Genomic DNA, 115,343 nt, shown 5'->3' with positions numbered 1-115,343 from the left:
GCTGGGACGGCACGCGGCTGGTTTCGCATTACGAGCGGGTGGGCGATTGGCAGGTGCTGGCGCGTTTCAACGCCGGGCTGCAGCCGATGATCGAAGGCATGTTCGCCGAGCGGGACTAATCCTCACTTCGTCATTGCGAGCCGAAGGCGAAGCAATCCATGAACCGATTTTGCTCAGTGGCGCAATGTCGGGCCATGGATTGCCACGTCGCCTCCGGCTCCTCGCAATGACGAAGCGAAAACTTACTTCCGCGCCGCCCGCAGCACGCCTTGCGGAGCCACCCCGACCCAGCGCCCCATGTCGACCTCGTCGCTGACCTTCCACGGCACGCCGCTGCGGGTCATGAACAATCGCTCCATCTCGGGCCGGGTAAAGGGCCGCGAGCCGAGCCGTCCGAACACCGCCATCTGCCCGCCGGTCTCATCCACCGCGCGATCGCGGTCCAGGCCTTTGCTGATTGCAATGGCGGGTGTCGGCGTCTTGGCCCAGGCGATCATCTCCGGCACCGGCGCGGGGCTGAAGCCGTAGAAGTTGCGCTGGCTGTCGGGGCTGGTCAGTTGCAGCACCTTCATCCCATTCTTCCCGTCCGCGACATAACCGATCAGCGATGCGTTGGTGGTGCCCACCATCACGTCCTCGGCATCGTTCAGCGTGCCGCCCAGCGTCACCTTCTGGAAGATGCGCGGAGCTCTCGGATTCTTGACGTCGAGGATCACCAGCCCTTCGGCCTTGGCCGCGACATAGGCATAGGTGCGCGCGATATAGATCCGGCGCGCATCGGCCAGCGGCACTGTCGCTTCCGGCACTGCGACCGGATTGCGCAGGTCGGTGACATCGAACAGCTTCACCCCGTCCGCGTCGGACACCCACAAGTAACGGAACTGGATCGCGCTCGCCCGCCCGTCTCTCAGTTCGCGCACAGCCGCGATTTTGGGCGTATCGGGATCGGCGAGATCGACCACCACCAGGCCTTTGGCTGCGGTGATATAGGCGACCTCGCCCGCCAGATGCACGTGCCGCGCACCGTCCAGCACCCCGTCAGGGTTCCACGCCTCGGACCCGTCGGCAAAGGTCTTGCGGCGCAGCTTGTTGTTGCGGAATTCGCCGTCCGCCAGCGTGTTGACGTTGACGAGGATCAGCCCCTCGACCGCGTCGGTAACGACCGCATAATTATAGATCGGCAGGAACGCCTGCTCCTGGTTCATCTCGCGCATAGCGGCGGTGTTGCGGGTCGGGGCGATCGGCTGATTGGTCGCGATCGCCATGCAGGTCGCGTTGGTGGTGCCGACATTGGTATCATGCCCGAGCGGCGAGAACGGCCCCTTGAGGATGCGCTCCGATGTGCCCTTGTTGGCGATCGAGGCGACATCGTAGACGGTGAAACCGCCCTTCCCTTCCGCCAAGAACATGTATTCGCCGCGCAGTTGCAGGCAGCCGACGCGGCCCGGCGTGCCTTCGTGGACATTGGCGAATTCCTCGAACGGGTGGGTTTCGCCCGACAAATCCTTGTCGAAGGTCTTGCCGCGCACCCAGTTCTTCAGCTCGCGCCCGTTCTGTTCGACGTGGAGGTTCCAGTAATCGGGATAGGCATAGCGGTGGAGATAGGATCCGAGCACCGCCTGCGGTTCGTCATATTCGGTGACGCGGGTGGCCTGAAAGCCGCCTTCCAGCCCGGTCCACGCATGCAGCCCGACGAAATTGACGTAGTTCGTGCCGAGCAACAGCAGCTGCGCCATGATCGCGTTGTTATCGTCCTTGGCCGACAGGTGGCAGTCGCTGCACGTCTTGGTCTCGGTCTTCCTCACCGTGTGCGGGAAGTGCGGCGCGAAGGCCTGGGATGAAAAGCCAATGGAACTGATCGGCGGCTGCTGCACATAAATGCGTTCGCGGTTGATGTTGGTCGAGGACAGCACCAGCGCCGAGGACGACCGCACCGGGGCGGTCTGATTGCCCTTGGTGGTCTGGTGCTTGCCCAGCTGGAACATCTCGTCACGCGCGACCTGCGGGTTGTAGGTGGCGAAATTGCGCGTTTCGCCGCCTTCGTAGCGGTGGCTCTTGGTCTTCCAGTTCGCCTCGATCGGCAGGTGGCATCCGCCGCAGCTGGTCGTCCACGAAAGGTGGCAGGTGAAGCACGCCATCTCCGGCTCGCGGTGGGCACGGTCATCGGCGGCGATGCCGGTGCCAAATTCGAAATTGCCGGTTTCCGCGCCGTAGCGGCTGACCAGCTTGGCCCGCGCCGCCTTGGCGTTGAAGACGGGAGTTTCGGGATCGACCGAATCCTTGACCAGGCTGACCTCCCATTCGAGGCTGGGATCGACGATCGAGCGCTGGATCAGCTTGCGGCGGCCATCATCGCCTTCGGTCCATTCGAACCGGCGCTGCCCATCGGGGTTGCGCAGCAGGGCCATGTTGTGGCCTTCGGGCGGGGCAGCGGGGCCGCTGGTCTTGAGCGTCGGATAGGCATCGGGCGTGCCGTGGCAATCCTTGCAGCCGATCTCGATTGCGTTGGCGACTTCGCCATAGATCAGCCCGTTGCCGTGGCTGTCCTGCTCGTAATGGCAATCGGCGCATTGCATTCCGACTTCGGCGTGGATGCTCATCATGTGCACCGCCTTGCCGGGATTCGTGCCGGGTTCGACGAACTTGCCTTCGCCTTCCTTGCGCCATTTTTCCGGATCGTCGGGATCGACGATCTTGCCGTCGGCATCGAGCAGATTGCCTTCGCGGTCGCGTTTGAACACTGCGCGGAAATTCCAGCCGTGGCCGTGGTAATCGGCGAACTGGGTGTCTTTCAGCGTCGGGTTGAGATCATAGACGTTGCGCAGGAAATCGAGGTCGCCCCACTTGCCGCGCACAGCCGCGGCTTCGGGATTGCGGTCGTTGATGGCGCGCACTTCCTCGGCGGTGGGGTATTTCTGCTCCTTCGGCCACATCGCGGGGGCATCGGATTCGTAGTCCCACATGGTGTAGCCGAGGTAGGAATTCAGGAAGATATTGGGCTGGTGCATGTGGCAGTTCATGCACTGCGCGGTCGGGATCGCGCGGGTGAAGACGTGCTGCAGCGGGTGGCCCTTTTCCTTGACCTTGCCGTCGATAGTGAGCGCGCCATCGGCGTCTTTGTCTGCGCTACCGCTTCGCTGCTTGAGCGCATCGGCGTGATCATCGTCCTTGTGACCCGGCTGCTTCACCGCGCCATGTTTTGCATCCTCATAACCCGCCGCGTGTTCCAGCTTGCCTGCGATGGTCGGATCGCTGGTGATCGTCTGCCCGTCGCGGCCATATTGCGCATAGATCAGCGAATGACGCGGTTCTCGGTCATTGGCATAGACCACGTGGCAACTGGCGCAGCCCGAATGGCGATAATCGCCCGGCTGATCGTTGGTGCCCATGAACCACGTGAAGGGATCATTGAGCCGGGTCTTGTGGATATTGAGCGCCGGGATCGCCACCCGCAGGCCGGTGCCGGGGCCGCGATTGGATTGCTTCAGATCGGGCCGACCCGGCTCCTCCAGCCGCTGGATCTGGCCGGTCGGATTGGGGATCGCAATTTCGGGAAACTGCGAATTGATCGTGCGCCCGCCGCGTTCGAACACGCGGAACACGTCGCCCGGCGGGATCACATGCCACGTCGGCAGTGGATACATCTCGGCAATCACGCCGCGCGCGATCTGTTCTGGCGAGAGCTTGCCCCCCGGTCCCGCACCGGGCGAGGTGATCTTCGCCGGTTCGCCCTTGCGCGTATAGGCCTCGCCCAGCAGGTAGTTCTTGAACGGCAGGATCCCGTTATTGTAACTCGCCCCGCCCCAAAGCATCGCGCCGGTCGCCATGATCGATCGTTCCGCCGCCTCGATCGCACCCATGTGGCACGCCCCGCAGGCATCGCGGGCGACGCGGTAATCGGACGGGTTCACGAATTTGACGAACTCGGGCGCTTCCTTGTTGAGCAGCGAATAGGACCGCTTGGGATTGGCCGAGGACGGAAAATGCCAGCTGTCGGGGTATTTCGGCAGAACATGCGCCCGGTCGCGCGCGGCGACGTAATCGGGGCTGTCGTGCAGCAATTCCGAATTGCCGCGCACGCCCGCATTGCCACCGTGGCAATCGGTGCAGCCCAGCCGCACCGCAGGCGTCAGGTGCATGGTCGGCGCGTCGGTCTTCACATGGCAGGTGTTGCAGCCTTCGGACTTGGCATTCATCTCCGCAACAGACTGGCGTGCGGGCGCGGGCGGTGCGAACACCGCGCTGTAATCGCGCTTGACCGGCTTTTCCTTGTCCGCCGCCATCGGCTCGCCTGCAAACAGGACAATGCCGAGCACCAGCGCCGACAGCAGCAGCGCAAGGTGACGGGCGAAAAGGCGGCCGGATTTCAGCATCAGTAGGTCAGCACCACGTTGGCGAGGATGGAGTGGAATTTCTGCTCCCCGCCCAGATTGTCGAACAGGTTGCGGAAGCCGTCACCGGCCACCAGCGTTGCGGCGGACAGGCGGACGACGATGTTCTGCGTCGCTTTGGGCCGCCAGATCGCCGCCGCCGACAGATCGAATCCGATCTCGCGCGGGATCGAGCCTTCGTTGCGCAGCACCTGCAATGTCGCGGTATTCTCGAACCACAGGTGGTTGGCGTTGGCGGACAGGCGAAACTCCGGCGACAGGTCGAAATCCGCGCCCACGCCCGCCAGCAGCAGGCCGGGGTTGTTGAAGTTGCTCTGCCCCTGCTCTTTCGAGGAACGCAGCGAATTGAGGATGCCGTTGCGCCCGTTCACCGCAATCGCTCGGCCCCCGCCTGCGAAGGGAATGGTCTGGCGAATCCAGTAGGATGTATCTGCGCCTGCAAAGATCGGGTTTTCGAAAATCGCGTCGAACCCGCCTTCGGTATCGTCATAGGGATCGCTGTCCCCGCTGGCATAGGCCGCCGACAGGCGGAAGCGCATCCAGTCGCGATCATAGCTCGCCTCGACCGCCGCGAACTGCGCGTTGATGTCTGCCGGACGATCGGTGAAGAAGCTGTTGCGGTCTTCCCCCAGCGCCCAGTAGAAACTGCCCGTCAGGTTCACGCGGCCAATGCGGCCATCCATGTTGTAGCCGAGATAGACGACATCATACTCACGCCCCCGCAGCGTGCCGAGCAGCGCCGGGCGCACCGGGAAACCGTTGGTGTCGATCTGGATGTCGTCAGCCTCGCGGTTCATGTTGTAGACCACGGTGAACTGGCTGGTCAGCGCCGGGATCAGGAAGTCCTGCCGATACGCATTGGCGACGAACACGAAATCGTCGCGCGGGCTCCGCAGGATCGCGTTGAGGCCGCTGTTGGTGTCCTTCTCCAGCCGCCAGAACGCGCCTAGGTTGAACTGGAAGCGATTGTTGTCGCGCGATCCGAACAGGCGCACGCCCAATTGCTGATCGTTGAACAGGAATCCGCGGAAATCCGACTGGAACGGCTGGATGCCCGCGCGGATCGAAATGAAATCGAACCGGTCATTATCGAACTGGCTGAAGTGGTAATCGACGAAAGCTTCCTGCACGCCGAGGAACTGGTCGAGCCGGTGGCTTTCGCGCGAAGGTTCCACAAACAGCACGCGGCGTTCGGGCACGTCGACGTAATTGACGTTGTAGGCCAGCGTCACGCGGTATTCGACCGTCGGCGGCTTGAAGGTGGTCGATCCTTTCAGCAGCGCGAAACCGGCAATGAACGTCTGGCTAAGCACCTGACTGAAATCATTGCCGAACACATCGAGCCGGTCGGGGTCTTCGGTGGTCTGCACGCCGACGGGAATCGGGAAGGTGCGCGGTTCGTACACGCTGTCGCTGATCAGATTGGCGACGAAAAACCAGTCATCGCCGGTGATCGGCAACCACGGCACCTTGTCCGGATTGATCGGCCGGTCGCCCTTGTAGGTGTTCTGGTTATAGGGATCGAGCAGGTTCTCCTTCACCAGACCCAGGCTTTCGATCAGTCGCCAGCGATCCGGGATCGGCAGTTGATCGGTAGGGAAGGCTTCGGGCGGCGGCGAACGGATTGCGCCTTCGTTATCCTGCTCGATCCGATCGGGCAGCGGGGCGGTGTAGCCGGGCCGCTCACGCCCTTCGATGATATCGGGATCGACTGGCGGGATGTCCTGCTCCCACTCGGCAGGCGGCGGCGGCGCATCTTCGCCCGGCGGTGCTGCCTGCACCATCAGCGCGGCGGGGATGGCCAGCCACATCCCCATTACAGCCCCTCACACACGTTCTGGGCCGCGCTGTCGAGGAACGGCGCGAAGGGGCAGTTGACGTAGCGCAGCCGCACCTGCCGGCTGCCGACCTGCACCACGATGCGGTCGGCGCGGATGGCCGCGGGCGCATTGCCGAACCCGCCGACGCGCTGTCCTGCGTTGTGCAAGCCGAGAAAGCTGATCATGTCGTCCTGATCGATCCCGTCGCCCGACACGCCGATCCCGCCGACCAGCACATTGCCGCGATAGATCGGGACCGAGCCGGGGAAAATCTGGATGCCATTGGCCAGTCGCGAATTCCCGCCAGCGATTGGCGGCAATCCAGTGCATCCGCGCGGAGCATCGGTGGCGCTCGCGCCGGTCACGAAACCGAGATGCTGCGCCAGATCGCCGAGCACCAGCGCGCTCTGAAGGCCCGTCGAGAACGGATTGAACTGCGCAATCGGGCGCGACAGCGGGCCGTGCGGCTGGCCGATCTCGCCATCGGGGAAATAGGGGCGCGACAGGTTTCCGCCCGAGCGGTCGGCAAAGGCAAACCCGCCGGTCAGCGCATTGGGATCGCCCAGAAAAGCGCGGGTGCGGGCAACGAACTCCGGCACCTCGCCGGGCGCGCTGAGCAATTCGTTGGCGGCAAACGCACCGGAAAAGAAATTCGCGGTGCGCGCCTTCTGCAAGCTGACATCGATCCCGAAGATCGGCGCGTCGGGTGATCGGACGATGCCCAGCACCCGCCCGCGCGTATCGACAAGGCTGATTGAAACCTGTGCGCGGCTGTCGAGCGGCTGGCGGATCTGCGCGCGTGCGCGGCTCATCACGGTGAAGGCTTCTTCAAGGATCGCCTGCGCCTCGGCAACGGTGATCGGCGCGGCGATGTCGCCCGCATCCGTTCCGGCCCGCACAGGGAAGCGGTTCGCCCCTGCGCCGTTGGACAGGACGAAGGCGTCGCGGATCGAAAATTCCGCTGCGGTCGATGGCCGGATGCCCGATGCCTCGCTGCCATAGGCACTGCCTGCGAGCAGGCCTGCGCCGCTGTAGTAGCCCGTCACCGGCACCAAAGCGCCCGCCGTCCCCACAAAGCTCGCGCCTGCGACATTGCCGATCTGCGGATATTCGATGTCGGTATAGCGTAAGGACGTGCCGTCGGCTGTAATGCGGTCGGCGCGGATGCTGACCGGCGCCTCGAACCCGACGGTGCCCGCCAGCGCGATCGCCTCGTCAAGGTCATTGTCGCGGTCGAGCACGTTGGAATCGAGGCCGTAAACCCCGTCGGCAATCACGCCCACGCCGCCGATGACCGCGCCGTTGCGGTAAAGCGGGAACCCGCCCGGATCGGCGGAGAGGCCGAGCGGTGAACGCTTCGGCCCGATCAGCCCCTCACCCGCGCGCGCGGCAAGGTCGCTGCACGGTAATTGGCTGAACTGCACCCCGAACAACGGCCCGCTTTCCAGCCCGGCGGTGGTCGGCGCTGGCGGAAAATGCTCCTGCACGATCATGCTGGCCGTGCGGGAGGAGAAGGCATTGCCGCCGCTTGATAAGTAGGCTCCGGTGATCGCCTTGGCGATGGCCGCGCCCGCGCTGGGGATGGTCAATCCCTGCACGTCGATATCATCGCCATTGGGCGCGCCGGGAATGACCGCAGTGGGTGCAGCGCCGGGCAAGGCGAACACGGCAAGGACATTGCCGACCCGGTCGGTGACAGCGATGGTCGCTGCCGTATTCCGGCTGCGCGCCTCGGCTGCGGCCTGTGCGATCACCGTGCCGACATCGGCGGCAGACAGGCTTTCGGCCGGCGGGATTGAATAGACCTGTCCGCTAGGCGGAGGTGGGGGCGGCGGCGGCGGCCCGCCTCCGGTTGCGCCGCCATTGCTGGGCGGACTGTCCCCGCCCCCGCATGACGCAAGCAGCAGCGCGCCCGCCGCGATCCAACCGGTTTTCGCCCCCCTGCGCATCGCTATTGCAGTCTGCCGATGGCGCCTGCGGCGGATTTGAGCGCGGCGCGGAAATCCGCCGGGCGATAGGCATTGGGCGCGTCCACTGCATTGTACGCGCGGGCGATGTCCCCGCGGATGCCCGCCGCTGCGCCTGCCGTGACGCGGCCTTCCTTGACCAGAGCGTTCAGCAGCGTGTCGATCCCCATCACCGCCTGCACCGATCCGGCATAGTCGGTGAAGCGCGGCGCGGTCGCCTCGCCCGCGATGATCGCGATGACGCGGAAGGCATCGGCGCTGGCATAGGCGCGGCCCGACAAGGCATCGGACAGCGCCCCGGCCCGCGCCGATAGTGCCTGAGCCGCCGCTCGCGCCTCGCCCGGCCCGGCACCCATCGCCTTGTGGAAATCGCGGCTCGCAGTCCGGAACGCCGCCGCCTCGCCCGGCACCAGCGCACCTGCGGTGGCCGACAGCATGATGATGTTTTCATCATTGAAGGGCGGATTGCCGAACGGGATCGGCCTTGCCGGATTGGTTTCGAACGTCAGCTTGCGCTGCGGGCCGTCGGTAATGGTGCGGTGGCACGAATGGCAGTCGTAGAAATAGAACTGCGGGAAGGCGCCTTCCATCGCGAATTTCGGCTGCGCGAACAATCCTGTTGAGCGGCGCACCGCCTCGGCCTGACCGACCGCCCAGAACCGCAGCGAACTGGGCGCGCCCTTGCGCGCTGTGTAATCGGCGTCGAGATTGTGGTGCTGCTGCAGCGCGCTGAACAGGTCGAGTTCGAACGAGACGCGCGGATGGCCCGCCGCCATCATCGCATGGGTCACGAACTGGCCGGGCTTGGATGATCCGTAATGGCAATCGAGGCAGACATTCGCCCGCGCCTTGGGATTGTCGAGCGGGATCAGACCCGCTGCCACGTTGGATGCATGGGTGGCGGGAACCGCGTAGTGCTCCGCCAGCCAGCTGCCTCCGGACGCGCCGTGGCAGCTTTCGCACCCGACCCCGTCTGTCAGCGTGAACTTCGCCCCGCGCTGCGCGACCGGTGCAAAGGTCGAATGGCAGCCCAGACACGCGGGCGCCTGCTTGGCATCGCCCAGGCCGAGGCTTGCCGCGATCTGCTGCCCGCGCCGACCGCCCAGTACGGCATAGGCACGGCTATGCGCGCCGCTGGGCGAAGAGGGTTCTTGCCATGTCGCGATTTCATCCTGCCGCACCACTGCGCCGTTGCCTTCGGCACGGCCATGGCAGGTCGATCCGGCGCAACTGGCAACACCTTCGAACGTGGGATTTCCGATCGCGCCCGAAGCGGGGTACAGCGCGGCCAGGCCAGCAACCGCCAGCAGGCGAATGACCTGCGGCCTGCGGAAAAGGCCGAGGATCCGTTTCGCTGTCAATCCCGTCATCTCATCCCCCCCGAGATGCCCTGGCACCAATTCCTGCTAGACCGGTGCAGAGTAGCAATCGATCTCTGAGCGCGCTTGTAGAGCCGCGTCAGGAATCCCGCCACTGCCGACTCCCCGTCGGGCCGCCCGGCCCCTTGTCACAAGCTTGGCAGTGGGATGCAACAGGCAATCCGCGCTTTTCTGCATGCCCTGTCCCGATGCGCCGTGACGCATGCCGGCACGTTGCCTCAGCTCGCAGCTTCGGCGCTTGCCTCCAGCGTGCTTGCCAGTGCCTCCAACTGAACCGAACATCCCTTGGCAATCAAGGCTTCGGCGAGCATGTCGGGCGCGTCATAATCATCGGCAAGCAGCACGAAATTCAGCTCGGCGCTGGTAGTGCCGTCAGGGCCGGTGATCATGTAATGCCCGCCCTCTGTCACCGGCAGACGCGCCGGATCGAGCGCCGCGACGGTAACGGTGTCGTCGAAGGTGACTTCGGCCTGCACAGCGCTCTCGCCGTGGCCGGTGATGCGGTAGGTGGCGGTGCCTTCGGTGCCCGGACGCCACAGCCGCACGGTGGCAAGGTCATACAGGCAGACTGTGCCCGAACGGGTGATGTCGACATACCACAAGCTGGGATTGGTCACGACATCGTCATCGGGCGCCCGCACCGCTCCGGTGCGCACGCGCGTTGCCGCACGCTTGCGAGTCAATGAGGCGAAGCGGTCGGTCGCGACCTGCGGGCGATCACCCACGCGGAATGTGCCCGCGCCCTTGATCACGCGGGTTCCTTCGGACGTAAGCACAGTCACCACGTCGCCCGGCTTCAAGGTGATGCTGGTCGCATCATCCAGCTTCGTGCCGACCGGATACCTGGCCGACGAAGGCCCGGTGGACTTGACCACAACGCCGGCCATTGCCGCCGCCGGCAAAGCCAGTGCCGCGCCGCCCAGTGCCATCGCCGCAAGTGCCTGTTTCATTCTAACCGAGAACATAAGTTCCTCCCTCGTCCATTTCCCGCATCCGCTTTACCAGATTACGTAACGCTGAGTCATCCGGATGACGATCCGCGACATCCTGTGCCAGCCGGATCGCTGCTGCACGGTCGCTGGCAGCCAGCAAACAGGCTTGTGCCAGAGTTTCGCGGTCGGCGCCCGGAAATTCGGGAACCGGCTCGAACAGATCGACGGGCCGCGCACGGCCACGCAACTGCACCCGGCCCATCGGACGCCACCAGTCCAGCCCCGAAGCTTCGGCGAATTCGCGGCTCGCCATCACGCTTGATTCGAGCGCCTTGTTGGCCGCTTCCAGCCGCGCGGCGGTGTTCATCGAATCCCCCAGCGCAGTGTACTGGATGCGGGTCGCCCCGCCGAAATTGCCGATCACCGCCTCTCCGAAATGCAGGCCGACGCGGGTCTTTCCGATTTTCGGCAGGCTAGCATCCATCGCTGCCACCTCGCGGCGGAAGTGCTCGCCCGCCTGCCAGATCGCATAGCCTGCCTTGGCCGCGCGGGTGCCATCATCGGGCCGGGCAATCGGCGCGCCCCAGAACGCCACCACCGCATCGCCCACGAATTTGTCGATCACCCCGCCATGGTCGAGCACCACCTGACTGAGCAGATCGAGATAGCGATTGAGCAGCTTCGCCACCATTTCCGGCGGGATCGCGTGGCTCATCTTGGTGAAGCCTTCCAGATCGCTGAACAGCACGAAGATTTCGCGCTTTTCCCCGCCCAGCGACAGCAATTCGGGCTTGTCGATGATAGCCTGCGCAATGTCGCGCGGGATATACTTGCCGAGCGCGCCGGTGGCGAAATTGCGCTGCACCGCGCCCGAAGCGCGGGCCGCCGCCGTGACCGCGGTGAAGGCGATGATCCAGCCCACCAGCCAACCGACCGCAGGCAGCCCATAGGTATCGACATTGCGCAATTGCAGCAGCGCCGGGATGCCGATGAAGACAAGGATCAGGACGATCAGAAACGGTGCCAGCCGGCGCGCGGGCCATTCGAGCAGCGCGGTCAGCGCCGCGCTCAGCACCACCAGCGCCGCCATCACCCACAGCACCCACGACGGGATCGGGGCGAGTACGCGGTTGTCGAGCATCTGCGCGATGATCTCGGCATGGACCGCGATCCCCGGCGGCACTTCGCCCGTGATCGAGGTGAAGGTCGTCTCGACCCGGTCGTAATCGACGATATCGCCGCCGATCAGGATATATTTGCCCGCGATCTGATCGGCCAGAAACGGCAGCACTTCGGGATCGGCATCGGCAAACAGATCGATCTGGAGCGCGGGAAACAGCGGTGCATCGACGAATTTGGCACGGCGATAATCGATCGAGCCTTCGTATCCGGCAAAATTGCTCGCAGGCTCGCCCGCATCTGTCAGCATTGCCCGGCCCAGCAACGGCGGCAGGTCGGCCACGATTTCGGGCCACACCCGCGTTGCCCCGAAGGTATTGTCGAGCCGGATGCTGGCGGGCCGCGTTCTGGTGCCGGTGAACTGGCCCTGGAATTCTTCCAAATATTGCTGCTGCTCGTAGACGATATCATCCTTGTTGGTGGCAAGGTTGGCATAGGCGAGCGCGACCGGCGTGCGCATCGTGCGCAGCGTCTCGATCAGTTGGTCATCCTCGTCCTGCGGCTGGTCGAACAGAATATCGATCCCGATCGCCTTTGCGCCCATGCCATCGAGATTGCGCAATGTCCGGGCCAGCACGCCGCGATCGAGCGGCGAGCGTTTGCGGGCCTTGATAAGGGTCTGGTCGGTATAGACAACCAACACGACGCGGCTGTCCTGCTCGACCAGATCGGCGGCGTAATAGGCGCGCAGATCGTACAGCGCGCGCTCGGCCTCGCTGGTCAGCGGTGTCGGCTCGGCCCCGTCGGGCAGCACCCAGCTGAAGCGGGCGATGAACAGCGCCGCGCACAGCACCACCAGCGTCGCGGCAAGCTGAACCCCGCCCGCCTCGCGCACGTTGCGCCAGCCGCGTCGCAGCCAGCCGAATGGCGAATTGCCAGGCGTCGGCCGCAGTTTCATCCTCGGGGAATCGCGCCGGTTCAGCGGGCGAGCCTCGCGGCCCCGTCGCCCACCACTGCAAAGGCCGACCAGTAGAACGGATGCGAGGTATCGGCATCGTCCATCAGCGACAATTGCGACGCGCGCAGCGCCTCGGCGGTTTCCCGCCCGCCTTCGGCAAACAGACCGGAGATCAATCGTCCGGTGGCGTTGAAATCATCAGGTACCGGCCAATGGCTCGCCAGAATAGTGCGCCCGCCCGCGCCCACAAAGGCACGCACCAACCCGTCCAGCGCGAAGTCGCCGCCGCTGGTCACACCCGCCTCACGGGTCGCACCGATTGTGGCGCTGCCGGCGGTATCGCAGGCCGAAAGGATCACCAGATCGGCATCGATCCTGAGGCCGAAAATCTCCGCGAAACTGAGCAGACCGTCCGAATCCTCGCCATCGCCGAAGCTGGTCAGCAGCGCGGGGCGCGGCGGACATTCGGGTTGCGGCGCGGTGACGAGCCCGTGGGTGGCGAAATGCAGCACGCGGTATTCGCCAAGGTTGTCGAGATTGCGGATCGCGCTGTCGGTGAATTCATCCTTCGTCAGCACGCGCGATGCGCCGCCGAACCGCTCGGCGGCATCGCGCAGTTCGTCGGCGGGAATCGGATTGGCCCAGATGTTGGGCGACCACTGGCAATTCTCGCCGCCCGCCAGTGCCGAGCGGGTGCGTGCTCCGGCCCCGGCAGTGCCCGGCTCGATCGGCGCATTCTCGCCGAGGCCGAGATAGGGCCGGGTTCCGTTCGAAGGCCGCGCCGCGCGCACGTCGCGGAAGGCAGACGCCCCGACAGAGGTGCTGATCTGAGTCTTCCGGCCCAGCCAAGCCGTGCCGCGGAAATCATATTCGTCGCCATTGCTTCCGGCGAGCCGCGCCTTGTAGGCCGCAACGCTGCCATCATCGGTCACCAGCAGATTGATCGGCAGTTTCAACAGCGCGCCGTCGGGTTCGAACACGATATGCCGCAACTGCGGCAGCCGTTCGGCCACTGGCGCAAACAGGCGCACATACAGTTCCCGCGCGCCTTCGATGTCGAACGGATAGGTCAGCACCTGCCCGCCCTCGGCAATGGCGATGCTCTCGCGGATCCGGCCGACCAGCTTTTCCAGCTCGTCCGGCGTCGCATCGGCGCGCCAGGCCTGCGCACTAGTCGTGGTCGAATAGATCACGAACGCGCTGTCTTCGAGCGTGACGAGCTTCACATAAGCCTCGTCCTCGCCAAGCACCGCCTGCAGATCGGAAAGCGCAAGCGCGCCTTCCGTCACCGCCCGGTAGCGCGGATAGGCAGCGAGTTTCTGAAGCACTTCGGCCTGCTGCACCTGCAACTGCTGCAGGCGTTCCTCATTCTCGGCGATGGCGGCGGTCTGATCGCTTCCGAGTTCCTGGGTGGAGCGCAATTCGATCAGTGAAAGGCGCAGCTGCTCGATCCCGCGGGCGAGATTGGTTGTGGTGCGGAATAATTGCGCCGCTTCGTCGGTGCCGCCGGAAAGCTCGCGCGCCAGCACGGCCTGGGTCTGGGCAAGACCGGGACGCTGGAGCAGCTGGCTTGCGGCGAACAGTTCGGCAGCCGACGCCGCATCTGCCGTGTCGCCAGCAAACAGCAGCGCAAAATAAGGGGCGAGCAGACCGCGCAGCGAGGGGAGCGGGCGGCCTTCCGCATCCGCAACAATGTCGCGGTACAAGGTCAGGGCATCGTCGCGGCGGCCGGCGCGGGCATAAAAGCCCGCGAGTAAGCCCCGCGCGCTGTCATAGGCTGGCGAATTGGGGTAGGTCGCATCCAGCAGGGCAACCGCCCGCTGATGCAACGCCTCGGCATCGGCCGGACGGCCGCTGCGTTCGGCGTTTTCGGCCAGTTCGCCCAGCACTTGCGCTCTCAGCCAGACGATCGACACAACCCGCCCTTCACGCACACTGGCAAGGGTCGCTTCGGCCTGTTCGAGCAATTCGGTCGCCGTCCCTGCCCGGCCCAGCAGCCGCAGTGCGGTTGCCTTGAGATAGGCATGCTGGCCATCCAGCAATTGCGAGCGTTCGAGCGGGGTGAGGCTCAATGAATAGGGCCCGCCGACACGATCGTTCTCGCTCGCGAGCTGACCCGCCAGCGCCGGGCCGATCAGCAGGTTGCGGAGCTCGCCACTATCGCCGAAGTCGGACAGCAAGGGCGCATCGAGCAGCTGCAGCGCCGCTTCGGGCTTGCGCTGGTTGAGCGCATCCATCGCTTCATAATTGCGCAGCAGGCGGGCGAGCACCGGACTGGCGGCGCTATCGGCACGGCTCGCGGCGAACAGGCGCCGGGCCTCGGTGTAATTGCCCAGATTGGATTGCTGCAATCCCTGGTTCAACCGCGCCTCGACAGCGCCCGGACCAGCCAGCGCGGCTGAAGACACGGCGAAAAACTCGGCCGCCTCGGCGAAATTGCCGGCATTGCTGCGGCGATAGGCCTCGACCAGCGCCTGATCCGCGGCAATCGCCTCGGCCTGCTGGCGCGCGAAGGCGAGATCGTCGGTCGCGCTGGTAAGCGGGATTTCGACCGTGCCTGGCATCACCTTGTCGTTCGCCAGCGATGCCAGCCCCAGTTCGAGCGCCTTGGCATAGGCCGACAGTCCGCTCGCCGCGTAGGTGCGTTGTCCGCTGCGTGCGAGCAGCAGTTCGGTGCGGATTATGCTCTGGCTGCTGCCGCAGACCAGCCGCTCGGTAGCGGGCAGGCCGGGCGTATCGACGCTGGCACTATCGGGCTTGCAGGTCGCCTCGGCTCCGGCGAAGCGGGCGGCGGGGGCTTCTGCAGCGCTGCCGCGGATCACCCACAGCGTGCCGACCGGCGCGGCCGCATCGCGGCAGATGACTGAATAGCGCCGGTCGAACAGGCCCGCCCCCGCTTCAGGAGCGAGAATCTGCGCTTCGCACAATCCGTTCGACCCGATCGGGAAGGTATCGCGCAGGCTGAGGCTGGCCTGTCCGGTTGCAGCCCCGGTCTGCGCCGCACCGGGAACCGCCGGCAGAACGGCCGTCCCCAATCCGAGCCACAAAGTGCCGACTGCGCCGGTCACACGCGAGATGAAACGATCGGTCATGCTAGTTCTCCTCCCCGGGCGCGTAGCCGGACGGGGAATAGAGCGACGCATCGCTGCCGCTCGCCACCGGATCATCGAGCAGCGGCTCCTCGGAAATCAGCGGCGATTCGGGCTGCTCGGGGAAATCCATGCCGAATTTGTCGTTCTGTGCGGCCACGGTGTCTCCTGTCGGCTCACCAAAGGTGACCGGATCGACAATCACTGTCGGATTGTTGAGCGGCGGCAGAATCTGCTCCCGCTCCGGCGGCGGCGGCGGCGGAGCGGGGCAGACGCCGGTGTTGATGATGCAATCGTTAAAGGCGCTCGCATCGCCATAGGTGGTCGGGGCCTGCCCGGTGCGGTTGAAGTTCACTTCGCTGAAGAAGTCGTTTCCGGTCACGAACGTCCCGTCATCGCGCAGGCGGCGGCCATAGGCGAACACATCGAGCGGATCGCCAAAATTGATGTCGCTATCGGCCGCGATCGAAAGGCCTCCTGCACCCACCAACAGACCACCCTGCTCGGTGGAAGTGCCGGTGTTCCGGATCAGCAGGAAGCTGCCCGCACCCAGCGAAATTCGGCGGGCGCGCAGGTAGCCGAGCGGATCGTCGCTGCCCGCCACGGCAACCGCCAGCAAGGCGTCGCGCCCGGCAAAGACCGGGGCGGATTGCAATTGCCCGATCATATCGGCATCGGCTGCCCAGATACTGTCGGCACTGAGCGTCAATATCCCTCCGGGCAAGCCATCGGTATCCGTGACGCGGATCCCTCCGGGCGTGACCACTTCAATCCGGCCGCCCGCGTTGATGACGAATTCGTCTGTGGTGGCCGTGTTGAGATAGGAGACCGTTCCCTCGACCCGGATGATGCCCGGCCCCTCCTCTACCGGGAAGATGCGGAACCGCGAAAACCCGTCAGCGATCGAACCGGAGATGGTGAAGTCACGAACAAGAACATCGGGTTGGTCGGGATCGCTGGTGATTACATTGGAACCGACGACAGCGAAATCATTGGCGCTGATCCGTCCGATCTCGGCTGCGGTCAGGGTGAAGCCGATCTCCTCGTTGATTCCACCGATGATCGCGGTGTGATCGCGTTCGAGCGAGGCGAACAGGGCGGAGCGTGCGCCGACCCTTGCGCCGTCGTCGATGTCGATTTCGCGCGCGGTAAGGGTGATATCGTCCCCGCCAAGGCCGATCGCCGCGTCGTTATCGCCGAGAATTTCGATCCGGCCTCGCGCGCGCAGACCGATGATGGTGGTGGAGGCGGGCGCGACCGCGCTGCCGATGATGTTGCCCTGAGACGTGCGAACCTGAATGTCGCCCAGCACGAATGCATCCAGAATGCCGGTAACGTTGATGTCGCCGCCTTCAGCAACCAACAGCGACGGTGCCACACTGGAAATAAGCGTGTCGCCGCTCGCCGAAGCGGACAGGTTGGCCGTGTTCAGGCTCCCCCCGCCGATTTCCACCACAAAGCGCCCCGCGGTATTTCCGTTCGCGTTCTGATTGGCGCCAGATGCATCGGCGGTCAGGATCACGCTATCCGCAGTGACAATTGCATCCCGGTCTGCCGCAATCGCGAAGCGCGCTTCACCCGCAGTCGCCGTGCCGCCGTCCGAGGTTACAGCATCGGTAGCCAGCGAGATCGTGCCTGCCGAAATGTCGGAGAACGGGGGAAAGCTCCCGAACTGATCGCCATCGATGGTGATCTCGGCCGCGCCGCTCTGCGCAACGCCGCCTTGCTGGCCGGTGGTAATCGCGTTGGTGAAACTGAGCGATTCGACCAGCAGTTCGTCAAGGATCAGGGTCGACCGATCCACTCCGAAGACCGAACGCAAGCTGGTCGCGTTGCCGATCTGATCGCCCGCTCCGCCGTACGCGCGCGCGCTCAGAACCAGAGCGCCGTCCGAGTTGGCATCGGGCGAGATCGTCACATCGGAATCCGCGATCCGCAGATCCACCAACTCGGCCTCGTTGCCGATCGCCCCGCCCGCGATGCCGCTGCCGGGCGCGCTTGAGCCGCCGCGCGCCTCGCTCGCAAAAATGTTGCGGCCAAACAGTTCGACGTCCGAGCCCGAGAAGGAGGCGCTCACGCGCGCAGCCTCGACATTGCCGCCGCGCCCCGTCGGGCCGGTGACATTGCCGCCGGTCGACAGCGCCTGCGCGAGGAAATTGCCCGAAGTCACGGTGCTGTTGAAAATCCCGATCAGGATCGCGCCATCGGTTACGTCACCGCCCTGAGTGATGCCGTTGCCGGCGCGCAAATCGATCAAGCCGACAAAGCCGCTTTCGCCCGCGCTGTTGGCGGCGAAATCGATGGTGGAATTATCGGCGAAGAACTGGACCTCGCCGCCCTCGCCGCTCGATGCGAACACGCTTCCACCGGTGGCACCACTGCCGCCGGTCGATGTGTCGGCCCACAACAGATTGCCGACGATGTTGAAGGTGCCGTCGAAAAGGTCGATCGAGCTGAGGCCGGTAAAGGCGGAACCGCCCTCGCCATCGCCCGATCCGTTGCCGCCAAAGCCGCCTGCCCGCCCCTCGGCCAGTTCAGCCGTCAATGTTCCGCCATCGAACACCTGAACGAAGCGCAAGCCGCCGAACCCGTCGCCGCCGCCGATAGTGCGGGTTGCGTTCTGGCTCGATCCGCCCTGACCATAGACCGAAAAACTGGTCCGGCCCATGATGATGGTGCCGCCTTCCATCTCGATTGTGCCGGTACCGCCGAATCCATCGCCGCTCTGACCGCCATCGACATTCGATCCGCCGCCGATGCCATAGGCCAGAAGGCGGTTCGGCCCGATGCTGTCTGGATCATTGACCGGGTCTTGCGGCAGGGCGATCGATCCGCCCGACGAAGCCTGCACCAGAATGGTGCCGCCGATTCCTCTGCCGCCCGCGCCGGTGCCACCGGTGGCGATTGTACCGAGGCCGAGCGCCGCCACGATCCCGCCGCCATTGAGTTCGTCTAGGAAGGTTTCGCTGAAATTGCGCTCGACGATGATCTGGCTGCCGGTACCGGAGCTGCGCAGTTCGGCGGTGCCGCCGATGCCATCGCTGCCCGATTGTGGCGGCGGCTGACCTTCGGTGTCGCCTCGCGTGCCGCTTGCCGTGACCTGCAAGGTGCCGAACCGGACTGTGCTGCCGGCCTGCGCCTCGACAAAGGCAAGTCCGCCCGACCCGGTCCCGCCGGTGGCCCCTGTGCCTGCGACTCCGCCAAGGCCGTGGGCAGTTACCGAGGCATTGCCTTCGAAGGTTCCGCTGCCGGGCGTGCTTTCGGTTACGCCGATATAGGCGGTGCCGCCGGTGCCGTCGCCGCCATCGCCGGTTTGGGAAAATCCGCCAGCACCCTCGGCATTGATGAACACGTCATCGCTGAAGGTTGCAGTGATGCCGTCCAGGGCGACGAACGATTGGCCGCCGATGCCGCTGCCGCCCGGACCGGAGCGGCCGAAGCCGCCGAACCCTTGGGCACCCACGTTAAGCGACCCCATCGTCAGCACACCATTGCCCTGAATGCCGGCGTTGCCGCCCTGTCCATCGGCGCCGACCTCGCCGTCAGCACCAAACCCGCTCGCCGCGACATTGGCGAAATCGGCAATGACCTCACCGGCGCTGACCGTCAGCGCAGCATCCCCGCCGAAACCGTTTCCGCCGGAGCCGATGGGATCGCCGGTCTGCCCGCCATTACCGCCGCCGCCGCCAAAACCGTCGGATTCGACGAAAAGCCCCCCGAAGCTGGCCACCCCGTCGCCGATCGCACCGCTACCGCCGAGCAGCGCCAGTCCGGCCTGCGCCAGACCGCCCGTCCCGATCCCGCCATTGCCGCCCCGGCGAATGCTGAACTGGCTCGGCACGCCATCGCCGCCCCGCCCGCCCCTGCCGGTCGCGTCCACGAATGCTTCGGCGGTGATGTTGAGATTGCCGTTATCGCCGCCAGCCAGCAGGAAAGCGCCGCTGTTGAAGGTCGGATCGGCCTGATTGGGGGTTGCGAAACTCCCGCCGGTGCCGTTGCCGCCGTCACCAGCCTGAAAATCGCTGCTGTCGCCATCGCCGCCGCGCCCGCCCAAGCCGGTTGCGGAAATGAACGCCGCTGCGGCATTGATTGTCGCTGGCGAACTGGGGCCGCCATCGGCCTGCAGGAAGGCGTTGCCGCCGAAGGCGTTGCCGCCGTTCCCGCCCAATCCATCATCGCCATCACCGCCTTCGGCATCGGCATTGGCGAAGACGTTCCCGCCGATGTCGATCAGTCCGGTCAGGACATTGGCGCCTGCAATCCCGGCGGATGCTTCGCCGCCGGCATCCGGCCCATTGCCGCCGACCGCGTTGGCGCTGGCGGAAAAATCGGTACCGATGATGAGGCTGCCATCGCCGGTCACCAATACCCGCGCGGCCCCGCCAAGGGCCGTTCCGCCGGTGCCTTGCTGGGAACTGTCGCCGAAATTCGTGCCGCCAAAGCCTGACGCGCCGATCAGGACGCCGCCATCGATCGTAATCGCGCCCGCCCCGTCGATATCGATCCCGGCGTCGCCCGCATCGGCGAGCGAGCCTATTCCCGACTGGCTCGAACTGCCGCCGAATGCATCGGCGAAGATGTCGACACTGCCCACAACGCCGATCGTGCCGCCGCCCACGATGCTCATCCGCGCCTCGCCGCCGAAAGCGTCGGAGCTTGTCAGAGCGTCACGGCCGAAGGCAATGGCAAGAATGTCGACGTCACCGCCCAGCGTCACCGCGCCGCCCTGCGCTGCGAATACCTGCGCAAGACCGCCCGTCATGGTAGCGCCGTTGCTGAGGAACGATACCTGATTGGTCACTCGCGCATTGGCATTGACTTCGAGATTGCCGAGAATCGAGAGCGTGCCGTCGGTCGAGCCGGCCTGTGCGGTGCCGCCGGTTGCAGTTCCGGCCGTATCGAAGTCGAGCGCCCCGCCGATCGCCTCGGCTGTAACCAGCGCGTTACCATCGATGGTCATGGTTCCGCCGCCGAATGCGTCGATGAAGGCGGTCCCGCCTTGCGCGTTGATCAGGGAGGGGTCCTGCAGGCCCATGTCGACAACGCCGAATGCGCGCGAGGATACCAGCACGTCGCCCGAAATATCGAAGCTCTGGCCATTCGCCGCCGTCAGTTCGGCATTGCGGCGGCCGACCATCAGCAGATTGCCTTCGACCGAACTTGCCGAATTCACCGCAGTCACGCCCACAGTATCGGTGCCGATGGCGAGGATGCTGCTGGTGGAGGCGAAATCCTGCATCAGGATGTTGGCTTCGCCGAGCAGCGGGCCGAACGGTGACGGGGTCTGGCCGAAAACGGCATTGATCCCGTTGCTGATCGTGTCACCCTGAACATCGCGGCCGAACACGTTGTAATTGGCAGAAAGGATGATCTCGCCATTGACGACCCCGGCCTGCTGCGCCGGTTCGAAGCCGAGGTTGCCGCTGAAAAGCATACTGATCGGATCATTCTGCGCGGCCGCGACGCCATAGATCATGTGGTTATCGCCGGCCCCGGTGCTCGATGCCCCGCCGACGGTACCGTTGATGTCCATCACCGTGCCGGTGGCGGCCGTGCCGATCGGGATTTCGATATCGAACAGGCCGTTGGAAACCCGCAGGTTTACCACTTCGCCCGCGACATAGGCGTGGCTGCCGTTGACCAGCGCCGTGCCCGACATCTGCACATCGGCCGCGACCACCGCAAAGAACGCGTTTTCGGGCGAGGCGGTGATCTGCGCGCCCGCATCGATCTGGATGCGCGCGGTCGATCCGGTCGCGCCGGCAAGCTGAAGGGTGCCGTTATTGGTAGCGAAATTCTGAAAGCTGGTGGGATCGGGATCGAGCGTGGTCAGCAACAGGCTGCCGACATCGAAGCTTGCATTGCTGCCGATCAGAATGCCGGTGGGCGAATAGAAGGCGACGAACCCACCCGCCACGGCATTGCCGGAACCATCGAAAATCCGCGACAGGACGCTTCCGTCGATCACTACGATATTGTTGTTGGCCGACGGCAGGATGCGGTTGAGCACCGCGAAATCGGAAACCGAAACGCCCGCCTGGAACAGCGCCGTGTTGCCGGTCGGCAGAAAATCCAGCGCATCCCCGTTGACGTCTTCCGTGGGAGTCCAGTCGATCACGGCGGTCGGTTCGAACACGGTGACAGTGGTCTGGCCAGGAGCCTCGTTGTTGATACTCGCACTGCTCGGGACGAGCACCTCGCCCGTGGCATTGATCCCCTGCGCCTCGGCGCGCTGCGGCAGGCCAAGCGCCAGTGCCAGCGCCATGGCCGAGCTGCCACAGCCGACAAGCAGGCGCGAACGGTTCCGGATCGGACAGGTCATCTCAATATCTCCACGGGAACAGGCGGGCACTCAACGAAAACATGAAGCGCACATCGCCGCGCTCGGTCGCCAGATCGGGCCGTTTCAGCGGAACGGCGATCACCATGTCGCTGCGCAGCCCGCGGCCCCAGTTCAATCGCAACCCGCCCCCGGCCGACCACAGGTGATCGGGGTTGGTCGGGCGGCGGCTGGGATCCTCGTTCCAGACCCAAGCGACATCGGTGAACAGGTAGGGCTGAAACGCCACAGCGTCCGCCCCGTCGGGCACGATCGAACCATAGCGCAGTTCGAATGCGCTCAGGATGCCGCTATCCCCCAGCACCGAACCCGGATCATAACCGCGCCCGATCGAGAAGCTGCCTGCGGCAAGCTCCTCGAAGGCAGGCAGCGGATCACCGGACACCTGCCCGACCGTTTCCAGCGAGAAGGTCAGCAGCGGATCGGGGCGATATTCTACCCCTGCATTGATGCGGGCCAGCAGCGGGGTGGGATCGGCCTCGATCCGGCTGGGCGGGGCAACGCCGCCGATCAGGCAGGCCAGCAGGTTGGGACGGCAATCGGGGCTGGCGGAAAACACATCCAGTCCGCGCCGCGCCTCGATCCCGTATTGCACCCGCAGCTTGGGTTCGAGCGGGCTGTAACCGCCGATGCGCTGGATCGAATCGCGATCCATCCACGCGCCATCGAGCCGGGCGTAGACCATCCGCACCTTGTCTTCGGTGAGCGGGATGGTGTTTACCGACACGTCCTGATCGACGATGTCGAAGCCGACATCGGCAAACAGGCTGTGCGCCCGGCTGCGCACCAGCGGATAGCTGGCGAAGATGCTGGCGAAGACGGTTTCGGATTCGACATCGAAACCGGGGATGCCCAGCGCAGGATCGGTGGTGCTCCACGTGAATTGTCCGCCCAGCCGCAGGCCTTCGCTGCCGACCCGGAAATCATGGCCGATCTGCACCGTCTGCTGTTCGGCGAATTCGAGCGTCGAGAACACCGAAACCGTGGTGCGATCCCCCAGCCCCGTAAGGTCGTAAAGCTCGCCGCGCAGCACACCGCCGAACCGTCCGATCGCCTCCGAGCCGAAGTTCTGGACGTTGAGATCGACCATGCCGCGCTGCCGCAGCACAGCGATTTCGCCCACCAGATCGCCCGGTGCGCCGTCTGCCGCAGGACGCAGCGACAGGCGCACGTCGATCCCCGGAATATCATCGGCAAGCAGCAGGTAACGTTCTGCCGTGTTGGTGTTGAACACATCCGCGCGGGTCAGTTTTTCAAGATAGCCCGCCGCCAGCTTTTCCGAGGGTCCGGCATCGCCGCGCACCCGCACAGACACCAGCCGGCCAAGCACCACGTTGAAATCGGGAACGCCGTCGGCAAGGCTCTGTTCGGGGATTTCGACAGTAGCGAGATAGCCCTGGCGACGCAGCATCGCATTGGCCTCGGCCCGGATGTCGCACAGCACCGAAACCGGCAGCTCGCGGCCCTGATAGGCGCGCCATGCATCGTCGAGCGAGAGGCTCGGCACCCGGTCGAGGCCATTGAACTGCGCCCCTTGCACAGTGAAACGGATATCGGCGAAGTCGGGCCGGTCCAGCGCGCAGGGCGCCCGTTCGAAATCGCCGTCTACGGTGAGAGTGGGCTGCCGTTCGTCGCGCCGCAATTCGGGCGGAACCAGATCGCTGCGGGTCGGGGGCGCGATGCGCACCTGCTGCGCTGCGGCAGGATCGCCAGCCATCAGCCCCGCCAGCGCCAGACCCAGCGCCGGAATGGCGCTCCAGCCGTGCCGGTACATCATCCGCAATCGCAGCCGAGCGGCGCGCGCATCATCCAGCGGACGGCTGGCACGATGGTTGTTCTGAGCGATGGACAATTTTCCCCCCGGACGTTTGTCCCGCAGACGCGGCGATCACCACGCCGGCTGCGGCAAAATATGCGATCTTCGGCAGGATTGGTCGTATGAGGTCGTTTCGCCCCGTGTCCGCCCAAACCCCGTCACCCCCAAGCGACCGGCGCGACCCTACAGCGGCATACAGCAAACACAAGCAGTGCGGGTCCTTTCTCCCGCGAGAAGGGCTACTTTGTCGCATTTACACAAATTGCGCTGGCAAAGGGCCGCGGCGAGCGCCCTCGAAAGGGTCAGCCCCCGGCGGCGAGCATCACCTTCGACGACGCTGCCGAAACCGCGCCTGGCTGAACCGCCAGTGTCGCCGGCCGGGTGACGGTGGGATACGCCTGCTTCAGCACCGCCAGCGCCTCGACGATCCCGTCATGGACGGCCGGGTTCTCCGCCTTGATCGCCGCGGCCGAGCGCGCGAAGGCGGAATCGGCGACCTTGTAGAAGCCGTAACCGTCGAGATAGGGTTCGTATGCATCGCCCCCGGCGCTGGTGCGATACATCGAACTCGCCCGCTCGATCTGGTCCGCAATGATCCCGGCGGCAACAGTGGCATCGCTCGCGCCGGTATCGGGCGCTTTTTGGGCAGCCCCGCGCAAGGCAGCGATGATCGCGTCATAACGCTGGTCGACTTCGGCCGCGCTCTTGCCGTCGATCACCGCGACCGAGGCATCGGTCAGCAGCGGCTTGAAATCCTTGACGCCCAGCTTGGCGAATACCGGGTCCATTTCGACCAGCACCTCGGATGCGGGATGCGCGAACATTTCGGCTGCCGCATCGGTCTTGCCCGCTGCAAAGGCATCGCGCGCGGCGACAACATGGGCTTCGGTGACGGCAAGAGCGCTGCCGTAGACGACCGGGTCGCTGTCCGCGCGGTTGACCGCAACGCCGCCTTCACCCTCGCCGCCCGCACCTTCGCCGCCTTCGCCGCCCTCGCCTTCGCCGCCCGCAGCGCCGGCCTCACCCGGAGCCACCGCCTCGGTTGCGGCACCCTCGCCGCCAGCTTCGCCGCCGCAAGCGGTCAGCAAACCTCCGGCCAGTGCGGTGCCGAGGCCGAGTTGGGTCCAGAGTTTGATCTTGCTGTTCATGGCGCGGTCGATCCCGAGTTTGAGACTTGAATAAGAAAGGCCCCATGAAGGAATTGATAATCATTCGCAAGAGCCATTTTGCACGCTGCCCGCAAGTTCGCCCATCCAGCGCAGCACGACTGCTGATGGTGCTCAACCCCGCCATCAAGTCGTTTGTCGATAGGGCGAATTCGCCCATTTGCTGACGCCCGGTTGTGCATTACAGGCGCTTGCCTGCCCATTCACGGGCGCAACTCAGCAAACCGCTGCGCAGGGGGGCGCGGCAACCTGCAATCACGAGGTGATGCTTTTTCCATGAAGAAATTCCTGCTTGCCGGGGCCAGCGCCCTGATCATTGCCGTGCCGGGCGCAGCTGTTGCCGATGAAGGCATGTGGCTGCCGAGCCAGACCGGCGCGATTGCCGATGAAATGAAGGCCGCCGGGCTCGAACTCGACGCCGCGACCTTGGGCGATCTCCAGCGCCCGCCGCTGACCGCCATCGCATCGCTGGGCGGCTGTTCTGCGGCGTTCCTTTCGCCGCAGGGTCTGGTCGCGACCAACCACCACTGCGTCGCAGGATCGTTGCAGTACAATTCCTCGCCCGAGGCCGATTACCTCACCGACGGCTTTCTGGCCGCGACGCTGGGCGACGAACTCCCCGCCGCGCCGGGCAGCCGGGTCTATGTGATCGAGGATCTGCGCGATGTCTCCGCCGCGATGCTCGAGGGCGCCGACAAGCTTGAGGGCCGCGCGCGTTATGACCGGCTGCAGGCTAACCGCACCGCATTGATCGAGGCTTGCGAGCGGCAGGCCAACCGCCGCTGCGATGTGCGCGCCTATTTCGGCGGGCAGCAATACTGGCTGCAGCAGCAGCTTGAAATCAAGGACGTGCGACTGGTCTACGCGCCAGCAGCAGGCGTCGGCAATTTCGGCGGCGAGAAGGACAACTGGATGTGGCCGCGCCACACCGGTGATTTCGCATTCTACCGCGCCTATGTCGCGCCTGATGGCTCATCTGCGGCCTATGCCGAGGAAAACGTGCCGTTCAAGCCCAAGGCCTGGCTGCCGATTGCCAAGGACGGGGTGAAGGAAGGCGATTTCATCATGGTCGCGGGCTTCCCCGGCACCACCGAGCGCCTGCGTTCGGCCGAGGAAGCGCGCTTCTATTACGAGGAACTCTACCCCTACCAGCAGCAGATGCTGGCCGAGTACGGTGATCTGATCGACGCGCTGACCGCTGGCGATCAGGCCGCGACCATCGCCTATGCCGCAACGCTGCAGGGCGTCGAGAACTACGAGAAGAAGATCGCCGGACAGCTGGCCGGGGCCGATGCCATCTCGCTGATCGAAAAGAAGGCGGCAGAGGAAGCCGCATTCCGCAGCTGGATCGCCGCCGATCCCGCGCGTGCAGCGCAATACGGCCCGGCGCTGGCGGAGCTCGACCGGTTGATCGCCGCGAACAATGCCGAAGCGCTGGCCGATGCCAAGCGCGGGATGCTTGGTCGCGGGCAGTTGTATGGTGCGGCGCGGCAGCTTTACCGCTGGGCCAACGAACAGGCCAAGCCCGATAAGGACCGCGAACCCGGCTATCAGGAACGCGACCGCGCTTTCAGGGCGCAGGCGCTGCAGCGGATCGAGCGGCGCTTCGTGCCCGCCATCGATCAGGCGCTGTGGGAAGACGGCATCGCCGAATACCGCACCCTGCCCGCCGACCAGCGCAACGAAAGCTTCGATGCGTTCATGGAAGGGCGCGATCTCGCCCCGTTCTACGCTGAGACACAGCTGGGCGACACCGCCAAGCGGATGGAATGGATGGACAAATCGGTCGCCGACTTCAGGGCGTCGGACGATCCCTTCATCCAGCTCGCCGTCGCCACCTATGACGAGGCGATGGCCAACGAAGCCGAAGAAAAGGCGCGTTCGGGCGACGTGCAGAAGGGCCGTTCCAAGGTGATGGAAGCCCGCCTCGCCTATGCCGCGTCGCAGGGCAAGACGATGTATCCGGACGCTAACGGCTCGCTGCGCTTTACCTATGGCAAGGTGACGGGCAAGGCGGTCGACGGGCAGATCTGGACGCCGTTCACCACCGCCGAAGGCATCCTTGCCAAGCATACCGGCCGCGGCGAATTCGATGCGCCGGACAAGATGATCGAGCTGATCAAGGCGAAGGAATACGGCGACTACGTTGCGCCGGAACTCGGCACCCTGCCGGTCGATTTCCTCTCCACCGTGGACATCACCAACGGCAATTCCGGCTCGTCGACCCTGAACGCACGCGGCGAATTCGTCGGGCTGGCGTTCGACGGAACGATCGAAGGCGTGGTGTCGGACTGGATGTACAACCCCGCGATCAACCGCACGATCCATGTCGACAGCCGCTTCATGCTGTGGACGATGGACAAGGTCGACGAGGCCGACCGGCTGCTGAAGGAAATGGGCGTGACTCCCGAATAAGCTGGCCCGAATAAGCCAGCCTGATTTGAATAAGTATGCGGCGCGTGGGATTTCCGCGCGCCGCCTGCTAAGACGCTTCCCGGCATAAGCGGGAGAAGAAAATGCACGATCTGGTGGCGGTCGATATCGGCGGTACGCATGCGCGGTTCGCCATCGCCAGTATCGGCGGCGACGGGGCGATCAGCCTCGACGAACTCGAAACGCTGCACACCGCCGATCACGCCAGCTTCCAGACCGCGTGGGAGGCGTTCCGCAGCCGCAAGGGCGGCACCCTGCCCCCCGCCGTCAGCATGGCGATTGCCGGGCCGGTCGGCAGTCCCGGCAACCCCAACCCCGTCATCCGCTTCACCAACAACCCGTGGATCATCCGCCCGGCGCTCATCAACGAGAAGCTGGGGGTGGAACGGTTCACCCTCGTCAATGATTTCGCGGCGGTGGCCCATGCGGTCGCGCGCGCCGACGACAGCCAGTTTCTCGATCTCGCCGGGCCGGACAAGCCGCTGGGCCGCGATGGCACGATCAGCGTGCTCGGCCCCGGCACCGGGCTGGGCGTCGCGCATCTCTGGCGCTCGGGCGGGCAGTATCGCGTGCAGGCGACCGAAGGCGGGCATATCGATTTCGCCCCGCTCGACACGATCGAGGACGCGATCCTTGCCCGCCTGCGCCGCCGCCACAACCGCGTTTCGGTGGAGCGCGTGGTGGCCGGCCCCGGCATCGTCGACATCTATCAGGCGCTCGCCGCGATGGAGCATCGCACCGTGGCCGAATGCGACGCGATCGACATCTGGAACCGCGGCACCAGCGGGGAAGACAGCCTTGCCGCCGCCGCGGTCGACCGGTTCTGCCTGTCGCTTGGCTCGGTCGCGGGAGATATCGCGTTGGCGCAGGGCGGCTTTGCAGGCGTGGTGATCGCTGGCGGGCTGGGCTACCGCATCCGCGACACGCTGCTCGCCTCGGGCTTTGCCGAGCGGTTCAAGGCCAAGGGCCGGTTCGAAAGCCTGATGGCGGGCATCCCGGTCAAGCTGATCGTTCATCCCCAACCCGGCCTGTTCGGCGCAGCCGCCGCGTTTGTCGCCGAGCATTCGCCGGTTCCGGGAGGTAACGCATGAAGACCGTCGCAGCGCTCGAAGCGCGGCTGGGCGAGTTGCACCAGCGCACCCGCGAAACGCCGCTGTTCAACCCGGTGTTCCAGCTCTCGCTCGATCTGTCGCGCGCGCTGGAAGGCGGCGAAATCGACCTCGATGATATTGCCGCGATGGTTGCAGAGCTTGAATGCGACGGACTGATGGCGCGCGCGCACAAGCTGCGCACCCTGCTGGCCAGCCAGGCAGAAACCCCGCTTGCGCTGTCGGGCGAGGACGATGATTTCGAGGCTTTCGCCGCCCGCTGGGCACACCCGCAACTCCACGCCGTGTTCACCGCGCACCCGACCTTCCTGCTGGCGCCCGCGCAGGCGGCAGCAGTGGCGGCAGCGGCGTCGGCCCCGGCGGATGATGGCGAGGCCCTGTGCGCGGCTCCGGCAGAGCGCCAGCCGGTCACGCTCCAGCACGAACACCGCGAAGCCGTGGCGGCGATGGGGCGGGCGCAGGATGCACGCGATGCAGTGGTCGCGCGGCTGCTGGAAGAGGCGCAATCGCGCTGGCCCGCCGAGTGGCAAGCCTTGCGCCCGCTGCCGTTCCGCTTTGCCAGCTGGGTCGGCTATGACATGGACGGGCGCACCGATATTTCCTGGCACACCTCGATCGCGTTCAGGCTGTCGGAAAAGGCCGAGCGGCTGGCGCGCTACACCGCCAGCCTCGCAGCGATCGATGCAGGCCACCCGCAGCTCGAAACGCTGCGCCCGGCCGCTGCCTTCGCCGCAGAGCGCGCCGCCGATTTCGCGGGCGATCTTTCGACCGGCGAGGCGCTGGCCGCTGCCGCCAACCGGCTGACCACGCACAGCCGCGATAACCTGCTCTCGCTCGCCGAGGTGATCGCCGCACTGGAAGCCGACGCGCAAACCGCGCCGCCAGCCCGCGCGGTGCGGCTGCTGACTCTGGTCGCCGCGATGCGCGCCGACGGGCTGGGCATGGGCTGGATCCATTTCCGGGTGAACGCCAAACAGCTCCACAACGCGGTCCGCCGCCGCCTGCCGGAAGGCGAAGTGATCGACCTCGCCAGCAAGGGCGCACTCGCCACCTTGCGGCGGATGGTGGACGAAGCGCGGCCCTTGCGCACCAATTTTGCCGCGCTCGCCACCGAAAGTTCGACCGCGATCCGCCAGTTCATCGCGATGGCGCAGATCATCCGGCACATCGATGCCGATGCGCCGATCCGGATGCTGGTGGCCGAATGCGAACAGCCCGCCACGGTGCTGGCCGCGCTCTATTTCGCCAAGCTTTTCGGCCTGGATGACAAGGTCGATGTCTCCCCGCTGTTCGAGACCGAGACCGCGCTGGAGCACGGCGGGCGGTTCCTCGATGCGCTGCTGGCCGAGCCTGCCTATCGCGATTACGCGCGCAAACGCGGCCGGGTCGCGATCCAGACCGGGTTTTCCGATGCCGGCCGCTTTGTCGGGCAGATCCCTGCGAGCCTCGCGATCGAACGCCTGCAAGGGCGATTGGCCGAGGCGATGGCGGCCAACGGCCTGTCCGATGTCGCCGCGCTGGTGTTCAACACCCATGGCGAAAGTATGGGGCGCGGCGCGCATCCTGCCAGCCTGCAAGACCGGCTCGAATGGCCGCTGTCGCCGTGGGCGCGGCGGCGGTTTGCGCGGGCGGGAATCCGGCTGGAACCCGAGGTCAGCTTTCAGGGCGGCGACGGCTATCTGTTCTTCGCCACCCCCGAACTGGCGCTCGCCACGCTCACCCGCATCGCCGAAGCGCGCCCGGCAGAGGCCGATCTCGCCGCGCCCGCCGATCCGTTCTACCACCGCACCGATATCAGCCTCGATTTCTACCGCGCGATCAAGGATCATCAGGGCGAACATCTCGCCAGCCGCACCTATGCGCGTGCGGTGACCGCGTTCGGGCTGGGCCTGCTCAACCCCACCGGCAGCCGGGTTGCGCGGCGGCAGAGCGACATCAATGCCGACCGCGAGATGAGCCTGCGCCAGATCCGCGCGATCCCGCACAACGCGATCCTCCAGCAACTGGGCTACCCGGTGAACGTGATCGCCGGGGTCGGCAGCGCCGCCGATGCCAACCGCGAGGAAATCGCCGCACTGCTGACCGAATCGGCCCGCGGGCGCCAGATCATGCGCCTGCTGAAAGCCGCCAATGCGGTCGCCAGCATCAAGACGGTGGCGGCGTTCGGTGAGCTGTTCAATTCGGCCTATTGGGCCAGCCGCACCTATCGCGGGACGGAAGATCATCTGGCGGGTGCCTGCGGGAGCCTCGCCGAATATCTGGTCGGCGATGACCGGACGGGCGTGTTCCGCCGCCTCGCCTCGCGCCTCAGAATCGATGCGTTGAAGCTGCACCGGCTGACCGATCTGATCCCCGACGACGCACACGATCCGGCACGCGAACATCTGCGCCGCCGCATCGGGGTGTTGCAATCGCTGCGGCTCACATTGCTGCAGCACATGTTCCTGAAAGTCGTCGCCGTCCCGGCCTTCAGCCGGGCCAACGACATCAGCCGGGGCGACGTGATCGAGATGGTGCTGACCTTGCGGGTGGACGAGGCGCTGGCGCAATTGCGGCGGGCCTTCCCGGTGCGGGTGCGGGGGCCGCGCGACTTCCCGCTCGACGAACCCAGCGACTATCCCGACGGCGGCGAGGAAGGTTACGGCGCGATCGAGCGCGACTTCATTACGCCAATCGCCCGCGCGCACGAATTGAGCCTGCGGATATCGACGGCAATCGCCAACGAATTCGGCGCGCATGGTTGACCAAAGGGACTGAGCCTTATTCTCCCCTCCCTTGAGGGAGGGGAGTTGAAGCATCACCCAGTCCTACCTCGCCGTACTCCCGCGTGCGATCAGCGATACCGGCACCCGGCGGCGCAGCTTGCCGCCGGCATCGTCCAGCACCGCGCCGACCAGCGCCACCCCGGCCGCGGCCGGATCGGGCGCAATGGTGGTCAGCGGCGGGCGGCTGAACCGGCCAGCCACCAGATCATCGAACCCCATCACGCCCACCTGCTGCGGCACTGCCAGATCGGCGGCAGCGAAGGCCTCGATCGCTCCCAGCGCCATCGCATCGCAGGCGGCGAACACCGCGTCGATGTCCCCATGTTCGATCGGGCCGCGTTCGATCAGGCGGCGCGCCGCGCGGCGGCCTTCCTCCTCGCGCGTGGCGGCGTTGACGGTAGGGGCAAGGCACGGCTCCAGCCCCGCCGCGCGCATCGCCTCGGCATAGCCTTCATAGCGTTCGGTGAACTGCACCTGCGGCGTGCCGAGCGCGCCGAGGAAACACGGGCGGCGGTATCCGGCGGCAAGCAGATGTTCGACCGCAAGCCGCCCTGCCGCGCGGTTATCCGACCGCACCCATTCCAGTTCCTCGAACGGCGAGCCCCAATAGGCGACCCTGCGGCTTTCGCTTTCGAGACTGCGGAAATATTCCCATGCTGGCCCGTTGGTGGTGGTGCCGATCACCACCAGCCCATCGGCGCGGCCCTGTTCCTGATAATGGCCGAAGAAATCAGCCTCGCGCGCCTGAAACGAAACCAGCGTTTCGAACCCGCGTTCCGACGCCGCCACGCAGACAGAGCCGAGCAGGGCGTAGGCGAAGGGATTGATGCTGGATGCGCTGTCGCCTTCGCGGCAGATCACCACCACCGCCAGCGTGCCTGTGGAACCCCGGCGCAGCCGCGCGGCGCGTTCATCGACGAAGTAACCGAGCGCCTCGGCCGCTTCCACCACCTTGCGCCGCGTTGCCTCGGCAATGGCGGGCGATCCCGACAGCGCACGGCTGACGGTCGGCTGGCTGACGCCGGCCCGCTCCGCCACATCGAACGATGTCGGCCGCCTGTGTGATCCCCCGCTCATGGGTAATCATCTACGTCCTGTTGATATCTCCGCGCAAGCGCGCCCGTGCATCAGGCGTGCATTCCCCGCGCAATCAATGTGCATTCCTATTCGGACTGGAATCTTGCAAAACAATCGCGCATTGCTGCACAAGCGGCGTCTTGAGAACGTTCGCAATGGGGAGAGAGAGCATGGCGATAGCACCCGGTCTGGCGACCAGCACCGATCCTTTTCCGATCGAGGAAGACGGCCCGCAGGTCGATGCGCCGGGACTGAATTACTTCGTCTTCGCGCTGTTCTTCATCTTCGGCGGGATCACCAGCCTGAACGATGTCATCATCCCCAAGCTCAAAGAGCTGTTCACGCTCAGCTTTTTCGAAGCGAGCCTGGTGCAGTTCTGGTTCTTCATCGCATATGCCGTGGTCGGCGTTCCGGGCGCGCGGCTGGTAAAGAAGCTGGGCTATATGCGCGGCGCGGTGGCCGGACTGCTGGCGATGATGGCGGGGTGCCTGTTGTTTATCCCGGCCAGCCAGACGGCGCTGTTCCCGATGTTCCTGTTCGCCTATTTCATCCTGGCAACCGGTGTGGTGCTGGTACAGATCGTCGCCAATCCGCTGATCAGTGTGCTTGGGCCGGTCAAAACCACGCATAGCCGCCTGACCTTTGCACAGGCGTTCAACTCGCTCGGCACCACGATCTTCCCCTATTTCGGCGCAATCCTGATCCTTGGCAGCATCGCCGGGGTGACTGCCGCCGAATTGTCGGGCGCGGAACTGGCCGCCTATCGCACCGCCGAAAGTCAGGCGATCGTGAACGGCTATCTCGGCCTTGCCGCCGCGCTGGCGGTTGTCGCGGGCGTGGTCTGGCTGTTCCGCAACCGGCTGAAGGGCGAAAAGCACGAACACACCAGCTTGGCCGAAGGGCTTGCGCTGCTGAAGCGCCCGCGCTTCGGCTATGGGGCTGCGTGCATCTTCCTGTATGTCGGCGCCGAAGTCGCGATCGGCAGTTTCATCGTCAATTACCTGATGCAGGCCGAGGTGCTGAACCTGCCCGAACAAAGCGCGGGCAAGCTGATCTCGCTCTACTGGGGCGGCGCATTGGTGGGCCGCTTCATCGGATCGGCAGTGCTCCGCATGGTCAGCCCCGGCCTGCTGCTCGCCACCGTCGCGGCTGGCGCGATCACGCTGATTGCGATCTCGGCCAATTCCACCGGCACCGTCGCGGGCTATTCGCTGCTGGCCGTGGGCCTGATGAACGCGATCATGTTCCCGACCATCTTCAGCTTGGCCTGCGAAAAGCTCGGCCCGCGTGCGGCGGACGGATCGGGGATCATCAACGTGGCGATCTGCGGCGGGGCGGTGGTGCCGGTGCTGTATGGCGCGCTCGCCGACGCGACCAGCCTGGCGTTTGCGCTGGTGCTGCCAGCGGCGTGCTATGCCATTATCGCCGGGTTCGGGATCTTCGCCAGAAAGCCTGCGTGACGCCCGAAGGGCTTGAATAAGTATGCGCCGGGGTGGCAGGCTTGCGCGTGCGCGACTAGGTAGAGCGCACGCCAAGAAGGGGCCCCCTGCATGAGCTTCACCGCTGACCGCCTGCTGCTGTTCGGAGCCACCGGCGATCTTGCCCAGCGGATGCTGTTGCCCAGCCTGTTCGCGCTCGACGCCGACGGGCTGCTCGCGCCCGATCTGAAGATCATCGGCACCGCCCGCAGCGAGATGACCGACAGCGAATATCGCAACTTCGCGCGCGCGGCGCTGGAGAAGTACCTGCCCGCGGACCGGCGCGGGCGGATGGCCGAGTTCATGAACCGCCTCAGCTACCAGCCGCTCGATGCGACCACGCTCGAAGGCTATGACGCTCTGGCCGAGAAGGTCGGCACGCCGGAGCGCGGCCTCGCGATCTTCCTCTCGACCGCGCCCAGCCTGTTCGGCCCGACGATCAAGGGGCTGCAATCGGCGGGGCTGACGGGTGAGACGGTGCGCATGTGCCTCGAAAAGCCGCTCGGCACCGATCTTGCCTCAAGCTGCGAGATCAACGACGCGGTGGCGGGCGCTTTTCCCGAACACCGCATCTTCCGGATCGACCACTATCTGGGCAAGGAGACGGTGCAGAACCTGCTGGCGCTGCGGTTCGCCAACATCATGTTCGAACCGCTGTGGAATGCGGCGCATATCGACCACGTGCAGATCACCGTCGCCGAGACCGTCGGCCTCGAAGGACGCGTCGCGTTCTACGATGATGCGGGCGCGATCCGCGACATGGTGCAGAACCACATGCTGCAACTGCTCGCGCTGGTCGCGATGGAGCCGCCTGCGCATTTCGATGCGACCGCCGTGCGCGACGAGAAGGTCAAGGTACTGCGCGCACTGCGACCGGTCGTCGCGGGCGAAACCGTCACCGGGCAGTACCGCGCCGGCGCAATCGGCGGGCAGGCCGTGCCAGGCTATGATGATGAGTTGGGCAAGGACAGCGACACCGAAACCTTCGTCGCGATCAAGGCGCATGTCGATAACTGGCGCTGGAAGGGCGTGCCGTTCTATCTCAGAACCGGCAAGCGCCTGCCCAAACGCGTGACCGAGATCATCATCCAGTTCCGCTGCGTGCCGCACAGCATCTTCGCCGGAAAAGGCGCGACGATGCAGCCCAACCGGCTCGTCATCGGCATCCAGCCCGAAGAAAACATCACCCTTTCGCTGATGGCGAAAGTGCCGGGGCTGGACCGCGAAGGCATCCGCCTGCGCTCCGTGCCGCTCAACATCGCCATGCCCGACGTGTTCAGCGGCGCGGTGCGGCGGATCGCCTATGAGCGGCTGCTGCTTGATCTGGTTGAGGGCGACCAGACCCTGTTTGTGCGACGCGACGAGGTGGAAGCGCAATGGGAATGGGTCGATGCGATCCGCGCGTTGTGGAGCGCCGAAAGCCTGACGCCCCGAACCTACACCGCCGGAAGCTGGGGGCCGAGCGCCGCCATCGCCCTTGCCGAACGCGACGGAGTAACGTGGCATGAGTAATCTTCACGACACCCTGCACCGCGTCTCCCAGCGGGTGATCGAAAATTCGCGCAGCAGCCGCGCCGCCTATCTCGACCTGATCGCCCGCGAAGGCGACAACATGGGCGATCGCAGTGCGGTGTCGTGTTCCAACCTCGCGCACGCCTATGCCGGGATGGAGGAGGACAAGCCCGCGATGGTCGCCGCGCGCGGGCCGAATATCGGCGTCGTCACCGCCTATAACGACATGCTGTCGGCCCACGCGCCCTATTACCGTTATCCCGAGCGGCTGAAGATCTACGCGCGCGAAATCGGCGCCACCGTGCAGGTCGCGGGCGGCACGCCGGCAATGTGCGACGGGGTGACGCAGGGCGAAGTCGGCATGGAACTGTCGCTGTTCAGTCGCGACGTCATCGCGCTCTCCACCGCTGTCGCCATGAGCCACGCGATGTTCGACGGCGCGCTGATGCTCGGCATCTGCGACAAGATCGTGCCGGGTCTGCTGATGGGCAGCTTGCGGTTCGGCCACTTGCCGACGATCTTCGTCCCCGGCGGCCCGATGCCGACCGGCATCCCCAACAAGGAAAAGCAGCGCGTCCGCCAGCTTTACGCCGAGGGCAAGGCAGACCGCGCCGAATTGCTGGCGAGCGAGATGGCAAGTTACCATTCGCCCGGCACCTGCACCTTTTTCGGCACCGCCAATTCCAACCAGATGATGATGGAGATGATGGGGCTGCACATTCCCGGCAGCGCCTTCATCCAGCCGGGAACGAAGCTGCGACAGGCGCTCGACCGCGAGGCGGTGCACCGGGTCGCCGCGATCGGGCGCAAGGGCAATGAATACCGCCCGCTGGGCCATTGCGTCGACGAAAAGGCTATCGTCAACGCAGCGGTCGGCCTGCTGGCGACCGGCGGATCGACCAATCATGCAATCCACCTGCCCGCCATGGCGCGCGCGGCGGGCGTGATCTTCGACTGGGACGACCTGTCGGAGCTGTCCGGCGCGGTGCCACTTATCGCGCAGATCTATCCCAACGGATCGGGCGACGTGAACCAGTTCCACGCAGCGGGCGGCATGGGCTATGTCATTGGCGAGCTGCTCGAAGCGGGGCTGGCGCACCGCGATATCCTCACCGTCGGGCGCGGCGATCTGTCGGATTACGCGCGCGAGCCGGGACTGGATGACGATACGCTGGTGTGGCGCGAAGTCGGCGCGGCGGGCGACGACACGATGCTGCGCCCGGTCAGCGCTCCGTTTCGCGCCGATGGCGGGATGCGGCTGCTCACCGGCAATGTCGGGCGGGCGTGCTTCAAGACATCGGCGGTCGATCCCGAACGCTGGACGGTCGAAGCCCCGGCCCGCGTGTTCGAGGATCAGCCGAGCGTCGCCGCCGCCTTCAAGGCGGGCGAATTAGACCGCGATGTGGTGGTGGTGGTGCGCTTTCAGGGCCCGCGCGCCAACGGGATGCCCGAACTTCACAAGCTGACCCCTGTGCTCGGCGTGTTGCAGGATCGCGGGTTCAAGGTCGCGCTGGTCACCGATGGCCGGATGTCAGGCGCAAGCGGCAAGGTGCCCGCCGCAATCCACTGCACGCCTGAGGCATTGGGTGGCGGCCCGCTCGCCCGGCTGCGCGATGGCGATGTGGTGAAGGTTTGCGCGGTCACCGGCACGCTATCCACCACCGCCGACCTTGAGGCGCGCGATGCTGCGCCCAATCCGCACGAACAGCTGGGCACAGGGCGCGAATTGTTCGGAATGTTCCGCCGCTTCGCCGACGGAGCCGAACAAGGCGCCACCGCAATGCTTGCCACCGGAGGGATGTGACGAATGAGCGCGATTGACCAATTGATGCGCACCGCCCCGGTGATCCCTGTGATCGTGATCGACGATGTCGCCCACGCCATGCCGCTGGCAGAGGCGCTGGTGGCGGGCGGTTTGCGCGTGCTCGAAGTCACGCTGCGCACCCCGGCGGCGCTCGACGCTATCACGGCGATGAAGCAGGTTCCCGGCGCGATTGTCGGCGCGGGCACCGTCACCAACCCACGCGAACTCGACGCGGCGCTGGCGGCGGGGAGCGAATTCATCGTTTCCCCAGGCCTCACCGAACCACTGGGCAAGGCCGCGATTGCAGCGGGCGTGCCGTTCCTGCCGGGCATCGCCAATGCGGGCGACATCATGCGCGGGATGGATCTGGGCCTCGACCGGTTCAAGTTTTTTCCGGCGATGGCTTCGGGCGGATTGCCCGCGCTGAAGGCATTGGCTGCGCCGTTCGGAAACGTCCGGTTCTGCCCCACCGGCGGTATCGGGCCGGACAACGCAGCCGAATGGCTCGCCTTCGACCGGGTCCTGTGCGTCGGCGGCAGCTGGGTCGTCCCCAAGGGCGCACCGGACAAGGTCAAGGTCGAGGCTTTGGCGCGCGAGGCGGCGGCGCTGCGCTAGCGCACTTTCCTACTGTCCGGGCGGCTGACAGGGTCGCGCGGATGACCTGCCATGATCCCCTCGCACTTTTCCGGACGGGTCAGACGGGGCGGCAGGTTTTCGTGTTCAGGACAGTGTCTCATGTGTCTCCTACAGGCGCTCCGCCAAAGCGAATCACCGCCCCACGCGCTTGCACGGAATTCGGCGGACACCTAGTGAACGGCATCCCTCCCCTTCAGGCAGGCTGCTCATGACCACTTGGCGACTTACCGCCGCAATCGACGATATCCGGGAGCCGCTGGCGCACGTTCTGCACGCCGGGGATCTGTTCGCCATCGCCACGCTGGTCGCGGTCGAAGGCTCCGCCCCGCGCGATCCGGGCGCGCAGATGCTGATCACGCCCAGCGAATATTGGGGCTTCCTGTCGGGCGGCTGCATCGAGGCCGACGTCGCCCGCCACGCCCGCGAAGCCATGGCGGCGGGCGCAGCCCGGACGCTGCGCTATGGCGAGGGCAGCCCGTGGATCGACATCAAGCTCGCCTGCGGCAGCGGCATCACCGTTCTGGTCGAGCCGGTGGCCGATGACGATCCGGCAGTCGCGGTGCTGATGCAGGGCCATGCCGCGCGCCGTCCGGTGCGGTGGGAAAGCGGCGGCGAACACCGGCGCGCTGCGATGTGCAGCGATGCGCCCGCCTTCGCGTGGGACGGCCAAACCTATGCCCGATTGTTCGAGCCTGCCGCGCGGCTCGTGCTGATCGGTGAGGACGGGGCTGCGCTCGCCGCAGCGGCCATTGCTGCGCAATCGGGGATCGAGGTGGTGCTGGTCGTCCCCGGCGGTCCCGAAGCGCCGCCCTTCCCCGGCCTGCACTATCACCGCACCGCTCCGGCCCCTGCGCTGGCGGCAATCGGCATCGACCGCTGGACGGCGGTGGCGGTACTCTCGCACGACCGCGAGGATGACGAACGCGGGCTGGCGGCGGCGCTGACGAGCGAGGCCTTCTATGTCGGCGCAATCGGTGCGCGGGCGCGGCTCGATGCGCGGCTTGCCCGGTTGCGCGGGCACGGGGTGAGCGCGGCGGATATCGCGCGGCTGCACGCACCGATCGGGCTTCAGGGCTTCGGCAAGGCTCCGCGCGACATCGCACTGTCGCTGGTGGCCGAGGTCGCGCAGGCGTTCCACGCACGCTCGGCGACCTCGAGGTCTGAAGGGGCATCGATATCGAGCACCGCGCCGACCGCGTCGGTGTCGTAGTAGATCACCGCGTCAGCATGACCCTTGAGCGAACTTGCGGCACCCTGATCGCCTGTCAGCCGCGCCAGATCGGGCAGCGCGGCGGTGGTGAAGGCGACCGGATGGCCGGGCTTGCCCGCCACGCGCGGCCGGGCGGCATAGCCCGCTTGCTCAGCCAGCCCAGCGAGCGCCGGGCACAGATGAACCGGCACCAGCGGCATATCGCCGAGGAACACGAACACACCCTTCGCAGGCTGGCCAAGCGCCGCCAGCCCGCCGCGCAGGGAGGCGGCCATGCCCTCCTCCCAATCCGCAGCCGGCACGATCCGGCAGGTGAGGCCCTGGAGCGCGCCCGCGACGGCTGCGCTGTCGGCGCCGGTGGCGACCACCACCTCGTCGAACCCTGCGGTCAGCACTGCGCCAAGCGTGCGGCGGATCACCGGCACACCGTCAAGCAACGCGAGCAGCTTGCCCCCGCCGAAGCGCCGCCCTGCCCCCGCCGCCAGCACCAGCGCGCTCCAGCCGGGAAGGCTCACGACGCGCAGCCGCTGCTCAGGCCTTGGCCTGCGTCATCAGCGGCAGAGTGCGGATGCGCTTGCCGGTCGCCGCGAACAGCGCGTTGGCGAGCGCGGGCGAGGCGGGCGGCAGGCCGGGTTCGCCGATACCGCCAATCGGTGCATCGCTCTCGATGAAATGGACATCGATCACAGGCGGCGCATCGGCGAGTTTCAACAGGTTGTAATCGTTGAAATTGCTCTCGACCACCGCACCCTTCTCCAGCGTGATCGCCTCACCGATGGCAGAGGAAAGCCCCATGATCAGACCCCCTGCAATCTGCGCTTCGGCATTCACCGGGCTGACCGTGGTGCCGCAATCGACCACCGCCCAGGCCTTGAGCACCTTGGGGCTGCCGTCGTCCTTGACCGTCGCTTCGATCACCTCGGCAACGATGGTGCCGAAGCTCTCGACAATCGCAATCCCGCGCCCGGTGCCTTCGGGCAGCGGCGTGCCCCAGCCGGAGCGGGTCGCCACGGTATCGAGCACCTTCTGGTGGCGCGAACCTTCGGGCAGATGCTTGCGGCGGAACTGGTACGGGTCTTCGCCCGCGGCATGAGCCAGCTCGTCGATAAAGCTCTCGTTGTAGAAGCCGACCTGAGTCGAATTGACCGATCGCCACGGGCCGTCGATCTGGTTCGACTTGTAAGCGAAATGGCGGCGCGATGTCGCGGGCACATCATAGATGAACCCGGCCTCGCTTTCGGAATCCTCGCCCTGCACAAAGTCGCTGCGCCATGCCGCAATGCGGCCGTCGTCGCCGAGCGCAGCGGTCAGCCGGGCCGAGGTTTGCGGACGGTAGGTGCCGTGGCGCACCTCTTCCTCACGGCTCCAGATCAGCTTGACCGGATAGGGCACCTGCATTGCCAGCAGCGCTGCCTGATCGATGATCTCGGTCACGCCGGGGAAACGCCTGCCGAAGCCGCCGCCCATGATCATCGGGTTGAAGATCACGTCGTCCATCTCCAGCCCGGCCGCCTTGGCCGCCCGGTCACGCGCGCCGATCGGGTCCTGCAAGCCGCCCCACAGGTGGAGCTTGCCGTCCTTGAAATGCGCGGTGAGCGCAAACGGCTCCATCATCGCGTGGTGGAGGAACGGCGTCCGGAAATCGGCGGTGATGGCTGCATCGCCCGCCGCCGTCAGCGCGGCATCGACATCGCCCGCACCCGCTTCGGCATCGGGCTTCCCGGCTTCGCGCAGCTTGGCTTGCGCGGCGTAGACCGAGGCGGTCGACATTGCGCTGCTACCGCCATCGGTGAACTTGGGCGACAGCGCCTGCAAGCCCTTGAGCGCCTGCCAATACCCCTTGGCGATGACGATCACCGCGTCATCGAGCGTCACCACCTTCTCCACCCCGGCCACCGCCAGCGCGGGCGCCTGGTCGACCGATTCCAGCTTGCCCCCGCGCACCGGAGCCGCCGCGATGGTCGCCACGCGCATATCCGGAAGCGTGAGATCGATCCCGTACACCGCACTGCCATCCACCTTGGCGGGGATGTCGATCCGGGCCACAGGCTTGCCGATCAGCTTGTAATCCTTGCGCGATTTGAGTGTCGGCGCGCTGTCGAGCGATCGTTCCGCCGCGCCTGCCGCCAATTCGCCGTAACGCAGGCTGCGGCCCGATGCGGCGTGCGTCACCGCGCTGTCGGCCGTGGTCAATTCGCTGGCAGGAACGCCGAGACGATCCGCCGCTTCCTCTATCAGCGCAAGCCGCACCGCCGCGCCGACCACGCGCATTCCGCCCTGTCCGGTAAAGCGCACTGCCGACGAACCGCCGGTGATCTGGATCTTCTGCGAACGCGTCAACATCCCGATCACCGCCGCAGGCAGCGCGTTGATGACGCCGGGATAGCCGGTCATCTCGCCAAGGAAGCTCTGCACCAGCGCGGTGTTGGAAAAGGCGATATCGGACGGCGCCTGCTCGATCTTGAGCTTGCTCCAATCGGCATCGAGCTCGTCCGCCAGCATCTGGCCGAGCGCGGTGTGGGTGCCCTGCCCCATGTCGATATGCGGCGAGAACAGCGTGACGATGTCATCCTCGGCGATCTTCATCCAGCTGAGGAAATTGTGCTCGCCATCGCCGGTGGTCAGCGCCTTGGCGCGGGCCCGCGCGTCGCTGTCTGTCCAGTACAGGCCGAACACGCCGCCGCCCACCAGCAGCGCGCTGCCGACGAGGAAGATGCGGCGCTTCACGCCCTTCTTCTTGACCGGCGTTTCCGGCGCGGGCGCGGCGCCCACTTCGTCGATATTGGGATTGGGGTTGTCGGCCATCATGCCTCTCCCTGCACGGCAGCGGCGGCCGCCTGACCGGTGGCGGCCAGAATCGCCGTGCGGATACGCGGATAGGTGCCGCAGCGGCAGATATTGGTCATCGCCTCGTCGATTTGGGCGTCGGACGGCGTGCCAGTCTGCTCGATCAGCGCAACCGCCGCCATGATCTGGCCGGACTGGCAATATCCGCATTGCGGCACTTGCGCGGCGATCCACGCCTGCTGGACCGCGTGGAGCGTGCCGTCATCGCCCTTCAGCCCTTCGATCGTGGTCACGGTCTTGCCCGCGATGTCACTGACAGGCACGCTGCACGAGCGGGTGATCTGTCCATCGACATGCACCGAACACGCCCCGCAGGCGGCAATGCCGCAGCCGAACTTGGTGCCGGTCAGCGCGAGATCCTCTCGCAGAACCCACAGCAGCGGCGTATCGGCCTCGGCCTCCACGCTCACATCCTTGCCATTGACGGTAAAGCCGATTGCCACGCGCCTGATATCCTTCCCCGGTTTGCCCAGCGGTGAGCTTAGCAGGGCGCGGTGCGCGCGGCCATGGGAAAGACGACGCAGACCGTCAGTGTCAGACGCTGACGCCCAGCAGCGATCCGATGGCAAAGGTGATCCCCATCGCGAACACGCCCCAGCCCAGCACGCGCAGAACAGCCGGAAGCAGCGGCGCTCCGCCTGCACGCGCGCCGATCGCACCCAGCAGCGCCAACGCCGCAACCGCGACTGCCAGGACAGCAGGGACAATGGCCGAAGCCGGAACCACCCACGCAACCAGTACCGGCAGTGCAGCGGCAGCGCTGAAGGTCATGCCCGAGGCAAAAGCGGCTTGCAGCGGCCGCGCTGCGAGTGCGTCCGACAGGCCCAATTCGTCGCGGATATGCGCGGTCAGGGCATCGCGGGCGCTCAGTTCGCGCGCAACCAGCAGCGCCGTGTCGGGGCTGAGTCCCCGTCCCTCGTAAATCGCCGCAAGTTCTGCGAGTTCTTCCTCCGGCATCTTCTTGAGCGCCAGTTTCTCGCGCCGGATATCGGCCTGTTCGGAATCGCGCTGCGAGGAGACCGAGATGAACTCCCCCGCCGCCATCGACATGGCGCCTGCGACCAGCCCCGCCACCCCCGCGATCAGCACCGCACCGGGCGCAGGCCCCGCCGCCGCCACCCCGATGATCAGCGATGCGACCGAGACGATCCCGTCATTGGCCCCCAGCACCGCCGCTCGCAACCAGCCGGTGCGGTGGACGAAATGCGGATCGTCGGGATGCGCGCTTGCCGATGCCATCGGGTCTTTCTCCTGCCGGGCCGAGTGTCGGACGGGCGCGCCGCGAATGCAAGCGTCCGTCCGATCCCGCACGCAAGTTGCTTGACCGAATCCGATACCTTCAATAGCTTCAAGCATTCAAGTCTGCAGAACCTTGCAGGTGTGGGAGGATGTATTGCCAAGCAGGATGATCGTATCCCGCGAACTGGCGGATCTGCTGCGGTTGCTCGCGCACCCTGACAGGCTGCGCCTGATCGAGGAGTTGCGCCTCGGAGAGCAGGATGTGAGCAGCATCGCCGCCGCGCTCGATCTGCCCGCAACCCGCATTTCCCAGCACCTGGCCCCGCTGCGCGCCCACCGGATCGTCGAAGACCGGCGCGAGGGGCGCAATCATTTCTACCGCCTGACCCATCCCGGCATTGCCGCCTGGATCGTCGAGGCGCTCGATTTTGTCGATGTCCGCAACCGCTTTGGTGAAGGCTCGCACATTGATCATGTGCGCGAGCTGTGGACGGCTGACGCCCCCGAGACTTCCAGCTGAGAGGACTACCCGAATGTCGAATTTTGCCCTTGGTGTCATCAAGTTCCAGCGCGAGGTTTTCCCGGAAAAGCAGGCGCTGTTCGAGCGTCTGAGCACCGGTCAAAGCCCCGAGGCACTGTTCATCACCTGCTCGGACAGCCGCATCGAAACCGCGATGCTGACCCAGACCGATCCGGGCGAGCTGTTCATCCTGCGCAATGCCGGCAACATCGTGCCGCCGCACACCAAGCAGACCGGCGGCGTGACTGCATCGATCGAATTCGCCATCGGCGCGCTCCAGATCCCGCACATCGTGATTTGCGGCCACACCGAATGCGGCGCGATGAAGGGCGCGATGAACCCCGCCGGCCTGACCAACCTGCCGCACGTGCGCGAATGGCTTGGATTTGCGCAGGGCGCGGTCGACATTACCGAGGCGCTGGGTGCCGGGTTGGATGCGGATACCAAGATGCGGATGCTGCTGGAACAGAATGTCATCCTGCAGCTGCAGCACCTCAGAACCCACCCCACCGTGGCGGTGGCGCTCGCGCAGAAATCGGTCAAGCTGCACGGCTGGGTCTATGACATCAAGACGGGCGAAGTCTCCGCCTTTGACGAGGCTAGCGGCACCTGGGTTCCGGTCGAGGAACGTTATGCCAGCGAAGTCGCCTCCGCCATGGTCGCCAATCACGCCTGCTGACCCGATCCCGCCTGCCGAAAACGCCGTGCACACCTCCCCTCTCTTCCGCGCCGGAGCACTTTCACGATGAAGCCGAATGCCACTGACCTGAGCTCTGCCGTCGTCGGGAGGGATTTCCTCGCCTCTATCGTGGTGTTTCTCGTTGCCCTGCCGCTGTGCATGGGCATCGCGATCGCCTCGGGCGCGCCGCCTGCGCTGGGCCTGATCACGGGCATCGTCGGTGGTCTGGTGGTGGGCAGCATCGCCGGATCGCCACTGCAGGTCAGTGGGCCGGCAGCGGGCATGGCGGTGCTGGTATACCAGCTGGTGCAGGAACACGGGCTGATCATGCTCGGCGTCGTCGGGCTGATTGCAGGCGCGCTGCAATTGCTCGCCGGGGTGTTCAGGCTCGGCCAGTGGTTCCGGGCGATCTCGCCTTCGGTCATCCACGGGATGCTGGCGGGCATCGGTGTGCTGATCTTCGCGTCGCAATTCCACGTGATGCTGGATGCCGCTCCGCGCTCCAGCGGCCTTGCCAACATCGCCGCCATTCCCGAAGCGATCATCAATGCCATCCCGGTCGATGGATCGGTGCATCACCTTGCAGCGATGGCCGGTTTCATCACCATCCTCACCATCGTCGCGTGGAACAAGTTCAAGCCGAAACGCCTCGCCCTGTTGCCCGGCCCGTTGCTGGGCGTGTTTGTCGGCACGGCCCTCGCCTTCGTCTTCGCGCTGCCGATCACGCTGGTCGAATTGCCGGCCAATCTTACCACGGCGCTGAATATTCCCACTGGCGACGCGCTTGCCGGGTTCCTCGATCCCGACATCATCACGCTCGGCATCGTGTTCGCATTCGTCGCCAGCGCCGAAACGCTGCTATGCGCCACAGCGGTCGACAAGATGCACATCGGCGTGCGCACCAATTACGATAAGGAACTGCGCGCGCAGGGTATCGGCAACCTGATCTGCGGCGCAGTGGGCGCGCTGCCGATGACCGGCGTCATCGTGCGCTCTGCCGCCAATGTCGAAGCTGGCGCAACCACCCGCATTTCCGCGATCCTGCACGGCGCGTGGCTGCTGCTGGCGGTGGCCGCGTTCCCGTTCGTGCTCAACGAAATCCCGACCGCGGTGCTGGCCGCGATCCTCGTCTACACCGGTTACAAGCTGGTGAACGTGGCCCAGATCCGCAAGATCGCCGAATTCGGCAGGCAGGAACTGGCGATCTATTTCGTGACGCTGTTCGGCGTGGTCGCGATCGACCTGCTCACCGGCGTTATCCTCGGCTTCGGTCTGGCGACCCTCAAGCTGGTCTACACTTTCTCGCATCTGGAGATCGAAGTGACCAACACCGCCGAAACCAACCGCACCGATGTGTGGTTGACCGGATCGGCAACCTTCTTCTCGATCCCGCAATTGTCAGGCGCGCTGGAACGGGCACCGCGCGGATCGGAAATGCATATCCATGTCGAGAAGCTCGAATATATCGACCATGCGTGCCTTGAGATGCTCTCCTCGTGGGAGAAGCTGCACCAGAGCACTGGCGGCAGCCTGACGGTCGAATGGAACGAGCTGGTGCAGCGTTACGGACGGCGCTCGCAGGATCCGGGCAAAACATCGATCCCGGGGCTGATGCAGCGGCCTGCCGCCTGATGGGGAAGGTCAGCTGACCGTTTCTGACGCTTCCTTGTGCCATAGCTCTTTCGCCAGCTCGATATCCTTGGCGCTGGCGCGGCCGAGCCGGTGGGCGATGAAATCGATGCCGTCGATCAGCCATCCGGCGAGTTCCGGCTGGCTGAGGCAATAGACCCGCTGCTGCGCCTTGGATTCGGTTTCCACCAATCCCACCGCGCGCAGCACGCCGAGATGCTGCGAGACGCGGGTGGCGGGAATCTCGAGCGTTTCGGCCAGCTCGTTGACGGTCAGATCGCCAGCCTGCAGCTTCAGCAGCAAGCGAATGCGATCCGGGTGAGAAATCTGGCGCAGAACGCCGGCGAGTTCGGTGGCGACAATCTTTCGGCTTGGCACGTTGGGCGCCCTTTCAAAAAGCGGAAGGTGAGAGGTTGGCTGCCACCAGGGTCAGACGCGCGGCATCGCCCGTCGGGACGGTGGGAGGACTTTCGGGCATGGCGCGCCAATGCGGCACAACCCGCTTGCTCGCCGCGCTGCCCGAGCAGACCAGTTGCACGAACTGCGCATCGTCGATTTCGGTGACATAGGGTGCGGGCGAACCGCGCGACGGCGTCACGACCCCGCTGTCGCGCAATTGGGCGCTGGCCCGGTGAAGCCGCAGCGCCGCCGACGTTTTGCCTGCGTGCTGCATGGTCAACGCCAGAGCCTGTGTCATCACCGCCGCATCGAGCGGCAGGCGCCCGCGCGCGTCACTCAACACCTCGCTGGCAACCAGCACCAGACCGCGAGCCCCATGCCACAGCATCGGCCACGGCCCGGCGACGCCGGTCGCCTGCGCCAGCATCGCGAACACGATACTGCGCAGACACGGCGTAACGATCAGCGCATCCCATTGCGGGCGCGGCAACAGCAATCCGGCCAGCGCCTGTTCGACGGCAAGAATTTCCAGCTCGACCCCGTCCCGGGTCAGCGAGCGGCCAGCCATCAACAGCTGTTTTATCGCTGCGTTACGCTGGCTCGCGGGCACGATGATCGCGATCCTGCTGCGGCCCTCTTTCCGGGCGGCGCGGAGCATTGCTTCGACGATGCCAAGACGCGGAAGCGGGGCCGCGCGATCTTCCCCGGGCTCGCAGCGCGCCGGATGAGGCGACATCAGCATCAGATCGAGCGCGCCCACCCGCTGCCCGCTGCCCTGCCCATGATCGAACAGATAGCTCGCGGCCCAGTCGGCGCGCGGCAGATCGGGATTGTCGGCGTTCTGCAGCGCCACCGGAGAGATCGGCTGCCACGGTGCGAACTGCGGTGCGGCGACCGTGCCGGCGGCGGAGCGTGCCCATGCCGCGACCTTTTGCAGGCCCGGTGTCCGGTTCGCCGCTACCGGTTCCACCGCGATATCGAGCCAACCCGTCAGCTGCGCAAAGGCATCGGCCCACGCAGCGTCGGGCGCCAGGACCGGCTCTGCCAACCGTAAGCCGGTGCTGACCAACCGCAGGCCGGATCGGCTGTGCGCCGGGGCCAAAGCGAGGCGATGGCCATGCTCCTGCGCCGCGAATTCCTGCTGGTGATTGGCTGTGTCCATGCTCCGGCCCTTTCGTGTCGGGGTTGCGGAGAGGTATCTAGACCAGCGTCTTCCCTCTGAAAAATTCAATAAATCTTCGAAACCATTCTATTTTGTAGATTGGAAGATATGTCTGCATTGAAGCCGCTGCTGTCAGCACCACAGGTCGCGGCGGCCGAAGCGAGCATGATCGCGCCTGCCACCATCTTGCCGCTTCCATTGGTTTTTCTGGGTTTGGCCACACCCATCGGCGGCGTGCCGCGGCTGACCTCCGAATGCCGACAGGACCGCGGCCTCTGATCGGCGCGAGGGGATCTCCGACGCCGGGAAGCGTGCCCGCAAAAACCTTTGGTTAGCGCGAGGCAACCTCCGGATAGATGAACATACCGAGGAAGGGAGCGACAGATACGGAAGGATAGGACGTCATTGCCACACGCCTGAATTGCGCCGGAAAAGCAGGCGTCAATCAGGTCAAGGGCGACTTCCACCACTCCAGCTTTGCAAAGCAGTCACACCATGCACCAGCCTGATCCATCGCTTGCCCAGACCCTGCAACGTGAAGCGGCCAGCCTCGCCGCGCTGCTCGAGCCCGGCGTGCTCGACACCGCATCCGATCGCGAACGCGATGTCATGGCCCGAGTGGCCGCCGGCCGCTTCGAAAGCGACGCCTCGCGCGTCGCCACCGAAGCCCGCCTCGCGCGGCTGGTCGCCGCGATCGAGGCGTCGGACGATGGCATTGCCATCACCGATGCGGAAGGGCGCTTCATCTTCATGAACCGCGCCCATGCGCTGATGTTCGGATATGACGACGCTGCGCCGCTGATCGGTCAGCCCTGGAGCATCCTTTACGATCCGGTCGAAGGCGAACGGATCAAGGATGAGGCGATGCCCGTCGTCCGGCAGATCGGCCAATGGCGCGGCGAAACCCAGGGGCGCGGACGCGACGCCACCCCGATCGAGCAGGAAGTGGCCCTGTCGCTCTCGCCCGAAGGCGGAATGGTGTGCGTCACCCGCGACATCGGCGAGCGGCGGGCGATGGAGCGCGAAAAGGCGCGGCTGCGCGAACAGCTGATGCTTGCCCAGCGACAGGAAGTGGTGGGCCAGTTGGCGAGCGGCATCGCGCATGACTTCAACAATCTCATCGTCGCAATCTCGGGCACTGCGGAATTGCTGCGCAACATCGAGGACGAACGCGTCCGCCACCACGCGCTGCGCATCCAGTCCGCTGCCTCGACCGCGGCGGGGCTGGTGGAAAAACTGCTGACGGTGAGCCGCCGGGTGCCGGATCCCCGGCTGGTCGATCTGCGCAAGACCGTGTGGGACGTGCGCGATCTGGTCGCGCCCAGCCTGTCCGATCCGCTCCACCGTATCGAGGTTGACGTGCCGTCCGCGCCGCTGATGGCGCGGACCGACGATACCGAACTCAATCAGGTGGTGCTCAACCTCGCGCTCAATGCCCGCGATGCGCTCCAGCCCGGACAGGTTTCGCGCATCAAGCTGGAAGTGATTGCCGATCCCGATTACCTGCCGAACGGCACGCTGACCATCGGTACGCTGCCGCAGGTGCCCTCCGCCGTGATCCGGGTGAGCGATACCGGCTGCGGAATCGCTGCCGAGGACCTGAACCGCGTGTTCGAGCCGTTCTTTACCGACAAGGGCGAGGCCGGAACCGGTCTTGGCCTGGCAGTCGTTGCCGGGATCATCGCCAGCAATAACGGCGCTTTGACGATCCAGAGCTGGCCCGATTGCGGCACGATCTTCGAATTGTGGTGGCCGCTGCAGTCGCAATCGCAGGACGAGACCAGCGCGCCGGGTCTGCTACCGGCTGCGGGCAGTCTGCTGGCGGGCGAAACCTTGCTGGAAATTGATTGCTGAACGCCTCCAGCCTTCAGTCCGCCAAAGCGGTCAGCGCCTCGGGCAGGGTTTGCGCCAGTAATCCGGCGGCGGCGCGGGTTGCTGCGCGATCGGCCTCGTCGGCCACCTCGTAGGTATAGGCCGGGATGCCATAGGCGTCGTGGAACCAGTTCTTCGCCGTACCGCTACCGGGATTGGCATTGCGCGGTTCGATGGAGAAGGAATAGCCCGGAACCTCGGCTTCGCGTGCCTCCAGCCATGCCGCAAGGAACCGCTGCTGCGCCGCGCTCGCCTCGTCCGGCCCCTGCACGTAGAACAGGTTGCTGCGGGTCGAGTGGAAATCCACCATCAGCACCGGTCGCACGCCTGCAGGCAGCGCATCGAGCCACGTCTTGACGCTACGGGTTTCGGGCTGAGTAAATGCCCCCCAGTCGCGGTTCAGATCCTGTGCTCCGCGATTGGCACGCCAGTGACCGCGCGCCACCCCATCGGGATTGAGCATCGGCACGATGAGGAACTGTAAGTCGGCAAAATCCTGCTGTGCTCGCGCGCGTGCTTCCACCAGCGCATCGACGAAGGCCCGCATGGCAATCGCCCCGGTCACTTCGGGGGGATGCTGACGGCCGAGCAGCACCACCAGCCTCGGCGCATCGGCGCGGCCGATCCGGATCGCCTCGATCGGGCGGCCATCATGGGACTGGCCAAGCTGGAAAGGCTGCGCGCCGGCCAACCCGCTCCAGCGTGCCAGATCCGCGCTGGCATCGCCGGGGATGATCCGCTCCTGCGCCGAAACCGATCCTTTGCCTGCGGGCAGTCGCAACACGACACCTTTGCCGTCCGGCGTCGGTTCCGCCGGCAATTCGCGCCATTCGCCGTCGCCCATGGCCAGTTTCGGTGCATAGCGGTGCTGCCCGGCGAGATAGCGCAGGGTCACGGTGATCGGCCCGCCTTCGTCCGCCTCATACCGGAAAGCGTACCACGGGCTCGGATTGATCGGCGGGGCATGCTCCGGCGTTACCAGCAGCGTGAAATCGCGCTCTCCGGTAATCGCACAGGCAGAAGGCGCTGCTCCGGCGAAATCGAAATGAAGGCTGGCGGCGGCGGTGCGGCAATCAGGCGATACCGCCGGTGCTTCGTCGCCCAGCGGTGGTTCTGGGGGCGGCGCATGCGCACCTGCCCCCTTCGCCACAGCCAGCGCCAGCAACGCCGCACATTGCCACCGCGCCGCCCGCATCAGAACGGCTTGCGCAGTTCGACCCGGAATACCCGGCCGCGCGGCGAATGCAGCGAGCTGAGGTAGCCATAGGTATCGTCTGCCAGCGGCGGATCCTTGTCGAACAGGTTGTTGATGCCGAACCGGATCCGTGTGCCATCGAGCGCAGTGTTGTTCTCGATGGTGTAGGCGATCGCGGTGTTGAAGGTCAGGAAGTCTCCGACACGGTAGAAATTGGCGTTCGGATCGTCCGAGATGATCGGGTCATCGCGCGTCACGCTGGTGTTCCATACCTCGCCGACATAGCTGGCGAACAGCGATACGTCGACCGGCCCGGTATCCCAGTTGACCGACCCGCTGAAGCGCCATTCGGGTCGCCCCTCGATCTCGAGCAGTTCGCCCAGCCCCCCAACGACCACTTCAGGCGGCAGAACCCCGGCGGCAATCCCGTCGAGCAGTTCCTCCGCATCAGGTCCGGCCGACTGCACGAAGCTGTCGAGCCGTGCCGCGTTGAAGCGCAGCCGGAACTTGCCGATGCCGAAATCGGGGACGTTGTAGAACAGCCCGAAATCCATGCCCTTGGATGTGCGGCTGTCGAGGTTGAGATAGGGATCGTTGACCAACAGGATCTCGCCAGCCGGGGCCAGGCCGGTTCCGGCGAACAGATCGATCTCCTCCTGCGTCGGATCTGCACGCACCACGTTGGGGTTGCTGCCGCCGGCAAGCCGCCGCAGCAAATCGAGCGCGATCGCGTTGTCATCCCCGAAAGTGCCGACCAGCCCGCGCTGTTTTACGCGCCAGTAATCCGCCGTCAGCGTCAGGCCGGGAATGAAGCGCGGCTCGAGCACGATGCCGAGGTTGATGCTGGTGCTGTCCTCGGGCGCGAGCTGGTCCGATCCCGAACGGAAGCTGATCACGCCCGCACCCGGACACACGCCCAGATCATCGATGATGCCCTTTTCGACCTGCGCCTGACAGATCACGAAATCGTCACGCGTGTTGGAACGGGTGGTGCCTGCGTCATTGACCTGCACCAGGTTCGGCGCGCGGAAGCCCTGAGACCAGGCGCCGCGGAAGGTTACGCCGGGGATCACCGTCCACGATGCTGCCACGCGCGGCACCACAGCGGTTTCGTTGATGTCGGCGAAATGCTCCATCCGGCCTGCAAGCTGCAGGTTGAGCGCTTCGATCAGCGGGATATCCATATCCTCGCTCACCAGCGGCACGAACACTTCGGCAAAGGCTGAATAGACCTGCCGCGCGCCGCTGGTATCGGGCGAGGGGCTGGTTCCGGCAACATCGCTCTCGTTGAACACGCCGGTGACGCTGTCGGTCCAGGTGATGGTGCCGTCAAGCCGCGGATCGCGATCGTCGAAGAACGTCTCGCGCCGCCATTCCACCCCAGCCGCAATCCCGACATCGCCGCCCGGCAGCGCAAACAGGGTGCTGTTGCTGACCTTGAAATCCGCCAGCGCAAGCGTGGTGCCGCCGGTGCGGAAGACGTCGATCAGGAACGGGTCGATCACGCTTTGCGGATTGGGTGTGCAGTCGCCCTCCCCCGGATCGCCGGTCACGCAGCCGCCGTTGAACGGGTTATAGGCATCGGGCGTCGAACGGTTGATCGCCTCCTGCATCAGCGTCAGCGAAACGCGATTGCCTTCGAGATCGGTCAGCTTGGCTTCGGAATAGACGAACCCGGTATCGAAATCCCACGCACCGAAATTGCCGCGCAGACCGGCGACGAGACGATAGGTATCCTTGTCGACATCCACGGTGCGGGGGCCGACATCCACAAAGCGGTAACGCTCCATGATGAGGTCCGCGCCGCCGGCGGCAATGGTGGTGCCCGGCAGGCGATTGGGGTTGGGGGTGCCGTCAGGCAAGGTCACCGCGCCGAAGGGGTTCCAGTACGCGTTGCGCGAAATCCCGACCGGCACTGCGCTGAGGATCGCCGCAGGAGTGATGTTGCGGCTGCTTTCCGAACGGTAATAGGTGCCTTCGAAATAGGCTTCGAGGCTGTTGGTAAACTCGTAGCTGAACAGCGCCGCCGCATTATAGCGGGTCTTTTCGCTGATCAGCGTGGTGCCGAAGGCCCGGTTGTAACGCACATCCGGGGCCGGGGTGGTGCCGTTGCGCGCGCACACACCGCCGCCGAAATCGAGCCTGCAGCCGGTGAAGCTGTCGGGCTGCAGGTAGAAATCGTCATCGCCGATCGGCGTGCGGCTCGATGGCGCCTGAATGTCGAACTGGCCGAATGGACCGAATGTGTTGCGGTTGTTGAACTGCGTATCGCCTTCGAAATCGGTGCCTTCCACCAGCGCCCGGCGATCATCATCGGCGGAATAGGGCCGCGCCGAGGACGGCAGGCCGTTTTCGTGGAAATAGCCGCCATAGACAGTGAAATTGCCGCGCCCGCCGCCGAAGTCGAAGCCGTAGCCGCCATTGAGCTGGGTGCTGTACAGGCTGGTGCCGTCACCGCCGCGCCATTCGCCTTCGATGAAACCGCCCGTGCGATTGCCGCGCAGCACGGTGTTGACCACGCCCGCAACCGCATCCGCGCCGTAAATCGCAGAAGCGCCGTCGCGCAGAACCTCGAGCCGACGGACGCTGCCCGGCGCGATCTCGTTGGCATCGGAACTGACCACCGGCACCAGCAATTCGGTCTGGAAACCGGGGCTCAGCACCATGCGCCGTCCATTGATCAGCACCAGCGTGTTGCCGGTGCCAAGGTCGCGCAGGTTGATCGAGGCGACGTCGCCGCGGGCATTGTTCTGGCTGACGTCGTTCTGTTCGTTGAACGCGACCCCGCCCGCCTGCGGAATGGCGCGGAACAGATCATCGCCCGAAGCGCCGGCAATGTTCTGGATGTCGATCTCGTCGACCACGGTGACCGGCAGAACATCATTGATCTTGGCGCCCTGAATCTGGGTACCGGTGACGATGATCTCGCGCTCGGACCGGGGTGCGTCGGCGGGAATTTCATCCGCAGCGGCAGGCGCGGGGACCACCACCTGAGCGTGAACCGAGGTGGCGGCGATCAGGCTGCCACCGCACATCAGGACAAGCCTGCCCAAAAGCCGTGTCGACATATTCATTCTCCCTGTTTTTCTATAATTTTGAGCGAGCGTGCCCATTGCTCGAACAGCGCAGGCCATTGGCTGATGACCTGACCGGGTTTGCCCAGACCCCAGCCGTGCCCGCCGTCGCGGAACAGATGCAGTTCCGCGCTCGCCCCGGCGGCGACCAGTTTTTCGAACAACAAGATGCCGTGGCCGGGCGGCGTGATCGCATCGTCGGCGGCGGCAAAGATGATGGTGGGCGGCGCGTGCTTGTCCGCATAGGTATCGAGCGACCATGCCGCCTCGTCCTTGACGCTGGCCTTGTCGCCCACGATTTCGCGCCGGGTGCGGGTGGTGTCATAGGGTTTGCGCAAGGTGACGACCGGAAAAAGCAGCACCGCGAAATCTGGCCGCGCGGAAACCTGCTCGTAGGCATCAGCGCCGTCATAGAGCGCGCGGGCGGGTTGAAGCGCGGTGAAGCCCGCCAGATGGCCGCCTGCGGAAAAGCCCATGATGCCGATCCTGGACGGATCGAGCTGGAATTCGGCTGCGCGGCCGCGAATGATCTTCATCGCCCGCTGCGCATCCATGAACGGTGCGGTGGAATCCCAGCCATCATTTGGCAGGCGGTAGATCAGTTCGAACACGGTGAAACCGCGGGCCTGCAGCCATTCGGCGGCGGGCGTGCTTTCCTTCCACAACTGGATCCGGAAATACCCGCCTCCGCCAGCCACCAGCACCGCTGCGCCGTTCGGCACTGCCGGGCGATAGACCCGCATACGCGGCGTCGAGATGTTCGAGACCGCGCCGTAGCCCGCGCCCGGCCCGCCGATCTTCTCCGGTCCGGTGACATTGCCGTTGGCGGGCGGTCGGCCCGGCCACAGCAGGATTTCCTCAGGGGCGGAGTGCGCGGCGGCAAACGGCACCCGCGGCCCCGCTCCGGCGAGCATCGCCAGCAGCGCACCATGCGCCAATAGATGACGGCGCGCGATCATGGGTTTGCCTCCAGCACTTCGGCGATTTTCTCGCTGACAGGGCCGCTGCGTTCGTGACGCTCGATATCCTCTTCGGGCAGCGGCATCGGCGTGCCTGCCATCGCAGCGGCGAGCCGTTCGCGATCGAGCGCATTCTCCCAGCGCGCCACGACGATCGTCGCCACAGCATTGCCGATGAAATTGGTCAGCGCGCGGCATTCGGACATGAAGCGGTCGATCCCGAGGATCAGCGCCATGCCCGCCACCGGCACGCTCGGCACCACGGAAAGCGTTGCGGCAAGGATCACGAAGCCCGCGCCCGTCACGCCCGCCGCACCTTTGGAACTGATCATCGCCACCAGCACCAGCGCCAGCTGTTCGGACAGCGACAGGTCGATCCCCAGCGCCTGCGCGATGAACAGCGCCGCCAACGTCATGTAGATATTGGTGCCGTCGAGATTGAAGGAATAGCCGGTCGGCACCACCATGCCCACGACCGCCTTCTTGCAGCCGGCAATCTCCATCTTCTCCATCAGGCTCGGCAGCGCGGCTTCGGAGGATGACGTGCCCAGCACCAGCAGCAGTTCCTCGCGCAGATAGCGGATCAGCGCGAAGATCGAGAAGCCGGTGAGGTATCCGACCACCCCCAGCACCACCAGCACGAACAGCAGCGACGTGGCGTAGAAGGTGGCAATCAGCGCCGCGAGATTGGCGAGCGAGCCGAGCCCGAATTCGCCGATGGTAAACGCAATCGCGCCGAATGCCCCGATCGGCGCGAACTTCATCAGCATATGGACGAGCTTGAACACCACCTCGCTGAACGAGGACAGCACGTCCATCACCAGATCGCTGTGCGGGCGTGTCGATGCAATCGCCACGCCCGCCAGGATTGCGACCAGCAGCACCTGGAGGATATTTCCTTCCGTAACGGCGCTGAACAGGGTCTCGGGGATGATATTGAGCAGGAAGCCGCTGATCGACTGGCTTTCCGCGGTCTTGGCATAACCTTCGACTGCAGCGGTATCGAGCGTGGCGGGATCGATGTTGAGCCCCTCGCCCGGACGCACCACATTGGCGACGACAAGCCCGATGATCAGCGCCAGCGTGGAGAAGAACAGGAAATAGGCGAACGCCTTGCCCGCGACGCTGCCGACCGCCTTCATGTCGCTCATCCCGGCGATGCCGGTGGCGACGGTAAGGAAGATGACCGGGGCGATGATCATCTTCACCAGCTTGATGAACCCATCGCCCAGCGGCTTGAGCGCGGTGCCGAATTCCGGATAAAGATGCCCGATCAACGCGCCCAGCGCGATAGCCGCCAGCACCTGCACATACAGCTGCCGGTAAAGCGGTTTCTTCGCCGGTGCGGCAATCGCCCCCGGTGTCATGGCTGCCTGCGCGCCCATTATCTGCTGGTTCCCCGGCCTCTGTCTCTCCGGCTTGCATGATCGGGCCGCGACACCACGCTTGCAAGCGAATGGCGTCATGAAAGGAAATGCAGGATATTCAGAAACCTGCCCCGACGAGCCGCGAAAACTGTGCGGAATTCCGCACAAAATTCTTGCTCCCAGTGCGGAAAGGCGCACAAGTGCCACTTCGCGGCACCTTGGGGGCATCATGCAATACAGGTTGGGGCGCTGGCATCTGGTTCCGATCGCCTTGGCTGCGATCGTGCTGCTCGGCGCGCTGGCGATGCTCGGGCTCGATCGGGCGATGCGGGTCAGCGCTTTGGACGAAACCCGCGCTGCCGCGACCAGTCAGGCAGCGATCTTGGCAGCGGGGCTGGAAAGCGAACTCAACAAGTTCAGCCTTGTCCCGCGTGTGCTGGCGGTCGATCCCGAAGTCGCGGCGCTGCTGGCGGGCGACCGTTGGCAGCGCCGGGTGCTCAATCGCCGCCTTGCCGCGCTGGCGCAGCAGACCAATGCAGCGGCGATCTACCTGATGGACGCGCGTGGGCTGACCTTGGCGGCGAGCAACTGGGACAGACCCGACAGCTTCATCGGTTCGAATTACGGCTTCCGCGATTATTTCGCAGGTGCCCGCCGCGATGGCACCGCCAGCGAGTTCGCGCTCGGCACCGTCAGCCGCCGCCCGGGCCTCTACCTTGCCGAGCGGGTCGGCCCGGCGGAAAATCCGCTGGGGGTGGTGGCGGTCAAGGTCGAGTTCGACAGTCTCGAGGCCAAGTGGCGCGATGCCGAGGACGGGGTGTTCGTCACCGACACGGGCGGCATCGTACTGCTCGCCAGCAATCCCGACTGGCGCTTTCGCGCGGCGGAAAACCGCGCTGAAACCGCCGCGCCGCGCGATCCGGCGCGCGATGCGATGCGCTTCGGCGTGGCCCAACCCCGACCGTTCGAACTGCCTGCCACCGGCACAGCCGCCTCCCCCATGCGGATGATCGAGAAAACCCAGCCGATCGCCCCGATCGGATGGGAATTGCACCTGCTTGCCGATCCCGCGCCGCGGCTGCTGGTGGCGACAGCCAACGGGCGGCTGGCAGGGGTGATCGCGATCGCACTTCTCGCACTGGCGGGCGCGGGGGCGGCGGTGTGGCGGCGCCAGCGTCAGGCCCGCGCAGCTGCCCATGTTGCCGAGCAGACCGCGGCATTGCGCGACCAGTTGCAGCAGGCCAACCGGCTGGCGACTTTGGGGCAGATCACAGCCGGGCTCGGCCACGAAATTCGCCAACCACTCGCCGCGATGCGTGTCTATGCCGAAAGCGGCGAACGCCTGCTCGAAGCGGACCGCCACGCCGAGGCGGCGGACAATTTCGGCAAGATCGCGAGCCTTGCGGGCCGGATCGGCGAGATTACCGAGGAACAGCTGCATTTCAGCCGCCGCTCTGCCGAGGAGCCGCGCGACATCACTCTGGCCGAGGTGATCGACGGATCGCGGCTGCTGCTGCGCGACCAGATCCGGCAGAAAGGCATCACCCTTACTCCGCCCGCTGGCGAAGCGGCCGCCGCCAAGGTGCGCGCGCGCCACGTCCAGCTGGAACAGGTGTTGGTCAACCTGCTCCAGAACGCGGTGCAGGCGGCGGGCGAAGGCGGACAGATCATGCTTGCCGTCACTCGCGCGGCGGGCACCCTGCGCCTCAGCGTGACCGACGATGGCCCCGGCGTGCCGGCGGACCTGCGCGACACGCTGTTCCAGCCCTTCGTCACCTCCAAGACCGAAGGCATCGGTCTCGGCCTTGCGATTGCGCGCGACATCATGCGCCAGATCGGCGGTGATCTGGTCCACGAAGACACGGCCAGCGGCGCGCGCTTCACCATGGTCATGCTCGCCGCATGACCGCCGCACCGACCCCCTTGCGGATCGCACTGGTCGAGGATGATCCGCCGCTGCGCGATGCCACCATGCAGGCGCTCAGCCTTGAAGGCGCCGAGGTGGTCGCTTTCCCCGATGCCCGCGCCGCGCTGGGCTGGCTCACCCCCGATTACCCGGGCGTGGTGGTCAGCGATGTGCGAATGCCGGGGATCGACGGGATCGCCTTCTTCGCCCGGTTGCGCGAGGTCGACCCGGAACTGCCGGTGATCCTCACCACCGGGCATGGCGACATCGCGATGGCGGTCGATGCGATGAAGAACGGCGCGGCGGATTTCCTGACCAAGCCCTATTCCTCGGCAGACCTGTTCCGCGCGGTGCGCGCCGCGAGCGAGCGCCGCGCGCTGGCGCTGGAAAACCGCCGCTTGCGCGAGGAAGCGGGACGCAGTGCCGGGCACGCGATCCCCGGCTCGTCGCCCGCTGCACAGCGGCTGCGTTCGGTGATCGAAGGCGTGGCGCGGTCCGAAATTGACGTGGTGCTGACCGGCCCGGCCGGCACCGGCAAAAGCCACGCCGCGCGTCTGATCCACGATTCCAGCGCGCGCCGCACTCGCCCTTTCGTGACGGTCGATGCCGGAATTCTCGCCCACGAAGACGCCGAACTGCTATTGTTTGGGCGCGATCCTGGCAGCGGTTCGTCGCGGGGCGGGCTGTCACGCACCGGGCTGGTCGAGCGCGCCAATGGCGGGACGCTTTTCCTTGACGAGATCGCGGCGGCCGGCCCGGTGCTGACCGCAAGACTGCTGTCGCTGGTCGAGACCCGCACAGTGCTGCCGATCGGCGCAAGCACCGCGCGGCGGCTCAATATCCGCGTCATCATCGCCCGTTTGCCCGATGACGGCTCGCACACCGACCGCGATCCAGTGTGGCACCGGCTGGGCGCGGTTCAGATCGCCTTTCCCGCGCTGGCGGCGCGGCGCGAGGACGTGCCGGAAATCTTCCGCCTGTTCGTCACCCGCCACGCGCGCGAGCTTGATTGCGATGCTCCCACAATCGGAGAGGCGCAGTGGAGCCACGTGCTGTCCCACGACTGGCCGGGCAATCTCCACGAACTGGGCGGCTATGCGCGCGCCTTCGTGCTCGGCCTTGCCGATATCGGCGGCCCCGGCTCCGCCATCGATGGACACCGCCCCCTGCAGCAGATCGTCGCCGATTTCGAGCGTACCGTGCTGGAGGACGCGCTGCGCCAATGCCGGGGCGATATCGCGCAATTGCAGGCGATGCTGCAAACCCCGCGCAAGACGATCTACGATAAGCTGGCGAAATACGACCTCAAACCGTCGCGCTTCCGCTAGCGCGCTATTCCACCGTCACCACGTTATCGTCCGAGTTGCGGTCGATGTAGAAATTATAGGGATCGATCCCGGCGAATAGCGGCTTTTTCGCGGTGGTGATCGTCACCACCTGCTCGCCCGCGCGGACCGGATGACGCTCCATCGACAGCACGTCTGCAGTGTCGAACGCGCCCGCTTCGGGCCGGGCGGTGAACAGGCCGATCTCGATCCGTTCGGCCAGCGTCGCAGGGGTTTCGGTGCCCTTGGCATCGGCATAGAACTTGCCCGCCGTCACCGCGATCCGCGTGGTCCAGCTGCCATCGGCATTGCGCTGCGTGCTCGCCGATTTCGCCTTGAGGTCATAGATCGTGATCTTCTCGAACAGGTCAGTGATCAAGGCCTGATCCTCGGGCGTGGTCGCTTCCTTGCGCAGTTCGGCGATCAGATCGAGGCTGCGCGGATAGGGCGCGCCCTTGAACCTGTACCGCTCGATCAGCCGTGCCAGCGCGCGATTGACCGCGTCCTCGCCCAGCCTGTGCTGGAGCAGATACATAACAAGGCTGCCCTTGCGGTAGTGAATGTGCCCCTGGTTCTCGACCCGGATCAGCGGCTGTTCGCCCAGCACGTCGCCCTTGCGGCCGGCAAGATACTGATCGAGTTCGTATTTCAGGAACCGGCGGATCTTGTCCTGCCCGTACAGCTCCTTCATCACCATCAGCGCGCTGTATTGCGCCAGCGTTTCCGACAGCAGGGTCGATCCCTGCATGTCGCCGCCCACGATCTGGTGCGCCCAATACTGGTGGCCCAGTTCATGCGCGGTGACGTAGGACACGTAGTCGATGCTTTCGGGATCGCGCACGTCGGCGGCAAAGCCGATGCTTTCGGAATAGGGCATGGTGCCCGCAAACGCCTGCGCGAAGCTCTGGTAGCCGGGAAATTCGATGATCCGCGCATATCCGAACTGGTAGGGGCCGAAATTCTCGGTGAAATAGCCGAGCGAGGCCTTCATCGCGGTCAGCATCGCCGGAACGTTCCAGTCGTGGCGGGGATCGTGATAGACCGACAGGCTAACATCGCCGAACCTGTCTTCTGCCACGGCATAGCGCGCCGATTGCACGGAGAAGAAGTTGAGGATCGGCGCCGGGCTTTCGAACACCGCAATGCGGCGACTGCCGAGAACATCGTCGGACACCTTGTTGCCCGGCGCGATCGGCACCTGATCGGCTGCGGTGCTGATGGTGATGCGCGAATTGACCCAGTCGGCGCTGATGTAGTTTTCGTTCTGCGCCGAGGTATCCTCAAGCTTGGCGGTGCGCAGTTCGTCGGGCAGACCCTGCCGCCGCCGCTCGGTGCGGTCCTGCAGCAGGCCCTGGCGGTTCATGCCGATGATCGGAGCGAACACGGCATTGTTCACGAAGGTGCCGTTGTCGACGATATCGGTCGCCGCCGAACCATTGGCAAAGCCGCGCCGCCACACCAGCGATGTGAAATCGAGCCGCGTGGTCGCGCCGGGTGCCAGCGGTGCATCGAATTCGTAGATCCGGTATCCGAATTCGGTGTCATGGCTGGCGAGCTTCGCTCCGGCCACGTCGAGCCGGGTGAATTCCGTCGCGTCGTCACCCTGCCGCACGTGCACTTCGCGGATCGGAGCCTGCGTGTCGTTGCGCAGCAGGTAATGGCCGCGCACGTCCATCCGGCGCTGATCGGGATCGATATCGACGATGAATTCCACGTCGGTGACCACTGGGCGCGGCAGGCTTTCGTATTTGAGGTATTTGCGTTCGTATGCGGCGGTCAATGCCTCACGCTCGTCGGCGGTCTGGTAGTCGTTGAGCACCGTGATGTTGTGATTGATGACAAGGCCCGTGCCGATCATCGTGCCGGCCGCCGCCAGTGCGACCCCGCCCGAGGCGAAGGTAACGCGCCGCCCCATGCCTTTCAGCCGCGGCCACACCGCCACCACCGTGCCGCGCGGCCAGGCCCAGTGCGCGAACACCAGCAGCAACACCCCGAACGCGCCCCAATAGGCCCGCGCCCATAGCCCGCCCAGCCAGAACCCGCCGGTGCCGTTCATGTCGCTCAGCGGTTCGGCCGGACCCGCGCCGAAGGTGTAGAGCATGTTGGAATAGCCGAGGTTCGACAGGAAAATGCGGCTGACGAACCACACCAGAAACAGCCCCCAACCGAGATATTTGTTCGGGCTGAGCACCTGAAAGAACACTGCCAGCACCGCGATCAGCAGCAGATCGACGCTTTGCGGCAGGACGAAAGACACAAGGTACAGGCTGACATCGATGCTCTCGGCCCCCAACAGCAGCTGGTAGACCATGCCTGCCAGCATCCCGGTCAGCGACATCAGCAGCAGCACGGCAAAAATCGCGAGGATCTTGGGCACGAACATCGCCCAGCCCGGCGCCGGAGTGGCATCGACGATCTCGTTGATCTTCACATCACGCTCGCGCCAGACCAGCTCGCCGCCATAGAACACTGCCACGATCAGGCTGAACAGGCTGACGCTGCCGATCACGGTGGCGACGACATTGGCGGTCAGCGGATAGGACGCGGTGCCGTAGGTCGTTTCCGAAAGGGCAAGATTGAGAGCGGTGAGCGCAAGCGCGAGCAGCAGCAGGACGATCAGGCCGGGGCTTTTCAGCACCAGCAAGGTCTCGGCCTTCAGCCTGATCCAGAAACTGCGCAGCGCATGGCCCGCGCCGAAACTGCGGGTAGCGGGGGCAGAAAGGCTGTGCGGGCGCACCGTTTCGGCCTTGGCAGCCTTGGCAGCCTGCTTCGCCAGCCGCTTCTGCCGCCAACGCGACGGCGCACGCTCGGTCATGCTGAAGCGCGACCATGCCAGCCCGAGGAACAGCGCGCTCCACCCCAGCGTCAGCAGCCGGTTGATCAGCAGATTGCCTTCGAGCGGGATCGCCCGCGTGTTCATGTCGGCCGCGGTCCAGTAGCGCGAAACCTCGCCGATCGCGCCCAGCGCCATCGGCTCGAACCGGGCGACGGCATCCTGATATTCCGGCTCGCTCCCCAGGATCGTGCTGGCAGTGAGATAGCCCATCACCAGCACCAGCACTCCGATATAGCTCGCCAGCATCGACCGGGTGATGGTGGCAAGGCTGAACAACAGCGCCGACGACAGGATCAGGTTTGGGATGGCAATGATCAGGAACGGCCAGGCATAGGTGGCAAAGCCGCCCGGCCCCACGGTTTCCGGATCGACCCACGGCATCGCGGAGCCGACCGCAATGCCCAGCGGCACCGCCACATAGCCGAGAATCGCGATGGCCAGCCCGCCAAGGAAACGCCCGGCGAGGAACTGGCTGCGCCCGACCGGGGTGGCGCGGATCATCGGGCCGAAACCGGTCGCATCGTCGCGCACCACCGCATTGGCGACAAACGAGGTGATCACGAACAGATAGAACAGCGCCATAATCCCCAGCGCGGTGGTGACCGCATAGGGCGAATTTTCCTGCACCGAGCCGGGCGTGCCGATGCTGACATTGGCGCTGGCTGACAGGCCGAAGCCAAGCAGGAAGAAGATCGCAACCGAGGCCCAGAACACCGGGTTCTTCAGCTGGTAACGGATCTCGAACGCGGCGAGCGATGCGGTCAGCATGGGGATCGCTCCTCTCAGGCCGCAGCGGCGGCGGCGGGGCGGCGCGTTTCGGCAAGCGTGGTGAAATACACATCCTCAAGCCCGCCGACGACCGGCGTGAAGCCTTCGGGCTGGGTATCGCTGAGCACGTGCACCACGATCGCGCCTGCAAAGAAGCGGTGCGAGATGACCTCGTGGCACTCCTGCATGTCGGCCAGCTGCGTGTGCGGGACGGTGCGTTGCCACACGCGGCCTGCGATCGAGCGGATCAGTTCGCGCGGCGGGCCTTCCAACTGCACCCGCCCTTGTGCCAGCACCGCCATGCGCGGGCACAGATCGGCCACGTCATCGACGATGTGGGTGGACAGGATCACCACCACATTCTCCCCGATGCCGGCCAGCAGGTTCAGGAACCGGTTGCGTTCTTCCGGGTCGAGCCCGGCGGTGGGTTCATCGACGATGATCAGCTGCGGATCGCCGATCAGCGCCTGCGCGATGCCGAAGCGCTGGCGCATCCCGCCTGAAAAGCCCGCAATCGCCTTGCCGCGCACGGCCCACAGGTTGGTCTGGTTCAACAGGTGTTCGACCACCGCGCGCCGCTCGCCCGCGTTGTTCACGCCTTTGAGCACCGCCATGTGATCGAGCATCTGGTAAGCCGAAATGCGCGGATAGACGCCGAAATCCTGCGGCAGATAGCCGAGCGTGCGGCGCAGCCGGTCAGGCTCTGCCAGCACGTCGATATCGCCGAAACGGATGCTGCCCGACGTCGGTGCCTGCAATGTCGCGATGGTGCGCATCAGGGTCGATTTGCCCGCGCCGTTCGGCCCCAGCAGCCCGAACATCCCTTTGGGAATGGACAACGTCACATCGGAAAGCGCGCGCGTGCCATTAGGGTAGACATGGCTGACGCCGTTCAATTCGAGCATGATGATCCCCTGTTCTTGCTAGCCCACACTAGCGCATTGATGCCGAAGGAAAAGCCGCCTTTGCCGGATGATGCACGGGATTGATCGACCGCGGCGGCGTTCGTCGATGGATCATTGCGGTTGGTGCCCGCCGCTCAGCTATCGGGCAGCAGCGCCAGCAACGCGAAGCTCGCCAGCCAGTGTTCGCCCATGTAGTCGCCCGCGACATGCGGCAATGCGGCGGCAAGGTGTTCGCGCCGGCGCTCGCCGAGCAGCCGTTGCGCGACCGGATCGGCCAAACCCGCAGCGCAGCCGCCAAGGCACCATGCGCGGCTGAGATTGAACCCGTCGAGATGGGCGATCTTGCCGTCGCTACGATCCGACACCGTGACCGGACGGCATTCGCGTTCCAGCCAGCCGTTTGCCAGCACCAGCGCATCGAACCATGGCGCGAAGGACAGGTGCGGGCGCACTTCGGCCATCAGCAGCGCGGCGATCAGCACCGGGGAGAGGAATTCGTCGCCCCCCGGCTCCCACCCGCGATAATCGCTGCGCATCCCGAAGGCGCGCTCGGCCCAATCGTCGATCAGCGCCGCCAGCGCGGGGTCGTGTACCAGTGCCCAGCGCCGCGCCAGCACCAGCGCGAAGGCGGTGTTGAAGTGCGTGCCGACCGTGATCGGGTAGGTCAGCACCATCAGATAATCGCGGAGGCGCGCCGCAAACGCCCTTGCCAGCGGTTCGAGCCGATTGGCCCATTCGCGGTCATCGTGCCGCCCTGCCTCAAGGTGGAGGTACAGCAGCCAGCCCCAGCCATAGGGCCGCTCGAACCCGCGCGCGCTGGGCCGGTCGAGATAGGCCAGCTCCACCGCCAGCTTTGCGGGCGTGAAGGTATCCTCGGCCAGCGCGGCGATCTGTGCGGCTTCGGGCGTCGCAGAATATAGCCGCCGCAAGGTGAGCAAAGTCCACCAGCCATGAACGCAGCTGTGCCAGTCGTAACTGCCGAAGAACACCGGATGCGCCGCGCGCGGGGGCCGCACGTCGGCCTCGCTCTCGAACACGTGATCGTCCTTGTAAGGGTAAGGCCGCGCCACGTGGCCGAGCGCGATGCTTGCGAATTTGCGGGCGGTTTCCTCGGTCAGTTCCACAGCAGGAAGGCTCCGACATAGATGATGACGATGTTGCACACGAGCAGCGGGATCGCCGTGCCGACCTGCTGGCGGATTACCGCATTCTGATCCTTCAGTTCGAGCAGCGCGGCAGGCACGATGTTGAAATTGGCCGCCATCGGGGTCAGCAAGGTACCGCAGAACCCCGCCAGCATTCCGACGGCACCGATCACCGCCGGGTTGCCGCCATAGGTTTCGACCAGCAGCGGAATGCCGATCGCCGCCGCCATCACGGGGAAGGCGGCAAAGGCATTGCCCATGATGATCGTGAACAGCGCCATGCCCAGCGCGAACACCACCACCGTCAGGAACACGCTGCCTTGCGGGATAACTCCGCCCGCCAGTCCGCCGATGATATCGCCCACCCCGGCCAGCGCGAACACCGCGCCCAGCGCCGCCAGCATCTGCGGCAGGATCGCCGCCCAGCCGATGGAATCGATCAATCGCCGCCCCTCCTCAGCCGGGGCGAGCAGCGGTGGGCGCAGCCACACCATCGCCGCCGCCAGCGCCAGCAGCACGCCGATGCCGAACAGGATCAGCGTCTCGCGCCGGGGCGCGAACAGGCCGGTGTCGGACAGCGGCGTGTAATTATACAGCAGCGTCCCCGCCACCGCCGTCACCGGCACGATCAGCGCAGGCGCGAACAGGCGGTTGCCGAGCCGGGCGGAGAAGGCGGCGCGTTCTTCAGGCGTGGTGGTGTCCGGCGCGCTGCGCTTGACCGCGCCCACTCCAGCAATGGCGACCAGCGCCAGCACCAGCACGCCATTGGCGAAATCGGACAGATGGCTGCCGAGAAAGAAACTCGCCGCCAGCACGCCCCAGAACGCGGCGTTACCGATCCGCCCATCGCGCAAGCTGAGCACCGCCCAGCCTGCGAAAAAGGCGCCCGCCAGCCAGTAGAGCCATTCATAGGTGATCATGGCCGCGCGCTCCCGGACAGTTGGCCCGACCGCCGCCCTAGGCGCCGGTCAAGCGCGGTAATCCGCCAGCCGTGGATGATGAAGGCACAGATCGCGGTCGGGATTGCCCAGACCGACAATTGCAGCGGCGTAAGCGGGTAGCCCGCGCTTTCGAACACGCCCTGGATCAGCAGGATCGAGGCGATGGCGAAGAAGATATCCTCGCCGAAGAACAGGCCCACATTGTCGGTCGCCGCCGCCATCGCCAGCACCTGTTCGCGCTCGTCATCCGGCAAGGCGCCGTGCGATTTTTCCGCCGCCGCCTCGGCCATCGGCGCGACCAGCGGACGCACCGCCTGTGGGTGCCCGCCGATATCCTTCATGCCTAGCGCGGCGGTGATCTGGCGAAAGCCGAGATAGATCACCAGCAGCCTGCCCATCGTCGCTCCGCGCATCCCCTCGATCAGCGTGCGGGCGCGCTGCTGCAGTCCGTAGCGTTCGAGCAAGCCGATCACCGGCAGGATGATCCACGTGACCGAGATATAGCGGTTGTCGTTGAACGCCTTGCCCAGCGCCTCGACCACCGCGACGACATCGAGGCTCGCGAGCAGCCCTGTCGCCACCGCCGCGCCGACCACCACCAGCAGCGGATTGAAGCGCAGGGCAAAGCCGATCACGACCAGCGCGATCCCCAGCAGAGGCCAGTAGTTCAAGCGCCTTTCTCCCCGAAACCGCCGCCGCCCGGCGTCAGGATCACAAAGGCATCGCCCGGCTGCATCAGCGCAGATCCGGTGGCTCCGAGTTCCTCGATAATGCCATCGACACGTTCGACCCAGTTGCGCCCCGGTTCCGCATTCCCACCGCCGCTAATCCCGCGCGGCGCAACCTTGCGGCGATTGGCGAGCATGTTGGCGCGCATTTCCTCAAGGAAGGTGACGCGCCGCACCACTCCGTCACCGCCGCGATGCTGCCCCTCGCCCCCCGAACCGCGCCTGATGGCGAATTCATCGAGCCGCACCGGCAGGCGGGTTTCGAGGATTTCGGGGTCGGTCAGGCGCGAATTGGTCATGTGGGTCTGCACCGCGCTGGTGCCGTCATGATCCGGCCCCGCGCCCGATCCGCCGCAGATCGTTTCGTAATATTGGTGCGCATCGTTGCCGAAGGTGAAATTGTTCATCGTGCCCTGCGACGGTGCGAGCCTGCCGCAGGCGGCAAACAGCGCGTCGGTGACGACCTGCGATGTCTCGACATTCCCCGCCACCACCGCCGCACCCGGTCGGGGGTTCAGCATCGAATCTTCGGGCACGATCAGCGTCACCGGATTGAGGCATCCGTCATTCATCGGGATGGTATCGTCGATCAGCGTGCGCAGCACATAGAGCGCGGCGGCGCGGGTGATCGAGCGCGGGGCGTTGAAATTGTCGGGTAACTGCGCGCTGGTGCCGGTGAAATCGAACACCGCCGAACGCGCCGCATGGTCGATGCGGATGGCGACCTTGATGACCGCGCCATTATCCATCGGATAGGCGAATTCGCCGTCCTCCAGCCGGCCCAGCAGGCGGCGCACGCTTTCCTCGGCATTGGCGATGACGTGGCGCATATAGGCGGCGACCACCTCGGCGCCCTGTTCCTGCGCCGCACCTGCCAGCAATTCGGCCCCGCGGGTGCAGGCGGCCAGCTGGGCGCGCAGATCGGACAGGTTGCGCCCCGGATTGCGTGCAGGATGTGGACGGCTGGCCAGCACCGCGCGCACGGCATCCTCGCGGAACGTGCCTTGATCCACCATCAGCAGATTGTCGATCAGCACGCCTTCATCGGCGATGCTGCGGCTTTCGGGCGGCATGGAGCCCGGCGCGATCCCGCCGATGTCGGCATGGTGCCCGCGCGCGGCAACGAAGGCGTCGGGTTTATCCCCGTCTTCGCCATAGAACACCGGCACGATCACGGTGATATCGGGCAAATGGGTGCCACCGCGATAGGGATCGTTGAGAACATAGGCATCGCCGCGCCGGAAGCCGCGCCCATCCTTGGCCCCGTTGCGCCCGCTCCCCCGCGCCTCGATCACGCGGGCGATGCTGTCGCCCATACTGCCCAGATGCACCGGGATATGCGGCGCATTGGCGATCAGCGCACCCGCCGCATCGAACAGCGCGCAGGAGAAATCGAGCCGTTCCTTGATGTTGACCGATGTCGCGGTGGATTGCAGCACCACGCCCATTTCCTCGGCAATGGCCATGAACAGGTTGTTGAAGATCTCCAGCCGCACCGGATCGACCGCGGTTCCCGCCGCCTGCTCGCGCGCCAGCGGCTCCGCGCGGGTGAGGATCAGGCTGCCTTCGTCCGCCAGCCGCGCCTGCCAGCCGGGCTCGACCACGGTGGTGGAACCGGGGTCGATGATCAGCAGCGGGCCGCGCTGCGCCGCACCCTCGCGCAGTTCGGTGCGGGCGATGGTCGGCCAGTCGCCCGACGCCTTGCCCTGCACGCCCAGCGGATCGGCCGTGGCGGTGCCCAGCCCGCCCGCCTGTCCGCTCGCCTCGACGCTCAGGGCTTCGACGATGATCGGCGCGCTGGCATCGGAATAGCCGAAGCGCTGGCGGTGGAGCGTGCGGAAGGCGGCGTCCATCGCTTGCGGTTCGTCGCAGGGGATGGTCAGCACGCTGTCGCTCCCGGCAAAGCGCAGGCGGGCGCTTGGGCGGATCGCGATGGCTTCTGCGGCAATACCCTGTTCCAGCAGCACCGCCCGCGCCTCCGCCTCCAGCGCGGCGAGCGGCTGCGCAAAGCTGTCCTCCAGCGGCTGCACAAGGCTGACTTCGCGGATCGCCTTGACCGGCGCGAGCCCGATCCCGAAGGCAGACAGCATCCCTGCCAGCGGATGCACCAGCACGGTCTCCATTCCCAAGGCATCGGCGACCTTGCAGGCGTGCTGCCCGCCCGCTCCGCCGAAACAGGCGAGCGCATAGGCGGTGACATCATGCCCGCGCGCGACCGAGATCTTGCGGATCGCATTGGCCATGTTGTCGACCGCAATGGCGAGAAAGCCTTCAGCAATCTCCGCAAGCGGGCGCGGGTCGGGCAGCGCAGCGGCAACCGCTTCCAGCGCGGCGCGGGCGGCCGCCGGGTCGAGCGCTGCGTCGCCTGCCGGGCCGAAGACATGCGGGAAGAACGCCGGATCGATTCGGCCCAGGAACAGGTTGCAATCGGTGATCGTCAGCGGCCCGCCCTTGCGGTAGCAGGCCGGACCGGGATCGGCGCCTGCGCTTTCCGGCCCCACCCGGAAACGCGCGCCATCGAACGAACAGATCGACCCGCCGCCCGCCGCAACCGTGTGGATCTGCATCATCGGGGCGGCCACCCGCACGCCTGCCACAACGCTATCGCCGGTGAGTTCGTATTCGCCCGCATAATGCGCGACATCGGTGCTGGTGCCGCCCATGTCGAAGCCGATCAGCTTGCCGTGACCCAGCGGCGCAGCTGCCGCGACCATGCCGACCACGCCGCCCGCCGGACCGGACAGGATCGCATCCTTGCCGCGAAACGCGCCGACTTCGGCCAGCCCGCCGTTCGACTGCATGAACCGCAGCCGCGCAGCCTCGGGCAGTTCGGCCCGCAAGGTGTCGGTATAGCGGCGCAATACCGGCGAAAGGTAGGCGTCGACCACGGTGGTATCGCCGCGCGGGATCAGGCGGATCAGCGGCGCGACTTCGTGGCTGGCGCTGACCTGACGGAAACCCGCCGCCCGCGCCATTTCGGCCAACGCGATCTCGTGCTCGCGGTACTTCCAGCCATGCATCAGCACGATGGCAATCGCATCGAATCCTTCATCCCGCAGCGAGGCCAGCGCGGTCTGCGCCGCGTCACGGTCGAGCGCTATCAGCACGGTGCCATCCGCCCCCACCCGCTCGGCGATCTCGACCACGCGGGCGGGCAATTGTTCGGGCAGGATGATGTGGCGCGCGAAAATCTCGGGCCGCGCCTGCGTGCCGATCCGCAACGCATCGCCGAACCCTCGGGTGGTGAGCAATGCCAGCCGCTCGCCCTTGCGTTCCAGCAGCGCGTTGGTGGCCACCGTGGTGCCGATCCGCAGCTCGGCAATCGGCGCTTCACCATGCCGTGCCATCAGCCGCCGCACCGCCTCGCTCGCAGCGTCGGCATAGTGGCCGGGGTTTTCGCTGAGCAGCTTGTCGGTCACCAGCCTGCCACCCGGCGTGGTCGCCACGACATCGGTAAAGGTGCCGCCGCGATCGATCGCGAACCGCCATTCGCCGGGATGTGCCATGCTCATGCAGGCCGGTTTCGTCTGCCGCGCACGGGAATGCAAGCGCGGCAATGTTCCACGTGAAACATTGATGCAGCAGCGCGTGGATCAGCTGAGTGACACGATTTTGGCACTGAATTGCACCCGAACCGCACGAAATTGGCACCAAATCGCAAGTTCGCGCCTGATCTGCGTCAGTTGGGCCAGTAGACCATTTCATCCCCGCGCCGGTATGGCTCGGCCAGTGTCTTGTCGATCGGTACGGGCGTGTCGAAAGTGCTGGGATAGAGCGGCGGCTTGCGCCCGGCGTGATGCGCCGCCAGCAACGCTTCGAGCGCGGCCCGCTGTTCCGGCGCGGTATCGGCGAGGTTGACCTGCTCGGTCGGGTCGGCGGCGAGGTTGTGCAGCCACGCCTTGCCCTGCCGCTCGTTCACCTGCAGCTTCCAGTCGCCTGCGCGCACCGCCTTGTAATAGCCGCTATTCCAGAACAACGGCGCATCGGCGCGGGGCGACGCGCCCTTGCCGGTCAGCGCGGGCAGCAGATCACGCCCGTCGATTGTCACGCCTTTCGGCAGCGACGCTCCCGCAGCAGCGGCAAGCGTCGGCATGATGTCGACCTGCCCCACGGGCAGCGCAACCCGGCTCTGCGCCGCAATCCGCGCAGGCCAGCGGGCGAACAATGGCACCCGAATGCCCCCCTCGAAGAACGTCCCCTTGCCCCCGCGATAGGGCGCGTTGAGATCATCCAGCCCGATATAGCCGGGGGCTCCATTATCGCTCGAAATCACCACCAGCGTGTTGTCGGCCAGCCCTTCGGCCTCCAGCTTGGCCATGATCCGCCCGACGCTGCGGTCGAGCGCGCGCACCATCGCGCCGTAAACCCGCAACCGGTGCGGTCCGATATCGCCCACCGCCTCATAATCGGCGCGGGTCGCCTGCAACGGCGAATGCACGCCCCACTGCGCCAGATAAAGGAAGAAGGGCCGGTTGCGGTTCGCCTCGATCACCTTCAGGCTTTCATCCGTCCAGTAATCGGCAAGGTATCCGCCGGGCGCGAATTTCTCGCCGCCGTTATAACTCGTGACGAAATGCGCCGAGGCCCACAGGAACCGGTCGATCGCATCGAAATCGATTTTCGCATTCACCGCATCGGGATGATCTTCCGGCAGGTGCAGCATCCCGTCGAGGTTCAGGCTTTCATCGAAGCCTTGCGCGTTGGGGTGGAACTGCGGCGCACTGCCGAGGTGCCACTTGCCGATATGCACCGTGTGATAACCGCGCGCCTTCAGCACTTCGGCAACCGTCACTTCCTCGGGCGGCAGGCCTTGGTCTTCGAATGCGGGGGCGACGGCATCGGCCTCGGCCTTGTATTCGATCGGCGGTCGGTCGGGGCTGACATCGGCGGAGACCATCGTCACCACCCGCGCGAAACCTGGCGGGGTGGGCGTGAATTCGAACCCGGTGCGCGTGGCATAGCGCCCGGTCATCAACTGCGCGCGCGACGGCGAGCAGGTGGCGTTGCCGGCATAGGCCTGCGTGAAGATCGCGCCCTCTGCCGCCAGACGGTCGATATTCGGGGTCGGCACGCGCCCCCCTGCAACCCCGCCGCCGAAGGTGGAAAGATCGTTCATGCCGAGATCGTCGAACAGGATGAACACGATGTTGGGCGGGCGCTCGGCAGCGGGCGTTGCCGCCTGCTCCGGCCCCTGCTGCCACGGCACCGGGCGGTTCTCCGCCACCTCCACCGTGCTGCGCCAGCGGACGAAGGCGAGTGCCAGATCGGTGCGCCAGACCCAGGCCCCGCCTCCCAGCACAGCGATCACCGCCGCCGTGCCGAGCGCTGCCTTTTGCCAGCGCTTCACTCGCCCGCAGCCCGGGTGCAGATGTTGAGCTGTCCTGCCAGCCCTGCGTCACGGTGCTTTGCGATTGCCTGGTATTCGGGCGATTGCACCATTGCGAACATCGCTTTGCGCGAAGGATATTCGGCAATCGCGACCATGTCCCACAACTCCTCGACCTCGCCCAGCAAAAGGTCGGTGACAGTGCCTCCGAACCGCAGCTTGCCGCCCACCACGGCGATGCAGGCCTGCACTCCGGCGGCATAGCGCGCATAGGCTTCGCGCCCCGAAAGCTCTGGATCGGAACCATCGGCATAGGCTGCCTTGTCCCTGAACTTCAGCAGGTTGACCATACAGATCGGCCCGTCATCGTCCGCCGAGAAGAAGCGCATGGCCTGCTCGGGCGAGGGGTGAAGCTGGTGGGAAACCTTCATTCTTGACCTCCCTGCCGCGCGACTTCCAGAATAGCGGCCACGAACCCGTCCGGATCATCCTCCTGAATGAAATGCCCGCCGTTCAGCGTGCGATGCGGCTGGCCCGCAGTGCCGGGAACGCGGCCGATGAAGCGGCTTTCGCCCCCGCGGGTGATCGGATCGCCATTGCTGAAAGCACACAGGAACGGCTTGTCCCACGCCTCGAACACCTGCCACGCGGCGCGCTGATCGGGGACGGCGGGGTTGCCGGCGAACGGCACCAGCGCGGGGAATATTCGCGCGCCCGCTTTGTAGCGTGCCTCCGGGAACGGCGCGTCATAGGCGGCGATTTCGGCATCACTCAGGGCCCGTTTGGTGCCCTTGTCGATGATCCGCCCGATCGGAAACAGCGGGCTCCACTTCGAAAACGCCCGCCAGATTGCGAAGGGGCGCGGTGCCGGGCCGCCTTCGGGCAGGCCGCCGTTCGACAGCACCACGCCCGAAAACCGGTCGGGCATGGCCGCCGCCAGTCTGAGGCCGACCAGCGAGCCCCAGTCCTGGCAGGCGAGCGTGATGTTGGTGAGGTCCAGCGCCACCAGCCATTGCCGCATCCAGCCGACATGGGCGGCATAGCTATAGTCGGACTTGGCGGCGGGCTTATCGGACTTGCCGAAGCCGACCAGATCCGGCGCGATCACGCGAAACCCCGCGGCGGCGACCGGGCCGATCATGTGGCGGTAGAGATAGCACCAGGTCGGCTCGCCATGCATCATCAGCACCACCGGGGCATCGCGTGGGCCTTCGTCGATATAGTGGATGCGCAGCGGCGTACCGCTGCCCGCATCGCGGATCTCGCAATAATGGCTGGCGAAGGGGAAATCATGGATGTCGGCAAAGGCCGCATCGGGGGTGCGCAGGACGTGGATGGCAGATCTCCCCTAGGCTTGTTTTATTGACACGATGAATGTCACTATTGGCTGGCGCGGTCAATCATCTCTCCGGCAAACCGCTGATGGCATCGGCGAGCATGCGCTGAACCACCGCGCGCGCCTCATCAACGGGCAGACCCTGATCGTGGCGCAGCAGCCGCCAGGTGGCGAAACTGAGAATGACGTTGATCCCGCGCGCGGCGGCGATATCGGCGCGCACGGCGTCAGGCAGATGCGCCTCCACCGTCTCGGCCTCCAGCCGCAGCATCCGGCGGTAATCCTGCATCAGATAGGGCGATTCGAACCGACGTACGCTGGCCGAGATGCGATAGGGCATGATCGTCTCGAAGATCGCGGCGCGGCGCTCGGCCAGATCGCGAATGCGCGCCTGCCAATTGTCGCCCGCGGGCGATCGCAGCAGGATCGGCAGCACCCGCGCCTCGATCGCCTCGGTCATTTCGCGGTAAAGCGCATCCATGTCGCTAAAGTGCCGGAACACCGTGCGCAGACCCACTCCGGCAGCTTCGGCCACTTGCGCCGCGCTGGGCGAAACCGCGCCGCCGCCGACCAGATCGAGCATGGCGGCAACGATCCGCGACCTGTTCGACCGGCCACGTTCACGCCGACCGTCGGCGTGCAGCGTTCCGGTGGCAAAGGCAGAAGGCAGGGACGGGACAGCCATAGTCCTGATGGCTAGGTTATGGCACGATACGTGTCAAATCATGGCGATGGCGGCTGGGGCAGGCCCGGCACCCGCCCCGGCACCCAGTCCTCACCGGCAAAGCGGATTGCGGGCGCGATGTGCCTGCCGCCGCCGTCGCCGGTAACGATCAGACCGCGTTCGGCAACGTGCGGTGCATCCAGCGCCTCGCGGAAATCGAGCACCGGGGCGAAGGCCACATCCTTGTCGGCGAACCACGCTTCCCATTCGGCGCGGGTCTTCGCCGCGAAGGTTTCGCGCAGGAATGCGATCAACTCGCCCTGTTCGCCCGCAGGCGCCTCTGCCAGCGGCAGCAGATCCTCGCGCCCGAGCGCGCCGAGCAGGTTGCGCGCGAACTTCAGCTCGCGCCCGCCCAGCGCGACGTGGGCGTTATCGGCGGTGCGATATATCTGATAGAGCGCCGCCCCGCCTAGGCTGCGCTGCGATGCCGATTGCGGACTTTCGCCGCCTGCAATCGCGCTTCCGGCGGTGTGCGCGCACCACGGCAGCAGGCTGTCGAACATGGCGCAGTCGATATAGGCGCCCTCCCCGCTGCGTTCCCGCCCGACCAGCGCCATCAGCACCGCCGACAGCGCGGTAAGGCCGGCGGCGAGATCGGCGCTCGGCGCGCCCGGCACCACCGGGGTTCCGTCAGCCCCGTCATTGACGCTGAGAAACCCGGCGAGCGCCTGCACCGCCATGTCATGCGCCGGGTGATGCGCCAGCGCGCCGTCCTGCCCGAAGGCGGAAATCGAACAATAGACGATATCCGGCCGGATCGCCTTCACCGCCGCGTAGTCGAAGCCGAGGCGCTGCATCACGCCGGGCCGGAATCCTTCCACGAACACATCGGCCCCTGCGATCAGATCGCGCAAGGCGGCCTTGCCGTCATCGCTTTTCAGGTCGAGCACCACGCTGCGCTTGCCGCGATTGAGATTGGCGAACCACACCGAATGGCGCGCGCCGTCGTAAGTATCGAAGGGTGCCTGTTCACGCGCAGGGTCGCCGCCCGCAGGCTCGACCTTGATGACTTCGGCACCCTGATCGGCCATCATCACTGTCAGCATCGGCCCCGGCAGAAACTGCGAAAGGTCGATCACGCGAAATCCGCTGAGTTTTCCCATATGCTTACGATTCCCTTCAGCCCGGCCCGTTGTCAAACGATACTGCCGCTGCGCTGCGGATCGCCGCCAGGCTCGCCGGAAGCCTGGCGCAGTTGAGTTGGCAGTGCCCTTACCGGGCGTAGGGCGCCGTGCCGGAACCTAGTCGTCCAGCCACTGGCGGACGGCGAACCACCCCAGCACCGCCAGCGCAATCAGGACGCAAACGCCGAACACGCCCCAGAAGGCCCATTCGTGATCGGCAAAGGGAATGCCATCGACATTCATGCCTAGCAGCCCGGTCACGAAGGTGAGCGGCAGAAAGATGAAAGCGACCACGGCAATCGCCAGACTGCGCCGGTCCACGATCTCGGCCCTGAGATCGGTGAGTTGTTCATGCAGCAGCGCGGCACGTTCGCGCACGGCTTCCAGTTCCTCGGCCATGCGCGCAAAACGATCAGCCGCATCGCGCAGATGCACCCTGTCGTCCTTGCTGATCCACGCGAAGGGCAGTTGCGCCATCGATGCCAGAGCATCCCTGTCGGGTGCAACGAACCGGCGCAGTGCAATGGCCTGCGATCGCAGCGCGGCGATGCGGCGGCGCAAGGCGTAGATATCGGCGCTTTCGATCCCCGCCTCGCAATCGTCGAGCGCGTCACCGAGTTCGGCGACTTCGGGGTCGAGTTCGGTGCTGATCGCCTGCGCCAGCGCCGCGACGAAATCCCCGCCGTCGCACAGCTTACCGGCCAGCATCGCTGCCTCGACCTTTGCCAGCGCGGCGAGCGGGTTGCGCGTGACCGAGGTGATGCGGCCACCCTCCACCCACACCCGGATCGAAACCAGCCGGTCGCTATCCGCCGTCGCCACAAGCGCGTTGCCACGCAGGTTGATGATCGCGCCCTCTTCGATCTCGTCGCAGCGGGGACGGGTTTCACTCGCCAGCAGCGCGTTGGCGGCAAGATCGGGCAGTGAGGAAGGCAGATCGGGCCGCCCGTTACGGCCAGCCCCTTCGACGTGAAGCCAGACGAAACCATCGCCGCGATAGTCTGCCACTTGCGCTGGCGGGATTTCGCGGACGATGCCCGCCTCCAGCAATAATGCTCGCTGGGTCGGGTGGCGATCTGGGTCAGGCATGCACGTCGTTTAGCCTGTGGCGCAAGTATCGCAAGCGCGGCACCGCGCGGCCCGCTTTCTCACGAGAAGCCATTGGCGCGCGGCTGGAAAAACAGCCGGAGGCCGACCTGCGGCTATCGCGGCATGGGCAAGAGAGGCTGCCAGTCAGGAAGTGGTCGCAACGTTCGGCCGGCCCGCCATATCCTGGCAAGGCCGACCGAATCCGTTGGCAGCAAACCGGCCGGTGTCTAGAAGCGCCAGTTCACATTGAAGCGGCCTTGCGTGTTGCTCAGGGTGCCGCGGCCAAAATCCGAATGACCCGACATGCCGACGGTGAGACGCGATCCTACCGCCAAATCCACCCCGGCAGTCGCAGCCACCCAGTCCGGTTCGAAGAAATTCGCGATCGTGAACGGCACATCCTCCGCCCCTGCGATCACGGCGACGACTTCGTCGCTGGTGTCCGCCAGTTCGCGGGCATAGGCAACCGATCCGAACGCGCTCAGCCTGGCAGTGCGGCCGATCCCGGTTTCCACTGCCGCCATCAGGCCGGCCTTGCTGCCCACCGATGTGAACGAGCGATCAAGAACCGTCAGCCCGAACCCGCCTGCCCCGAAATCGGAATAGCCTGCCATGTCGGTCCGGACATAGTCGATGCTGGCGACCGGGCCCGCGCTCACTCCGGGGAGCAGGTTGAAGGCATGGCCGACCCGAACGCCGCCAAAGCTTTGGCGTCCGTCAGGATTGCTCCACGCGGTATCGAACGCTGACCGGAACTCCCCCTGGGCCGCGCGCGAAATGCCGAAGCTCTGGCGCGAGAAGCCCGCATAGATGTCGGCAAAACCATTGCCCATGCGCAGCGCCGCATAGCCCGCTCCCGATACGCTGGTATCATCGGCGCGCGGCTGCGATCCGGTCAGCGCCGCTCCGTTGCGGATGCTCGTCATCGCAAAGCCGACCATGAGGTCGTCGCTCACCCGGTAATCCGTGCCGAGCGTCAATTCCCCGGCCTGGGTGAAGGCGGCCTCTTGCAGCGCATTGGCCCCCGAATTGCGTTCCTGCCCCGTCACGAGGAAGCTGCCGCTGACCGTGGCGAAAAACCCGAGCTGGCCCGGCTGTGTCGCGCTGGTCTGAGCGATGTTGGCGACTGCGCCACCTGCCGGCGTGAACACCGCGGCAGCCTTGTTCCCGCCGTGAAGCGCCAGCGTCCGCTGCGAGATCTGCCCGGTGAAGCGTTGCGAAAAGTTGTTCGCCAGCATCGTCTGATTGAACGCGCTGGTCGGCGTGAGCGATGCCAGCGTCGGCACCAGCGATTCCAGACCGGCGCCGTCGATAACGTCGAACAGGCCGGTGAACCGGGATCCGCGATTGCCGAACCTCAGCGTATCGAGAGCGGCACCGAGCGATGCAAGGTTCCGGTTGCCCGCAAACAGATCGCGCAGTCGGCGCGCATTGATGTCGACGACGACATTGCCGCCCTCGACCCGCGACTCTGCGAACAGCAGCGGAGAGAACGTCACAAGCAAGGTATCGTCGAAACCGCCAAGCACCGAATCCGCCGTAAGCACGGTGAATGCATCACCGAACCGCACACGCGCGCTCGACGCCACGATCAGCTTGCCCGCAAGGCTCGCATCGCCGGTGACCGCAAGCAGGTCATTGACCAGAACATTGCGGACCTTGGTGGCATTGATGACCAGTGCGCCGTCTTCGAGCTGGATGTAGTCCCCGTCGATGGTCAGCGTGCCGATACCCAGCAGGCCGCCCGGCGCGATGCCGGCACCGAAGTTGAACACCGCCTCGCTTGCGATCGTGCCCCGGCCTTCGGTGATACCGCCGAACAGCGCGACCAGACCGGCATTGAACTGGCCGTCGATCTGCGCGATGCCGTTGAACTGTTCATAGCCGATGATGGTGTCGAAGGTGCGCCCCTGAGGCAGCTTGAAGCTGGCGAGCGCGTGATCGAGCGCGAGCTTGTCGATCTTCACGTCGATGTCCACGCGCGTGCGGCCGGGGCGGTTGAGAAGCACATCGAAATATTGCGCAGGCGCATCGAAGGCCGTGCCCGGCGTACCGTCGGTGTTGTTGGGCACGAACCCGGTCGAGCCGAGGCCGAGCAACGGCGAGGATTCGGGCAGGCTGATATCGAAATTCTCGAAACCGGGAGTCGGTGCGCCGGTGTTGCCGGAAATATCCTGCCCCAGAACCGAACCGAGCTTCGGCCCGCTTTTCAGAATGCCCGGCTCGTTGCCCGCGGGGATGCCATTGACCAGTGTGCCGGTGCCGTCATCGATGAAGAAACCGGGATCGAGATCCTGCGTCCAGTGCCGCGGATCGGACCAGTTCCCGAACCCTGCCTTCGCCGAAACATACTTGTAGGGCGTGTTCTCGGTGATGAATTCGAAGAACGGATAAAGCGGGTTGTAGAAGCTGACATCGCCGTAGACGCTGCCCAGACCGAAGAAGTCATATCCCCCCGACAGGACGCCCGCGATGACCGGGAATTCATAAAGATCGGCCACGATCAGCGGAGAACCGGAATCGCCCGGGGCAGTGCCTGATTCCAGCGGCAGCGCGTCACCATCGAAATAATCGATCGCCAGCACGGCATCGATATTCGCACAGCTGATGTTGGTGCCGGTGAATTCGCATCCCGCCTGCTGTTCCGGCGTGCGGTTAGGATTGTCGAAATCGGTCCAGTAAAAGGCCTGCGACACCTGACCCAGATTCTGCGTCGATGGTGCAAAGGCCGGGAAGACGCCGTCGATGAAATCGCCGAGGCTGCCGACCATGCCCAGCCGGTTCTCGCCGATCCGGCGCAGGAAGCTGGAGCCGGGGGCGGCCGTGCCGCTGCCCGTGCCGTTGGTGCCGTAGCCGACCTGAATAACGCGCGTGAGCTCGGTCAGCGGGGACAGCAGGATCGGCATTGCGCCCGAATCCGTGATCGGCTCGTCCAGCGCCACCAGAGCCACGTCGGCCCAGGGAAATTCGAGCGCGCCATTATCGAGGTTGGCGGCGGGATGGATGACGACATCGGTGCTGGTCGCCACGCCGCCCTGGCTGTAGCTGGCGCCGGTTCCGAGATAGCTGAATAGCCGACCATTGGTGGTCTGTCCGGTGGAGACCAGAAGCGAAAACGGCGCTGTGTCGATCGTTCCATAGTCTTCGGACGAACGACTGTTGAAACAGTGCGCGGCCGAAAGCACCGTGCGCGGATTGATCAGTGTGCCGGTGCAATTTAAAAAGACACCGCCGGTCTGATTGTTCTGCACGAATAGTTGGACGACCGATGGTTGCGTGTTGTTCGGATCGCCGAAATTGACCCCTACGTCGTCGCGTACGATCAGTTCCGGCGTCGGCGGAACGGGCACGGCGTCGAGATTGCGGCGAACCATGAAGTCGGGGAGCACCGCCAGGTTCGGCGACTCTGCCAGAGCAGTCGGTGCCTCGACCCGATATCCGCCGAACGCCCCCTGCGCCTCGAGGGTTAACTCCTCGTTAGTTCGATCGTGGATGTTCTCTGCTCGGGCGGAAGCCGACCAGCTCAGCCCGGCAATTCCGATCAGACCTACGGTTGTAAGATAACGCGCCTTACCCATTGATATTCCCCCTGATCTCGAGTCGTGAGGCCAAAAGTCTCTCACAGTTTTCGACAGGAGTCTTGTGCTTCTTTTTCAACCCGCGGCTGACGGGGAAGGCGGGTTTTCCGGCGGCGAACAACGGGCCGAACCTGTTCGACCAGTGCCGCACCGTCTCGTGGCAGACGTCGATCCCGCGCTCAGCCACAGGTGCATTTGCTCTGACAGAGCCGAACGGCGGCTCACTCCGCAGAGCGGCGGATTGACTAGAGAATCACGCGCAGATCTGACGCTGGTAGCCCGCCCCGTCACGCAACAAGCCAGCGACGGCAATGGCAGGGACTGGCCGCGAAAACAGGAACCCTTGAATGTGGCGGCAACCTTCACGTTCCAGCACTTCGAACTGGGCGATGTCCTCCACCCCTTCGGCCAGCGTCTCCATCCCCAGCGCATCGGCCAGCGTGGTGATCGCACGGATAATTGCATGGCCATTGCCGTTGGTGCCGAGGTCCTCGACGAAGCTGCGGTCGATCTTGACCTTGTCGAACGGGAAAGAACGCAGGTAACTCAGCGAGGAATAGCCCGTTCCGAAATCATCGAGCGCAATCCGCACCCCCAGATTGCGCAAGGAATGCAGCGTCGTCAGCGTAGCATCGATATCGGCGATGAAAATGCTCTCGGTGATTTCCAGTTCGAGCCGCTGGGGAGGAAGTCGGCTGGCAGCCAGCGCCTGAAGTATGGTGCTGGCCAGCCCCGTTGCGGTAAACTGCTTGGGCGAGACATTCACTGCGACCGAGACATCATCGGGCCATGTGCTGGCGTGATGGCACGCCTCACGGATCACCCATTCGCCGATCGGGATGATCAGCCCGGTTTCTTCCGCCAAAGGAATGAAGTCGACCGGACTGACTTGGCCTCGGGTCGGGTGATTCCATCGGATCAACGCCTCGAACCCGGTCAGCCTGCGTTCTGCGACACAATAAAGCGGTTGGAAATGAAGCTCGAATTCGCCATCGCGAATTGCGCTCCGCAGGTCGATTTCCAGCTGCCGCCGGCGCCGGGCGGCATCATCGAGGCTGGGTTCGAAAAAGTGGTAGGTCGATTTGCCTTCGTGCTTGGCACGGTAGAGCGCAAGGTCGGCGTTCTTCATCAGAGTGACGCCATCGTTGCCATCGCCCGGGGCCATGGCAATGCCTATGCTGGCACCGCAGATCGCAGCCTGTCCGTTGATTGTCATCGGCCGGCCAAAGCAGCGTTGCAGCGCGTCCGCTATGCCGCCCAGACTATCGCCTTCGGCAATGCCATCGACAAGGATCGCGAATTCATCGCCGCCCAACCGCGCGATCAGCGCATCGGGATGATCTTCGCGCAGGTGGTCGGCGACAGTGCGTAGCAACGTATCGCCTGCTGGATGGCCGAGCGTGTCGTTGACCATCTTGAAGTCATCAAGATCGACGTAGGCGATCATCACCTGTTCGCCATCGCGGCGGCGCGCGAGTGTGTTGGCCAGCTGTTCGGTGAACAACTTGCGATTGGGCAGGCCGGTCAACCCGTCGTGCAAACCGACATGAATGATCTGCCGTTCGCGTTCCTCGATCGCGGTCACCATCTGATTGAAGCTGCTGGCGAGCCGCCCGATCTCATCATCGGTCGGAATGTTGAGCGCGACTTCGCGCCCTTCACCGATCAGCCGTGTGGCGGCATCAAGCTGCTGCAAAGGCTGGGTCACGCTGTGCGCCACTCGCCAGCTCAACCCCAGCACCAGCACGATCCCGCCCACCGCCAGCGCAGCCAACAGCCACTTGAGGCCGGAATAGGCAGCAAGTGTTTCGGTCAGCGAATGGCTGAGCACCAGGCGGGGAGCGACGCCTTCCTGAAGCACGGTGAGGTCTGACACATGGTAAAGCAGCCGCTCGCCTTCTTGGCGTTCGAACACATCGCCGGTATTGGCCGCTTGCAGCCAATCGGGTTGCTGCGAGGCTTCCACCACCTGCGCTTCAAGCGCGATCGGGGCAAGTTCGACCAGCCGATCCAGCTCGGCCCGGTCCAGCGGTTGAGCAATCACCAGCCATCCGATCAGATCGGGCGCTTCAATCGGTGCGGCTGCTGCCAGTGCAAGCCCATCCTTGCCCTTGATAATCCCGCGAGTTTCGCCGGCATCCAGCCGCGCCCACAGATCGGCGGCTGCCGGAGCGGCGCTGGCATCTGCGGCGAGCACCTCGCCATCGAGAGTCAGCACAAAGGCGGCATCGCTGCGAACCCGGCTTTGAAGGCTGCTCAGAGCGCTGGCGATCGTCGGCGCGTCGCCGGTTGCCACAGCTTCGCGAAACCCGAAATCACGCGCCAACACCCCGGCCTGATCGCCCATCTGCCGGGAACGCGCAGCGAGAATTTCGTCAAACACCCGTGCATTGGCTGCCAGATCGCGTGCCGCGCTGGTCTCGGCAAAGCGCGACAGGCCGCTGCCTGCCAAGGTCACCACAAGTGCCAGCACCACCGCAAACAAGGAGGCATAGAGCACGGCGATGCGCGCCCGCAGTGAACCGAACCGCAGCTTGGAAAGCCGGTTGAATGTCTTTGTCAAATTTGCAGGCGCAGTCAGCTTACGGATCACCGCAAGGTTACCTTGATCTTGTGCACCTGCGCCGCGCCGCTCACGCTGAAGGCGGATTTCATTTCATTGGCGGGGCTACGCAATTGCGGATGCCACACAGTTATGCTGGCGTTACCCGCGGCCATCCCGGCCAGAATGACATAGCCATTGTGGTCGGTCTTGCCCGCAAACGGCGTGTCGGTAACGCGGATGTAGCCACGCATATCATCATGGATGTTGCAACCCAGCTTCACGCTGCCGGTAATCGGAAAGCTTTGCGTACGGGTCTGATCGCGGCCGTAAAGGTCGATCTCGAAGCGCGCAGGCTTGGAAAAGCTGTAGATCGAATGGCGCACCTGATCGAGATTGGGAAAGGCAACAGTGCTGCCTTGGGCCACCACTAATGTGCCAGGTGTGAATTGCAGGCGCTTCTGAGCCATGCCCATCTTCCAGGGGAAGCGGATCGGGCCGGAAGCACCGCGAGCGTGATGCAGTTCAACCACCGCATCGCGCACCGGCATGCCATTGACGTCAACGACCTGCACCCGCACGCTTGCACCGGTTGCCGCCTGCACAACGAATGCGCCGCCAGCAAGCGCCGCTGCGCCAGCAAGGGTAATTGCCGACAAGAAATAGGGGAAACTGCGAAAGGGCATATCAGAGGATTGGAATTAACCTGAACCCCTTAAAAAACCGTCCCTGACTGGTTTAGGCGCTATTTACCTTGTGCCATTAACGCCCGTCGCGATGACGTTGCTCGCCCCCTGCCTCCTGAGCCTTTGCCACGCTGCGGCCGGATCTGCTGCGGCAGATGATCGGGCCACGCACGCGCCGCAAATCGCGTATTCGCCCGTGCTCGATAGTGAACGGTTCGAAGAACCGCAGACTGCCGCTGTGCCGTTGGCTCGCGATCCTGCAGCAGCCACGCAGCGTGCATTGCAACCCCTCGGATCCACAAGCGCGTTCGGCGATGGCGGCTTTCGGATCGGCAAGGTGCGCGCATTCAAGGGGGGGAAGTTGCTGCTGACCAACGGGATCACCACGGTCGAAGGCGCTTCGGGGGGTGGAATCGCGCGCTGGGCCTCCATTGCCGGCCGGCAGACAGGCGGCGGGGTCGGAGTATCCGCCCATGCCACTGCGATCGAATTGCCTGAGTTCGGCTGGCGTTCCTATGGCGTCGCGATTGGCATCGGCGATCGGCTGGAGCTGTCGTACGCAAAGGCGGATTTCGACACCCGTGATGCCGGCGCGCTGCTGGGGCTTGGCGAAGGATTTACCTTCGGTCAGGAAGTGTTCGGCGCAAAAATGCGTGTAGCGGGTGATCTCGTCTATGGCGAAACCTGGTTGCCGCAGATTGCGGTCGGGATCGAACACAAACGCAATCGCGATGGCGCTATCGTGCGCGCATTGGGTGCTGCTGATGATGACGGCATGGACTACACCATCAGCGCCACCAAGCTGCTCTTGGCCCACAGCCTGCTGATCAACGCGACTGCGCGCTTCACCGAGGCCAATCAGCTCGGCTTGCTCGGCTTCGGTGCGGCCGCTGGCCGGGGGTATCAACTGCAATTCGAAGGCTCGCTCGGCTATCAATTGTCGCGCCGCGCGGTGATCGGCGCCGAATATCGCAGCAAGCCCGACAATCTTGGTCTGGGCGAAGACGATTGGATGGATTTGTTCGCTGCCTACGCGGTTACCGACAATGTCACCCTGACGGCGGCATATGTCGACCTGGGTTCGATCGCCACCTTTTCGGATCAGCGCGGCGGGTTTGTGTCCGCACAAGTCGCATTCTGATGAATTTTCCGGAGCCTTCCTGATGCTGATGACTGCTACCGCCACACTATTCATTCTCCTTCAACAGGCGCCCGCCGAAGGCACCGATTGGGATGCCGAGTTCGGGGTCGAAGAAAAAGTGCGCGATCCCGTGACGGGTGAACTGCCGGTCGATCCTTACACCCAGAGCGATACCAATGCCGGCGCCAAGCCTTATGACAGCGCAAGATTGGTCGCCGATTTCGGCGGACGTGAAGGCATTCGTCGAATCGCGATCCGCACTGTCGAAATGAGCGAGTCCGATCCGCGCATCTCAGATATCTTCGCCGCGCAAGACATGGTGCGGCTGAAGCGAACGCTGGACGAACAGTTCTGCTATCTGCTCGGTGCGGGCTGTGATTACACCGGCCGCGACATGCGCACCGCGCACGCCGGAATGGGCGTGACCAGAACCGATCTCAACGCGCTGGTCGAAAACCTGCAGGCCGCGATGCGCGAAGCGGGCGTGCCGTTCGCGGCACAGAACCGCCTGCTTGCGAAGCTTGCGCCAATGTCAAAGGACATCGTCGAACGTTGAGACGGTAAGCACCAGCTGGGGGAACGTTTTCCGCACCAGCGTCAGATTCGCGCCGTGCCCTCCTACCGCTTCGCTTCTACCTCCGCGATCCAAGCCTCGACATGAGCACGCAGCGCCCCGAGCGGGATCGCGCCGTTCTCAAGGATTCGGTCGTGGAACGACCGGATGTCGAACCTGTCGCCAAGCCGCGCCTCGGCCTCGGCGCGCAATGCAATGATTTCGAGTCCGCCTGTATCATAGGCAGTCAATTGGCCGGGCCAGACAGCGATGCGATCAAGCAGATCGAGCCCTGAATCGCCGACGAATCGACCCGACTCCTGCGCGTAGGCGATGGCCCGTTCATTGGACCATCCGTAGACATGGACTCCGGCGTCGATCGCCATGCCGCGTGCGGGCCAGGCGCGCCGGGTGATCTCGCCATACCCGTCCGCATAAAGGCCCGCCTCTTCGGCCAGCGCTTCCGAATAGCGCGCCCAGCCCTCGATGAAAGCCGTCGATCTCGCTAGGCGCGTAATCGGGTGAAGGCCCTCTACGCCGAACGCAGTCGCAATCTGGACATGGTGGCCGGGATACCCTTCGTGAACGGCGGTGATTTCGGCGCTTCCGCGCGTCTGAGTGTCCCATTCGTCCGTCTGGATACGATAAATGGCAGCACCATTCCCACCGGGATCGGCTTCGTAGCGGGAGGACTGGCCGGTTCCTTTCAGGAAATCGGGATAAGGCTCAACGATCATTTCCGCCGTTGGCAGCGAGGAAAAGAAGGGCTTCGTTTTCTCGCGCGTAACCGAAATGAATGCGCGCGTGAATTCGAGCAATTCCTGTTCGCTGGAAAACCGGTTTGCGGGCAGTGCGTTGATTGCTGCCAGGATCGAAGGAAGGTCTTTGGCGCCCGTAAGCGGTTCACCGCGCGCGATCGCCTCCCCGGTGCGGATTTCAACCGTTTCGAGCCCGCGTTCGTAGGTGCGTTCGGCACCGATTTCAGCGCTGTGATAGCTGCGCAGCATGGCCTCGTAACAATCGCGCCCACCGGGAAGGACGGATATCGCAATTTCCTCGCGTGCTGCAGGCAGATAGCGGTCGCGCAGGAAATCGCGATGGGCTTCTATCGCGGGATTGATCGCAGTCTCGACCAGCACACGCATGCTCGCCCGAAAATCGGGCGCTTCGGGCGATTTCGCCGCAAAGGCGTAGAACGGATGACCTTCGACTGGCGTTGCCAGCATGGTATCCAGCTGCCCGATCACCCGGCGAACGACGGATTTCGGCGCGGAGTAACCGTTGGCTAGGCCATCTGCGAGATTCTGTTCCTGCTGAACGATAAAGGCCGGCAATTTGGCCCAGCGTTCCAGCGCTGCCGCCCGTTCGCCCTCGGTAGCGATCGGTTGGCGCGCCGCAATGTCTGTAAACGCGGTCTGCCATCCGTCCATGTGGCTGACATTCCAGCCTTCCAGTCGGCATTGCCTGAGACCGATATTGGCCTCCATCATTTCTTTCATCGACTGATAGGCGACCCAATCGCCCCGCGCGACAAGGCCGCTTGCCTCGACGCCAAGAAGCGCTTGGTAAAGCGCATCTTCCTGAGCATTGAAGCGCGCAAGGGCCGCAGGTGAATTGTCGGGCATCGCCGAATGCACCGGCTCCATAATGTCGGACAGGGAGAAATAGACCGCGAACGGCATGGCGTTAATCACCGCCTCCAGATAGGCATCAGCGATCCGCGCGAATTCGATGGCGGTGTCACCGGTCTGCGCTGGCGCGCGCGCTCCGCCGGAATTGGCGGTAGCAGCGATGGGGACTATGCTGAGAGCCGCATCCTGCTCCGGCGCAGCGGAGCTGACGATCTCTCCGCTTGTGGATCTGACCCTGCCTTCGGGTGCATCTTGACTGGCCGCGATTACCGAATGCTCATTTGCGGCCGCAGCGGTTCCACTGGCCATCTGCGCGTTCAGCGGCATCGCTGTGGTCAGCGCGAACATGGCCAGCGAGGATGCCCGAATGTATTTGTGGCTCAGCTTCATAATCGCTGCCCTTCTTATGGTTTTCAAGCGCCCTGGAGCTTGGGGTGGCCACCTAAACGCGGTTCCGTGAATGGGCGCGCACAAAAATTCGATCAAGCGCGCGATCGTCAAAAAAACGTCAATACGGGAATGCTTTGGCAGTGCACCAGATGTTTGAAGCGCAAGGCTTTGGTATGTTGACCCAATGGCTGCTTCGGAGTCCATGCCAGAATGGCCGCTCATGCGAAGCGAACCCGCAAAATCCGCCATTCGCGCAACGACCATACTCATGACCTGACGTGGGTGGAAAGGCGAACGACTGCGTGTGTTGTGATTGCCCGCGCGTAGACCTATCGGACTGGTGCCTGGATGACTTCTGCTCGATCGCGCGCATCTGCGATAGCCAACGCCACATCATCGTAGCTTAGATGGTGACTCCTTCGCGCCGCGACTGCATGGTGCGGATCACCGGGAGGGTGAGTTGGAACCAGATTGGCTTAGATCAACGGGCGAGATGGCGGAGCGGATCCGCGCATTCGACTGGAATGCAACGCCCTTGGGCCCGATGCGCAACTGGCAGGCGTCACTGAAAACGACGCTCAATCTGGTGCTCGAAAATCCTGTGCCGATGGTCCTGATCTGGGGGCGCGAACTGGTGATGCTCCAGAACGATGCCTACCAGACGATGATGAACGCGCCTCCCGAGGCCTTGGGCGGCTCATATCTAGCCGCTTGGGGCGCGATTGAAGATGTCGTCACGCCGCAGATCGAGCAGGCCTTCGCCGGCAAGCCAGTCCGCGTCGAGAGGCAAGGATTTGACGTGCTCCAAGCTGATGGCGGGTTCGTGCGCAGGTTCTTCGACTATTCTTTCAGCCCGGTACGAGACGAGAGCGGCGAAGTGGTCGGCATTCTCCATTCCGGGTTCGAGATCACATCGCGGGAAACGGCTTACAAGGCACTGCTAACAAGCGAAGCGCGCCTCGCGGCTGCTATCGACAATGTGCCGGTCGGGGTTGCAATCCTGGATACGAACGGAGAGTTCGTCCTCTCGAACGAAGAATATCGCCGTTACCTGCCAACCAAGCGAATGCCATCGCGCGACCCTGACAGAGGAGACCGCTGGCAGGCATGGGACGCCGAGGGTCGCCTTGTCGATCGAGAGCAATATCCGGGCGCCCGCGCCCTGCGCGGCGAGACGAATTCTGAAGGAATGGAGTTTCTCTACACAAGTGAAGACGGCCGAAAGATCTGGACCAGCGTCGCCACGGCTCCGATCAGGGACAAGTCCGGCATGGTGACAGGCGCGGCGTCGGTCATCACCGATATTACCGATCGCAAACACAGTGCCGAAGCTCTTGCCCGAAGCGAGAAGCGCAGCGCCTTCCTTCTGAAGCTCAGCGATGCTCTTCGCCCCCTCACCGATGCGGCCGAGATCCGCAGGACTGCATGCACAATCCTGGGCGAACATCTGGGCGCCGACTGGGCCTATTACGTCGATTATTCGGTGGAAGCCGGGTTTGGCGTCGTCGAGCAGGACTTTGCGGTGCCCGGCACCCCCAATCTCTCAGGGCGCTATCCTATGGAGGCGTTCCGCACCACCTCCGAGCGCCTTTCAAACGCGCAGTCCTGGGTCGTCAGCGACGCCCGGAACGAACACCAGATCGCCCAATCCGAGCGCGATTATTATGTCGACCGCAATGTCATTGCCTGGATCAACGTGCCGCTGATCAAGGACGGCAAGCTCGAGGCCATTTTGTGCATCGTCCAGACCAAATCGCGCGCATGGAGCAACGTCGAAGTCGAGACCGTCGAGGAAGCAGCGGAGCGGCTATGGGCTACCGTCCGGCGTGCCCGCGCAGAAACCGCTTTGCGCGAAAGCGAAACCCGCCTGAAGACGCTCATTGATGGTGTGCCGCAACTGATCTGGCGGGCGCAGGCGGGCGGACAGTGGATCTGGGCAAGTCCGCAGTGGGAAGAACACACGGGTCTGGCGATCGAGGACAGTCTTGGACGCGGTTGGCTCGAGGCGATTTATCCCGACGACCGGGCAAGCGTGGAACAGTGCTGGGCCGAAGCCGAACGGACGGGTCGGCTCGAAATCGAGGCGCGCATCTGCACGGCCTCCATTGACGATTGCCGCTGGTTCCAGATCAGGGCCACGCCCGTCAGGAATGTGGCCGGTAAAATCATCGAGTGGCTGGGCACCTCGACCGACATCCACGATCTCCGCGAGCTTCAGGCGCGGCAAAGCGTGCTGGTGGCTGAGTTGCAGCACCGCACTCGCAATCTGATTGGCGTGGTCAAGGCGATCTCCCGCCGGACGCTCGAAAAATCGGCATCTTTGATCGAGTTCGAGCAAAGGTTCGGCGTTCGTCTCGCGGCATTATCACGCGTGCAAGGGCTGCTGTCGAACCTCTCGGCGGGCCAGCGCGTGACCTTCGAAGAATTACTGAAAGCCGAACTATCTGCCATCGCCGCGCCCAATGACAGGATTATCCTTGATGGGCCAGACGGCATCGAGCTCCGCTCTGCAACGGTGCAGACAATGGCCCTTGCACTGCACGAACTGGCCACGAATGCTACCAAGCATGGGGCGCTGTCATCAAAGGACGGACGCTTGCAGGTCACCTGGCATGTCGCTGTCGATGCTGACGAACTGCGACTCCATGTCGAGTGGCGAGAGACGGGTGTCGCGTTGGAGGACCGCGGCGTGCGGCAAGCAAACGGTGGATACGGCCGCGAACTGATCGAGCGGGCACTACCCTATCAGCTCGATGCGCGAACCACGTTCAGATTTTGCAGCGACGGCATCCATTGCACCATCGACGTGCCGGTCGCGGCAAGTCGGCACTGATTCCAGCTGACATTGACGAGCGGTCGGCGGGGCGTTGCTGCCGAACTCTGTCCGGCGCTCTCACAGGCGCGCAAATCAGGACAACAAAAGCTGCGGCCTTAGGCAAAACAAGCGCCTTCAGGCCAGGTGCGGTACTGCGGCCGGTATGCCAGATGCTTATGCCCGCATGCGTCATTTGCCCCATGTTGCAGTGCGATAATTCGCTTGGAGTTGGAACCGGGGGGCCTATTCTCACAGCCAATGATCGTGCCCGCTTCACTCGCCTTTGCGCTTCCGGCGCTGCTGCTCGCCGGTGCAGCGGCCGGCTTTGCTGGCGGTCTCTTCGGCATCGGCGGAGGGTTTGTGGTTGTCCCGGCGCTGATGCTCCTGTTGCCGCTGCTGGGCGTAGCGCCCGACCAGACCGCGCACGTTGCGGTCGGCACGTCGCTCGCTTCGATCATCTTCACCTCGATCCGTTCGACCACCAGTCACGCTCGGCGCGGGGCGGTGGATTTTGGCTTGCTTAAGGGCTGGGCGATCTGGGTGGTGCTGGGAACAGGTGTCGGCACCATCTTTGCCGATCTTGTGTCGGGCGCGCTCCTTGCCCTGATCTTTGGCACCGGGGTTCTTTCGTTTGCGGTCTATTTTCTGCTGCCCGCCCGGCAGGGAGAGCCGCTGTTTGCTGCCCTGCCTTCAGGCTTGCCGCGCGCTGGCATCGCCAGCGCGTTGGGAGTGTTTTCGACGTTGCTCGGCATCGGGGGCGGCACCCTGACGACATTGACGATGACCGTCTGCGGCACGCCGATCCATCGCGCCATCGGCACTGCGGCGGGGATGGGTGCGGTGATTGCAATTCCGGCGACCATGGGCTTCATCCTGATCGGGCTTGACGAAAGCGGTCTCGGCTGGGGTGCTCTGGGCTTTGTCCACCTGCCCGCAGCCATAGTGCTGATTGCCACCTCGGTGTTGGTCGCGCCGCTCGGCGTGGCGGCCGCGCACACGCTTTCTCCGGCGATCCTGCGCCGGGTTTTCGGCCTTTATCTGACATTCATCGGAGTGCTGATGATTGCCAAGTTCTGAGCCCCTGCCAACCTGATCTGAAGGAGTTTCCCGATGCCGACCAGTCGCCGATCCTTTCTCGCCGGTGCCGGCCTTGCCGGCGGCTTGGGTGTCTTGCCGATGTCGGGACTGGGCGCGACGGTGGCAACCACTGCGGCCCAACCCGATTTCGGGCCGAAGATCGGACAGGCACTGCTCAGCCGCAATGAAAATCCCTATGGGCCTGCGCCCTCTGCGCTGCGCGCAATCACCGAAACCGCGAAGATGGGCTGCTATTATGCCAACCGCGGCCTGCAGCGCCTGACCGCGATGATTGCCGAGCGGCACGGGGTCACGCCTGAACAGGTGGTGGTCGGCGAAGGATCGACGGAAATCCTGTGCGCCATTTCGCTGGCGTGGGGGCGCGAGGGAGCGATTCTGTGCCCCGATCTGTTCTGGGATACGACGGTGTTATACGGCGAGCGGCAAGGCGTCACCTCGATCCGCGTGCCGCTGGCAAAGGACATGAACGTCGATCTGGCCGCGATGGCAGCCAAGGCTGCGGACGGCGCGGCGCTGGTGCAGATCTGCAACCCCAACAATCCCACTGGCATGCTGATCCCGCCAGAGGCGCTGCGCAGCTTCGCCGCGGCAGTGACCCCGAAAGCGACCCTGCTGGTGGACGAGGCATACAACGAGTTGACCGACCGACCCGAAGACAACTCGATGATCGATCTGGTGCGAAGCGGCAAGGATGTGATCGTGTGCCGCACATTCTCCAAGATCTACGGCATGGCGGGGCTGCGGGTCGGTTATGCCATAACCAGCGAAGCCAACGCACGGCGCATCCAGTCACCCATGATGAGCTTCGGCGGCAATCTCGCAGGACTGGCAGCAGCGATTGCAAGCTATGATGATACGCCATTCCTCGACCAGTCGCGCGCAGCGGTGCTGGAAGGGAGGGCGATGATCATTGATGCTGTCGCCAAGGCTGGACTGACCGCACTGCCGTCGCAGACCAACTTCGTGTTCGTGAAGGTGCCCGATGCCGATAGCCTACGCGACGCCATGGCCGAACAGGGTATCGCCATCAGAGGCGCTTATGGGCCTTGGGCCGCCTATTCCCGGGTAAGCACAGGAAGGCTTGAGGATGTCGCTCGCTATGCTGCGGCTCTTCCCGAATTGGCGAAGCGCCTTTGGGCCTGAGAAGCCCGTTGGCGGGTCATTCAACCTGAACCGAACTGACGATGAAAATCTCCTGCCAGTGCGTCCATCCGGCTGACCTGTTCGGTCCGATGAGCACGGAGACCCGACTGGGCACGAATTGACGCTTTTTTGACGGTCCGACCGGTTGACCGCATTCTCTGACGACAGGCATCTACGGTCTGCGCCGATCAGTTGAAATCAAGCGACGTTGCGCAGCGCGCCAACCACCGGGTCGGCGCGAAAGGGGAAGGCTTGGCCGATGAAAACGATACAGCCGGGTGACGGTCGGAATCGGCCCGGAGCGGGACAATGATCCGCCCGCAGCTTACCGCGTTCGAGCGTGAGCTGGAGCGCCGGCTCGCCATCCTTTCATGCGAAAAAGAGACCGATCGCCGCCTGCCCGCAGCGGACACCGCCGCCCTTGCCACGATTACCATCGGATCCTTCGCGATCATCCTGATTGTGCAGGTCTTCTAGCAAATGGTCGGCAGCACACAGATCGAAACTGCGCTTGCCGAAACGCTGCCGCTGCTGCCCGAGGAGCGCAGCTGGTCGTTTCGCGACATGCTGGCGGTCAAAGGTGGTCTTGCGATTGCCACATGGGGATTTCTGGCTGGCGGGGCGACCGGACAGTTGGTCGGCTTTGCCGATGGCGTGGCGGCGCTGTTCTTCGGCACAGCGCTGGGGATCGGCTTGTTGTCCATCGCGCTTTTGTTGCCGGTCTATCGGACGGGCACCGAGAGTTTCGTGTTCATGCGCAGCGCGTTTGGCCCGGCCGGCACCAGTCTGCTGGCGGTGGTGCTGGTGCTGGGCGTGGTCCCGTTCAATTCCGCCATCCTTTCAAACATGGCAGGCGATGCGACGCGCGAAGTGCTGATCGGGCTTGGCTATCTTGCGCCTGCGTCCGTGTGGCCGGTGGCCCAGGCAACCGCGCTTGGCGTGCTTGCGCTCAGCTGCCTTTTGGCCGCGCGGGGCAGCGACACCTTGCGGCGCCTGAACCTGTTGGTGGTTCCCTTGCTGGTGCTGCTGTCGGGCGGGCTGCTGGTCGCGGTGTTCTGGCAGAGCGGGTGGCAGGCCGTCTTCTCATCCGAGCCGCCCGCCTCGCCATTTGACCGGGCAACGCGGCTGATGCTGGCAACCGAACTTAATGTTGCGATCACGCTCTCGTGGTTCGGGCTGGCAGGCAATCTGATGCGCTATGGCCGCAGCGCGCGCGGGGCGATGTGGGGAACATGGATCGGACTGGTGCCGGTTTCCCTCTTGCCCGCGCTTGCGGGGCTGGCGTCCTCGCTGGTGTTGGGATCGCCTGACCCGGCGGGGTGGATGACGCCGTTGGTCGGGCCGGTGATCGGGCTGGCGATGCTGCTGGTGCTGATCTTTGCCAATTTGTCGAGCCTGACGGGGATGCTGCAGGGCAATGTGTCCACAATCGTGCAAAATTTCGGACCATTTGCGCGCGCATTCGGCTTTGCCGGCAATGTGGCAATGCTGGGCATTGTTGCTGCGCTGATCCTGCTGCTGGCGAGCGATGCCCTGTATGCGCGGTTCTATACGTTTGTTGCCTTTTACGGGGCAGTCCTTGCGCCGACGACCGGCATCCTGCTGGCCGATTGGCTGGTGCTGCGACGGAAAACGGTCGATATCCGGCCGCTGCACCATGCGGCGCCGGGTAGCGCATATGGCTTTGTCGCCGGGTTCAACCCGGCCGCGATGATCGCACTTCTCGCAGGGTTCGTGACCTATCTCGCGCTGCTAGAACCCGTGAGCCAGACGCCGGGGGCGGTGTTTCGCTACACTTCGGCGAGCCTCCCGGCCATTGCTGCGGCATTCTTCATCCATCTCCTGTGTTCGCGCTTCATCACGATCCCATCGGGCCGGGGCGGGTATCCGGATCTGGCAAGGGCAAAGACCGTTCGCGGGAATGTGGAACCCGCCGAATGAGCGAGCGCACATTCCTCGGCCACCCGCGCGGGCTCGCCTATCTCGCCTTCACCGAAATGTGGGAGCGGTTCAGCTTCTACGGCATGCAATCGCTGCTCGTGCTCTATATGACGCAGGAGCTGTTCCTTGCGGATAAGATCGGCCAGGTCACCGGGATCGAAACCTACCGCTGGGCGGTGGAAAGCGTGCTTGGCCCGCTGTCGACACAAGCGCTCGCAGGGCAGACCTTCGGGCTTTACGCCGGGCTCGTCTATTTCACGCCGTTGTTCGGCGGCTGGATTGCCGATCGCTGGCTGGGGGCAAAGCGGACCGTGGTGATCGGCGTCCTGCTGATGACCGCTGGCCACGCCGCGATGGTTTTCGACGCCAGTTTTCTCATCGCGCTGCTGCTGCTGATCCTGGGTTCGGGCGCGCTCAAGGGCAATATCGCCGCGCAGGTCGGCCAGCTTTACCAACCCGACGACGAGCGCATGACCAGAGCCTATGCGATCTTCAGCACTTTCATCAACATCGGAGCGATCCTGGGGCCCGTCGCGTGCGGACTATTGGCGCAGGCCTATGGCTGGCATTACGGTTTCGGCTTTGCCGGGTTGCTGATGCTCGCCGCGCTATGGGTTTATCTGCGGGGCGCCGACGCTCTGCCAGACGCCGTCACGTCGCGCAGCGAGGCGCTGGACAACGGCCCGATCACTACGGCTGAAGGCCGTTCGATCGGGCTGCTTGCGTTCATCTACGCGCTGATGGTCGTGGTGACGGCCGGGTTCGACCAGACCTTCAACATGGGCATGGTGTGGATCGATGCGACGGTCGATCTCGAAACCTGGCTGGGGCGTTTCCCGGTCGCTTGGTTCGTCGCGGTCAACAGCACCGCCATCGTCGTGCTGACGACCCTGACGGTGATCTACTGGCGTGCGCTTGCCCGCCGCGGGGTGGAACCTTCCGATACAACCAAGATCGCTCTGGGCGGACTGTTCGCCGGTGCCGGGGTCGCGTTGCTGGCCGTCGCTGATGCTATCGCGGGCGATGGCAAGGTCGGCATTGCGCTGCCGGTCCTGTCCTTCATCATCACCGGGCTGGGCTTTGCGTGGTACTGGCCCACGGTGCTTGCGATAGCCGGGCGTTATGCGCCGCCGAGGTTTGCCGCGCGGATGATGGCAGCGGCCTATCTGACCATCTTCTTCAGCAATATGTTCGGGGGATACATCGCAACGCTTTACGAGACCATGAAGCCCACGGTTTTCTGGTCGCTCAACGCAGGCTTCTGCTTTGCGGGGGGAGCCCTGTTCCTTGCCTTCGGCCCTGCCTTGACCCGCGCACTGGCAAGGAGCCGCACTGATGCGGCAGGCGAAGCCGCGATCATCGCAAGGGAACAAATCGCATGAGCGCCGGAGCCGTCATCAGCCGCGATACGCGCCTCGCCCTTCCCGCCTTTGCCGACAATTCGCGGCTGCGCCTCATATTCGGCACGCTGCTCTACCTCGCGCAGGGCTTTCCGCAGGGCATATTCTTCTACGCCATGCCCACCTGGCTCGCGGCAAACGGGGAGTCGACCGAGGTGGTGGCAATGGCTGCGGCGGCGGCGTCCCTTCCATGGAGCCTCAAGTTCCTCGCTGGCCTCATGATGGACCGCTACACCTGGCTCGCCATGGGCCGCCGCAGGCCCTGGCTGATCGGTTCGCAGATATGCATCATCGCCAGTCTGGTCACGATTTCGGTGATCTCACCGCTCGCCGGGCAGACCGCGCTGGTCATCGGGTTCATCTTCATGCTGTCCATGCTCACGGCGGTGCAGGACGTCGCTCTCGACGCGCTGGTTGTGGACCTCACGCCCGAAAACGAGATGGGGCGCATGAACGGCTTCATGTTCGGCGGCAAGGTGTTCGGCATCGCCGCCGGTATGGCCGGGACCGGTTATCTGCTCGAATACCACGGCTTTGCGAGCGCCATGATGGGAATGCTCGTGCTGTTCCTGATTCCTGCCACGGCAGCGCTTATCATCCGGGAACGCGCAGGCGAGAAGCTGCTGCCGTGGACCGGGGGACAGCGTTCGCCGGACATCACATTCGTGAATGACAGGCTGTTTCCCATTCTTGGGGCGGCCCTGCGTAATCTTCTCCGGCCGCAGGGTCTCATCACCGTGCTGGTGGTCCTGATCTACAGCGTTCATCAAAGGCTCAACGAGATGACCGATGCGCTGTTCGCAATCCGGCAGCTTGGCTGGAACCAGGCCGAGCTCGGATCGCTGATGGGCGCCTCCAATGTTGCGATGGGCCTCCTGTGCCTCACGCTCGGGGGATGGATGGTCGACCGGTTCGGGGCAAGGCGGATCGCCCTCTGGTCAGGTGTGATCGCCTTGCCCGTGATGGGCGTTTACCTGATCGACGAGACGCTGTGGGCCGATGATCGGCTGTATGTCGCGTGGTTCTTCATCAAGAATGTGCCGCTGTTTCTGTTCTATCTGGCCAACCTCGTCATCATGATGCGGGCTACGGCAAAGGAAGCCGCGGCGCTCTCCTTCGCCCTGTTCGCGGCAATCGTGCCGCTGGGTTTCATGATCGGTGCGGCTCTGCTGCCTCTGCTCGAGGACATGGGCGGATGGAAGGCGATGTTCGGCGCGAGCGCGGGGCTGGTCTTTGTCGCCGGCTTGCTGACCCTGTTGCTGAAACCTGACACCGGCCCGCAGCAAGCGGACGCCGGGGCTGTCGAACTCGACGGCAGGTTCGCATGAACATGTCAGTCCCCACCGGGCAGCTGCGAAAGCGTCTCGAAGAAGATCCAGCGAAAAGGCGTTGCTGCTCTCGACAAGCGCTTGCGCATCAGGACTGACGGAACCGGAGATCGTCGGCTCGATGGTTGCCGCGTTTCCGCCAGCAGCGGACATTCTGAAAGCGATCCCATTCCTGACGTGGCTGACTGGATGAGCGATATTCGGAACGGCAATGCAGCCCCTGTCTCGGCCTTGTCGCCAATCGAGCCGGTTGCGGCGGGCTAGCTTCGGGACAGCCGAGGCACCTAAATTCTTTTAGGTATCGCTTGGACATCACCGCACATAATGATCGTCCCCTGCAGCGCGGAGGGATCGCTGCGGCATGCAAATGGGGGGATTCTGATGAGCAAGGGCGCTATCGTGCGCGCGATGTGCGGCGCGAGCATGGTCATGCTTGCTGCAGGAGCGGCAGCCGAGAAACCGGTTGAAGTGCAGGATATCCGTCCCGTTCCCGCCGTGCCGGGAGAGAGCTACCTCATCTCGCTCGACCCAGCGAAAGGCCATGTGATCGGTCGGGACGGGCAGAAATATGCTGCACAGACCTTTTCCTTCGACTTGATGGAGAAGGAAAACCTGAGCTGCTCATACGTTACTGAAATTCCGGCGAGTTATCGCCACTACCGCGAGGATCCCACCTACGCGAAGGGCCCCCGTCCGGGCTGGCGCATGACGTCGGGCTATGCCGGGCAGGTCGACAACGTGGTCAATAGCTGCAGCTTTTACCAGAGCGTCAAGGCTGCGGGGAAATACGAGGTGACCTTCGTCGCCGCTGTGCCCAACCAGAGCGGAGCACTGCGGGTCTATTTCTCCAACCCGAGCGATGTCGGCATCGGCAATGCAACGGTCTCCTTCCTGAGTAACGCCCGTGCGGTCGATCCGGCGATGCTCGCCGGGCCGGTGTCGCGCGGACGCCCGATCTTCGCGGCCGACCTGCCTGAGGGCGGACGTGCATGGGTCGACGCTAAGCCGGAGCCGCTTCGCAAGTTCTACTCCGCTCTGTTGCGCGACGGCGAATACAATGCGGTCGCAAACTTCGCGAAGCTCGGCCGCGCGGCAATGGCGGTCGGTGAATACCAAGCCGCCGAGTGGGCCTTCGACAACGCGCTCGACAGGATCGAGGCGATCTATGCGAACGACGAGGCGGCCAAGGCCGCTCGCAGCAAATTCAACGTGGAAAGTATAAAGGATTTCAAGGGCGACCCCTACGAACGCGCGATGGCATACTACTATCGCGGGCTGCTCTATCTGCGCAACGGCGATTACGGCAATGCACGCGCCAGCTTCGTCTCCGCCGAATACCAAGACACGGTGTCCGAGGCCGAGGAATTTCAATCCGACTTCGCGCTCATGAACTTTCTCGCCGGCTGGTCGGCGCGGTGCATGGGCAGCGATGCCCTCGCAAATGATAGTTTCGCCGCGGCGGCCAAGATCGACAAGGCGCTCGGCGAACCTCCCGCCGGGGCGACGGTGCTGCACATCGCCGAAACAGGCCTCGGCCCGGTCAAGCTCATGCGTGGCGCAGGCGGCCAGATGGTCGGACTTGTACCGTCCGTCGAATACACGCCCGAGGGGGCAATGCCGACGTTCGGAGGAGCGACGCTCGCAAAGGCAGCCGACATCAATTTCCAGGCGACGACGCGGGGCGGGCGCAAGTTCGATGCGATTATGAACGGCAAGGTGGCCTTCAAGAACACGATGGGCACCGTCAGCGACGTGGCTCTGACAGCGACTTCGCTCCTTACCGACCAGCTCGGCGTGGCCGGCTCACTCATCGGCCTGTTTGGCGGGCTTGCCTCGGGCGCGGCGTCCGATGCCACCAAGACCCAGGTCGACGTGCGATACTGGGACAGCTTGCCCGATGCGATCTTCGTTGCCACCGCAGAAGGCGCGACAAAGGCGACGGCGAAGAGCAATGCGAAGGGCAAGGGCAAAGCTGCGGCCCCCGCTACCGCCGCGGCGGCTTCATTCGTTGGCGGTGCGGCGCCCGCCGTCACGATGATCAGCGACGGCAACCAGCGGTGCAGCTTGAGCTGGGCGGCGGACCGCTCGCCTGCGGCGCTCAAGGCCGGCATTCCCGGAACTCCCCAGAATGCACCCCAGATGCGTGCCAGCAAGGACGAAGCGAATGCCCGCGACGAGGCCTTCCGCCGCGCGCTGATGGCGAACGAGATATGAGCGTGCCGGCGCGCTCGTGCGGAGACATGATGTGAAAAGAATCGCCAACCACCTGATCGGCAGCTTCGCGCTGGCGGCCTGCGCCATCTCGCTGACTGTTGGCACGCCGGCGGCGGCCCAGAAGCGGGGCAAATCCCGCGATCTCGATGCCGGGATGGCAGGGCCTGTCCAGGGCGTGGGGATCGAAAGCCGCGATCTGCTCGCCATGTCGGACCAGATGGTGCGCGACATTCTTTCGATGCCCGAGATCGCTGCCCGCACGACGCCACCACGGATCATCGTCGACAGCCGGTATTTCACCAACGAGAGCTCTCAGCGTATCAACCAAAATCTGATCACCGACAGGCTGCGCACCAGCCTCAACCGGGCAAGCGACGGTCGGATGGTGTTCCTCGCCCGGCAGAACGCGGCGATGATCGAGGAGGAGCGCGCGCTCAAGCGCGAGGGCATCACCGATAGCGGGACGACCGGCCTCACCCGCGCGCAGTTCGGAGCCGACTTCCGGTTGACCGGTAACATCGCCTCGCAGGACGCGCGCAACGCCCGCACCGGACAGGTCCAGCGCTTCACCCAGATCACCTTCGAGCTGGTCGATCTCGAAAGCGGTGCGATCGCCTGGTCCAATTCCTACGACGTCGCCCGCGCTGCGACCGACGACGTGACCTATCGCTAAATTAACAGGGGAGAATTTCCGCATGAAAGCCGTTGTCCGGGCCACTGCCGCCCTCGTCGTAGCGCTCCACCTATCGGCTTGCGCCACCTACGAGCCGATGCGGCTCGATCCCAACGCGCAGGTCCCCGAAGCCGGGGAAACCGTCGAATGAAACTGCCCGCCGCGCTGGGTGCGGGCAGCCTCGCGGCGCTGGTCGCAGGAGCGGTCATGCTGACCGCGCTCGGAGATGGCCAGCCACTCGCCGCGCGCGAGAACCAGGTCGTCAAGTGCAAGACCGGCAAGGCGCGCAAGGCGCCCGGCTATGCCGGCGCGGCGCTGGTCGCCAACGTGCCGCGCTCGATGACGCCGATCGATCTCAACGCGGTGCAGTTCGCCGACAAAGCGCTGACCCGGGATATGGTCGTCGAGGGCCTGTTCGCCCGCCGCACCGAGACCGACACCGTCGAGGTGAGCGCCCGGTTCGTCAACTGCACCAAGCGGGCGTTGACCATCCGCGCTCGCTCCAGTTTCATGGACGATGTGCAGTATCCGGTTGAGCCGTCCTCGGCATGGCAGCGCGTGATCATTCAGCCCTACGCTACCGGGGTCTATCGAGAACGCTCGATGAAGCGCGACGAGGTCAAGTATTACCTAATCGAGATCGCGGGGGAATAGAATGCGCATGATCGCCGTCTGGGCTGGAGCCTTCTTTGCGGTGGCTGCGTCTGGAGCCCCGGCAGCCGCGCAGTATCGTGAGGGGACCCCGGAGGTGCTCGCAGCGCCTGCACGCGCGCCAAACATGCGCGCGGCTCAAGAAACGCGCTCCGCCGACGATTATCGCCGCGCCGGTTCGCCGCGTATCGTGGTGTTCTGGAACCGCGAACTCAGCGATCGCATCGCTAACGATTATGACACTGTCCTGACCGATCGCGGCGAGACGGCCGTGGACACTGCTGCGGAAGTGTCGCGCAATGGCCGCTATGCCGAAGGCGCGCTGGTCACCACTCGCGACCGCGAGGTTCGCCTCGGGCGCCGCGAGGTCGAGGACGATCGACGCGACAGTTTGCTCGACGAGAGCCGGGAGTGGGAACTGCTCGAAGCCTTTCAGAGCCGTCTCCAGTCGAATGGGCTGGTCCTTGTCGACCGCTCGCTCGCTGTCCGAGCCATCGCGGCAGCAGAGGGTGGTCCGGCCGACAAGCAGACCGCAGAGATGCGCGGCATCGCGGGCCTTGCGGACCTGATGATGACCCTGACCCAGACCGGCGCTCCCGATGCGCCGCTCGGCATCAGGTTCAAGATCACCGTCACCGATCTCGATAGCGGACAGATCGTCACCACACTGGTCGCGGAGGGGGAAGGCCCGCCCCGCGGCCCGGGCCGCTTCGTTGCCGGTGCCAACGGGTTCGAACGCGAACAGCCGCCCGCACTCGACGCCGCGCAGGCGGGCGCGAACCTCGCGTCCGACCTCATGATGCGGCTTGCAGGCAAGTGGTGATCGGCTGTAACTGACGCAACGGCCCTGTTCCAGGCATCTGCTTTCACGAGCAGCACGACCAGCGAATCGCATGGGGCCGTTCGGGGGGAATGATGCGAAAAATTGCGTGGCTGGCTCTGCTGGTCTGGTCGCTTGCCGCGTTTGCCACCCCTGCCCTCGCAACCGCGACCATCCCCGCCATCGAGCTTGTGCCGGGGCAGTCCGCTGGCGAGATCAAGGCCGACATCCGTTTCACGCGCGCCGGACACGAAGGCCCGCCGCTCGCCCGCGATTTCGCGTCCGCGCGCGCGGTAAGCCATACGTCGACCCAGTTCGGGACGGTCGGCCAGCCGGCCTACGTGTTCCTCAGACTGCACAACACCGGCGCGGAGCCGGGGTCGTGGATGCTGACCACCGGACGCAGCACAATTTCCGAGTTCACGCTCTACCGCCAGGACGCCGACCGGTGGCGCGTCATCCTCGACGGGGCAGACCGCGAACAGCTCGGTAAGGTCCTCGACCAATTCCAGGCCTATGCAACCGAAGTCGATCTCGCCGGCGGCGAGGAGGCGACCTATGTAATCCGTTTCCGCGACGAGGTTTCGTCCTGGATGCCGCTACGGATCGAGACCGCCGGGGATTTCTTCGTCGCGCGGCGCGGCAATATTGCGCTCGTCGCTGGGGTCGTCGCGGGAAGCCTGATCCTTGCACTGTTCAACGTCGTCCTGCTCGCTGCGACCGGTCGGCGCGTGTTTATCTGGCTCGGACTGGCCGAAGCGGCCTTTGCCTTCAACACGCTCCATGCCGAGGGCTACCTGACGATCTTCTGGCTCTACCGGCACCCTGACCTTCAAGGCGTCGTGGGCGACATTGCACGCTCGGCCTTCGGTCTTCTGATGCTCCAGTTTGGTCGGGAGTTCCTGGCGACGCGCACAGGCATGCCGCGCTACGACGTGTTCCTCAGAGCGACGATGGCGTTCGGCGTGCTGGTGGTGCTCGCAGCCTTCGTCAGGCTGGCGGTGCCGGCGTTGCCCGTTATGCCACTTCACGCCGCGGCTTGGATGTTCACGCTGGTCGCCTCTTCGGCACTTCCGGTAATCGGCTGGGTGGCGACCCGCCGCCACGGCATGGAGTTCCTGCCGCTGCTGATAGGTTGGTCGGCTCTCTCGCTTTACATCATCACGACCGCGATCGCGATTACGGGATTGGTGCCGTTCCTTGCTGTCAACTGGCACTGGATCGGTCCGATCGGTCTGTTCGAATGCGCCATGGCGACCCTGGCGGTCGGCCTGCACCTCCGCAAGCTCCAGCACGACCGGCTTGCGGCCGAGCAGGAGGCCAAGCGCGAACTGCTCGCCAGGATGGCGATCAGCGAGGACGCGAGCCGCCTCGCTGAGGAACGCGAGACGGCTTTGGCCGGCCTCAAGGCGCGCGACCGCCTGATCGAGATGTCGGCACACGATACGCGCCATGTCCTTCACGCGCTGAGCAGCGCCGTGTTCCTCGCCCGCCAGGCCGGAAGCGAACTTCCTCCGCGAGACCTGATGACGCTCATCGAAGCATCGGCCCGGCATCTGGAGGAAATCGTCGGATCGAGCGTTACCAGGGATAGCGGCGGGGGCAGCTTCCTTGCCCTCGGGCTGGTCGACGTCGCGCGGCTGCTTGAAGACCTCGTCACCATTTACGCCGCTGCTGCGATGAGCAGCAATGTCGTCCTCACGCGCGCCTGCGTTCCAAACACGCGGATCATCGCGGACGAGGCGCTGCTTGTGCGGGTGCTCTCCAACCTCCTCAACAATGCAGTGCGCGCGACGCAATCGGGCGTGATCGAGATCTCCTGCGAGAGCAGCAGCGATTGTCTCGCGATCACAGTGAAGGACAGCGGGCCCGGCATGCCGAAGGAAATCGCCGATTTTCTCTCGGGCGACAGCGAAGGCCATGACACCGGTCCGATGCCCTCGCGTTTTGGGAAGGGTTGGCGCGCCATACGCGAGACCGTTTCGCTGCTGCGCGCTGCGTATACGATCGAGACCGGCGCGGGAGGCACGCGCGTGACGATCCTCCTTCCTCTACCCGTGGAGGATGAACAGCCGATCTCGCTGGAACAATTGCAAAAAGAGTTTCCCCGCGCCTGCTTCATCGACGAGGAGACCGCCAGCCATGAAGAACTGCAAGACCGGCTGATGAGTATGAGGCCTGACCGCGTGCCGATTCTCGTCGTCAGCCGGGCGACTTCGGATAATCGCATAAAGGCTGCAGCCATGGGTCACCTGCTCCTTCTGCGCCCGCTGGTGCGAAGCATGATGGAGCATCCCTATGTGGCAGAAATGACCAGCCCCGCAGCCCGCGCTCGATCGACGAGTTGACGATTGCTGGTCGCTTCCAGCCTGCGACGGAGCTCGGCGAGGTGGAACGAGACTGTCGGCGGCGTGATACCTAGGCGGAAGGCGATTTCCTTGTTGCTTTCTCCGGCGGCCAGAAGCTGCAGGACCGCCAGCTGGCGCGGGGGAAGAGCGATATCCGTCCCAAGCAGGCCGGTCATGAGTCGCTCTGCCGTGGGAGAAACGAAGGTCCGCCCTTCGCGCGCGGCATCGATGGCGTCGAGCGCATATTGCACCGGATCGGCCTTGGAAACAACGCATTGCGCGCCAAGATCGAGGCAAGTGCGAAGCACTTTGCCGAACCCCGTCCCCGTCAAGATGATTACCTTGCACCTACCTGCATCGAGGATCTTCACCAGAACCGATGGGCCGGCAAGGTCGGGGAGTTCGAGATCCAAGACAACGACATCGACCGTGTTGTCCTTCAACCATTCGAGCGCCGGTCTTGCGAGCGGAAAACAGGCGGCAATCCGGATATCGCTGCGGGTGGCACAAACCATGCGCATCCCGGCATGGGCCAGTTCGTGGTCGTCTATAAGCAGCAGGCTGATCGGCATTTCTCTGTCCGCTTCGAAAGGTTCGTCCATCACGCGCCGATGCTGTTCGGCAATGTGCTAAGACTTCATTCGTCTGCTAGCAATCGGTTAAGGGCAAGAGAGCCGCGCAACAGCCTCCGGATTGACATGGTGCCGGGCAAGACTGCCCGACCGAGATGCTCGGTCGGATAGGCTCGGGCAAATAGGCTCGGGCAAATAGGAAAGCACTCCCAAGTTGTCTCGCCGCCCGCGCCGTCATCCATCGCTGTGGGTTCCCGTCGACCTCCGCGAGAATGCCTTCATCCACGAACAGAGAGACGAATGTGAGAGAGCCAGCCTTCTGCCACGCCTCGCCGCTTCTGCACTCGTGGTTCAGATTCGACGGCCGCAATCCACCCAACTTCAGTCTCTTCGGTTAGGTGACGATCGCGAGCCGCTTCTCCTTGCCGGAGAATCGGTACATGAGGCGCCAGAGCTTTGAGCCGTTTGGTCGGACCGGGAACCGAAGGCTGCGCTCGTCGGTCAGCTTGTAGCCCTTCCAAGCGGTCAAGCGTTGCGCGCCTGCAGATCGGTGAGGGCCATGCTGCTCTCCGATTTGGGGGCACCTTTTCCGATGATACCCCCACCGATGCCGCCCGCAAGGGTGAGAGCGCATGTCGTAATATGTGACGACATGAGACAGCCTTTAGCACGGCTTTCCAAGGGTGTCCTGTCCGCGTGAGACAGAATGCGAGGCAATAATATGGTTAGGTGGCGGAGCAGGTGGGATTCGAACCCACGATACGCTTGTGACGTATACACACTTTCCAGGCGTGCGCCTTCGACCACTCGGCCACTGCTCCGCATGCTCCTCGGTGCGCTATCGCTTCGCTGCTTGAACGCCGATCTGGCGCGCTGCCGCTTCGCTGGTTGAGCGCCTGTCAGGGCAAGCACGCGCCGATAGCGGCGAATGCGTGGTTCCGCAAGGCGGTGTTCGAGCGGAGGATTGGCCGGGGTGCGCGATCGTGGTAAAGGAGTCGCCGTGGCATAGCGCTGCGCGGATCCGGCATTCCCTGCGAACGCTGCCTCAAGAACCCCTTTCCGCCCCCCAAAACGCGTGGAAAGGGGTTTTTGATTGGGGTGGGAATGTGGCACAACCTTTTGCATGAGAACCGCTCTCCTCGCCGTTTCGGCTGCCCTCGCCCTTTCGTTGCCGCTGTCCGCTCAGGAGGAGCCGAAGGGAGCGCCTGCTCCATCCGAGATCGTCGCGGCCGCGCCAGCCGCCGATTGGGTGGCAATTGCGGCGGAAGATCTGCTGGTGATGACCCTCGCGCCGGATGCGGAGGGCAAGCCGCGACAGGTGGTGATCCAGTTGATGCCCGCGCCGTTTTCGCAAGGCTGGGTGCACAACATCCGCCTGTTCGCGCGGAGCGGCTGGTATGACGGGATTTCGGTCAACCGCGTGCAGGACAATTACGTCACCCAATGGGGCGATCCCAATTATGACAACCCCGAAGCGACGGGGACGCCAAAGCCGCTGCCCGAGGGGCTGAAGGTGATGGGGGAGGATGAATATGCTGCACAGATTAGTGCATCGGTGTCCCCCTATCTCTGGTTTAGAGATCACCGTGTTGCATTTGACGGCTTCGGCAAATCGGAATCCGTTCAGCTGCGTCCCGTCCCTCGGCGAGCCAACTTCTTCGATCCTTATAGCCCCATCGTAACCTTCTCGAGCGGATTCCCCATCGGAACCGCGTTCTCGCCTAACAGGCCACCAGAACTCGGCTGGCCCGTCCACTGCTACGGCATGGTCGGCGTCGGCCGTAACTATTCGCCGGACACCGGCTCCGGCGCGGAGCTTTATACCGTGATCGGCCATGCGCCGCGTCACTTGGATCGTAACATCGCGCTGGTGGGCCGGGTGATCGAGGGGATGCAGCACCTCTCCAGCTTGCCGCGTGGCTCGGGCGCGCTGGGGTTCTACACCGCCGAGGAAGCCGCCAAGCGCACGCCGATCCTGTCGGTGCGGGTGGCGAGTGACCTCGCCCCTTCAGAGCAACCCGCGTTCGAATATCTCTCGACCGAAAGCGATGTCTTCGCGACCTACGCCGATGCGGTCGCCAACCGCCGCGATCCGTTCTTCATCACCCCCGCCGGCGGCGCCGATATCTGCAATATCCGTGTGCCGGTGCGGCGGGCAGAATAGCGCGGCTGCCTTCCGGTCACCTTTTCCCTTACGGAACCCACATCTTTCACGTACGTTCGTATCCCTGCACCACTCACTCCAAGGGGAGGACACGACATGAAGATCGGCGATCGCAAGGAATTTCACAGCAAGGCTCCGCCGCTCACCTGCTCGCCGGAAACCACCGTGTTCGACGCGGTGACGCAGATGGCAAACAAGAATTTCGGCTCGATCTTCATCACCGATGCCGACAATTGCATCCTTGGCGTGATGACAGAGCGCGACATCTTCCGCCGGGTGATCGGCGAAAGCCGCGATCCGCAGACCACGCCGGTCAGCGCGGTCATGACCACCGATATCCGCATGGCGCGCGAGGATGACGATGTGCTCGGCTGGCTGCAGGTGATGAGCAACGAACGCTTCCGCCGCCTGCCGATCGTGGACAAGGACAAGCGCCTGATCGCGGTGATGAGCCAAGGCGATTTCGTCGCCTACACCTGGCCGCAAATGCTCAGCCAACTCACCCAGATGGCACAGGCGACGCTGGCTCCGGCGTTCAATCCGCTGGCAATCGCGGGCGGTATTGCGGCCTATTCGGTCGTGCTCGTTGCGCTGCTGCTGGCGTTCACCTGATCCGGCCGCCCGTCAAAGCTTCTGCATCAATTCGATGCGGTTGCCGAACGGATCCTGCGTGAAGAACCGCGCATAGCCTGCGACAGGCTTATCGTCGCGCGTGGGATAACCCGCCGCCTCCAGCCGATGGCGCAGAGCGGTCAGATCATCGACCAACAGCGCAGGATGGGCTTTGCGCGCGGGGGCAAAGTCCTGCTCCACCCCCAGATGGAGGTTGCACGATCCGCCCGTAAACCAGCATCCGCTTGGCGATAGCTGGGCGGGTTTGGCGACCTCCCGCATTCCCAGCAGATCGGCGTAGAACACCCGCGCCCGATCCTCGCCGCCGTGCGGGATCGCCACCTGCACATGATCCAGACCGATGATCGCCATATGCTACTGGCGATCCGCCTGCGCCACCGCATCGCTGGCGCGCAAAGCCGACAATATCCGGTTGAGGTGCGCCACGTCCTGCACCTCGATCTCGATATCGTAGGTGGTGAAGGGGTGATCGAGATGGGTCTGCACCAGACTGGTTACGTTGGCCTTGTTCTGGGCAAATATGCCCGCCATTTCCGCCAGGGTGCCGGGGCGGTCATACAGCGTTACCGATAATTGCCCCAGCGCGCCGACCGAACGGCTGCCCCAGGCAAGATCGATCCAGTCATTGTCCACCCCGCTCGCCAGTTCAAGGCAGTCGATCGCGTGGACCAGCACGGTCTCGCCCTTGCGCCGGATGCCGACGATGCGGTCGCCGGGCACCGGATGGCAGCAGGTGGCGAGATCGAAGGCGACGCCGGGTGTCAGGCCGCGGACGGAGATCGCGCGTTCGCGCCGGGTCCAGTGTTCGTCATCCTCGATCCCGGCGGTGCAGCCCGGAACCAGCGCCTCCATCACCTCGCGGTCGGTCAGTTTGGCGGCGCCGATGGCGTACATCAGGTCTTCGGGTTCATCCATCCGGAGCCGCTGCAGCGCGCTGCGGATCGCCTTCTTGCCGATGCGGGCGGGCACACGCGCGGCGATTTCATCGAACAGTTTCGATCCGATCGCGGCGACCTCGTCGCGTTCTTTCAGCCGCACTGCCCGGCGGATCGCGGCGCGAGCCTTGCCGGTGACGACGAAGGCCAGCCACGACAGCTGCGGCGCGGCGCCGGGGTTCTTGATGATCTCGACCACGTCCCCGTTGGTCAGCGGCGTCCGCAGCGGCATGTGCCTCCCGTTGATCTTCGCGCCGACGCAGGCGAGGCCCAGATCGGTGTGCACGGCAAAGGCGAAATCGACCGCGGTCGCGCCCTTGGGCAGCTGGAACAGCGCGCCCTTGGGGGTAAAGGCGAATATCCTGTCCTGATAGATCGCCAGCCGCGTGTGTTCGAGCAACTCCTCGGCATCGTGGCTCTGTTCGACGATCTCGATCAGGTCGCGCAGCCAGCCCACCTGCCCATCGGCCTTGTCCGATTGCTTGTAGGCCCAATGCGCCGCCAGCCCGAATTCATTGCGGCGATGCATTTCGCGGGTGCGGATCTGCACTTCGACCCGCATCGAGTTTTCGTACATCAGCGACGTGTGCAAGCTGCGATAGCCGTTGGTCTTCGGCGTCGAGATGTAATCCTTGAACTTGCCCGGCAGGAATTGCCACGTCGTGTGCAGAATGCCGAGCGCACGGTAGCAATCCTCCTCGCTGTCGGTCAGGACGCGGAACGCCATGATGTCGGTCACCTGTTCGAAGCTGACATGGCGTTCGGCCATCTTGTGCCAGATCGAAAAGGGGTGCTTTTCGCGGCCCGAAACCTCGACCCTCAGGCCCGCTTCGGCAAGGCGCTGCTTGACCTTCAGGGCGATGTCATCGACCTGCCCGCCATCCTGACTGCGCAGCTGCTCCAGCCGGGTCTCGATGGTGGCATAGCCTTCCGGCTCAAGCTCGCGGAATGCCAGCGCCTGCATTTCGCGCATATATTCGTACATGCCCACCCGCTCGGCCAAAGGCGCGTAAATATCCATCGTCTCGCGTGCGATACGTTGGCGCTTTTCGGGCGACTTGATGAAATGCAGCGTGCGCATGTTGTGCAGCCGGTCAGCCAGCTTGACCAGCAGCACGCGGATATCCTCGGACATGGCCAGCAGGAACTTGCGCAGGTTTTCCGCCGCGCGCTCGTTCTCGGGCATGGTCTCGATTTTCGAGAGTTTGGTCACCCCGTCCACCAGTCGCGCGACTTCGGGGCCGAAATGCACCTCGATATCCTCGATCGTGGCGAGCGTATCTTCCACCGTATCGTGCAGCAGCGCGGTGATGATGGTCGACTGGTCGAGCTTCAGATCGGTCATCAGCCCGGCGACTTCGACCGGATGGCTGAAATACGGGTCGCCGCTCGCGCGCTTCTGGGTGCCGTGCTTCTGTACGGTATAGACATAGGCGCGATTCAGCATCGCCTCGTCGGCATGCGGATCGTATTCGAGAACCTTCTCGACGAGTTCATATTGGCGGAGCATCGCAGATGAATATGTGCGCCGCAGCAAAGCGGGGCAAGGATTATCGCAGGATGCACGCGGCGGTGTGGCCATCCGGGCCAGCCGTGCTATCCGCAAAATCAGATCCGGGAGAGAATTGCATGAAAACTGCCCCCTATAAGCTGGCCCTGCTCGCCGCCGCGCTGGTCGCGCCGACAGCCTCGATTGCCGCCAACGCGGAAGGCCACGCCGTGGCAGCAAGCGCCGAAGCGCGCCCGCTGGTGTTCGCAGACGAGTTCGATGCCGGCACGCTCGACCGCGATAAGTGGAACGTGGTCGGCATGGATTTCTGGGTGAACGAGGAACAGCAGGCCTATCTCGACAGCCCCGACACGATCCGGTTCGCATCCGATGTCGCGGGCGCCGATGGCGGCGTTCTGGTGCTGCGTCCGGTCTACCGCCCCGGCGTGGACACCCGCGAGGACCGCAAGGCAGACTTCATCTCCGGGCGGATCAATTCACTGGGGAAGGCCGAATTCACCTATGGCCGCATTGAGGCACGGATCAAGCTGACTGCCGACGAGGGCGTGTGGCCCGCGTTCTGGATGCTGGGCAATGGCCGCTGGCCCGATACGGGCGAAATCGACATCATGGAATATGTCGGCGAAACCGACTGGATCGGCGTTGCCCTGCACGGACCGGGCTATTCGGGCGAGACCCCGATGGTGAACAAGCATTTCTTCGCAGAAGGCACCGACGCGACCGATTGGCACACTTATGGAATCGAATGGACGAAAGACGCGATCCTGTTCGAGGTCGATGACCAACTGGTTTACCGCGCCACGCGCCCGATGATCGATTTCTACGGCCAATGGCGGTTCGACACGCCCAAGCACCTGATCCTGAACTTCGCGCTGGGCGGGATCTATCCGTTCAAGACCAGCGGGATCGCAGAGCCTTACAAGGGCCTGCCGCAAGCCACGGTGGACCGGATCAAGGCCGGCGAGGTCGAGATGTATGTCGACTGGGTGCGGGCTTACGCGCCGGTCGAAGACGAGTGATCGCCCGCGCCGCGCGTCACCGGTGACATCATCGTATCAGCGCTTCGGGACTGCGGCCTAGCTCCACGTGGCCCGCGGCGGCAGGCTCATCAGGATCGCGTCGATATTGCCGCCGGTCTTCAGGCCGAAGATCGTGCCGCGGTCGTAGACGAGGTTGAATTCGGCATAGCGCCCCCGGTATTCGAGCTGGCGTGCCTCGTCTTCCGGCGTGAATTCGCTGCCCATCCGCTTTCGCACCAGTGCCGGAAACACGTCGAGAAACGCCTTGCCGACATCCTGCGTGAAGGCGAGATTACGGTCGAACGCGGCATCGTCAACGCATTCGAGATGGTCGTAGAAGATCCCGCCAACCCCGCGATGCACCTCGCGGTGGGGGATATAGAAATATTCGTCCGCCCATTTCTTGTAGCGTTCGTAATAGGTCGGGTTGTGGCCCATGCAGGCGGCGCGCATGGCGGCGTGGAACTGCTCGGTATCCTCTTCGAACGGGATCGGCGGGTTCAAATCCGCCCCGCCGCCGAACCACGCCTTGGTGGTGGTCAGGAAGCGGGTGTTCATGTGCACGGCGGGCGCGTGCGGGTTGGTCATGTGCGCGACCAAGCTGATGCCGGTGGCGACAAAGCCGGGGGCGTCGGCGCTGGCGCCGTTGATCGAGCCTGCAAATTCCTTGGCGAAGCTGCCGCGCACGGTCGAGACATTGACCCCGACCTTCTCGAACACCTTGCCCTTCATCAACCCCTGCACGCCGCCGCCGGGATCGGGATTGCCTTCCTCCTCGCGGCTCCAGGGGGTGTATTGAAAGCTGGCGTCCGACCCCGCCTCGCGCTCGATCGCCTCGAACTCGGCACAGATGGAATCGCGCAAGCTTTCAAACCACGTCCGCGCGCGCGCCGTCTTGTCAGACCAATCCATAAATCCCCGTTCACCCTAAACCTGTCGAAGGATCGTCCTTCTCTCGGACGAACGGGTTAGAAGAAAAGGCAAGGCTTCGACAAGGCCAGCAGTGACGGTTTTTGTTGCAGGCGCGCATAAAGCCAGCAAAGGAAGGTGCATGGTTCCCGCTATGTTCGCCCCCTTCCCGTTCGCCGGGCATGAAATGCTGCTGGGTCAGGGGCGTGCGCTGTACTGGCCTGCGGAGCGCACGCTGCTGGTGGCCGATCTGCATCTGGAAAAGGCCAGCTGGTATGCGCAGCGCGGCCAGATGCTCCCCCCCTATGACAGCCGCGACACGCTGGAACGGCTGGCGGACGCTGTGCGGATCGCCGGCGCACGGCGGGTGATTACGCTGGGCGACAATTTCCACGATGATGCGGGCGCGCTGCGACTCGATGCCTATGCGACCGGGATGCTGGAAGCGCTGACCCGCGCGCTCGACTGGGTGTGGATCACCGGCAACCATGACAAGGAATTGCCGCGCGGGTTCGGCGGCGCGATTGTGCCCGAACTGGAACTGGGCGGGATCATGCTGCGCCACGAAGCCCGCGCCGGAGAGACCGTGCCGGAATTGTCGGGCCATTATCACCCCAAGATGCGCGTGACGGTTCGCAATCGCCACATCGCCCGCCCTTGCGCCGTCATGGGCCGCAGCGCCGCCGGGGCCGAGAGGATGATCCTGCCCGCCTTCGGCACTCTGACTGGCGGCATGGACGCCGGTGCGCCCGAAATCTGCGCCGCGCTGCAACCGGCCAGCCGGATTGAGGCGCTGATGCCTGCGAGGGGGCAGATTGCGCGCTTTCCGCTGTGGCGGGCCGCCGCGTAAGACTCTATCTGGCGCTCGCGCGCGTTTCGCACTATGGAGCGCGCTGCACGTAAGCAACCACAGGAGAACACCCCATATCACGTCCACCCCGGCGCTCGATGGCCCCGCCCGTAAAAAGCGGCCCTCGGTTTGATACCATGATCAACGTACCCAAGGTCCGCGTCATCGATGACGAAGGCGAAAACCTTGGTGTGATGTTCACCCGCGAAGCGATTGAGCAGGCCAATGAAAAGGGCCTGAACCTCGTCGAAGTGTCCCCCAATGCGGACCCGCCGGTGTGCAAGTTCCTCGATGTCGGCAAATTCCGCTACGAAGCGCAGAAGAAAGCCAATCTGGCGCGCAAGACGCAGAAGACGCAGGATATCAAGGAAGTGAAGATGCGCCCTAACATCGACACGCATGATTATGACGTGAAGATGCGCAACGTCACGAAGTTCATCGACAATGGCGACAAGGTGAAGATCACCCTGCGTTTTCGCGGGCGCGAAATGGCGCACCAGCATCTCGGCATGGACCTGCTCAAGAAGGTGCAGGACGATGTTGCCGAAATCGCCAAGGTCGAAGCCTTCCCGCGGCTCGAAGGTCGGCAGATGCTGATGGTGCTGTCACCGAAATAATCCGCTGCACGGCGGACGGATCGTGTCAGGGGCAGCGCTACAGGGCTGCCCCGGCATTCGTCCCGACCGGCGACATCACGAGTCGATGAACGGTGGATGCCGTACGATTGATGGCGACACCGCACCCACCCGATATGCTATGGATTGTCCTGCAAGACGCGGGAATCGGATAGCTTTCCCTCGGCGGCCGCTCCCGCGCCTTGCGATCAACATGGCCGCGTAAGCCCGTCCGCCGGGCGGCCCGCGCCACAGACAGGAAGACCCCCGCTGATGCCTTTCCTGCACTCTTCTTCGCTGCGCCGCGCCCTGTTGGCGACGGCTGTGTCGCTGTGCCTTGCCGCGCCTGCCGCGGCGCAAAGCGCGCCCAAGGACTCCGATCTGGCGACCTTCGCTCCGTCGAAGAACCCCAACAGCGACAAGATCGATTATTCGATCTGGGACGAGGCGATGAAGAACCTCGTCGTATCGATGGGGCCGTCCCTGCGCGAAGGCGCACCGCGTCCCGACCCCAGCTATGGCACCCGCCGCCAGTACGGCCACGTGTCGCGGTACCGGCTTGAAGGCACGCGGGTGATGTTCAGCTTCCTTGATGACGACATCATCGCCAGCTTCACCGAATACCGCAAGGATCTGGAGAATACGGCCAACCTCGTCGACATTCAGGCGCTGTCCCGCAACGAACAGCTCGCCTACTGGATCAACCTCCACAATGTCGCGATGGTGGAGCAGATCGCCAATGCCTGGCCGGTGCGCCAGCCGCGCGAGATCAAGGTGGGCGGCGTCCTGCTGGATGATGCGCGCTTCATTACCGTCGAAGGCATCAAGCTGTCGCCGCGCGATATCCGCGAAAAGATCGTCTATCGCCACTGGAACGATCCGATGGTGATCTACGGCTTCTGGCGCGGCGAGATCGGCAGCCCATCGTTGCAGAAGGAAGCCTTCAACGCCGATAATGTCGCGCGCCTGCTGACCCGCGGGGCGAATGATTTCATCAATTCGCTGCGCGGCACGCAGGAACTGGGCGACAGGCTGCAGGTGGCGACCATCTACAAGGAAGCGGCGCCGTACTTCTTCCCCGATTTCGAGAAAGACCTGCGCGCTCATCTGACGCGTTATGCCGATCAGGATACGTCGGCCTTGCTCGCCAAGACCCGCGGCGCCGAACCCAAGATCGCCGAGCACGACATCGCCGATCTTGCCGGCGGTGTGCGCGAACCGTCCTACACCAACATCACGTCGAACGGTGTCTCCACCAGTTTCCGCATCCCGCAGGCGATGACCGCGCTTTTGCGCGAGCGCGAGACGAAGTTCCAGGAGATCATCCGCAAGGGCCGGACCGGCACGGTCACTTTCAGCAATATCGACCTGCCCGGCGACCCCGAAGACAAGGGCGAGGTGGAGTAGCCAGCCCACCTTACAATCCATTCATCTCCGGTTTATCTGCTTGAGATATATTCTCTTTCGGACGGGCCTTTTCCCTCTGGTGGGAGAGATGACGTGGTGCCGCAATCCCTGATTTGTCTGGCTGCCGGCATGATGCTGGCCGCACCGGCTGCGGCATCTGCCGTGCCGGATCGTTCCAGCATTCAACCGGACCAGCCCCCGGCGATGCAGTTCGTGCAGCCGAGCGGCGGCGGAGTTCTCGAGCCCGAAAGCGAGCGCGATCGGCTCGCCATTTTCGCGCCCACCGCCGATCCGATCCGCCACCGGATCGATTACGAAATCTGGGACTGGGCGCTGAAGAACATCGTTCTTTCGATGGGCCCTTCCACCCGGCAAGGGGCGCGACGGGTCGATCCGGTGCTGGGCACCCGGGTCAAGCAGGGGCCGCAATCGCGCTACCGGCTGGAAGGCTCGCTGGTGCTGTTCAACTTCCTCGACAAGGAAGTGATCGCGAGCTTCACCGAATACCGGCAGGATCTGGAACGGGTGGCCGACACGCTCGACATCGCCGCCCTGCCCCGCAACGAACAACTCGCCTTCTGGCTCAATCTCCACAATGTCGCGCTGCTGGAACAGCTGGTGCGCGAATGGCCGCTGCGCGAGCCGCGCGAAGTCACAGTGGACGGCGTCCCGCTCGACGATGCCACGATCGCCACCTTACGCGGCATTCCCGTGTCGCTGCGCGATATCCGCGAGAACATCGTGTTCCGTCACTGGCGCGACCCCAAGGTGATCTACGGTTTCTGGCGCGGCGAGATCGGCGGGCCGGAGCTGCAACGCTTTGCCTTCAACGGGGCCAATGTCGGCTCGCTCCTCGATCTGGCGGCGATGGACTTCGTCAACTCGCTGCGCGGAACGCAAAAGCTGGGTGACCGTCTTGAAGTGGCCACGCTCTATGCCGAAGTAGCGCCGTTCTATTTCCCCGACTTCGAAGCTGATCTGCGCGCCCACCTGACGGAGTATGCCGAACCGGAAGTGGCCGAGATCGTGGCAGCGACCCGGCTTACCCGCGCCGCGATCAACGAGCACGACATTGCCGATTTTTCCGGAGGCGCGCGCCCGGCCAATTATCTTTTCACCTCGTCCAGCAGCGGAGTGCAATCCAGCCGGGTCGGCGAGGCCGGGGCGAACCTGCTGGCCGAGCGCCAACGCAAGCTGCAACGGCTGCGGTCGCGCGGTGAGCCGAGGGGCCGGGTGTTCTTTTCCAACATCGTCCTGCCGGGCGACCCGCCGAACAAGAACGCCGTCGAATGACACCGCATCGGAGGGGCTGACGTAACGAAAGGAATAGCCATGAAAACCGGTTTTCTGATGGGCCTGCTGGCAACCGCCATGGTGCCCGTCCCGGCCTTCGCCAATGCTGCTGCTACCACCACCGCCGCTGGCGAACCTTCGGCCTTCGACCGCTTTGCCCCGGCCACCGAACGCCGCGATCACCGGCTCGATTGGCAGCATTGGGACGAGGCACTGGCCTGGCTGGTGATCCCGATGGGCCCGTCGATCCGCGACGGCGCGCCAAGGGTCGAACCGGTGGTCGGCAGCCGCATCGTCTATGGCCACGAATCGCGCTACCGGCTGGAAGGCAACCGCGTCGCGCTTTCCTTTGTCGAACCCGAAATTCTCGGCGCATTGTCCGACTACCG

General features: G+C 64.7%; 80 protein-coding genes, 2 tRNA genes and 1 pseudogene (2 of these 83 running past the window's edge). 41 read left to right on the top strand and 42 right to left on the bottom strand.

Annotation, left to right across the window (positions count from 1 at the left end; all coding sequences use genetic code 11):
- Positions 1-119, top strand: partial view of a metallophosphoesterase gene (locus Q0L48_RS03995; RefSeq protein ID WP_296717513.1) — the 3' end only. It extends 763 nt beyond the left edge of the window; only the last 119 of its 882 coding nucleotides appear in the window; the start codon falls outside the window, past its left edge; it ends in the stop codon at positions 117-119.
- A gap of 123 nt (positions 120-242) precedes the next feature.
- Here Q0L48_RS03995 and Q0L48_RS03990 read toward each other — a convergent pair whose 3' ends face one another.
- The 10 genes from Q0L48_RS03990 to Q0L48_RS03945 form a co-directional block, all read right to left on the bottom strand.
- Positions 243-4,373: a hypothetical protein gene (locus Q0L48_RS03990; RefSeq protein WP_296717511.1), complete on the bottom strand. Its 4,131-nt coding sequence runs from the start codon at positions 4,371-4,373 to the stop codon at positions 243-245.
- Positions 4,373-6,208, bottom strand: coding sequence for a hypothetical protein (locus tag Q0L48_RS03985; RefSeq protein WP_296717508.1), 1,836 nt, complete (start codon positions 6,206-6,208; stop codon positions 4,373-4,375). The genes Q0L48_RS03990 and Q0L48_RS03985 overlap by 1 nt, the downstream gene beginning before the upstream one ends.
- A complete protein-coding gene (locus Q0L48_RS03980) occupies positions 6,208-8,160 on the bottom strand; it encodes a heme-binding protein (RefSeq protein WP_296717506.1) in 1,953 nt (650 codons plus the stop codon). The genes Q0L48_RS03985 and Q0L48_RS03980 overlap by 1 nt, the downstream gene beginning before the upstream one ends.
- A gap of 2 nt (positions 8,161-8,162) precedes the next feature.
- Positions 8,163-9,548: a multiheme c-type cytochrome gene (locus Q0L48_RS03975; protein WP_296717504.1), complete on the bottom strand. Its 1,386-nt coding sequence runs from the start codon at positions 9,546-9,548 to the stop codon at positions 8,163-8,165.
- A 227-nt stretch (positions 9,549-9,775) separates the two neighbouring features.
- On the bottom strand, positions 9,776-10,522 hold the full coding sequence (locus tag Q0L48_RS03970) for a hypothetical protein (protein ID WP_296717502.1): 747 nt from the start codon (positions 10,520-10,522) through the stop codon (positions 9,776-9,778).
- Positions 10,509-12,566 carry an adenylate/guanylate cyclase domain-containing protein gene (locus Q0L48_RS03965; RefSeq protein WP_296717500.1) on the bottom strand — a complete coding sequence of 686 codons (2,058 nt, stop codon included), beginning with the start codon at positions 12,564-12,566 and terminating at the stop codon, positions 10,509-10,511. The genes Q0L48_RS03970 and Q0L48_RS03965 overlap by 14 nt, the downstream gene beginning before the upstream one ends.
- Before the next feature lie 20 nt (positions 12,567-12,586).
- Positions 12,587-15,658 (bottom strand): CHAT domain-containing tetratricopeptide repeat protein, encoded by a 3,072-nt coding sequence (locus tag Q0L48_RS03960; protein ID WP_296717498.1) that lies wholly within the window; start codon positions 15,656-15,658, stop codon positions 12,587-12,589.
- A gap of 1 nt (position 15,659) precedes the next feature.
- A complete protein-coding gene (locus Q0L48_RS03955) occupies positions 15,660-21,977 on the bottom strand; it encodes a hypothetical protein (protein ID WP_296717496.1) in 6,318 nt (2,105 codons plus the stop codon).
- 1 nt (position 21,978) lies between these two features.
- Positions 21,979-23,847 (bottom strand): ShlB/FhaC/HecB family hemolysin secretion/activation protein, encoded by a 1,869-nt coding sequence (locus Q0L48_RS03950; RefSeq protein WP_296717494.1) that lies wholly within the window; start codon positions 23,845-23,847, stop codon positions 21,979-21,981.
- Between the two features lie 266 nt (positions 23,848-24,113).
- Positions 24,114-24,959 carry a hypothetical protein gene (locus Q0L48_RS03945; RefSeq protein WP_296717491.1) on the bottom strand — a complete coding sequence of 282 codons (846 nt, stop codon included), beginning with the start codon at positions 24,957-24,959 and terminating at the stop codon, positions 24,114-24,116.
- A 294-nt stretch (positions 24,960-25,253) separates the two neighbouring features.
- Between Q0L48_RS03945 and Q0L48_RS03940 the strand changes: the two genes are divergently transcribed.
- The 3 genes from Q0L48_RS03940 (at position 25,254) to Q0L48_RS03930 (ending at position 31,263) form a co-directional block, all read left to right on the top strand.
- The gene (locus tag Q0L48_RS03940) at positions 25,254-27,392 is read left to right on the top strand and encodes a S46 family peptidase (protein ID WP_296717490.1); all 2,139 of its coding nucleotides are present in this window, start codon (positions 25,254-25,256) and stop codon (positions 27,390-27,392) included.
- A gap of 101 nt (positions 27,393-27,493) precedes the next feature.
- Positions 27,494-28,501, top strand: a complete 1,008-nt coding sequence (glk, locus tag Q0L48_RS03935) for a glucokinase (RefSeq protein WP_296717487.1) — start codon at positions 27,494-27,496, stop codon at positions 28,499-28,501.
- Positions 28,498-31,263 (top strand): phosphoenolpyruvate carboxylase, encoded by a 2,766-nt coding sequence (locus Q0L48_RS03930; protein WP_296717486.1) that lies wholly within the window; start codon positions 28,498-28,500, stop codon positions 31,261-31,263. Before glk ends, Q0L48_RS03930 begins: the two co-directional genes overlap by 4 nt.
- Before the next feature lie 63 nt (positions 31,264-31,326).
- Here the strand turns inward: Q0L48_RS03930 and Q0L48_RS03925 are convergent, their stop codons facing one another.
- Entirely contained in the window at positions 31,327-32,361 is a 1,035-nt protein-coding gene (locus tag Q0L48_RS03925) for a LacI family DNA-binding transcriptional regulator (protein ID WP_296717483.1), read from the bottom strand.
- Between the two features lie 170 nt (positions 32,362-32,531).
- Here Q0L48_RS03925 and Q0L48_RS03920 point away from each other — a divergent pair, with 170 nt between their 5' ends.
- The 5 genes from Q0L48_RS03920 (at position 32,532) to Q0L48_RS03900 (ending at position 39,001) form a co-directional block, all read left to right on the top strand.
- Positions 32,532-33,821, top strand: coding sequence for a sugar MFS transporter (locus Q0L48_RS03920; protein ID WP_296717481.1), 1,290 nt, complete (start codon positions 32,532-32,534; stop codon positions 33,819-33,821).
- A 90-nt stretch (positions 33,822-33,911) separates the two neighbouring features.
- A complete protein-coding gene (zwf, locus tag Q0L48_RS03915) occupies positions 33,912-35,351 on the top strand; it encodes a glucose-6-phosphate dehydrogenase (RefSeq protein ID WP_296717478.1) in 1,440 nt (479 codons plus the stop codon).
- The gene (gene edd, locus Q0L48_RS03910) at positions 35,344-37,155 is read left to right on the top strand and encodes a phosphogluconate dehydratase (RefSeq protein ID WP_296717476.1); all 1,812 of its coding nucleotides are present in this window, start codon (positions 35,344-35,346) and stop codon (positions 37,153-37,155) included. Before zwf ends, edd begins: the two co-directional genes overlap by 8 nt.
- Positions 37,156-37,158: 3 nt before the next feature.
- A complete protein-coding gene (gene eda, locus Q0L48_RS03905; RefSeq protein WP_296717473.1) occupies positions 37,159-37,770 on the top strand; it encodes a bifunctional 4-hydroxy-2-oxoglutarate aldolase/2-dehydro-3-deoxy-phosphogluconate aldolase in 612 nt (203 codons plus the stop codon).
- Between the two features lie 229 nt (positions 37,771-37,999).
- A complete protein-coding gene (locus Q0L48_RS03900) occupies positions 38,000-39,001 on the top strand; it encodes an XdhC family protein (RefSeq protein WP_296717470.1) in 1,002 nt (333 codons plus the stop codon).
- Between the two features lie 29 nt (positions 39,002-39,030).
- On the opposite strand, the pseudogene Q0L48_RS03895 reads toward Q0L48_RS03900, so the two are convergent.
- The 4 genes and pseudogenes from Q0L48_RS03895 to Q0L48_RS03880 all read right to left on the bottom strand — a co-directional run.
- Positions 39,031-39,489 (bottom strand): annotated as a pseudogene (locus tag Q0L48_RS03895) (NTP transferase domain-containing protein); the annotation flags it as partial.
- Between the two features lie 43 nt (positions 39,490-39,532).
- The gene (locus Q0L48_RS03890; RefSeq protein ID WP_296717468.1) at positions 39,533-41,806 is read right to left on the bottom strand and encodes a molybdopterin cofactor-binding domain-containing protein; all 2,274 of its coding nucleotides are present in this window, start codon (positions 41,804-41,806) and stop codon (positions 39,533-39,535) included.
- Positions 41,806-42,291: a (2Fe-2S)-binding protein gene (locus tag Q0L48_RS03885; RefSeq protein WP_296717465.1), complete on the bottom strand. Its 486-nt coding sequence runs from the start codon at positions 42,289-42,291 to the stop codon at positions 41,806-41,808. The genes Q0L48_RS03890 and Q0L48_RS03885 overlap by 1 nt, the downstream gene beginning before the upstream one ends.
- Positions 42,292-42,382: 91 nt before the next feature.
- Positions 42,383-43,087: a VIT family protein gene (locus Q0L48_RS03880; RefSeq protein ID WP_296717464.1), complete on the bottom strand. Its 705-nt coding sequence runs from the start codon at positions 43,085-43,087 to the stop codon at positions 42,383-42,385.
- Positions 43,088-43,226: 139 nt separating this feature from the next.
- Here Q0L48_RS03880 and Q0L48_RS03875 point away from each other — a divergent pair, with 139 nt between their 5' ends.
- The 3 genes from Q0L48_RS03875 (at position 43,227) to Q0L48_RS03865 (ending at position 45,918) form a co-directional block, all read left to right on the top strand.
- Positions 43,227-43,607: a helix-turn-helix transcriptional regulator gene (locus tag Q0L48_RS03875; RefSeq protein ID WP_296717910.1), complete on the top strand. Its 381-nt coding sequence runs from the start codon at positions 43,227-43,229 to the stop codon at positions 43,605-43,607.
- Between the two features lie 13 nt (positions 43,608-43,620).
- Positions 43,621-44,286, top strand: coding sequence for a carbonic anhydrase (locus Q0L48_RS03870; protein ID WP_296717461.1), 666 nt, complete (start codon positions 43,621-43,623; stop codon positions 44,284-44,286).
- A gap of 66 nt (positions 44,287-44,352) precedes the next feature.
- On the top strand, positions 44,353-45,918 hold the full coding sequence (locus tag Q0L48_RS03865) for a SulP family inorganic anion transporter (protein ID WP_296717458.1): 1,566 nt from the start codon (positions 44,353-44,355) through the stop codon (positions 45,916-45,918).
- Positions 45,919-45,927: 9 nt separating this feature from the next.
- Here the strand turns inward: Q0L48_RS03865 and Q0L48_RS03860 are convergent, their stop codons facing one another.
- The gene (locus tag Q0L48_RS03860) at positions 45,928-46,293 is read right to left on the bottom strand and encodes a helix-turn-helix transcriptional regulator (protein ID WP_296717456.1); all 366 of its coding nucleotides are present in this window, start codon (positions 46,291-46,293) and stop codon (positions 45,928-45,930) included.
- A 13-nt stretch (positions 46,294-46,306) separates the two neighbouring features.
- Positions 46,307-47,476 (bottom strand): hypothetical protein, encoded by a 1,170-nt coding sequence (locus Q0L48_RS03855; RefSeq protein WP_296717454.1) that lies wholly within the window; start codon positions 47,474-47,476, stop codon positions 46,307-46,309.
- Positions 47,477-47,584: 108 nt separating this feature from the next.
- Here Q0L48_RS03855 and Q0L48_RS03850 point away from each other — a divergent pair, with 108 nt between their 5' ends.
- Both Q0L48_RS03850 and Q0L48_RS03845 read left to right on the top strand, forming a co-directional pair.
- Complete coding sequence (locus tag Q0L48_RS03850) at positions 47,585-47,755, top strand: hypothetical protein (protein ID WP_296717452.1); 171 nt, start codon at positions 47,585-47,587, stop codon at positions 47,753-47,755.
- A 216-nt stretch (positions 47,756-47,971) separates the two neighbouring features.
- Positions 47,972-49,330 (top strand): ATP-binding protein, encoded by a 1,359-nt coding sequence (locus Q0L48_RS03845; protein WP_296717451.1) that lies wholly within the window; start codon positions 47,972-47,974, stop codon positions 49,328-49,330.
- Between the two features lie 13 nt (positions 49,331-49,343).
- Here the strand turns inward: Q0L48_RS03845 and Q0L48_RS03840 are convergent, their stop codons facing one another.
- From Q0L48_RS03840 to Q0L48_RS03825, 4 genes are read right to left on the bottom strand one after another with little or no spacing between them, the layout of a single operon-like run.
- Positions 49,344-50,543 carry a M14 family metallopeptidase gene (locus Q0L48_RS03840; RefSeq protein ID WP_296717449.1) on the bottom strand — a complete coding sequence of 400 codons (1,200 nt, stop codon included), beginning with the start codon at positions 50,541-50,543 and terminating at the stop codon, positions 49,344-49,346.
- The gene (locus tag Q0L48_RS03835; RefSeq protein WP_296717447.1) at positions 50,543-53,611 is read right to left on the bottom strand and encodes a TonB-dependent receptor; all 3,069 of its coding nucleotides are present in this window, start codon (positions 53,609-53,611) and stop codon (positions 50,543-50,545) included. Before Q0L48_RS03835 ends, Q0L48_RS03840 begins: the two co-directional genes overlap by 1 nt.
- Before the next feature lie 2 nt (positions 53,612-53,613).
- Positions 53,614-54,576 (bottom strand): alpha/beta hydrolase, encoded by a 963-nt coding sequence (locus Q0L48_RS03830; RefSeq protein WP_296717446.1) that lies wholly within the window; start codon positions 54,574-54,576, stop codon positions 53,614-53,616.
- Positions 54,573-55,943, bottom strand: coding sequence for a dicarboxylate/amino acid:cation symporter (locus Q0L48_RS03825; RefSeq protein ID WP_296717907.1), 1,371 nt, complete (start codon positions 55,941-55,943; stop codon positions 54,573-54,575). Before Q0L48_RS03825 ends, Q0L48_RS03830 begins: the two co-directional genes overlap by 4 nt.
- Before the next feature lie 229 nt (positions 55,944-56,172).
- Between Q0L48_RS03825 and Q0L48_RS03820 the strand changes: the two genes are divergently transcribed.
- Both Q0L48_RS03820 and Q0L48_RS03815 read left to right on the top strand, forming a co-directional pair.
- Positions 56,173-57,849: an ATP-binding protein gene (locus tag Q0L48_RS03820; protein WP_296717443.1), complete on the top strand. Its 1,677-nt coding sequence runs from the start codon at positions 56,173-56,175 to the stop codon at positions 57,847-57,849.
- Positions 57,846-59,177 carry a sigma-54 dependent transcriptional regulator gene (locus Q0L48_RS03815; protein WP_296717442.1) on the top strand — a complete coding sequence of 444 codons (1,332 nt, stop codon included), beginning with the start codon at positions 57,846-57,848 and terminating at the stop codon, positions 59,175-59,177. The genes Q0L48_RS03820 and Q0L48_RS03815 overlap by 4 nt, the downstream gene beginning before the upstream one ends.
- Before the next feature lie 4 nt (positions 59,178-59,181).
- On the opposite strand, the gene Q0L48_RS03810 is transcribed toward Q0L48_RS03815, so the two are convergent.
- From Q0L48_RS03810 to Q0L48_RS03740, 15 genes are all read right to left on the bottom strand, one after another.
- The gene (locus Q0L48_RS03810; protein WP_296717439.1) at positions 59,182-62,778 is read right to left on the bottom strand and encodes a M1 family aminopeptidase; all 3,597 of its coding nucleotides are present in this window, start codon (positions 62,776-62,778) and stop codon (positions 59,182-59,184) included.
- Between the two features lie 14 nt (positions 62,779-62,792).
- Entirely contained in the window at positions 62,793-63,683 is an 891-nt protein-coding gene (locus Q0L48_RS03805) for an ABC transporter ATP-binding protein (RefSeq protein ID WP_296717437.1), read from the bottom strand.
- A gap of 134 nt (positions 63,684-63,817) precedes the next feature.
- Entirely contained in the window at positions 63,818-64,807 is a 990-nt protein-coding gene (locus Q0L48_RS03800) for a DUF2891 domain-containing protein (protein ID WP_296717433.1), read from the bottom strand.
- Positions 64,798-65,748, bottom strand: a complete 951-nt coding sequence (locus Q0L48_RS03795; protein ID WP_296717431.1) for a DUF979 domain-containing protein — start codon at positions 65,746-65,748, stop codon at positions 64,798-64,800. Before Q0L48_RS03795 ends, Q0L48_RS03800 begins: the two co-directional genes overlap by 10 nt.
- Positions 65,745-66,440, bottom strand: a complete 696-nt coding sequence (locus Q0L48_RS03790; RefSeq protein WP_296717429.1) for a DUF969 domain-containing protein — start codon at positions 66,438-66,440, stop codon at positions 65,745-65,747. Before Q0L48_RS03790 ends, Q0L48_RS03795 begins: the two co-directional genes overlap by 4 nt.
- Positions 66,437-70,009 carry a hydantoinase B/oxoprolinase family protein gene (locus tag Q0L48_RS03785; protein ID WP_296717427.1) on the bottom strand — a complete coding sequence of 1,191 codons (3,573 nt, stop codon included), beginning with the start codon at positions 70,007-70,009 and terminating at the stop codon, positions 66,437-66,439. The genes Q0L48_RS03790 and Q0L48_RS03785 overlap by 4 nt, the downstream gene beginning before the upstream one ends.
- A 167-nt stretch (positions 70,010-70,176) precedes the next feature.
- Positions 70,177-71,844 carry a sulfatase-like hydrolase/transferase gene (locus Q0L48_RS03780; protein ID WP_296717425.1) on the bottom strand — a complete coding sequence of 556 codons (1,668 nt, stop codon included), beginning with the start codon at positions 71,842-71,844 and terminating at the stop codon, positions 70,177-70,179.
- A complete protein-coding gene (locus Q0L48_RS03775; RefSeq protein WP_296717424.1) occupies positions 71,841-72,254 on the bottom strand; it encodes a DUF1330 domain-containing protein in 414 nt (137 codons plus the stop codon). The genes Q0L48_RS03780 and Q0L48_RS03775 overlap by 4 nt, the downstream gene beginning before the upstream one ends.
- Positions 72,251-73,150 (bottom strand): haloalkane dehalogenase, encoded by a 900-nt coding sequence (locus tag Q0L48_RS03770; protein WP_367274003.1) that lies wholly within the window; start codon positions 73,148-73,150, stop codon positions 72,251-72,253. Before Q0L48_RS03770 ends, Q0L48_RS03775 begins: the two co-directional genes overlap by 4 nt.
- A 73-nt stretch (positions 73,151-73,223) precedes the next feature.
- A complete protein-coding gene (locus Q0L48_RS03765) occupies positions 73,224-73,844 on the bottom strand; it encodes a TetR/AcrR family transcriptional regulator (protein WP_296717423.1) in 621 nt (206 codons plus the stop codon).
- A 38-nt stretch (positions 73,845-73,882) separates the two neighbouring features.
- Positions 73,883-74,986 carry a CaiB/BaiF CoA-transferase family protein gene (locus Q0L48_RS03760; RefSeq protein WP_296717421.1) on the bottom strand — a complete coding sequence of 368 codons (1,104 nt, stop codon included), beginning with the start codon at positions 74,984-74,986 and terminating at the stop codon, positions 73,883-73,885.
- Positions 74,987-75,124: 138 nt separating this feature from the next.
- Positions 75,125-76,096 (bottom strand): CorA family divalent cation transporter, encoded by a 972-nt coding sequence (locus Q0L48_RS03755; RefSeq protein ID WP_296717420.1) that lies wholly within the window; start codon positions 76,094-76,096, stop codon positions 75,125-75,127.
- 227 nt (positions 76,097-76,323) lie between these two features.
- Positions 76,324-79,674: an autotransporter domain-containing protein gene (locus Q0L48_RS03750; RefSeq protein WP_296717417.1), complete on the bottom strand. Its 3,351-nt coding sequence runs from the start codon at positions 79,672-79,674 to the stop codon at positions 76,324-76,326.
- Positions 79,675-79,927: 253 nt separating this feature from the next.
- Positions 79,928-82,237 (bottom strand): EAL domain-containing protein, encoded by a 2,310-nt coding sequence (locus tag Q0L48_RS03745; RefSeq protein ID WP_296717415.1) that lies wholly within the window; start codon positions 82,235-82,237, stop codon positions 79,928-79,930.
- Between the two features lie 26 nt (positions 82,238-82,263).
- The gene (locus Q0L48_RS03740) at positions 82,264-82,902 is read right to left on the bottom strand and encodes a methylamine utilization protein (RefSeq protein WP_296717412.1); all 639 of its coding nucleotides are present in this window, start codon (positions 82,900-82,902) and stop codon (positions 82,264-82,266) included.
- A gap of 361 nt (positions 82,903-83,263) precedes the next feature.
- On the opposite strand from Q0L48_RS03740, the gene Q0L48_RS03735 reads away from it, so the two are divergent.
- Together Q0L48_RS03735 and Q0L48_RS03730 are read left to right on the top strand one after the other, a co-directional pair.
- Positions 83,264-84,043, top strand: a complete 780-nt coding sequence (locus Q0L48_RS03735) for a DUF3034 family protein (protein WP_296717410.1) — start codon at positions 83,264-83,266, stop codon at positions 84,041-84,043.
- Between the two features lie 22 nt (positions 84,044-84,065).
- Positions 84,066-84,599, top strand: a complete 534-nt coding sequence (locus Q0L48_RS03730; RefSeq protein WP_296717407.1) for a group 1 truncated hemoglobin — start codon at positions 84,066-84,068, stop codon at positions 84,597-84,599.
- Positions 84,600-84,661: 62 nt separating this feature from the next.
- Here the strand turns inward: Q0L48_RS03730 and Q0L48_RS03725 are convergent, their stop codons facing one another.
- Positions 84,662-86,866, bottom strand: coding sequence for a DUF885 family protein (locus Q0L48_RS03725; RefSeq protein WP_296717405.1), 2,205 nt, complete (start codon positions 86,864-86,866; stop codon positions 84,662-84,664).
- Between the two features lie 211 nt (positions 86,867-87,077).
- Here Q0L48_RS03725 and Q0L48_RS03720 point away from each other — a divergent pair, with 211 nt between their 5' ends.
- The 13 genes from Q0L48_RS03720 to Q0L48_RS03660 all read left to right on the top strand — a co-directional run bounded on the left by Q0L48_RS03720 (position 87,078) and on the right by Q0L48_RS03660 (position 103,048).
- Positions 87,078-89,450 carry a PAS domain S-box protein gene (locus Q0L48_RS03720; RefSeq protein ID WP_296717402.1) on the top strand — a complete coding sequence of 791 codons (2,373 nt, stop codon included), beginning with the start codon at positions 87,078-87,080 and terminating at the stop codon, positions 89,448-89,450.
- Between the two features lie 240 nt (positions 89,451-89,690).
- Positions 89,691-90,509, top strand: a complete 819-nt coding sequence (locus tag Q0L48_RS03715) for a sulfite exporter TauE/SafE family protein (protein ID WP_296717401.1) — start codon at positions 89,691-89,693, stop codon at positions 90,507-90,509.
- 33 nt (positions 90,510-90,542) lie between these two features.
- Positions 90,543-91,673: a histidinol-phosphate transaminase gene (locus Q0L48_RS03710; RefSeq protein WP_296717400.1), complete on the top strand. Its 1,131-nt coding sequence runs from the start codon at positions 90,543-90,545 to the stop codon at positions 91,671-91,673.
- A gap of 309 nt (positions 91,674-91,982) precedes the next feature.
- Complete coding sequence (locus Q0L48_RS03705; protein ID WP_296717399.1) at positions 91,983-92,150, top strand: hypothetical protein; 168 nt, start codon at positions 91,983-91,985, stop codon at positions 92,148-92,150.
- Between the two features lie 3 nt (positions 92,151-92,153).
- Positions 92,154-93,614: a cytosine permease gene (locus Q0L48_RS03700; protein ID WP_296717398.1), complete on the top strand. Its 1,461-nt coding sequence runs from the start codon at positions 92,154-92,156 to the stop codon at positions 93,612-93,614.
- Positions 93,611-94,996 carry a peptide MFS transporter gene (locus Q0L48_RS03695; RefSeq protein WP_296717396.1) on the top strand — a complete coding sequence of 462 codons (1,386 nt, stop codon included), beginning with the start codon at positions 93,611-93,613 and terminating at the stop codon, positions 94,994-94,996. The genes Q0L48_RS03700 and Q0L48_RS03695 overlap by 4 nt, the downstream gene beginning before the upstream one ends.
- Positions 94,993-96,342: an MFS transporter gene (locus Q0L48_RS03690; RefSeq protein ID WP_296717394.1), complete on the top strand. Its 1,350-nt coding sequence runs from the start codon at positions 94,993-94,995 to the stop codon at positions 96,340-96,342. Before Q0L48_RS03695 ends, Q0L48_RS03690 begins: the two co-directional genes overlap by 4 nt.
- 381 nt (positions 96,343-96,723) lie before the next feature.
- Positions 96,724-98,556, top strand: coding sequence for a hypothetical protein (locus Q0L48_RS03685; protein WP_296717393.1), 1,833 nt, complete (start codon positions 96,724-96,726; stop codon positions 98,554-98,556).
- Between the two features lie 31 nt (positions 98,557-98,587).
- Complete coding sequence (locus Q0L48_RS03680; RefSeq protein WP_296717392.1) at positions 98,588-99,229, top strand: penicillin-binding protein activator LpoB; 642 nt, start codon at positions 98,588-98,590, stop codon at positions 99,227-99,229.
- A 22-nt stretch (positions 99,230-99,251) separates the two neighbouring features.
- Positions 99,252-99,380, top strand: coding sequence for a hypothetical protein (locus Q0L48_RS03675; RefSeq protein ID WP_296717390.1), 129 nt, complete (start codon positions 99,252-99,254; stop codon positions 99,378-99,380).
- Entirely contained in the window at positions 99,377-99,883 is a 507-nt protein-coding gene (locus Q0L48_RS03670; RefSeq protein WP_296717388.1) for a hypothetical protein, read from the top strand. The genes Q0L48_RS03675 and Q0L48_RS03670 overlap by 4 nt, the downstream gene beginning before the upstream one ends.
- A gap of 7 nt (positions 99,884-99,890) precedes the next feature.
- Positions 99,891-100,703, top strand: a complete 813-nt coding sequence (locus Q0L48_RS03665; protein WP_296717386.1) for a hypothetical protein — start codon at positions 99,891-99,893, stop codon at positions 100,701-100,703.
- 89 nt (positions 100,704-100,792) lie between these two features.
- Positions 100,793-103,048 (top strand): ATP-binding protein, encoded by a 2,256-nt coding sequence (locus Q0L48_RS03660; protein ID WP_367273998.1) that lies wholly within the window; start codon positions 100,793-100,795, stop codon positions 103,046-103,048.
- Here the strand turns inward: Q0L48_RS03660 and Q0L48_RS03655 are convergent.
- Together Q0L48_RS03655 and Q0L48_RS03650 are read right to left on the bottom strand one after the other, a co-directional pair.
- Positions 102,997-103,650, bottom strand: coding sequence for a response regulator transcription factor (locus tag Q0L48_RS03655; RefSeq protein WP_296717904.1), 654 nt, complete (start codon positions 103,648-103,650; stop codon positions 102,997-102,999). The genes Q0L48_RS03660 and Q0L48_RS03655 overlap by 52 nt on opposite strands.
- A gap of 700 nt (positions 103,651-104,350) precedes the next feature.
- Positions 104,351-104,441: transfer RNA gene (locus Q0L48_RS03650), tRNA-Ser, on the bottom strand.
- A 302-nt stretch (positions 104,442-104,743) separates the two neighbouring features.
- Here Q0L48_RS03650 and Q0L48_RS03645 point away from each other — a divergent pair.
- Both Q0L48_RS03645 and Q0L48_RS03640 read left to right on the top strand, forming a co-directional pair.
- Entirely contained in the window at positions 104,744-105,784 is a 1,041-nt protein-coding gene (locus tag Q0L48_RS03645; protein ID WP_296717382.1) for a peptidylprolyl isomerase, read from the top strand.
- A 96-nt stretch (positions 105,785-105,880) separates the two neighbouring features.
- Positions 105,881-106,396 (top strand): cyclic nucleotide-binding/CBS domain-containing protein, encoded by a 516-nt coding sequence (locus tag Q0L48_RS03640; RefSeq protein ID WP_296717380.1) that lies wholly within the window; start codon positions 105,881-105,883, stop codon positions 106,394-106,396.
- Positions 106,397-106,408: 12 nt separating this feature from the next.
- On the opposite strand, the gene Q0L48_RS03635 is transcribed toward Q0L48_RS03640, so the two are convergent.
- Positions 106,409-106,768: a VOC family protein gene (locus tag Q0L48_RS03635; protein ID WP_296717378.1), complete on the bottom strand. Its 360-nt coding sequence runs from the start codon at positions 106,766-106,768 to the stop codon at positions 106,409-106,411.
- 3 nt (positions 106,769-106,771) lie between these two features.
- On the bottom strand, positions 106,772-108,862 hold the full coding sequence (locus Q0L48_RS03630) for a bifunctional (p)ppGpp synthetase/guanosine-3',5'-bis(diphosphate) 3'-pyrophosphohydrolase (RefSeq protein WP_296717377.1): 2,091 nt from the start codon (positions 108,860-108,862) through the stop codon (positions 106,772-106,774).
- 119 nt (positions 108,863-108,981) lie between these two features.
- Here Q0L48_RS03630 and Q0L48_RS03625 point away from each other — a divergent pair, with 119 nt between their 5' ends.
- The gene (locus Q0L48_RS03625; RefSeq protein ID WP_296717376.1) at positions 108,982-109,881 is read left to right on the top strand and encodes a glycoside hydrolase family 16 protein; all 900 of its coding nucleotides are present in this window, start codon (positions 108,982-108,984) and stop codon (positions 109,879-109,881) included.
- Positions 109,882-109,938: 57 nt separating this feature from the next.
- Here the strand turns inward: Q0L48_RS03625 and Q0L48_RS03620 are convergent, their stop codons facing one another.
- Complete coding sequence (locus tag Q0L48_RS03620) at positions 109,939-110,334, bottom strand: coproporphyrinogen III oxidase (RefSeq protein ID WP_296717374.1); 396 nt, start codon at positions 110,332-110,334, stop codon at positions 109,939-109,941.
- On the opposite strand from Q0L48_RS03620, the gene Q0L48_RS03615 reads away from it, so the two are divergent.
- From Q0L48_RS03615 to Q0L48_RS03585, 7 genes are all read left to right on the top strand, one after another.
- Positions 110,335-110,401, top strand: a tRNA-OTHER gene (locus Q0L48_RS03615).
- Positions 110,402-110,437: 36 nt separating this feature from the next.
- Positions 110,438-110,680, top strand: coding sequence for a hypothetical protein (locus tag Q0L48_RS03610; protein WP_296717373.1), 243 nt, complete (start codon positions 110,438-110,440; stop codon positions 110,678-110,680).
- A gap of 252 nt (positions 110,681-110,932) precedes the next feature.
- Positions 110,933-111,640, top strand: a complete 708-nt coding sequence (gene pdeM / locus Q0L48_RS03605; protein ID WP_296717371.1) for a ligase-associated DNA damage response endonuclease PdeM — start codon at positions 110,933-110,935, stop codon at positions 111,638-111,640.
- Positions 111,641-111,738: 98 nt separating this feature from the next.
- Positions 111,739-112,257 carry a translation initiation factor IF-3 gene (infC, locus tag Q0L48_RS03600; RefSeq protein ID WP_296717370.1) on the top strand — a complete coding sequence of 173 codons (519 nt, stop codon included), beginning with the start codon at positions 111,739-111,741 and terminating at the stop codon, positions 112,255-112,257.
- Between the two features lie 270 nt (positions 112,258-112,527).
- Positions 112,528-113,661: a DUF547 domain-containing protein gene (locus tag Q0L48_RS03595; RefSeq protein ID WP_296717361.1), complete on the top strand. Its 1,134-nt coding sequence runs from the start codon at positions 112,528-112,530 to the stop codon at positions 113,659-113,661.
- A gap of 93 nt (positions 113,662-113,754) precedes the next feature.
- On the top strand, positions 113,755-114,954 hold the full coding sequence (locus Q0L48_RS03590) for a DUF547 domain-containing protein (protein WP_296717359.1): 1,200 nt from the start codon (positions 113,755-113,757) through the stop codon (positions 114,952-114,954).
- Positions 114,955-114,993: 39 nt separating this feature from the next.
- A protein-coding gene (locus Q0L48_RS03585) for a DUF547 domain-containing protein (protein ID WP_296717356.1) crosses the window boundary here: on the top strand, positions 114,994-115,343 show its 5' end (the start). 817 nt of this gene lie beyond the right edge of the window; the window shows 350 of its 1,167 coding nt (coding positions 1-350); it begins with the start codon at positions 114,994-114,996; its stop codon lies beyond the right edge, outside the window.

This window comes from Erythrobacter sp., assembly GCF_024305245.1.
Lineage (GTDB): Bacteria > Pseudomonadota > Alphaproteobacteria > Sphingomonadales > Sphingomonadaceae > Erythrobacter.
Note: the sequence above shows the minus strand (reverse complement) of the source record. Positions and strands in the feature narration are given on the sequence as shown.

What these genes read in the sequence shown, in the direction of transcription:
- Q0L48_RS03840 (WP_296717449.1), bottom strand. Translation starts at nt 50,543, where the DNA reads ATGCGGGCGGCGCGGTGGCAATGTGCGGCGTTGCTGGCGCTGGCTGTG.
- Q0L48_RS03630 (WP_296717377.1), bottom strand. Translation starts at nt 108,862, where the DNA reads ATGCTCCGCCAATATGAACTCGTCGAGAAGGTTCTCGAATACGATCCG.
- Q0L48_RS03635 (WP_296717378.1), bottom strand. Translation starts at nt 106,768, where the DNA reads ATGGCGATCATCGGTCTGGATCATGTGCAGGTGGCGATCCCGCACGGC.
- Q0L48_RS03855 (WP_296717454.1), bottom strand. Translation starts at nt 47,476, where the DNA reads ATGGACACAGCCAATCACCAGCAGGAATTCGCGGCGCAGGAGCATGGC.
- Q0L48_RS03750 (WP_296717417.1), bottom strand. Translation starts at nt 79,674, where the DNA reads ATGGGTAAGGCGCGTTATCTTACAACCGTAGGTCTGATCGGAATTGCC.
- Q0L48_RS03655 (WP_296717904.1), bottom strand. Translation starts at nt 103,650, where the DNA reads ATGGACGAACCTTTCGAAGCGGACAGAGAAATGCCGATCAGCCTGCTG.
- Q0L48_RS03870 (WP_296717461.1), top strand. Translation starts at nt 43,621, where the DNA reads ATGTCGAATTTTGCCCTTGGTGTCATCAAGTTCCAGCGCGAGGTTTTC.
- Q0L48_RS03850 (WP_296717452.1), top strand. Translation starts at nt 47,585, where the DNA reads ATGTCTGCATTGAAGCCGCTGCTGTCAGCACCACAGGTCGCGGCGGCC.
- Q0L48_RS03965 (WP_296717500.1), bottom strand. Translation starts at nt 12,566, where the DNA reads ATGAAACTGCGGCCGACGCCTGGCAATTCGCCATTCGGCTGGCTGCGA.
- Q0L48_RS03760 (WP_296717421.1), bottom strand. Translation starts at nt 74,986, where the DNA reads ATGGGAAAACTCAGCGGATTTCGCGTGATCGACCTTTCGCAGTTTCTG.
- Q0L48_RS03940 (WP_296717490.1), top strand. Translation starts at nt 25,254, where the DNA reads ATGAAGAAATTCCTGCTTGCCGGGGCCAGCGCCCTGATCATTGCCGTG.
- Q0L48_RS03660 (WP_367273998.1), top strand. Translation starts at nt 100,793, where the DNA reads ATGATGCGAAAAATTGCGTGGCTGGCTCTGCTGGTCTGGTCGCTTGCC.
- Q0L48_RS03970 (WP_296717502.1), bottom strand. Translation starts at nt 10,522, where the DNA reads ATGTTCTCGGTTAGAATGAAACAGGCACTTGCGGCGATGGCACTGGGC.
- Q0L48_RS03640 (WP_296717380.1), top strand. Translation starts at nt 105,881, where the DNA reads ATGAAGATCGGCGATCGCAAGGAATTTCACAGCAAGGCTCCGCCGCTC.
- Q0L48_RS03645 (WP_296717382.1), top strand. Translation starts at nt 104,744, where the DNA reads ATGAGAACCGCTCTCCTCGCCGTTTCGGCTGCCCTCGCCCTTTCGTTG.
- infC (WP_296717370.1), top strand. Translation starts at nt 111,739, where the DNA reads ATGGCCCCGCCCGTAAAAAGCGGCCCTCGGTTTGATACCATGATCAAC.
- Q0L48_RS03775 (WP_296717424.1), bottom strand. Translation starts at nt 72,254, where the DNA reads ATGAAGGTTTCCCACCAGCTTCACCCCTCGCCCGAGCAGGCCATGCGC.
- Q0L48_RS03985 (WP_296717508.1), bottom strand. Translation starts at nt 6,208, where the DNA reads ATGGGGATGTGGCTGGCCATCCCCGCCGCGCTGATGGTGCAGGCAGCA.
- Q0L48_RS03740 (WP_296717412.1), bottom strand. Translation starts at nt 82,902, where the DNA reads ATGCCCTTTCGCAGTTTCCCCTATTTCTTGTCGGCAATTACCCTTGCT.
- Q0L48_RS03925 (WP_296717483.1), bottom strand. Translation starts at nt 32,361, where the DNA reads ATGAGCGGGGGATCACACAGGCGGCCGACATCGTTCGATGTGGCGGAG.
- Q0L48_RS03945 (WP_296717491.1), bottom strand. Translation starts at nt 24,959, where the DNA reads ATGAACAGCAAGATCAAACTCTGGACCCAACTCGGCCTCGGCACCGCA.
- Q0L48_RS03715 (WP_296717401.1), top strand. Translation starts at nt 89,691, where the DNA reads ATGATCGTGCCCGCTTCACTCGCCTTTGCGCTTCCGGCGCTGCTGCTC.
- edd (WP_296717476.1), top strand. Translation starts at nt 35,344, where the DNA reads ATGAGTAATCTTCACGACACCCTGCACCGCGTCTCCCAGCGGGTGATC.
- Q0L48_RS03960 (WP_296717498.1), bottom strand. Translation starts at nt 15,658, where the DNA reads ATGACCGATCGTTTCATCTCGCGTGTGACCGGCGCAGTCGGCACTTTG.
- Q0L48_RS03825 (WP_296717907.1), bottom strand. Translation starts at nt 55,943, where the DNA reads ATGACACCGGGGGCGATTGCCGCACCGGCGAAGAAACCGCTTTACCGG.
- Q0L48_RS03890 (WP_296717468.1), bottom strand. Translation starts at nt 41,806, where the DNA reads ATGGCCGACAACCCCAATCCCAATATCGACGAAGTGGGCGCCGCGCCC.
- Q0L48_RS03820 (WP_296717443.1), top strand. Translation starts at nt 56,173, where the DNA reads ATGCAATACAGGTTGGGGCGCTGGCATCTGGTTCCGATCGCCTTGGCT.
- Q0L48_RS03920 (WP_296717481.1), top strand. Translation starts at nt 32,532, where the DNA reads ATGGCGATAGCACCCGGTCTGGCGACCAGCACCGATCCTTTTCCGATC.
- Q0L48_RS03805 (WP_296717437.1), bottom strand. Translation starts at nt 63,683, where the DNA reads ATGCTCGAATTGAACGGCGTCAGCCATGTCTACCCTAATGGCACGCGC.
- Q0L48_RS03625 (WP_296717376.1), top strand. Translation starts at nt 108,982, where the DNA reads ATGAAAACTGCCCCCTATAAGCTGGCCCTGCTCGCCGCCGCGCTGGTC.
- Q0L48_RS03785 (WP_296717427.1), bottom strand. Translation starts at nt 70,009, where the DNA reads ATGAGCATGGCACATCCCGGCGAATGGCGGTTCGCGATCGATCGCGGC.
- Q0L48_RS03845 (WP_296717451.1), top strand. Translation starts at nt 47,972, where the DNA reads ATGCACCAGCCTGATCCATCGCTTGCCCAGACCCTGCAACGTGAAGCG.
- Q0L48_RS03730 (WP_296717407.1), top strand. Translation starts at nt 84,066, where the DNA reads ATGCTGATGACTGCTACCGCCACACTATTCATTCTCCTTCAACAGGCG.
- Q0L48_RS03685 (WP_296717393.1), top strand. Translation starts at nt 96,724, where the DNA reads ATGAGCAAGGGCGCTATCGTGCGCGCGATGTGCGGCGCGAGCATGGTC.
- Q0L48_RS03930 (WP_296717486.1), top strand. Translation starts at nt 28,498, where the DNA reads ATGAAGACCGTCGCAGCGCTCGAAGCGCGGCTGGGCGAGTTGCACCAG.
- Q0L48_RS03705 (WP_296717399.1), top strand. Translation starts at nt 91,983, where the DNA reads ATGATCCGCCCGCAGCTTACCGCGTTCGAGCGTGAGCTGGAGCGCCGG.
- Q0L48_RS03595 (WP_296717361.1), top strand. Translation starts at nt 112,528, where the DNA reads ATGCCTTTCCTGCACTCTTCTTCGCTGCGCCGCGCCCTGTTGGCGACG.
- Q0L48_RS03880 (WP_296717464.1), bottom strand. Translation starts at nt 43,087, where the DNA reads ATGGCATCGGCAAGCGCGCATCCCGACGATCCGCATTTCGTCCACCGC.
- Q0L48_RS03830 (WP_296717446.1), bottom strand. Translation starts at nt 54,576, where the DNA reads ATGATCGCGCGCCGTCATCTATTGGCGCATGGTGCGCTGCTGGCGATG.
- Q0L48_RS03755 (WP_296717420.1), bottom strand. Translation starts at nt 76,096, where the DNA reads ATGCCTGACCCAGATCGCCACCCGACCCAGCGAGCATTATTGCTGGAG.
- Q0L48_RS03675 (WP_296717390.1), top strand. Translation starts at nt 99,252, where the DNA reads ATGAAAGCCGTTGTCCGGGCCACTGCCGCCCTCGTCGTAGCGCTCCAC.
- Q0L48_RS03670 (WP_296717388.1), top strand. Translation starts at nt 99,377, where the DNA reads ATGAAACTGCCCGCCGCGCTGGGTGCGGGCAGCCTCGCGGCGCTGGTC.
- Q0L48_RS03955 (WP_296717496.1), bottom strand. Translation starts at nt 21,977, where the DNA reads ATGACCTGTCCGATCCGGAACCGTTCGCGCCTGCTTGTCGGCTGTGGC.
- glk (WP_296717487.1), top strand. Translation starts at nt 27,494, where the DNA reads ATGCACGATCTGGTGGCGGTCGATATCGGCGGTACGCATGCGCGGTTC.
- Q0L48_RS03695 (WP_296717396.1), top strand. Translation starts at nt 93,611, where the DNA reads ATGAGCGAGCGCACATTCCTCGGCCACCCGCGCGGGCTCGCCTATCTC.
- Q0L48_RS03610 (WP_296717373.1), top strand. Translation starts at nt 110,438, where the DNA reads ATGTGCACGGCGGGCGCGTGCGGGTTGGTCATGTGCGCGACCAAGCTG.
- Q0L48_RS03980 (WP_296717506.1), bottom strand. Translation starts at nt 8,160, where the DNA reads ATGCGCAGGGGGGCGAAAACCGGTTGGATCGCGGCGGGCGCGCTGCTG.
- Q0L48_RS03725 (WP_296717405.1), bottom strand. Translation starts at nt 86,866, where the DNA reads ATGGCGGATTTTGCGGGTTCGCTTCGCATGAGCGGCCATTCTGGCATG.
- Q0L48_RS03835 (WP_296717447.1), bottom strand. Translation starts at nt 53,611, where the DNA reads ATGTCGACACGGCTTTTGGGCAGGCTTGTCCTGATGTGCGGTGGCAGC.
- Q0L48_RS03710 (WP_296717400.1), top strand. Translation starts at nt 90,543, where the DNA reads ATGCCGACCAGTCGCCGATCCTTTCTCGCCGGTGCCGGCCTTGCCGGC.
- pdeM (WP_296717371.1), top strand. Translation starts at nt 110,933, where the DNA reads ATGGTTCCCGCTATGTTCGCCCCCTTCCCGTTCGCCGGGCATGAAATG.
- Q0L48_RS03700 (WP_296717398.1), top strand. Translation starts at nt 92,154, where the DNA reads ATGGTCGGCAGCACACAGATCGAAACTGCGCTTGCCGAAACGCTGCCG.
- Q0L48_RS03795 (WP_296717431.1), bottom strand. Translation starts at nt 65,748, where the DNA reads ATGATCACCTATGAATGGCTCTACTGGCTGGCGGGCGCCTTTTTCGCA.
- eda (WP_296717473.1), top strand. Translation starts at nt 37,159, where the DNA reads ATGAGCGCGATTGACCAATTGATGCGCACCGCCCCGGTGATCCCTGTG.
- Q0L48_RS03815 (WP_296717442.1), top strand. Translation starts at nt 57,846, where the DNA reads ATGACCGCCGCACCGACCCCCTTGCGGATCGCACTGGTCGAGGATGAT.
- Q0L48_RS03900 (WP_296717470.1), top strand. Translation starts at nt 38,000, where the DNA reads ATGACCACTTGGCGACTTACCGCCGCAATCGACGATATCCGGGAGCCG.
- zwf (WP_296717478.1), top strand. Translation starts at nt 33,912, where the DNA reads ATGAGCTTCACCGCTGACCGCCTGCTGCTGTTCGGAGCCACCGGCGAT.
- Q0L48_RS03665 (WP_296717386.1), top strand. Translation starts at nt 99,891, where the DNA reads ATGATCGCCGTCTGGGCTGGAGCCTTCTTTGCGGTGGCTGCGTCTGGA.
- Q0L48_RS03990 (WP_296717511.1), bottom strand. Translation starts at nt 4,373, where the DNA reads ATGCTGAAATCCGGCCGCCTTTTCGCCCGTCACCTTGCGCTGCTGCTG.
- Q0L48_RS03690 (WP_296717394.1), top strand. Translation starts at nt 94,993, where the DNA reads ATGAGCGCCGGAGCCGTCATCAGCCGCGATACGCGCCTCGCCCTTCCC.
- Q0L48_RS03765 (WP_296717423.1), bottom strand. Translation starts at nt 73,844, where the DNA reads ATGGCTGTCCCGTCCCTGCCTTCTGCCTTTGCCACCGGAACGCTGCAC.
- Q0L48_RS03810 (WP_296717439.1), bottom strand. Translation starts at nt 62,778, where the DNA reads ATGCTGACCGCATCGCTCGCCGCGTTCGAGATCCGTTACCAGCTGAAG.
- Q0L48_RS03975 (WP_296717504.1), bottom strand. Translation starts at nt 9,548, where the DNA reads ATGACGGGATTGACAGCGAAACGGATCCTCGGCCTTTTCCGCAGGCCG.
- Q0L48_RS03865 (WP_296717458.1), top strand. Translation starts at nt 44,353, where the DNA reads ATGAAGCCGAATGCCACTGACCTGAGCTCTGCCGTCGTCGGGAGGGAT.
- Q0L48_RS03620 (WP_296717374.1), bottom strand. Translation starts at nt 110,334, where the DNA reads ATGCGCGCCGCCTGCATGGGCCACAACCCGACCTATTACGAACGCTAC.